Here is a 115,343-nt window from a genome sequence, read left to right on the forward strand (position 1 = left end):
AGTGGCTTCAGTTTTGTCTTGGATAAGGGTAAAGATTCCAATGCCTGTTGCAATAACTAATAGGGCTATGCCTATGCTAATGCGTGTTTTGTAACTAACTAGATTGTATTTTGCTAGAAGTTGGATAAGGATCGCTAAAAGAATAATAAAAAGAGTTGCAATAAGAATAAAACGCACCATTTTAGATTCCGCCTCTTAGCGCATAAGTTAGATTGCCTGCATTAAAGCCTACTATAATACCTTCTTTTAAATGTGCAATTTCTTGGCTATCTTTAAGTAAATAGAGCGCATTGCCCATGCGCTTAACCTCATCAGCAAAAATGGGATTATATCGTGCAAAAAGGGTGGCAAAATCCATAGCAATTGCTACTTCCCCTGCTGCATATACAGGCAAAATCACTAGAGAATCCACACCTTCAAAACAACCAATAAAGCCTTCTAAATTGTCTTTAATGCGTGAATATTTATGTGGCTGCCAAATGGCAACTAGCTGTTTTGCGCCTTTTAACTCTTGGTATTTTTTGAGTGCTTTTAGTGTGGCGGTGATTTCTGTGGGATGGTGAGCATAATCGTCAATAATCACGCACTCGCCTTGCGTTAAAATGTCAAATCGCTTTTTGATTCCACAATAATCTTGGATATTTTTCCTAATTTCATTTAAAGGTAGAATCTGTGAAGCGGCTAAAATTGCAAGAGCTGCGTCAATGGCGATATGTTCGCCTAAGCCATAAACGCTAAATGTGCCATAGTCTTTGTTGGCGTTTGTTAGGGTAAATTGTGTCTTTGGCATACCATTTTCTACAATGTAGCGGATATTTTGCAAATCTTTGCTAGGATAAAATCGCACACATAAATTGCCCAAATCTTGCAATGCACCTAAAAAGGAATCTTCAGCATTGATAACACAAATCTTTGCAAGACGCAAAAAGCTTTCATACGCTCCATAAAACTGCGATAAATCGTGATTGTAAGTTTCCATATGCTCTGGCTCGGCGTTTGTAACAATCGCACAAGTAGGATTGCATTCTAGAAAGCTTTTATCGGATTCATCAGCTTCAAAAACCACGCGATTACCACTTAAAGCGCGTGTGTTAGAGCAAAACTCTTTGCTCTCTGCTCCAATTAATGCACTAGCGTCTTTTAAAATTGCGCTTAAAATCGCCGTTGTCGTGCTTTTACCGTGTGCGCCTGCAACCGCAAAGACTTCTTTGTTTCCTAAAATCATCTTTAGCGATTCTTTGCGTGAAAGCACAGGGATATTTTGCGCGTGGGCTTCTTGCACTTCAATATTGTCTTCTTTGATAATTGCAGAGTGAATGACTAGATCCTGCCCGCAAATTGCGTCTTTTGTGTGGGGAATGCTAACTTGGATTCCAATTTCTTTTAACTCTTTTGTAACGCTTCCTTCTGCGATATCAGAACCGCTAATCTCCACGCCTTGCGCACGCAAAAACTTCGCTAGCGCAGAGATTCCTATACCACCAATTCCTATAAAATGGATTCTTTTAATGCTTATATCCACTTAGCAATCCTTAAAAGCGCATCTTTAATCACAGATTCTTCATACACTAATGCTAAACGCACAAAGTTTCTTCCGGGGTTTTGCCCTTGCGCATCAACGCGCGATAAAAAACTTCCAGGTAAAACTAAAATGTTTTCTTTAAGCAAAAGATTACGCGTAAATCCTAAGTCATTTTCAACAGGAAGCCACACATAAAAGGTATCTTTTGGAATGGGCAAGTTTGGAATCTTTTTACACAGAATTTCTTGTGCTAACTTTAGATTTTTTGCATATTCTTGGCGGGAATGCTTTGTGTGCGCTTCATCACTCCACGCAATACTTGCTGCTTTTTGTAAAGGCAAGGGAGAGGCACAACCTATATAAGTGCGATATTGTGCATAATCTTTTAAAACTCTAGAATCCCCTGCAATAAATCCACTTCTAAGCCCAGGCGCGCTAGAACGCTTAGAGATAGAATTAAGAGCTAAAATATTCTTAAAATCTGTATTACCCACTAAAATGCTAGCTTGTAAGATAGAAGCGGGCTTTTTATCAGTGTAAATTTCACTATAACATTCATCATTTAAAAGTAAAAAGTCGTATTCTAAGGAGTAATTTACCCATTGCTTAAGAGAATCTATGGGCATTGTTGCACCGGTGGGGTTATTTGGTGAGTTTAAAATCACTAAATCGCATTCTTGCATTTGCTCTTTACTTAAGCTTGGGGTAAAGTTGTTTTGGGGTGTTAGATTCATATAGATTGTTTTTGCTCTTGCTACAATGCTCGCACCTTCATAGATTTGATAAAAAGGATTTGGATGAGCAATAGTTGGAGAGCATTTGTCAAAAAGATAGAATTGAGGAAAATTAAATAACACTTCACGCGTGCCAAAGGTTGGAATTAACATTGTAGAATCTAAATCCAAATCAAAGCGGTGCTTGATAAAATTTAGCATTGCTTGTTTTAGATAATCTTCACCGGCGGTTTTTGGGTATTTATTAAGTAAATCCACGCTTTCTTTTAAAGCATTACAAATATTTTTAGGTGTTTGAAATTGTGGTTCGCCAATGGTTAAAGAAATCCGCCCTTGTTTTTGTGGAATATCTTTAATTAAAGCTTGAAGTTTCTCAAAAGGATATGGTTGAAACTCCATTATTTTTTCCTTTTTGTGGATTTTTTGTTGGAATCTTTTTTAGATCCCTTAGGGGAATTTTTGGAATCCTTGTTTTTTAAATTACCTTTGCTGTGGAATTTGTTTTTTGGGCGATTTTTATCTCTTTTGTCCCTTATATTGCTGGTTCTGCTAGATTTTTTGTGCTTGCGTTCATCATCTAATTGAAACTGCAATGCATTTAAATCCTTTTTGTTTAGCCCAATTTTATTTGGTCCTAGCACTTTAGAATCTTGCAAAACCATTGATAAAAGCTTGCAAACAAGCTGTGTTATGTCTGCATTACCACGGATTTGCTCATACACACGCAAGGCATCATCACTAATTGCATGCTTTAGGATTTTATCTAAAATGTTGGAATCCTTTTTATCCATTGTATCTTGTATGCTTGGAATCTCATAAAGCTCAATGCTAGCTTTTGTATTTTCTTTAATACGACGAAGCTCTTTAAACTCTAAAGGCGTTGCAAGCGTAATCGCTACACCCTTTTTACCTGCTCTTCCAGTTCTTCCAATCCTATGCACATAAGATTCTGGATTTAGTGGAATATGGAAGTTAAAAACATGGCTCACTCCACTAATATCAAGCCCCCTTGCTGCAATATCTGTGGCAACTAAAATATCAATTGTGGAATCTTTAAAAGCTTTAATGGATTTTACGCGTTCTCTCTGCTCCATATCGCCATGTAATGCTCCAGCTTTAAAACCGCGTGAAAGTAGGCGTTCTGAAAGAATATCGGCTTCTTTTTTCATTCTTGTAAAAATAATTGCCTTTTGTGGCATTTCGCTATCAATTAGGCGCACAATCGCGTCTTCACGCTCTTGTTCATTGATAATATAATAGCGTTGAGATATGTCTTGGTTTGTTGTATCATCTTGAGTGATTTTAATTAACTTTGGATTGCTTAGAATCTTTTGCGCTAGATGTTTAATAGGTGTTGGCATTGTCGCTGAAAAGAGCAAGGTTTGACGGTCACTTGAAAGATAGGTAAAAATCTCTTCAATATCATCTAAAAAGCCCATATCTAGCATTTCATCAGATTCATCAAGCACAACAACACTAGGATAGAAGTTTTTTAGCCGTTCATTGCGCAAATGATCTAGCAAACGCCCCGGAGTTGCAATAATAACTTGTGGCTTTTTCTCTAAAAGTTCAATTTGTCGCCTTATGGGCTGTCCGCCAAAGAGAGAAACTGTTTTTACCCTATTGTATTTGCCAAGCTTAAAAATCTCATCACTAACTTGCATTGCAAGTTCCCTTGTAGGCGTAACGATTAGCACTTCAATGCTACCATCATTTTTTAGATTATTAATAAGTGGCAAGCCAAAAGCAGCCGTTTTTCCAGTGCCTGTTTGTGCTTGAGCAATGATATCAAGCCCATCTAAAATTAATGGAATCGCTTCTTTTTGGATAGGGCTTGGCTCGCTAAAACCCGCTTCTTTAATGCCCCTTAAAACACTTTTTTTAAAGCCAAAGCTTTCAAAACCCTCTCCTAAATCCCAACTATTTGTCTTTGTTTGCTTTTTCATAATTCCCTTTTGTTTTAAAATAAGCTGTAATTATAGCACTAAAAATGCCTAAATCACTCTGTAAATCCAAAGCGATTCTCTTTGACAGAGCTGGGCAAAAGAGCAAATTTTGCATTTGCATTTATTTTGAGCGCTTTTGTCTCCCTTATAAGTTCATTTGGGCTTTTCCATATATTTTCTGGATCTATGTAAATGCACTCAAAACAAATTTCATTAATTAATGCAAAATAAATAGTGTTCTTATAAGCTGTTTTTACAATATTAAATTTATTTTGCCCTAATATTTTCATTTTAATCTCCATTGCACGCTTTTCGTTTGTGCTAATAATCAAAAAATGCTTTCTGTTTGCTTTGCAAAGTTTATCAATATAATGATATGTTAAAGCATCTTTTTCATTTAGGCGATCTTTGTTTAAATGTTCCATATATTGTTCTACAAAATAAATAATATTTGGAACACGATCATTCTCTTGTATTTTAAAAAAATTTTTAGAAAATGCAATAGAATTTATAGATTTTTTATAAATCTTATTGTCTAAAATTGTAATACAAATATCCAATCCACTTTTGACTTTTTTATGTATCCTTATATAAACTTTTTGATACAATTCAGAAAAAGACTTTAAATAGTGCGCTTCAAACCTTTCTTTTATATCCAATAAATATATAAAAAGTTCACCATAATATCTCTCATTTTTTAATGCTTCTTCTAATTCTTTCCTAGCTTTTTCTAACTTTAGCGTATTTTTATCTAAATCTAAATTCGCTTGGATTCTGCGCTCAAACAATAAAATATCACTTCTTAAGGAATTAATACGCTTTTGCGCTAAACTCTGACTATCTTTTGCGTTATTTACAGCAACAACTAAAGCTTGATAGTGGCATTGTTTAGACAAAAAGAAATCTTGAAAAATTTGCTTTAAATTTGCATTGCTATAGCGCGAAAAGTCCATAAATGCAGAATCCAAACGCGTCATAACACTTAATTCTTCGATAAAATCATCTTTGGCTATGGTTTTATCATTAAAAAGCAAATTATCCAACGCCTTCACGCCAAAACGCTTTAAATGCGCATAATCAAACAAAATCTCTTCATTAGATATAGGTAAATCATTCAAAAAAGAAATTGCCAAAAACTCTTGATGAAAATAACTTTTAAGTGTTTCAATAAGCTTAATGGTAAGTGGGATTTCTGTAATTTTCGTGTAATCTGTATTTTTATAAATCTTTTGCACAATCGCATCGCGCGCATTACTTTGAAGCGTAAGCAGCTCTTCATCGGTATCATGATGCCAAAAATCTGATTCGCTAATCATCGTATTGCCACCAAATTCTTGAAACTTTGAGACTTTGCAATCTGTAATTTGATGTATCTCATTACAACGAAACTCTACATACATTCCAACCATTGGCATTACCTTTTTATCATGCCAAGTCTCTTTATTAAAATCAAAAAGCATTTTAGAAGCGTTAATCACAACACCCTTGCCATTACTATTTAAATAACGCACTATTCTACCATGCATTGATTCTGCCTTTGATACATTGCACGATAAACTTCTTGCATACGCATTTCTAGCTGTTCAAACCACTCTGCATTTTCTGGGATAAAGGATTCCAAATACTGCACACTAAAAGGTGTATTATCAAACTCTAATTTTTCAAAGTTAAAACTCTTTCGTGTGCCACAAAAAACTACTGGTTGCACCTTTAGCTTAAAATGTTCCACTAAAACCTTTGCCCCACTTTTAAAAGGAAGTAATTGTTCCCCCCCTTTAGATCGTGTGCCTTCTGGAAAAATACAGAGCATTCTACCGCTATCAAGCCTATCTTTCGCTTCTTTTAATAAATACACAAGCTCTTTTTTACTCTCTCTGTTAATTAAAATCATCTTAGGAGCTTTGAGCGCATGCCCATATAAAAATGCCTCGCCAAGCTCTTTTTTAGCAATCCAACATAAATTATTTGGATGGACTGCTTCAAAATACATCACATCCATAAAGCTTTGGTGATTCATTATTAAAATCTGTGCACTTGGATCTAGATTGCCTTGTATATAAGGCTTTACCCTAAAGAGTTTAAAAAATACTAGGGCTATGCTTCTACGGATTATGCGATGAAAGGCATTAAAGATATACATTAATGCAATACCAAAAGGCATTACAAGCAAAATATAAAGCAATGCACTATAAGCTCTAATCTTGGATATCATCTTTTTTTACCCACCCTATGCGTTCATCTTCTAACATCACTTTATAGTAGCTATTGCGTTCTCCTAAAATTTCTGCTCGTATTGGTTTTTGTGTTGTTAGAACAATTGTAGAATTAAATGTTGGTTGGATTCTTAATGCGACATTTGCCTTAATTGTTACATCACTTTTTAATGTTAGGAAATACAGCACCAGCACTAGTGCAAAAACGCCCAGCAAAATAAAAATTGTTTTACGCTTATACAAATAAAGCCCAAAAAATAAAATTGCAAAAAATACAACCAAAGAGATTTGAAAAAATTGATAATTATTCTTTGGCTTAATATCACTTTGCGTACTAACACGATCTTCGCTTGCAATATTTGGAACTTGCAGAGTTTGGTATTTAGAAGTTTGCGTATTAAAATAATCAAAACTAATTGTATTTTGTGTTTTGGGCACAATCACATAGTAAAATGCTACTCCCTGCTTATAATCTCCACTTTTACTTTCAATACCCTGTTGCTTATAGTTTTCAAGCTTGAAGTCAAAAAGATTTGCCATTGTGCTTTGGAGTTGAAGAACCACTAAATTTTGCGTGGAATCATAACTTGTGATTTTTGTATCTAAAATCTGCAAATCTTGAGCTAAGACTTGGGAATACTCGCCCTTGCGCTCCAGCTTAATTGCTCTTGCACTACCTCCTACAAGAACTTCACTAACTAATCCATGATTTGTAAGAACATTTACTTTAATGCTAGGAATTACAAATTGCGATTGCTTGATTTTTAGATAAAAAGTGTTTTTAAGGCTAGAATCCTCTGGATTTAGCTCCCAAGCTTGATTTGGATTTAAAATTTCTATGCTATTTTTTAAATCATCAAAAATAAATTCTGTTGTAATTGTGGAATACTGCGTAAAAACCAGCATTTTAAGCTCTAATGCAATAATTTGATTTACATATGAAATATCCACTAAAGGTGTAAGCATTTCCAAATACACATTTTTTACTAAAGAATTATTAGAAGCTTTACTATTTAAAGATGGATTATTTATCGCCTCTTGAGACATAGAGTTTTGCATCGTAAAATCTTGCGATTGCAAAGACTCATTTTGCAATGCTTCAGATTCTATATTTTCTTCAATATCACTTTCTGTTATAGCATTAGGAAGTGGGGCTTGCAAAACATCATTATTAGAATCTAAAGTTTGTGATTGTTGAAATAACTCTTTTGATTCTGTATTTGGAATCTCTAAAGGCTCCGAACTTTGCTGATTTTGTGTTTCTGTATTTTTTGTATTTTCCAAACTTGCTTCTGGAAAAATGCGTGTTTCATCTGCAAATGATCCTATGCAAAGCCCAAACACACAAAAAAAGGCAAATACGATTCTCATAAAATTTTCAAAAATCCCTGAAGCATTTTTAGCCCTGCATCCTCACCCAAAACTTTTTCTATAGCACGCTCTGGATGTGGCATAAGCCCAAAAACATTTTTAGTAACATTGCAAATTCCTGCAATGTTACGCACAGAACCATTTGGATTTTCTACATATTCTAGTAAAATCTGATCGTTTGCTTCAAGGGATTTTAACCCCGCTTCATCAATATAATAATTTCCATCTGCATGCGCAATAGGAATTTTTATTGTATCTCCTTTTTGAAATTTTTCTAAAAAAATATTAAAATTATTCACAACCTTTAAATCACAATTTTTAGAGATAAAATGTAAATTTGTATTGCGCTTCATCGCGCCAGGAAGCAAGCCACTTTCAAGCAAAATCTGAAATCCATTACAAATTCCAAGCACATAACCACCCGCATTTGCAAACTTCACAACCGCTTGCATAATTGGAGAAAATCTAGCAATTGCTCCACTACGCAAATAATCCCCATAACTAAAACCTCCAGGAATCACAACTAAGCGTGTATCTTTTGGAAGCTCTGTATCTTTATGCCACACAATTTGCGTTTTTACCCCAAGCAATGAAAAGGCATATTCCATATCATATTCACAATTTGTGCCTAAAAACTGAAGAATTGCAACCATTGCTACATCTTTATTGTGTAGTTTTCAATAACAGTATTTGCAAGAAGCATTTCGCACATAGATTCTACTTCTTTTTTTACTGCTTCTTTATTGCTATTATCAATATCAAGCTTGATAATCTTTCCCGTCTTAACTCCATTAACACCCTTAAAATCTAGTGATTCTAACGCGTGATGGATAGCCTTTCCTTGAGGATCTAAAACCCCATCTTTTAACTCAACAATCACTTCTACTTGCATAATTCACCTTTAGTTTAAGATTCTCTTTAAAATCTCTTCATACGCCATTTTTACATTGCCTAAATCCTGCCTAAAGCGATCTTTATCCAATTTTTCCTTTGTATCTTTATCCCAAAATCTACAAGAATCTGGCGTAATTTCATCAGCAAGCAAGATATTTCCATCTTTATCCACGCCAAATTCCAGTTTAAAATCTACTAAAATTAGATTCTTTTTATCAAAAAATTCACGCAAAACACTATTTACCTCACGCCCAATTTTACGCAATACATCTAAAGATTCCACAGATTTTACGCAATTTAAAATCAATGCATGTTCATCATTAATTAAAGGATCTCCTAGCGCATCATCTTTATAATAAAATTCCACAAGAGTAAAAGGTAGTGCTTCCCCTTCTTTAATCCCTAAACGCTTACTTAAAGAACCTGTTGCGATATTACGCACAACCACTTCAATAGGAATAATTTTAACAAACTTGCAAAGCATTAAGTTATCCGCTAAAGTTTCTACATAATGCGTTTTGATTCCATTTTTTTCCAAAAGTTTAAAAATCTCTGATGAAATCTTGCAATTTAAAATCCCTTTGCCTTGTTCGCTTCCTCTTTTTTCAGCATTAAATGCTGTTAAATCATCTTTAAACTCTGAAATCACTAGATTTTCATCATCAGTCTTGTAAAGTTTTTTGCCTTTGCCTTCATAAAGCATTTCTTTTTGTTGCATTTTGACTCCTTTTATAAAACTTTAAATACTTTTAAAACATCAATCGCGCTTTTTAACTGAATGTCTTGTAAGATTTGCTTTTGCGTGATTGTATTTTTTGAATCACTCTGCTTTTTCTCTTTTTTGTCTACTTTTGCCAATTCACCTTCTAAGTGCTTTTGCAAATCCGCTTCTTTAATACTAAATCCACTATTTTCATCTGGCACAACACCCGGAGCAACTTCAATATCTGGGGTAACTCCAACAGCTTGAATTGTTCGCCCACTTGGCAAATAATAACGCGCAATGGTTAAACGCAAGGCTTCCTTTTTCTCAGTGGGTAAAATCACTTGCACGCTTCCCTTTCCAAAAGTCCCTTCACCCACCAAAACACCGCGTTTATTATCTTGGATTGCACCCGCTACAATCTCACTAGCACTAGCACTTCCATTATTAATTAAGACCACAAGCGGAATCGTAGCATAAGGCGTGTTTTTTGTAGCACGATAAACGATATTTTCATCTTTAATCCTACCCTTTTGGGATACGATAATACCATCTTTAATAAACAAATCACTTAAGCCCACTGCTTGATTTAAAAGTCCGCCAGGATTATTGCGTAAATCTAATACAATTCCATCAATTTTTTTGTATTTTTTTAATTCTTCATTAACACGCTGTGTAATATTTTTATCAAAAGAAGTTACGCGCAAATACACATAATTTGTATCCATAATCCCCTTAGAATACACAGACTCCACTTTAATATTGTCTCTTATAATATCAAATACTAAAGGCTTTGGCTCATTTTTACGCACAATTGTCAAAGTTACTTTTGTCTTTGGAGCGCCACGCATTTTATTAACCGCATCATCAATTCCCATACTAAGCGTGCTTTCATCATTAATCTTTAGGATAATATCTCCACTTTTTAATCCTGCTTTATCGCCTGGAGTTCCTTCAATAGGGGCAACAATTGTTAGTGCATTGTCTTTTAAAGAAATTGTAATTCCAATGCCGCCAAACTGCCCATCGGTTTGAATCTTTAAATCTTCATACTTCTTTTCATCTAAATACGCTGAATGCGCATCTAGGTTTGAAAGCATTCCATCAATTGCTTTATCAACAATTTCATTAAGTGTTAGCTCATCAACATAATATTTTTCCACCGTGCCAATGACTTTACGCAACTTATTATAAGCATCAAGGCGCGATTCTTCTTGCGCCAATGCAAAACTTTGCAAGCCAACTAAAGCCACACTAAAAAACCAAAATAGTTTATTTAAGCCCTGTCTGTTCATCATTACAACCTAAAGTTAAAATTTTGCGATTTTAACGCAATCTCACTAAAAGAAAAATTATTTTTTATGGTATAAGTGGATATAAAGTTGCAAAACTTCTAAACTAGCTGGCGTTACACCACTAATCTCACTTGCTTCAAACAAACTTTTAGGGTTAAACTTTTTAAGCTTTTCAATCACTTCCAAACTAAGTCCTGGAATTTTATCAAACACAAAGTCTTGCGGAATCTCAATGCTTAACATTTTATCCATATTTTCAATCATATTTTGCTGTTTTTGAATGTAATTAAAATATTTTGCTTCTACTAAAATCTCTTCTAACGCGCGCTCTGAGTAGCTTGCAAAGGGGCAATTCTCCACTTCTTGTATTTTTAAAAGCTTAGGCACATCAAAACTACGCCTCCCAACAATCGTTCCCCAATTTGTCTTATCGCTAATTTTTTCTTCACAAATGGAATTTAAAAACTTTAGTACCAAAGCATTAGGTGTTACTTCTGTATTTTTAAGCCACTCTAGCCCTTCTTTAATGGCTACCTTATCCTTTTGTAGCTCTTTATATTCTTCTTCTTCCATAAGTCCCAAAGAATACGCAAGATCCCCTAGCCTAAAAATCGCATTCCCTTCGCGTAATAGCAAGCGATATTCCGCACGTGAGCTAAACATTCTATAAGGTTCTTTTGTGCCCTTTGTTACCAAATCATCTACCATTACGCCAATATAAGCTTCATTGCGCTTAAGTGTGATTTGCTCTTTCCCCTTTACACTAAGCGCTGCGTTAATCCCAGCAAAAATACCTTGTGCACCAGCTTCTTCATAGCCTGTTGTGCCATTAATTTGCCCCGCACAATAAAGATTCCGTATTTTCTTAGTTTCTAGCGTGTGTTTTAACTCTGTGGGGTTGATATAATCATACTCAATAGCATAACCATAGCGCACAATCTCCGCATTCTCTAAGCCTTCAATACTATGGATCATTGCTTCTTGCACATCAAAGGGCAAAGAGCTTGTTAATCCATTAATATAATACTCATTTGCTTCTAGAGTTTGCGGTTCTAAAAACAACTGATGTCGCTCTTTATCACTAAAGCGATTAACCTTATCTTCAATGCTAGGACAATATCTTGGACCTATCCCTTCAATTTGTCCTGTAAACATTGGCGCGCGATGAAAATTTTCTCTAATAATTGCGTGTGTTTTTGCATTTGTGTAGGTTACATAGCAAGGAAGTTGCATCGGATTAAAGGGATTTTCTCCAAGTTCTTTTTGAGTTTTTTTGCTAAAAAATGGGGCTGGCATATCTCCATAATGCTTCTCTAAAATCTCAAAATTAATGCTACTTGCCTTAATACGCGCACAAGTGCCTGTTTTTAATATTCCAACATCAAGTCCTAATTCTCTTAAATTTTCCCCTAGCTCCATTGCCGGTGGTTCCCCTGCACGCCCATTGTTAGAAGTGTTTTCTCCAATGTGTATTTTTCCGCGCAAAAATGTTCCTGTTGTTAGCACCACCTTTTTAGCCTGGTAAACCTTGCCAATGGTTGTTTTCACGCCAATTACGGAATCTTTTTCTAACACTAAGGATTCTACAATTTGCTGGGAGACTTCTAAGTTTTTTGTATGATAACAAAGATTGCGCGCAATAATTTTGTATCTATCCATATCAATTTGAGCGCGTGTTCCTCTTACAGCGGGACCTTTTGAAGCGTTTAGAGTTCTAAATTGGATTCCGCTTTTATCTGTAATATATCCCATCACGCCACCAAGTGCGTCAATTTCTTTTACCAAATGCCCCTTACCAAGCCCACCAACAGCAGGATTGCAACTTGCCGCACCAATTTGTTCTACAAGCATTGTTAAAAGCAAGGTTTTACAACCCATTCTTGCTGATACAATAGAGGCTTCAATCCCTGCGTGTCCACCACCAATAACAATTACATCATATTCCATTTTTGCCCTTAAAACACTAATTTTGCGCGCATTATACCGCTAAAAATCTAACTCTTGCGTTAGGTTTCTAAATTTAATATCCTCTAATTGTTTTTTAATATGCTTATTTTCTTCACGCAAAGAATCAATTTGCGCTTGTAGCTGGATAATATTACGGCTTGCATAATAGATATTATTGCGCACATAAATTTTGGGAATAAAAAGCACTAAAGCAAGCGCCATAAGGCACAAGGTAATAAGCACTAGTTTAAAAGGAATCTCTTTTGTGTTTAAATCTAAATCATCTAGCACCGCTTCACGCTCACTGATCTCTAAATGTGATTCCACATTTACACCACTCTTTGGCGCATGTAAATCCCTGTCTTTTAAATCCTTATTTGCTAAAAGCAAATCATCTAAGAGTAAAATATCTGTTTGCTCTGTTTGTAAATCTTGTCTGGAATCTAAAAAGTTAGAATCCAAAATGGGTTTTTCAAACTCATTTTGCTCTTGTTTGCTTTGCTCATCATCACCTTGCTGATTATGGTATCGCTTCTCTAAAAAGTCCAAATTCTGCTCTGAGATGTAACCATCTTTTTTAAATAAGCGTTTAAAAAAGCTAGGTTTTGCAACCTTATCCATTTTTTCCAAGCGTAAATCTTCATAAGATTCCATTTATGATTCCCCAAACTCAAAGCTTCTTAGCTTCGCGCTACGCGAACGCGGATTCTCTCTTAGCTCACTCTCATCAGCACACAAGGGCTTTTTATAAAGACTCTTTCCTTTACTATGCCCACCGCCACAAATACAACGCATTATATTGCAATCGCAAATACAATCTCTCTCCCATTCCCTAAAAGTTTGCTTTGTGATTCTATCTTCAAGCGAATGAAAGGTGATAACACTCACTCTAGCACCCTTTTTTAAAGGATTTTCTCCTAAAGTTTGCAAAAGTCGCTCTAGCTCACCTAACTCATCATTAACCGCGATTCTTAATGCTTGAAAAGCCTGTGTGGCTGGATGAATTTTGGGATGTTTAAAATGCTTTGCAATGAGTTCGCTTAAATGCTTTGCACTAGTAAATTTTGCATTTTTTCTCTCTTCTACAATTAAACGCGCAAGTTTTTTATACTCCCTAATCTCACCAAAATCCCTAAAAATCCGCTCTAGCTCGTTTAAACTTGCCCCATTTACAATTTCTTTTGCGCTTAAATGTTGCTCCCTATCCATTCTCATATCAAGCATATAAGAATCAAAGCAAAATCCCCTCTCTTTATTATCAAATTGCATTGATGAAACCCCAATATCCGCTAGGATTCCAACTATGTTTTCTTGCAAAGCTTTATTGCTTAATAGCTCACGCACAACCGCGCTATAACGCCCCTTTTTATAAGAAAAACGCTCACCAAAAACACTTAACCGCTTTGCAGTAAAGGCTAAGGCATCGCTATCTTGGTCAATCCCTATAATCTCTAAGTTTGGATAAGCTTCTAAGAGTGCATGCGTGTGTCCTCCAAAACCTAGAGTGCAATCAATTAGAATTCCACTTTTAAGTGTCTTAAAGGAATCCAAAACCTGTTCTAACAAAACAGGAATATGCGGAATATCCATTGCTCCCTACTCTTTTGCGCGAGTAATGTTTGCGCCAAGTTTTGTGAGCTTTGCTTCTAAATTTTCATAACCACGATCTAAATGATAAATACGATGGATTCTAGTTTCCCCCTTTGCCACAAGAGCGGCAAGCACTAAAGCACTAGAAGCGCGCAAGTCTGTTGCCATAACATCAGCACCAATTAGCGTGCTTATTCCATTAATAGTCGCTGTATTTCCACGCAAACTAATATTTGCTCCCATTCTTTGTAGCTCATTTACATGCATAAAGCGATTTTCAAACAAACGCTCTTCAATAATGCTACCCCCTTCACATTGTGTTGCAAGCGCCATAAATTGTGCTTGCATATCTGTTGGAAAACCCGGATATTCTGCGGTGGAGAGCGCAAAAGCATTGCGTTTTTTAGCGGGATAAATTGTAATGGAATCTTTATTGTAGGTAAGTTTAAAGCCAATTTCTTCTAGCTTTGCAATCACTGCGCCAAGATGGCTTGCATTGGCACCATGTAGCGTAATTTGTGAATTTGTAATTGCTCCAGCGCACAAATAAGTCCCTGCTTCAACGCGATCTGGAATCACAGAAATCACACTTGGCAACTCCAATCCTTCTCTATCTGTTCCAAAAATCTCAATTCTATCGCTTCCAATTCCTTTAATTTCTACACCGCTTTCACGCAACACTTCACAAAGTTGCACCACTTCTGGTTCTTTTGCAGCATTATTAATGATTGTCTTACCCTTTGCCATTGCCGCTGCCATCAGGATATTTTCAGTACCTGTTACGGTGATTTTATCAAAATTAATCGTTGCCCCCTTTAGCCCATCTTTTGCACTTGCAACAATATATCCCTCTTCAATATGAATCTCTGCCCCCATTTTCTCCAATGCTTTAATGTGTAAATCCACAGGACGCGCACCAATAGCACACCCTCCGGGCAAACTCACTGCACAATGCCCAAATCTCCCAAGAAGAGGTCCTAAAACCAAAATTGAAGCGCGCATTTTACGCACAATATCATATGTGGCTTTTGTGCTATTTTGTCCTGCCACATTAACATTAACAATATGCTTATCCAAGCGTTCCACGCTACAACCTAGCATTTTTAAAAGCTCAAAAAAAGTCTCAATATCCACAACACTAGGAAGATTCTGTAAACTTACAGGATTTTTTGAAAGTAGCGTTAGAGCAATAAGCGGTAATGCAGAATTTTTTGCACCTACAATATTAATTGCTCCATTTAAACGCAAGCCACCTTGCAATGTTAAATAATCCACTTCTTCTCCTTTTTATGCTATTTCTTTCCCTTGCGCTCTTCACGGCCTTTAAGAGCTGAACCAATAACTGTTTCAATCTCTTTTTTGTAGTTAGGATTTTCTTTAACAAAAATCTCTCTATAACGCACAACACTATCAATATCCATATTCAAACATTTAGAAAATGCGGCAATGAAATTAATACATTGCTGATATTCCTTACTATCTTTGCTTGTATTACCAAAATGTATAAAATGCTCACAAAAAGAATTCAGTGCTTCTTCTAATAAACTAGAATCTGATTTTTCATCTTCAAAAATTGTAATTAAATAATCAATATTTTTAAACTTTTGCTCACGCCCTCTAAGCTCTTCTAAATATTCCTGTATGCGTTCATAGATAATAAATACCATTGCCAACAAGAAAAATGGGAGCATCAAAAGATTAATAATTAAAAAAACAAAAAGATGAAAAGAAAGATTATACATTAGTGCATTTCACCTTTTAAAAACTTTTCATAAAAAACATTTGTGGCTTTTACAAATCCATCTACACTTCCGCAATCATAGCGTGTGCCTTTAAATTTATAAGCTAGCACCATTCCCTTTTTACACTGCTCTAAAAGCGCGTCTGTGATTTGAATCTCGCCATTTTTGCCAGGAGCTGTGTGGCGCAAAATCTCAAAAATATCCGGAGTTAAAATATAGCGTCCAATAATTGCTAGATTGCTTGGGGCTTTATCTTTTGAAGGTTTTTCAATCATATTATCCACTACAAAAACATTCTCATCAATCACTCTTCCTGCAATCACACCATATTTACTTACTTCTTCCATATCCACTTCCTCTACTGCAACAATGGAACAGCGGTATTTTTCATAGATTTTACACATTTGACTTAACACGCCAAGTTCTGTATTTTCACATAAATCATCGCTTAAAACCACTGCAAAAGGCTCATTGCCAACGAGTGTTTCCCCACATAAAATCGCATGTCCTAAGCCATTCATCTCCATTTGGCGCGTATAAGAAAAGCTACAAGTTTCTAAAATATGGCGAATATCCTTTAAATAGCTTTCTTTATTTGTGCCTTTAATTTGACTCTCTAGCTCATAACTGATATCAAAATGGTCTTCTAATGCTCTTTTTCCACGCCCTGTAACAATTGCTATATTAAAAATTCCTGCTTCCATTGCCTCTTCTACACCATATTGAATGAGTGGTTTATTAACAATGGGCAACATCTCTTTTGGCATTGCCTTTGTTGCAGGCAAAAAGCGTGTCCCATATCCTGCTGCTGGAAATAAACATTTTTTAATCATTATCACTCCTTAGAATAATTCCCACAAACCGCTCTGATACAATGCGTAAAAATGCGCTGCTGTGCGTGGATTGAGCGAACCCTTTTGTGTGGCATATTGCATTGCTTTTTGAGAGATTTTATCCCAATTTTTAGGCAATTCCCCAAAATAACTTTTTAGCACTTCTAAATATTCCTTATTTCCTTGTGCGTAAAAGCCAATACACAAGGGAAATCTATCACTTAATGCAATCTTATCTTCATTGCCTTCATAACCAAAAATCTCATTTTCATTATGGAATTCTGGGAGCAAATGCCGCCTATTACTTGTTGCGTAAATTCTAATATTTGCAGGCAATACTTCTAATCCCCCCTCAAGCACACTTTTTAAGCCTTTATAATTCTCATTTTCTTCAAAACTTAAATCATCGCAAAATATAATAAATTTATAATCTTTATCCCTTAAATTATCAAATACTTCCGGTAAAATTTCTAAATCTTCTTTTTCAATCTGTAAAACCCTTAAACCTTTAGAGGCATATTTTACAAGCAATGCCTTTATAAGAGAGCTTTTTCCACTTCCCCTAGCTCCCCATAACAGGACATTAACGCCCAAATTTCTCTCCAAAAAAGATTCCGTATTGGCACATAATAATCGCACTTCCTTTTGTATTCCCACAAAGCAATCCAATTCCTTAGCCTCTACTTCTAAAATCCCGTGGATATACCCACTTTTGCGATACACTCCAGCAATACAACTCCCCATATCCCATTGCAGATTTAAATTCCAACTTTTAGGCATTTTTAGCCTTTTTTGTAGTGTTAGATTTATTTTTTAATTCTATATTGTTTGGCAAAAATTTATGCGTTAATTTTCCTTTTACACAAGTAAAATGCGCTACTCCACCCTTACTTAACTCCCCAAAAAGCATTGCATCACTTAAGATATTTTTAATCTCTTTTTGAATCACTAATCCAAGTGGACGCGCCCCAAGTTCTACATCAAATCCAATTTTTGCTAAATATTCTTTAGAACTTTTATCTAATATAATTTCTACTTTTTTTTCTAAAATTTGATTATTTAAATCTACAATATTTTTATCAACTATCTTCAAAATCTCTTTGTGTGAGAGTGGATTAAAAGCAATGATTGCATCAAGACGATTCCTAAATTCTGGGGAGAAATGATCTTTAATCGCACTAGAAAAACGCAAATTTGTATCTTGTTTAAAACCAAGTACAGGGGCTTCCTTAGAACCTACATTAGAAGTTAGAATCAAAATAACAGATGAAAAATCTATGCTCTCTCCATTATTATCTGTAAGCCTTCCATAATCCATTACCTGCAAAAATACATTTAGCACATCAGGATGGGCCTTCTCTACCTCATCTAAGAGTAGCAAAGTATGAGGATTTTTCTTGATCATTTCCGTTAGGATTCCACCTTTTTCATAGCCAACATATCCCGCTGCTGCACCAATTAATTGCGAGCTTGAAATGCGCTCCATATACTCACTCATGTCAAGGCGTTCAAAATTAATGTTTAATGCTTTTGCAAGCTCTTTTGCGAGCTCTGTTTTTCCAACTCCACTAGGACCGCTAAAAAGAAACGAACCAATAGGTTTATTTGGCGCGCCAAGCCCAGCTTTATTGCGTTTTAACGCACTCACTACCTCAACAATAGCATTATCTTGCCCAAAAATTCTGCTTTTTAAATGCTTCTCTAAGCCTTTAAGCACAGCTTTATCATCTTTTGTTGCTTCAATTTCTGGAATCTTAGCCATTGTAGCAACCATTTTTTTAATACTCTGCAAACTTACCTTACCGCTTTTACCATCTAGTTTATAACTAGCCCCCACTTCATCCATTATATCAATGGCTTTATCAGGCAAAAATCTATCGTGTAAATGGCGAATTGACAAATCTACAATTAACTCAATCGCTTCAGAATTAAAACTTACATTATGATACTTTTCATAATGTTTTTTTACACCTTCTAAGATTAAAATACTCTCTTCCCTGCTAGGTTCTTTAACTTCAATCTTTGCAAAACGGCGTGAAAGTGCCTTGTCTTTATCCAAAAAAGAACGATACTCTGCGTAAGTGCTAGCACCGATACAGCGCAACTTTCCATTTCCAAGCATAGGCTTTAGCAAATTACTCGCATCCATACTCCCACTATTTGTTGCCCCCGCGCCAATTAACATATGAATTTCATCAATAAATAAAATCACATTTCCAAGTTCTAGTACTTCATCAGTTAATGTCTTAATGCGCTTTTCAAAGTCTCCTCTGTATTTTGTTCCTGCAACAAGCGCACCCATATTTAGCATATACATTTCTGTATTTTCTAAAGGGCTTTGTGTGGCAATCATTTGCAAAGCCAACCCTTCTGCTACAGCTGTTTTACCAACACCAGGCTCACCAACTAAAAGAGGATTGTTTTTCTTTTTTCTAAGCAACACTTCAAAACAGCGACGAATCTCTACTTCCCTGCCTATTAAAGGCTCTATTTTGCCTTCCCTTGCCATTTGCGTAAGATTTGTGCAATAAGCTTCTAATGCGGATTCTCTCTTTTCGCCTTCATCTTTCACTTCTTCTTTTATGCTTTTATTAAAACTAAAATTCTCTTGATTTTCTGTAATGTATTCTAAAACATTTAAGCGCGTGATGCCTTGTGCATTTAAGATTTGCGCACAAAACGCCTTTTCTTCTTCTAAGATTGCTGCTAGCAAATCACTCACTTGTGCCTGCTGGCGTTGAGAGCCTTTCACATGCCCTATCATTATTTCAATCACACGCGTAACAGCAAGGGTTTCTTGTGGCATTGCACCTTGTTCTTGACGCTCTGGGTAGGATTGTAAAAATTGCTTTAAATACCTTTGTATTTGCTTTTTCATAATCTCTACATTACCCCCGCAATCTTGCAGAGTTTTAGTGATTTTCTCATTTTCTAAAAGGGCGTAGAAAATATGCTCTAGAGTTAAATATTCATGCCCTTTGTCTTTAGCTTCTTTTTGTGCATTTTGCAAAACAACATTTAATTCTTTACTAATTTCAAACATTTTAATTCTCTTATATTTTTTCTAAAATTGCACGCAAGGGATATTGCTTTTCTTTTGCCATTTTACGCACTTGGGCAACTTTAATTTCTGCAATATCATAAGGATAGATTCCACAAACCCCTTTTCCATTGTGATGGATTTGCAGCATTAAATTTAGGGATTCTTCAAAATCTTTGTGAAAAATTGCTTGCAAAACTTCTATCACAAATTCCTGCGTAGTATAGTCATCATTTAGCAAAATCACGCGATAGCGGATAGGCTCTTGGATTTTCTCCAGCGTTTCTGTAATTTGATCAAATTGTGCGTCTTTTGGCAAGGTTTTCCTTAAAATTTAAAATCTTAAAATTATAACATTTTTAAATCAAAGGTAAATTAAAGGAAAGTCTAACATTGGCGTAAAATCGCTTCTTTTATCGCATTGATATAACTTTTAGATTCTGCTTTATTTTTATAGGCAATATCAAATGCGGTACCGTGATCTACCGAGGTGCGAATAACAGGCAAATTAAGCGTAATGTTGATACTCTCTTTAAAATATAAAGTCTTTAGTGGGATTAATCCTTGATCGTGATACATTGCCACATAATAACGCAAATGCTTACCAACAAAAGCAGTATCAGGCACAAGTGGTCCAATAAAAACTTCCTTGCCCAAACTTGCATTTGCAAGCCTTATTGCCTCCCTAATTACATTATCTTCATCACCCAAAACTCCAAAATCTCCGGCGTGTGGATTTAACCCAAGCACTCCACAGGGCATTTTTAAAACATAAGGAGCAAAATCCAATAAAAACTCTTTTAAAGATTCTATGTTTATAAGTGAAGGCACATTTTTTAGTGGGATATGATCACTAAAAAGCGCAACATAAAGCTTTGGAGAGCCTAACATCATAATGGCTTTTTGATTTTGAATTCCATTTATTTTAGATTCCATATTTTCAAACTTAAAAACATCTCGCAAGGCTTCGGTATGCCCAGCATAAGAAACTCCGGCTAACTGCCACGCTTTTTTATGGATAGGCAAAGTTACCATCGCCTTTGTTTTACCAACAAGTGTCAAATTTAAAGCTTGCAAGAAACTTGCATAAGAATACGCTCCACTTTCTTTTTGGATTGCTCCAGGAGTAATTTTTGGGATAATATTTGAAGGCATAACTTTAGGTGAAACACATTTTAAATTCTTCGGAAGTTTGAATTTTAAAATCTTAGCCGCCTCTTTTAACAACTCTTTATCCACACAATACACAGGATTGCAAAATTTACAAATCTTTTTATGGTTTTTTAATAAAATCTCTAAACCAACCCCATTTGGATCACCAATGCTTACTGCAATTTTCATTTTAATAGCAAGCACCTTTTGTGTCTAAGTCAAATTGCACTTGAGAATTTGGAGATGGGATTACAATTTTAAAATCCATCGCTTCTTGCTTTTTTAATGGTGTTTTGTAAATTTCTGTCTTTGAATATTTAGGATTAATTTTATATTTAATGCGTTCAAACTTTTTTAAATCCTTTGGGATAAAATTAACCTCCACAACACAACCTCTAAAATCCAAATGCCCTAGATTTTTAAAACTCCCTTCCACAAAATACACAGCATCATATTGCAAACTCGCATTATGTGTGAGAGTAAATTCTATCTTTTTTAAATACGATTCCATTATCCACTGATAAATAAAAGGCGAAGCAAGAATTAGCCCACCACTTAATGAAAAAAATAGCATAAAAGGCAAAGCACGCCCACGCAACGCAACACTTAAAAGAAAAATTAAAAGAATGATTAAAAAAATACTCATTAAAATTAAATAATCTGGCAAAGCAAAGAAGCGCGAAATCTCTGTAAATTTTAGCAAATATTCCTTTAAGCTATTCATTTTAATCTACTCTTGCATTCTTTTCATCAATTCCGCTTAAGCCAAACCGCCTTAAAATCTCTTGTTTTACTAAATCTGGGGAAATATCCTTATAAGCTAAACCAACTAAAGAGTGATAAAGTAAATCCGCTGCTTCATAAATAATCTCTTCGCGTGTGTTATCTTTAATGGCAAATCCTAACTCTGCAGCTTCTTCTACAATTTTTTTAGCAATTGTGTTTTCGCCTTTACAATAAAGTTTTGCTGTGTAAGAAGTCTTAGGATCTGCACCTTTACGCTCTAGTAGTGTATGATACAACACATCTACAACCCCATAAACAGCACTGGCATTAAAATTAATTTTAGATTCCATATTAGAATCTAATTTGCCTTCTTTTGTATTAATTATGTTAAAAAAACAACTCTTTTCCCCAGTGTGGCAAGCCACGCCTTGTTGCTCCACGCTTATAAGAATAGAATCCTTATCACAATCTAGGGCAAGGGATATGATTTTTTGCGCATGTCCGCTTTGCTCTCCCTTTTTCCAAATGCGCCTTTTAGAACGAGAATAATAATGCACAAAACCACTCTTTAAGCTCAACTCTAAAGCTTCTTTATCCATAAAGCCTAACATTAAAACTTCTTGTGTTTTATGATCTTGCGCAATTGCTGGAATCAATCCTCCGCATTTATCCCATAAAATCTGCTCTAAAATCTCTTGCACTTTAATCCCTAATTACTCACTGAACTTGCGCGTTGATTATCCTTAGAATCTAGCCAAATATTAGGCGTTGCTCCACCAGGCGTTAAGAAAATCTTAGCATCGCGATTGTTTTGTAAAGCTTCATTAAATTTTCCTTGCACTTCAATTTGTCGCAGTTGCAATAGAGGATTATTTAAACTTTGACTAATCAAACGATTAGCCTTTGCTTGCGCATCTGCCTCAATAATCGTAGCATCAGCAACCCCTTTAGCAAGAGCTGCTTTTTTCTCTGCTTCTTGCTTGGCGCGTTCTACTTCATACCTTGCACGCTCTGCTTCTTGACGCGCAACCTGCACGCGCTCAATTTGTTCTTTGATTGCAATAGGCAAAACAATCTCTGTAAGCTGAATAGATACAAGCTCTACAGGGCGATTTTCAAGGCTATTGATATTCTCTCTAAACTTTTGATCAATAAGTGTTGCAATCTCATTACGCTTTGTTGGTAACTCTTCAGCTGGGAAACTTCCTACAACATTACGCACAATCTCTCTAATTACTGGAGTAATGATTCTCTCTTCCCAATTTTGCCCCCAAGTTGCAATGGTTTGTGGCACACTTAATGGATCTAAGCGGTATTGCACAGCAAGCTCCACAGAAACAGATAATCCCCTAGAATCTAGCACACTAATTGCTTGATTTTTTAGACTTCCTTCATCTCTACTGCGCAATCCTGCACCATCAGAGCCTGTAAATTCTGCGATTCTAACTTTTGTATTAATGGCAATAATTTTTTGAATTCCTGGGATAAAAAAGTGAATTCCAGGTTGCAATGGTGTTGGATCAAACTCACCTGTTGTAATTTTAACACCTACTTCACCGCTATTAATAATCGTAAAGGGTTTAAGCAAGAAAAACAAAATCACTAAAATTACAACAACATAAACTCCGGCCATTTTCTTACCATTTGGCATTGTAAAATTTGGCATTCTAGGAGATTGAAACCCACGATTTGAATTGTGGTTTGGTTGACCTTTATCTTTGTTTTCATCCGGAGTGTAGCCCTTGTTTTTGCGCTTTAAATGTTCATTTAAATCAATTGGCATTTGTAAAACCTTTTTTAATTAATATAAGTTAGCCAGTGTGCGTATTTAGGATTGCGTCCTTGCACCACTTCAAAATAAGCATTTTGTAATTTATGTGTAATTTCTCCACGCTTACCACTTCCAATAATACGCGCATCAAGCTCTCTAATAGGAGTAACTTCTGCAGCAGTGCCTGTAAAAAATGCCTCGTCTGCAATATACACTTCATCGCGTGTAATATTGCGGCGTTCCACCTTATAACCAAGATCTTTTGCCATTGTAATCACAGAATCTTGTGTAATAGATTCTAATGAACTATCACTTGGCGGAGTTATAATCATACCATTGCGCACGATAAAAAAACATTCTCCACTTCCTTCGGCAATCATTCCATTGTCATCTAAAAGCAAAGCCTCTTCATATCCGCACTCAATGGCTTCATACTTTGCCATTTGAGAGTTAAGATAATTTCCAGAAGCCTTCGCCTTACCAAAAAGCGATTTTGCTGAATTTCTAACAAAAGAAGCAGTTTTAACACGAATCCCTTTTTCCAAACCTTCATCACCCAAATATGCACCCCACTCCCACGCAGCAATCGCCACCTTAACAGGAGCATTCTTATGATACACGCCCATTGCTCCATACCCAAGATAAATCAAAGGGCGTAAATATGTGTTACCACTAAACGCATTATCTCTTAAAACTTCAATTTGAGCTTTCTCAAGCTCTTCTTGCGCGTAAGGCACATCAATAGCAACAATTTTTGCAGAATTTAATAAACGCTTTGTATGATCTTTTAAACGAAAAATTGCCATTCCCTTATCTGTCTTATAAGCCCTAGTTCCCTCAAAAACACCATTTCCATAATGTAAAGTATGTGTCAAAATATGCACATTTGCTTCTTTCCAAGGAACTAATTTTCCATCCATCCAAATTGATTTTGCTTCATTCATAATAAATCTCCTTATGCGCCTTTTGTAAATCATTATTAAAAGCGCAAAAAACGCAAAAATATAGCAAAAACTTTCTTAAAAGGCTTTAAACACAACTTAAAAGTCAGAATTCAAAATTTAGATTCCATATTTCAAAAAATCTTTATAGTCTTTTTAATCTTTACATTTTCAAAAATTAAGAAAAATGACTCTAATTTGATGCATATAAATTACACATACACATTAGCTCAAGTGAGTATTTAAGAAGCTTCAGAAGTTATATTCGACTACTTGTGATTTTCTAAATGGTCGGAGTAGCGGGATTTGAACCCACGACCTCACCCACCCCAAGGGTGTGCGCTAGCCAGACTGCGCTATACTCCGATAAGAAAAAAATAAATTAAAAAGGTATTCTATATAAAAAAAGATAAAAAGAAAATACTAAAATTATTAATATTTTATTTTTTAATAAAATGTTTTAAAAAAACTATAAAGAAATAATAATATAATTTTGATCCGCTATATCGTGTTTCTTACGCACAATAGCTGAACTTAATCAAGGATTTCAAATGGACAAGGCAACAGAGAAGAAGATTTTGAGCTATTTAGAGAAAAAGACACTCAATAAAAGCGAACTTCACCAGTATACCGAGCAAATTGGCTATATGCTAAAATTAGGAACTTCTTTGAGAAATATTTATGGATTTTTACAAGAAGAATATAACATTAAAACAAGTTATAGCAATTTTCATAACTTTGCAAAAAAGAATTTTAATTTCAGTAAACACAAAAAGAAGTTGGAATCTTAATTTAAAATTCTCGCAAATCTTTTCTAGGGTTATTAAAAATTTTAAAGATAATCCTAGATAATTTAAAATGCATCTAAATCTAAAATTTCCAATCTTGCGCTTTTTGTAAAATTTCCCTTGCACCCTGATTCAAAAAAGACTCAGCTAGAGTTTTTCCAATATATTCACAATCCTTAATACTTGAAACTTCACTCTCTAAATTTTCTTTTATAATCTCACTCCCATCTGGCAATCCAAGAATTGCACGCACTTCTAAACTTCCTTCATTATAACGCGCATTAATCCCAATTGGCACCTGACAACCACCATTTAACACACGCACAAAAGCCCTTTCGCAATGTGTCTCAAAGACTGCATTTTTATCATTCAAAAAGCTTAAAAGCTCCACATAATTGCTATCTTTCTTGCATTCAATCCCAAGTGCTGCCTGTCCCATTGCTGGAACCATAAAATCAAGTGGTGTGATATATGGAATCCCTTTTAACTCTAAGCGATTCACTCCAGCTTGCGCTAAAATAATAGCGTCAAATTCCTCATTTTCAAGCCTTTGCAAGCGCGTTTGGACATTTCCACGCAAACTTTGACAATCCAAATCCCCCCTTAAAGCATTAATTTGCATAACGCGCCTTAGTGAAGTCGTGCCAACTTTAGCTCCCTTTGGCAAATCTCCCAAATTTTTATATTTAAAACTTAGAAAGCTATCGCGCACATCTTCACGCTTTGTAATTGCTGCAAGCCCAAGTCCTTGGGTAAATTCCACCGGCACATCTTTAAGACTATGCACCGCTAAATCGATATCTCCTTCTAGTAACAACACTTCAAGTTCTTTTGTAAAAAGTCCTTTACCTCCAATTTTTGCTAAAGGGACATCTAAAATCTTATCTCCCTTTGTTTTAACGATTTTTAACTCCACTTCAAGCTTTGGATACCGCTCTTCCAAAAGATTTTTAATATGATTTGCCTGCCAAAGCGCAAGCACACTTCCGCGTGTTCCAATGGTCAGTTTTTGCATTACTTTTTGTCCTTTTCAATCACTTCTACATCTATAATTTCACTTTGATTATCCCTAAATTCTTGATTACTTGAAGTATTAGATGGCGTTATTTTCATAAAAGGCTTAATAATCATAAACCCAACCGCACTAAATTGCATCAAGATTCCAATAATATCTGTTAAAGCCCCAGGCAAAATTAATAAAATCGCACCCAAAATCCTAAAAATATTCGATCCAACAAAGGCTTCATAACTTAATTGCCTATTCCTTACACGCATTAACGCATCGCCTAAAAATAAGCGAAAATTTACTAAAATAAAAAATCCTAAAAACGCTGTAACAATGATTTCTAAAACAAAGCCCAAAACACCAATTACATCAATCACCTCATAGCTTACAAGCACTTCTAAGAAAAGATATAAAAAACCTAAAATCAATGGCATTTGCTAATCCATTCTTTGAGTTCTGCAATAAGTGCCATAAAATCCGAAACCTTTAGCACTTCTCTGCTTAAATCCTTTCGCCTTACAAGTTCAATCTCACCTTTTTCAAGTCCTTTCCCAATAATAATTCCAAAAGGAAAGCCAATTAATTCAAAATCTGCAATCTTTGCACCATAGCGTTCTGCTCTATCATCAAGCAAGCATTCAATTCCTTCTTTGTTTAAAGCTGTATAAATTTTTTCACCCATTTCTAATTGCGCGGAATCTTTAATATTTGAAACCATAATATCTACATCAAAAGGTGCTGTTGCTTGCGTCCAAATCATTCCCTTTTTATCATGGTGTTGTTCAATTATAGCCGAGAGAAGTCTTGAAACTCCAATTCCATAACAACCCATAATAAAGGGCTGCGCTTTACCACTTTCATCTAAAAATGTCGCGTCCATCGCACTAGAATATTTTGTTCCTAGCTGAAAAATATGCCCTGCTTCAATCCCTTTTGTAAAATACAGCTTCCCACCTTTGCTTTCTCCACACAAAGGACATAAATCTCCTGCTTGCACTTCCACTAAATCCTTATATTCCAACCCTTCAAAAGTGCTTAAATCCACTCCTACAAAATGATAATCTAACTCATTTGCTCCACAAATTAGATTCTTTTCGTCTTGTAACTCCTTATCAAAATAAATATAAGGGCTATTTGTGAGATTCCGCAAGGCAAAAGGACCAATAAATCCCGGAGTTAACCCTGCTTCTTTAATCTCTTCTTCACTAGCTTCTACGAGTTCATTTGCCAAAACTGCATTTAAAGCCTTTGTTTCATTTAAAGTATCGCTTCCGCGCAAGAAAAAATACACTAACGCGCTTTTTCCTTCATCAAAAATAGCTTTTTTCACTACCACCTTTAATGTCCAAAATGGTGCAATTTTAAAAAACTCCGCCAAGGCTTCTATGCTTGCAACATTAGGTGTATGAAACTTGGCAAACTCCGCTTGTGGCGCTTGAAAGCTTGGAGCGGCTTTAATGCGCGTTGCCGCTTCTAAATTGGCTCCATAATAACAAGTATCGCACACGCAAATTGTATCTTCTCCGCTGTTTGCAAGCACCATAAATTCCTTGCTACCACTTCCACCAATTGCGCCACTATCTGCAAACACCGCACGAAAATCAAGCCCTAAACGCGTAAAGATCTTGCTATAAGTTTGTTCCATTAAATCAAACTCGCGCTTTAAATCTTCAAAATTAGAGTGAAAACTATACCCATCCTTCATTATAAATTCACGCGCACGCATAAGCCCAAAGCGCGGACGCATTTCATCGCGAAATTTTAAATTGATTTGATAAAGATGCAAGGGTAACTGCTTATAACTCTTAACATTTGCCTTGACAAGCTCTGTGATAACTTCTTCGTGCGTTGGACCTAGCACAAAGGCATTATCCTTTCTATCATTAAAGCGCAAAAGTTCCTTGCCATAGCGTTCAAAACGCCCACTTTTTTGCCAAAGGTTAGCAGGTGTTACAAATCCTAGAGTCACTTCATTTGCTCCAGCATTATCCATTTCTTCTTTGACAATACTTTTAATCTTATCCAAAACACGCTTTCCAAGTGGCAAGAAATTATAAATTCCACTTCCAATTTGCTGGATAAAGCCACCACGGATTAAATACTCGTGGCTTTTTAAAACCACATCTTTCGGGGCTTCTTTAAAAGTTGGGATAAAGATTTTTGAAAATCGCATAGTTTTCCTTAAGATTGAGATAGGGCTTTATCTTGTGCGTATTCACATTTGTAGGATTCCAACATTTTATCTTCGGATTCCAAATCAAGCAAAAAACGCAAACTTTCCACCACACTATCGCCCTTTGGCGTGTTAGAAACAGATTTTAAATTCATTGTTAAGCCATGCAAAAATGTGTTAAACGCATTGTGTAAAGTTTTTTCAATGTTTTTTTCATAATCTTTTGGCAAATAACCTTTCGCGATTCCTTTTTGCAGCTCTTTTAAGGCAGAATCCTTTGCTAAGGCACGGATAGTTTTAATTAGTGGTTCCACATTTAGTGTTTGTAACCAGCTAAAAAACTCTTGCGTAGAACGCCCAACAATTCCATAAGCAATGCGCGCCTGCTCTTCTCTTAAGGCTAAGTTTTTGCGCACGATATCCTCTAAATCATCAACTGCAAAAATTTTTATATTATCTTGTAACTCGATAATATCATTAGCAATATCACGCGGCATAGCCAAATCAAACCAATAACGATTCCAGTCTCTCTTTGCTACCATATCCTTTGTAATAATGGTATGCGGAGCACCTGTAGCACTAAAGAGAAGCGGAATTGCATTAATGTATTTCCCTATATCTTTAAAGCTCTCCACTCTAATTTTTACATTTGGATTACCATCAAGAATGCTTTTACAGACATTTTCTGCATTTTGAAAATCACGATTGATTAAAATCACTGCACAATTTGCGCTTACTAAATGCTTCGCACAAATCGCACTCATCTCCCCAGCACCAATCACTAATGCTTCTTTACCAGAGAGATTACCTAAAACCTCTTTTGCTTTTGCCACAGCCGTGCTTGCCACAGACACAGAATTTTGTGAAATACTTGTGGAATTTCTAACACTTGCCGCGCAACGGAATGCAAAATGAATTGCACGAGAGAGATATAAACCACAACAGCCCATTTCATAGGAAAATTTAAATGCACTTTTTAGTTGTCCCGCAATTTGTGTTTCTCCAACAACTAAGCTATCAAGCGAGCTTGCTACACTAAAAAGATGATGGATAGCACTTACATTTTCGTAACTATCTGCACGCTCTTTTAGGCTTTCTAATGCAATTCCAGATAAAACACTTAATTTATCCAATAAAAACCCTTCAGCTTTAGTGGCATTTTGGACATTTAAAATAAATTCTATACGATTACAGGTAGATAAAATCACTGCTTCTGCAATAAATTTATTATCCACCAAATCTTTTAAAAACTCCGCAGTTTTTTGGCTTTTTATATCCAAACTTAACTTCTCACGCGTAGTAATATCCGTATTTTTGTGAGAATAACTTAAAATGTAATAATCCATACCTTAATAATCCATTTGGCTAAAAATTGCGATCTACCATTGCGTGCATAATTTCTGTAAGTTTATCACAAGATTGATTAGCTATTGCTTCAACTCCCATTTTTCCTAAATGTTTTGCAAATTCTATGCTTTTTTCAATCGCACCACTTTTCTTTAAATGCTCTAAAATCCATACTTGCTCGCTCTCTTCTAACTCCTTACCAAAAGCATTACACAAACGCTCTTGTCCTATCTTATCTAAGGTGTGATATAAATGCAAATAAGGTAGCGTTGTTTTACCTTCTTTAAAATCGCTCAAAGCAGGTTTTCCTAAAGTTTTAGAATCCGCTATAATATCTAGCACATCATCAATAATTTGAAACGCCACCCCAAGATTTCTCCCATAAATTTGAAATCCCCTTGCATCTTTTTCATCTTTTCCTGCTAAAAATGCTGCTGCATAAGCTGTGGCTTCAATAAGGGCTGCAGTTTTATGTTCAATCATCGCTAAATACTTTGCTTCATCAGCATTAAACGCACCAGAGAGTGCAACATCTTCTATTTCTCCAATGGCTAGCGTTGTTACTGCATTTGCTACAATGCGCGGAATTTGTGGATAATCCTTAGCAAAGCAAGTGAGTTCACTAAAGGCTTTAGAATAAAGCACATCGCCTAGCATAATCGCATTTTTATCGCCAAAAAGCGCATTAACAGAGGGTTTATTGCGCCTTGTAGTTGCTTTATCAATCACATCATCATGCAACAAGCTTGCATTTTGTATCATCTCAATAATCGCACACAATCGCACACTCTCTTCACTCTCTCCAGCAATGCTTAAAGCAAGTTTGGAGCGCAACATTTTGCCACTTTGGAGATTCTTACTAAGATTTAAAACTAAAGGCGATTGTAGCTCTTTTAAAAACTCTTGCACCTTTGCTTCAATACGCGTTAAAGCCACCATTTGAAACTTTCCTTTCATCTATGATATTAAAATCTCTGCTTCCTTCATAAATATAAAATTTCAGCGTTGCAATCTTTTTTGTGCGATGATAATCCTTAAAGCACAACATAAAAAACGGCTCTCTTGTATAATAACGCTGGTCTGCTTTCCATAAAGGAATCTCATAACAAGTGCGTTGATAATCCTGATAAAGAACAAATTGATGGGGAAAGGAATCGTAATTTAAATGCACAACCAAGCCCTCATTCTTTAGCAAAGTCCAACGAAAAAATAATGTCTTTTGTGTATCATCTGCTTGAAGCGTTAGAACATAAAATTCATCTTTCTTAAGCTCAACAAACCGCTCTGCCTTCCACTCAGGTGGCGCAAAAAGAGGTGTGATTCCACAAATCACACCAAAGAGTGAAACAAAAATTAGCGTAAAAACACTGCGCATTATTCGTTTTGGCTAAGAATCTCTTGCATTGAAATAATGGCTAAATCCTGTGTTTTATGATGGATTTCATCCGCACTTTCCTCGCTATTTTGAATATATGCAAGCTCTTCTTCCCACATTTCTCCTAAGCGTTTTTCCAGTAACACTTCCATTGCCGCTTGTTTTTCTAGCATTTTTGTAAGCTCCCTTGTTGCAAGCCCACGCGAAGCATGAAAAATTATATCTATCCATTTATCTTGCGGCAAACCTTCTAAAATATGATCCATTTTTATTCCTTAGTTATGATTTAATCGTGCTAAAACTGCATTTTGATGTGCTTCTAGCCCCTCAGTGTGCGCTAATATTCCACATTCTTTACCTAATTGCATAATACCTTGTTTTGAAAATGCAATGATAGAACTTTTTTTCATAAAATGCTCTGTTGAGAGTGGAGAGAAAAACTTCGCACTTCCCCCTGTTGGCAAAGTATGATTAGGACCGGCAATATAATCCCCTATAGGTTCAGGTGTATTTTCACCAATGAAAATTGCCCCTGCGTGCTTAATCTTTGGTAAAATTTCTAAAGGATTTTCTACAAGCACTTCTAAATGCTCAGGGGCAATTTCATTCATTAATTCTACTGCCTCATCTAAGTCTTTAGCGATGATAATTGCACCGCGTTCATTAATGGATTTTTCTGCGATTTCCTTGCGTGGCAAGTCTTTTAAAAGCTCATCAACACGCTTTGTAACCGCGTTTGCAAATTCCGCATTTGTAGTAATTAAAATTGAACTTGCCATTTCATCATGTTCAGCTTGTGAGAGCAAATCCCACGCAACATAATCCACACTTCCTTTTCCATTATGCAAGATTCCAATCTCACTAGGTCCTGCAATCATATCAATATTAACTTCCCCAAAGACAAGCTTTTTAGCCGTTGCCACATAGATATTCCCAGGTCCTGTAATCACATCTACTTTTTGGATTCCATCTTTTCCACTAACACCATAAGCAAGTGTGCCTATCGCACTTGCTCCGCCAATTTTATACGCTTCTTTTATCCCACACAAATGCATTGCTGCTAGCAAAAGTGTGTTTGGCTGATTCTTTGGCGTTGGCGTGCAAACAACGATTTCTTTAACACCTGCTACAAGTGCTGGAATAGCATTCATTAAAAGAGAGCTAGGATAAGCTGCTTTGCCGCCTGGAATATAAAGCCCCGCACGATCTACTGGAGTAACCTTTTGCCCCAAGAGATTGCCATTTTCTTCAAAGTCTAACCAAGTCTTTGGCATTTGCTTTGTATGGAAGGCGTAAATGCGCTGGTATGCAAGCTCTAATGCATGCTTTAAGTTGGAATCCAAATTATTATACGCACATTCCATTTCTTTTTGTGCAATTTTAAGCTCCAAAAAGCTTTTTGGATTCCAACTATCAAAGCGTAAAACTTGCGCAATCACCGCTTCTTTCCCTTGCGTTTTAATCTCTTGTAGTAACTCTTTAACACGCCCTTCTACACTACTAATATCCATTGCGCCACGCGCTAAAAGTGCTTCAAAACTTTTCTCAAAATAACTTGCATTACTTTTTAACACAGCAATCATTTTTAATCCTTGTTTGAATAGGGCTTGTATTGTATCGCTTTAATGTTTAATTTAATTTTATAATAAGAAAATAGCTAAATTTTGCTATACTTCAAACTTTAGTTTTTTAAAAAGAGAAATAATGAAAATCTACGATAGCCATAAAAAAGAAAAAGTGCCATTTGAACCTATAATTCCTAATGAAGTGCGCCTTTATGTGTGCGGACCTACCGTATATGATGACTCCCATTTAGGGCACGCAAGAAGTGCGATTGTCTTTGATTTGCTCCGCCGCGTATTAATAGAAAATGGTTATAAGGTTATTTTTGCAAAAAACTTTACTGATATTGATGATAAAATCATTAATAAAGCCACACAAAACAATTGCTCCATTGAAGAAATCACGCAAACTTACACCAAGCGTTATTTAGATGAAATGCAAGCACTAGGCGTAATGCGCGCTGATATTGAACCAAAGGCGACTGAAAACCTAGAAGCGATGTTTGCTATGATTCAAAACTTGCTAGATAAGAAAATCGCCTACCAAACACCAAATGGCGATGTGTATCTCTCTGTTAGCAAGGATAGAGAATATGGCAATTTAAGCGGGAGAATTGCAGAGTTAGAATCCCAAAGTCGCGTGCAAAATAGTGAGCAAAAGCATGATAGCAAGGACTTTGCGCTATGGAAAAGCTATAAAGGAATCGGTGATGTGGGCTATGATTCCCCTTTTGGAAAGGGGCGTCCGGGCTGGCATATAGAATGTAGTGCGATGATTAAGGAGCATTTAGCGCTTAAAGGGGATTATGCTATTGATATTCACGGCGGTGGAACGGATTTGCTCTTCCCCCATCACGAAAATGAAGCCTGTCAAACGCGCTGCGCAGACAATCAAGTGCTTGCAAAATACTGGATACACAATGGCTTTGTAACCATTAATGGCGAAAAAATGGCAAAGTCTTTGGGAAATAGTTTCTTTATTAAAGATGCGTTAGCAAATTATGATGGGGAGATTTTGCGATTCTATCTTTTAAGCACACATTATAGGGCTGGATTGAACTTTTCTGAAGAAGATTTGCTAGCTTCTAAAAAACGACTAGATCGTCTTTATCGCCTAAAAAAACGCCTTGCAATACTTCCTAAAAAAACGATTCCAACTTCCTTAGATAATGCATTTAAAACAGCATTTTTAGACGCATTAAATGATGATTTAAATATTTCAAAAGCCCTAAGTGTGCTAGATGACTTTATTGCAAATGCAAATGAACAATTGGATTCTAAGCAAAATGATAAGATTCCACAAATCTATGCAAATTTAGAACTTGTAGCAAAAGTGCTAGGAATCGGGATTAAAGATTGTTTTGAATATTTTAAACTTGGAGTGAGTGAAGACTTAAAAACAGAGATTGAAAACTTACTTAAAAAACGAGCAGAGTTTAAAAAGATAAAAGATTTTCAAAATGCTGATAAAATCCGTGAAGAGTTACGCAATAAAGGGATTGAAATAATGGATACCCCAAATGGATGCATATGGGAAAAAATATAGAATCTAATTTTGATTATTGAGTAAAAATTAAAGGAATGATATGCAGCATTTGGATTTAATAGGGCTTTTTATGATTGCTTTTTTGGGGGGATTTGGGCATTGTATAGGAATGTGTGGCGGAATTGTTTTAGCCTATAGTGGCAAGCTAACAGATAATACCATCACGCATAAAGGGCAACTTATCGCCTATCATATGCTTTATAGTTTTGGGCGGATTACCACTTATGTGATTTTAGGGGCGATTGTTGGGGCTTTAGGAAGTATGTTTGGCGTGAATGGAACATTGCGTGGTGCGCTTTTTGTGTTTGCTGGGATTGCGATGGTTTTAGCAGGACTCTCACTTTTTGGAAAAATTAGTTTTTTAACACGCCTAGAATATTCTATCCAAAACTCTAAATGGTATCAAAGTAAATTTCAACAGGCTCTAAGTTTAAAAAGCCCTTTAAGCCTTTATTTGCTTGGGTCTTTAAACGGCTTATTGCCCTGTGGATTTGTGTATGCCTTTCTATTTAGTGCTGCTGGATTTGCTAGCATTCCAAAAGCAATGTTAATTATGCTAGTTTTTGGGCTTGGCACGCTACCTTCACTCTTTTTATTTGGATTGCTTGCAAACACTGCATTTTATAAGCCAAAGTTTAGGAAAGTCTTAATGAATCTTGCAGCACTTGCGATTATTGTGTTTGGAGCATTAATGATACAAAAGGGAATTAAATTCTTACAAAATCCACAAATGGGCAATAAAACACATATGAAAATTGACGCAACAGATGTTAATGGCAACCACTCTATGAGCCATAAGAATGTGGAATCTAAAATGGATTCCAGCTCTGCAATACAAGAATCCAAAACTAATCCTAAGCCATAAAACACGCTAATCCTAAAATTTTTGCAATCTTTTTTAAAATTTACTGATAATGGGCTATTCTTTAAGCCAAAATTGCTTATTATTTCGCCTAGTTTAGCTTGGGAGTTGTTATGAATCTTAGTAGGCTTATCCGCCCACTTTTTCCAACGGTGATTGTTGGCATTGAAATTGATCATAAAATCTGTAATGTCGTGGTGCATTTTTATAAAAATGGACAACTCATCTCTAACCAAAACAAAGAGTTTCGCACAAATCCTGGAGAGCTCCCCATACAGGCAGTGCGCTTTATTCAAAAAATCCGTGCAAAAAATCCTTTTACTTACACTTCTGTCTTTCCTTGCTCCATCATACAGGGAATTTTAAGCACAGATAAAGAAAGTGAATTTAAAAACTTTGGTGTAAATTGTTCTGAAATCTCTTATAAACGCTTTGATAATAACTGGTCTGTCTTTATTGCAAACGAAGGAATCGCAGAAACAAAAAAACGCTTTTTAAGGCTTGGGGCTGACTTTGTCATTTCGCCTTTTTTGGTACTTTACCACCTCGCTAAGGATACCTTTCAAGATTCCTGCAAACTCTATATACTCTTTCAACATTCTAATATCACAATGCTAGTTACTAAAAAAAATTGCGGCGCACTTTTTGGAGGATATTATGTTCTTGAAAGTGAGATTGACTCGGAACTTACAGTTGTCAGGAATTCCCTAAGTGAAGACGATGATGATATTCAAAAAACCAACATCGAAAAAGACTTACAAGATGAGTTAAGCGGTATTGAAGAAGTGGATTTAAATAATGATGCAAATGATGATGAACTCATTGAAGTATTAAAAGGAGAAAGCGAAGAGAGTGATATAAACCTACACACAGAAATTGAAAACAATGAAGACTTAGATAATTTTTCTCGCGTTAATACTGTTGCAAAATTCATACAATCTGCACTTAATGAATTTTATAGCAATCCTTTATATAATAGTGAATTTATCAGCGAAATTGTAATTTTTAATCCTCTCAACATCAGACAAGAAACGCTTCAACAAATCCAGCAAATCACTATGCTTGAAGTAAGTGTTTTTGTCTGTGATATTGCACAAGAACTAGCAAACTTAGGTTATGATTCTTATAGAGAGTTTGAGAAGAAGGGAGAGGTATGAATTACAGCTTTACCCAACCAGGCAAAAAAACTTTTTTCAAAAAAGTCTCACGCATTTGGTGGGGCTATATCTTATTGACACTTTTTATTTTTATAGGCTTTTTAGTAATTCTAAAAGCGCAAGGGCATTATATGCAAAAAAATGCACAAGCTGCATCACAAACACAAAAAATTCTCTTAGAAGAGATTAAGAGCCTGCAAAAACAATTAATCTCAGAACAAGAAAAGGTGCAATTCGCAGAATATATAACACACCAAAACACACTTTTAAAAGAAAGTGTAGAAAATCTCTTTGGCTTAATTCCAGAACAAATTACGCTCAATAAAATCCAAATGGAACAATATCAGCTCACCCTTTATGGGACAACGCCTTCCAAGCAAATTTATACTTTCTTACTAGAAGTTCCCTTGCGATCAATTTTTCATCAAAGTCGCGCGGATTTTTATATGCTACCTAATGGTTGGTATAATTTTGTATCTGTTAGCAAACTTGAGGAAACTGAGTAATGAAAGCATTTTTCGCGCAAATTGATTGGATTCGTAATACCTTTTTCTTTGTCTTTTACTTTTTTTTGGTAGCAATTATTTTCTTAAGTGTGATTCAACCAGCCCTTGATAGTTTTCGCCAAACCAATGCGCAATACCGCAAAGAAATCTATGTGCAAAAGCAAATCCAAGCACAGCGCGATACGGAACTCAAAAATCTACAAGACTACCAAGAGCAAAATGCACAAACTTTAGGATATTTTAAACACAAAATTACGCAAAATGAGATTGAAGAGAAACTTAAGATTGTCTTTGAAAACTCTGGAGTTGTTGCTGATGGAAGCCCTATACAAGAGGGAAAATATTTTAAACAACGCTACATTATTAGTGGAAAACTAGAAAATATTAGCAAACTCAAAGATGCACTAATTCTAACTCAAACACTCCCTGGTGTCGCACGCTTTAACTTTCCCATCCACATTGAACGCGAGAAAGACAACATTATTTTTTCCTTCCGCTTAGATGCATATTTTAACTAAGAAATAGCGTAATCTCATCACCTAAAAAATAATCCTTCGCAAACACGCGCTCATCTTTTTGAAATAAGATTCCATCTTGTAAAAGAATCTCTAAATTTTTTTGATTAGAAATTTTTTTTCTCTCCACACCTACGCAAGAGCGGAATCCTAAAAACAGATGCTCCAACTCTTTATCTTTTTGCGTCAAAATCTCTTTGCTTTCACTAAAATCCTCTAAAAAATGCTCAATACTCTTTGGCATACTTGTGCGAATTCCTTGAATACACCCTACCGCTCCAGCCCCAATACCTATATAATCTCCACCACTCCAATAATGCAAATTATGCAATGAAGCCTTCCCATAATTACTCACTTCATAATGCAAAAACTTTTGTAAATGCGCTGCTATAAAATGCCCAATACTTAAAAATCCGCCAAAATCCCCATCCAAGCTCCTTTGGGATTCCTTATATATTTGCTCCTTTTCCCTATAAAAACGACTTCCAGGATCTAAACTTAAATGATATGCTGAAATATGCGATAAAGGAAGCCCTAAAGCAGTTTTTAGCTCTTGTTCTAAAAGCGCTTCATCACATAAAGGTGTGCCATAGATTAAATCAATACTTAAATTATCAAACCCCGCTTTTACCGCATAATCAAGTGCTAAAAATGTGTTTTTATTCTTATGTTCTCTCTCCAAAAAAGCAAGTTTTTGTGCATTAAAACTTTGCACTCCAATACTTAAACGATTTACGCCATAATCACGCATTGCGCGCAACCACTCTAGACTTAAATGATTTGGATTTGCCTCAATACTAATCTCTGCTCCTTTTTTTAAAAATGGCAAAAATTCTTCAAAAATATTCTCATACAAATACGATTCCACAACACTTGGCGTTCCTCCACCAATATACACAGAAGTAATTTGCACTCTCTCCTGCAAACTTTCTAGCTTATAATGCAAATACACAGCTAACTTTTGCATATAAATTGATTTAAGATGATTTTTATTAGTCTTAGAATTAAAGGCACAATATCCACATTTACTATCACAAAAAGGGATATGAAGATATAGACTTAATTCCTTATTTTGCATTGTTTGTTTGTTTGACTTCTTCTAAGCGTTGTTTTAAACTCTCAAACCATTGCTTGTATTGTTCTAGTTGATCTTTTTCCCTGTCATTTGGCTGATTTAAAATCAAAAGTGTGCGATAGTTTCTTAAAAACTCATCCGCAATCCATTGTAATCTTAAAAATTCATCTGGAGTCAAACTCCCATCTTTTAAAATCCCAAACGCAATTTTTTGATTTTCTTTAGAATCTTCTAGGAATTTCTGGATATTTAAACGCTGTCTTGACTGACTTTCAACGCCATAAGCTAAACGATTATAGGGATCTTTTTGCAGAGATTGCATGGCAAGCGTGTGTGCTTCTTTAAAATTTCCATTTTCTAGCTCTTTATTCGCTTCTCTTCCTAGCTGATAAGATGGAGAGAAAAAAACGATTCCAATTAACACACATAAAAGAAAAATTCCAATACCTAAAAAACGCATTTATCCTCTTCCATTCTCTCTTTAACCAACGCTTTAGCGGCTTCTAACTCTAATGCTTCTAAAAAAAAAGGATCTTTTATTATAAATACCACTTTACTAAAAGGCTTTGGAATCTTAAATTTATCCCAGCTTTTAAATTCCCAGGCATTGCTATAAAAAACCCTAGAAACTACCACGGGAACACTTGCTTTCTGCGCTAAAAGCACTACACCATCAGCTACACTATGATAAGGACCGCGCGGACCATCAGGAGTAATTACAACACATTCTTTGTTTTCTATTTTTTTAATAGCGTGATACAATACTCTAATTCCACCTTTTGAACTTGAGCCCCTTAATGCACCAATACCAAAATAACGCACAACACTACTAATAATCTCTCCATCAAAATGCTTACTAATTAATACCCAAAATTTCTTTTTATCTGCATATCTTTGAAATAAAAAGGGCTGAAACAGCAACTCTCCATGCCAAAAAGCAAGCACAAAAGGTTCATTTTTTTTAATTTTCTCCAATACTTTTTGAGAGATTCTAAACTCAAAACGCACAAAAAGAGCCAAAAAATGGATAATTCCAACGAGCAAAGGAGGCAAAATCTTCACTAAAACCTTGCGCTTAAATTCCCGAAATTTTTCTTTCACATTAACCTACGCTAGCTCACCTATTAATTGCGCACCTTTAACTTCTGTAATTCTCACATTACACAAAGATCCCACAAGATCTCTACCAGCCTTAATACGCACAAGCTTATTTGTATCACTTCGCCCTTCTAGCCATAAGTTTTGCGCATCATAACTCTCCACTAAAACCTTATGAATTCTACCAACTTGTTTTGCATTATCTTGCGTTAAAATCTCTTTATGTCTATCTTTTAAGCGCATTAAACGCTCTTTTGCAATCTCTTCATCTATCAAATGCACTTGCTCCATTTCCAACCAATGGTGGGCTTCAGTGTGCGGACGACTAGAGTAAATAAAGCTATATAGGGTATCAAAACGCACTTTTTCTAGCACATCTAAGGTCTCTAAAAAATCATCTTCACTCTCTGTTGGAAAACCCACGATAATATCCGTGCCAATGCTAAGCTCTGGAATTAAATGGCGCATTTTTTCTACACGATTTAAAAACCACTCTTTGCTATACCCCCTTTTCATTTTGCGCAAAATCTCACTAGATCCACTTTGCAAAGGCATATGAATGGCTTTACAGATTTTTGGATTCTGTGCAAACTCTAAAATAAACTCATCATCCATATGCAAAGGGTGTGGAGAGGTAAAACGGATTCTTTCTAGTCCATTAATTTGGGAGATTTCATTAAGAAGTTGTGTAAAATTTATAGCACGATGTGCGCCTGAAAAACGCCTTCCATAGTTATTTACATTTTGCCCAAGCAACAAAATCTCTTTGGTGCCACTCTCTGCCAAACGCCTTGCTTCTTGTAAGATCAAATCTGATGGAATTGAAATTTCGTTTCCACGCGTATGTGGCACGATACAATAGGTGCATTTTTTATCACAACCAATAGAGATATTAATCATTCCTTTTAGAGCAGAATGCTGATTTTGACTAAAAACATAAGTGCTATCATCATAATCAATATCTACCCAAGCCACACGATTTTGATGAATAATTTGTGAAATTTTTGATACATTACGCGCTCCTAACACAAAATCTACTGCCTTAGAGCGTTTTAAAATCTTGTCACCTAGATGACTTGCCGTGCAACCACATATACCAATTTTTGCATCTCCTTTTTTGATTTTTGCATATTGCCCAATCTCTGAAAAAAGTTTTTTTTCTGGCTTTTCACGCACAGAGCAAGTGTTAATTAAAATTAAATCCGCCTCTTGTGGGTTTTCTGTAAGTTGATAAGATTCCTTTTCTTCAAGCTCTGCAATGATATGCGCACTATCGCGCTCATTCATAGCACAACCAAGTGTTTCAATATAAAGTTTTTTTGCCATACTTACAGAATATGGATTTCATACATATAGTCACCCTCATCTAATCCATAGCGTACTTCTCTAAAATATGCACGCCTGCCTTTTTTTTCAAAATACTCCAATAGAGCTTGCATATCTTTATGAGAATTTTCTTTATCACAATAAAAAATGTCGGATTTCTTTTCTTCTAGCATCTCTTCTAGTTTTTTTGTTGTAATTTTTACTGGTTTTTCATTAATATGTGCGCGTGCTAATTTAATATCCATATTTTTACCCTTAACTTTTTTAGAAAAATGGGTTATTATAAATCTTCTTTGCTTAAAAAATAATTTTAATCTTGCACAAATATACTCATATACTCATATACTCATATACTCATATACTCATATACTCATATACTCATATACTCATATACTCATATACGCATATACGCATATACGCAAAATTTCATTTTGCCATATTTTAAAAAGTTATAGTTAAGTAAGCCCTTATAAAGAAAATTTCAATTAGAATACGAAATTTTATAAGGATACAATTTTGGAGAAGATACTAGACATTATCGAAGGGATCGCTTATGAAAAGGGGCTTCCCATTGAAAGTGTGACGGATGCCGTCAAAGATGCTGTAATAAAAGTCGCTAAGGAAAGTTTGGATTCCACAATCCATTATGATGTTGAAATTGACAAAAAAAATAAAACATTACATCTCTATCAGGTTATCAGCGTCTGTGAAGATTCTGATGCACTAGATGGCAAAAATATGATTCCGCTCAGCGAAGCTAAAAAACATGATAGCGAAATTAAAATAGGTGACGAATTGCGCTATGAGCTTAGTTTAGAAGATATGAGCAGAAATGCAGTTAATGCTTTATTTAGGGAACTAGAGTTTAAAATTCAACGTTTGATTGAAACGCAACTTTTTGATAAATATAAATCCCAAATTGGAAAAATTGTTAGCGGAAATGTCGTAAGAGCCGACAGTTTAGGCAACACTTATATTGAAATTGACGAAATCCGTGCAATTTTACCTAAAAAAAATCGTATCAAAGGTGAAGAGTTTGGAGTAGGACAAATTGTAGGAGCAGTTTTAAAGCATGTTGGGATTGACCGCCAAAATGGCATTATGATTGAGCTTAGTCGCACCACTCCAAAAATGCTTGAAGAGTTATTAAAACTGGAAGTGCCAGAAATTAAAGATGGTGATGTTGAAATTGTAAATTCCTCCAGAATCCCAGGAGAAAGAGCTAAAGTTGCTTTAAAAACAGATTCTGCAAAAATTGATCCAGTCGGTGCAACCGTTGGTGTAAAGGGCGTTAGAATCAATGCTGTCTCCAAAGAATTAAAAAATGAAAGTATCGATTGCATTGAATACTCTGTCCAGCCTGAAATCTACATAGCACGCGCACTCTCACCAGCTCTTGTTATTAGTGTTGCCGTAGAAGATAAAAAAGCAATTGTCAGCATTACAAGTGAGCAAAAGCCAAAAGCCATCGGAAAAAATGGAATCAATATTCGCCTAGCCTCAATGCTAACAGGATATGAGATTGAACTCAAAGAAATTGATAGCGGAACACAGCAAGTATCAAGTAATAGCACACAAGAAACACAAAAAAGTAGCAATATAGATATTCTTTCATCGCTCTTTAAAGAGTAATAAATGCAGAATTTACTACTTTATAAAGATTTTTTGAGTAAAATCGCACACTTTTTAGTGTATTTTACAGAGTTTTAATTAGCATTTTTGGAGTTTTATAATGATTGGCTTTATGCAAAAACATAAAAAATACTTAATAGTTACTATTTGGATTAGCGCTATTGCATTTTTAGGTGCTGGATTTGTTGGATGGGGAGCTTATAGCTTTTCAAACACAAGTAATGCTGCTGCAGTTGTAGGCGATCGCCAAATCACTATTGATAGACTACAACGCGAATACGCAAGGCTATACAATGTTTATAATCAACTCTTTAATGGAAACTTGGATAATGAACAAGCCAAAAAGCTGGGCATTGAAGAGCAAGCATTAAATACACTAATTTCACGCGCTTTAATGCTAAATTATGCACACGATGTAGGTTTAAGGATTAGTCAAGAGGAGATTATCCAAACTCTTACTGCAATGGATATTTTTCAAAATAATGGGAAGTTTGATGAAACTATCTACAAACGCTTACTAGCAGATAATCAAATGCGCCCCAAAGACTTTGAAGAAGAGCTAGGTGAAGGAATTTTGCTCCAAAAACTTGATGCACTCTTAGAAATTCCACTCACTCCCTTAGAAATTCAAACAATAAGTGAGGCTGTTTTTAGCGAAGATCACCTTAAAATCCAAGTATTAAATGACTCCGAAATTACCTTTAATCCCACAGAAGAAGAGATCAAAAAATACTGGGAAGAAAACAAAGACATCTACCAAACACAACGTGGTTATGAAGTGCTAAAAGTTTCCGTAAAATCTGATTCCATTCCTGTAGATAATGAGACATTAAAAAAGCATTATGAAGACTTTAAAAATCAATTTTTAGACGAAAATGGACAATTACTCCCATTCGATAAAGCAAAGGATAAGGTAATCGCGCATTATAAATCCTCTCAAGCCGAGAAAGAGTCTTTAAAAGAATATATTTCGTTGCGAAAAGGAGAAAATAAAAAAGCGGAATCGCTAGTAATCTATGAAGGAGATTCCAACTACGACACAGAATTTTTAAACCTTCTAAGTCAAGCCAAAGAGCAAGAAACACTAAAACCAATTAAAGTCAAGGGGGAATTTATCACAATTAAAATCCAAAAAATTATCCCAAGCGAGCCCAAAAGCTATGAAGCTGCCAAACAAGATGCCATAGAAGATTTCATAACACTTAGAAAAACCCAGCTCTTAGAAGAAAAAGCAGCATTATTGCTTGCAGACTTTAAAGGCGTTGATGTTGGTTATGTTTCACGCGAAAACAAAATAGCATTAAAAGGATTAAACTCTCAAGAGAGTCAAGATTTTATTACGCAACTTTTTAATAAAACTGAAGCAAAAGGCTACATTTTATTAAAAAATAAAGTAATTTTATATGAAATCCTTGACCAAAGATTAAAAAATTCTGATATAATCACACAAAATTTAGATTTCATAAAACAAAATGGGATACAAATAAAGTCAAGATTAACTGAAATAGCCTTCATGGAACATTTATTAAATCTTTATAAAGTTGTTAGAAAAATCTAAGGCAGAGAATGAAAGAGAACTATTTAAAAGGTAAGGATTTGGAACAAACCATCTTAGGAATTGACATTGGTTCAACAAAGATTTGCGCAATTATTGCAAATTATAAAGATGGGATTCCACATATCATCGGGACGGGATTTCACAAATCATCTGGGTTAAAAAAAGGCTCTATTACAAACATTGAACAAGCAAGTCGCTCAATTAAAGATGCGTTAAATGATGCAAGACGCGTGGCAGGAACAAACATTAATAAAGCTACAATTTCTATTTCTGGAGCTTACACAAAAAGTACTGATAGCTCTGGAATTGTCAATATCCCAAACAATGAGATAGGAATTAAAGAGATTAATCGCGTAATACAAACTGCTCTTTATAACGCTTCAATCCCTAGCGAATACGAAGTTATTCATATTTTGCCTTATAATTTTAAACTTGATGACCAAGATTTCATTGATGATCCTATGGGGATGAGTGGCAGTCGTTTAGAGGTTTCTGTAAGAATTGTCACTGCACAAAAATCAAGTTTAGGCAATCTTAAAAAAGCCATCAAAAGCGCAGATCTTGAAATAGAAAATATTGTTTTGGCTTCTTATGCTTCCTCTATTTCTGTGTTAAGCGAAGATGAAAAAAACCTAGGAGTAGCCTGCATTGATATGGGCGGAAGCACTTGTGAGCTTATGATCCATGTCGGAAATTCTTTGCGCTACAATGATTTCTTAGGTGTTGGTTCAAACCACATTACAAATGATTTGGCTATGGCTTTACATACGCCTCAAGGAATTGCTGAACAAGTTAAGGTTAAATATGGTGGCTTTCCAAAAACCATTGATGATACAGAAAATCTTATCGAAATCCCAAGCATTGGTGGTGAGGATAGTGGCAAACATCAAGTTGCCCTGGCAACTGTCCATAATGTTGTATATGCACGCGTAGAAGAAACCCTAATGATTTTAGCAAAATCTCTAGAGAGAAGCGGGCTAAAAGATCAACTAGGTAGCGGTGTGGTGCTAACAGGGGGAATGGTACAATTAGATGGCATTAGAGATTTAGCGGCGGCACTTTTTAATATGCCTGTACGCCTGGCAAAACCTATAGAAGTTGATGGATTATTTACAGATTTAAAAGGTCCAGATTGCTCAACAGGGATTGGATTAATTCTTTATGCTTCTGGCAAATACACAAATTACGAGATTGATTCTGAAAAGAGGATCCGCTATTACAATGAAAAATTAGAAGATGAAACCTTGCATTTTCACAAAAATATTCCTTTAATGAATCCATTGCAAGATAAAATGCAAAATACTATAGGTCCTGTTAATAGCGTACCCAAAAGCGCAGCAGATATCAAGCAAGATTTAAGCAACATAACAGAAATTAAAATTCCAAAGCAAAATGGCAATTTTTTCAGCCAAATGTGGAATAAGCTAACCCAAATGTTTTAGAGATTAAATTTTAGAAGGAGTAAAGGTAATGTTAAATATTCAAGAGGCAAACTTAAGCGTTGGGGCGAAAATCAAAGTTATCGGTGTTGGAGGTGGTGGAAGCAATATGATTGAGCACCTTATTAAAACAGGCACACACGAAGGAATATCTCTTGCTGTTGCCAACACTGATGCACAGGCAATTAGCACTTCAAGCGCTCCTGTTAGAATCCAACTTGGTGCTAGACTTACAAAAGGACTTGGCGCAGGAATGCGCCCACAAGTAGGAAAAGACGCGGCTCTTGAAAGTTATGAAGAGTTAAAGCAGTTTCTAGAAGACACAGATGTTGTATTTATTTCTGCTGGACTTGGAGGTGGAACTGGAACAGGAGCTGCACCAGTAATTGCAAAAGCTGCAAAAGAGGTTGGCGCACTCACTGTATCTATCGTAACAAAACCATTCCGCTGGGAAGGCGGAAAGCGTGCAAAGCTCGCTGAAGAAGGCTATAGAGAACTCAAAGCCGAAAGTGATTCCATTGTTGTGATCCCCAATGAAAAACTTCTTGCTATTATTGACAAAAATTTGGGATTAAAAGATAGCTTTAGAATCGTTGATGATGTGCTTGTTTGCGCTGTTAATGGAATGAGTGGTGTGATTTTATCCCATGGAGCAAACGATATTAATGTAGATTTTGCAGATGTACGCACAGCAATGAGCCATAAAGGAATGGCATTAATGGGCATTGGAGAATCTACAGGAACAGATGCTGCAAAAGAAGCAGTCAAAATGGCAATTGAATCTCCTCTCTTTGATAATATGTCTATCCACGGAGCAAAAGGCGTGCTTGTGCATTTTTATATTAGCCCCGATTATCCATTAGGAAGCATTTCTGATGCAATGGATATCGTCAATGAAAATGTAGATATGGATGCGGATGTAATTTTTGGAACAACAACAGATGCAAATATAGAGCGCGATAAAGTTAGAATTACAATCATTGCTACAGGATTTGAGCGTATCTCAACAGAATCTGACTCTATACAAACGCAAACTAATAGTGATTCTACATTAAAACTTGTTAATCCAAAAGATATGAGTCAAAGAATTAATCAACAAGAAAGTCTAAGTGTTGCTAGAAAAAAAGTAAGTGGTGGAGAATTTACAAGTGATGAAATCTTGGACATCCCTGCATACATAAGAAAGCAAATGGACTAGCATAAGCGCAAATGCGCCTATGCGTGAAGAGAATTCATGTAAAAATTCACAGAATTAATCCCCTCTTTTTTTGCCCGCTCTAAAGACTTTGAAACAAATTCCCAATTAATATAATTAAAGAATTTCTCTAGATATGCTGGACGCGCATTTCTATGATCAATATAATAAGCGTGTTCCCATACATCTACAACAAGTAATGGAATCATACTTTCTGTTACAGGAGTTTGCGCATTGCTTGTTTGCTTGATTTCTAATTTACCATTGTTATACACAAGCCAACACCAACCTGAACCAAATAAAGTTACTGCAGAGTTTAAAAATGTTTCCTTAAACTTCTCCAAACTTCCAAATGTCGCATTGATTGCTTCATCTAACTCTGCACTTCTAGCACTTGCATTAGGACTTACACAATCCCAATAAAAATCGTGGTTATACACCTGTGCTGCATTGTTAAACACTCCACCTTGTGCCTTTGTTACAATCTCAAATAAACTCTTATTTTCAAATTCTGTTCCTTTAATAAGATTATTAAGATTATTCACATAAGTTTGATGATGCTTTCCATAATGAAACTCACAGGTTTCTTTGCTGATAAAACCCACTATTTCTGTAAATGGCAATGTGCGTAATTTAAACATTGTAATCCTTTAAATTCTTATCCAAAACTAAAAGTTTTGCATAAGAATTCTAACGCACAAACGCAAAATTTTCACTTTAAGATAAAGAATTAATTGATAAATTCCACCTTAATATCACAAATTTTCGCGCGATACATACTTGTGCTAACAAGCATATCAACACCGCTTTTTGCATATTCTTCTACATTCTCTAAACACACTCCCCCAGTAGCACTAAAGCACAAATGCTCAAACTCCGCTCTTAGTATCTCTACAAGCTCTCTTAAATCTTGCGGAGTGAAACGCTCACATTGCAACACATCTGCCCCAAGCTCCGCAAATTTGAGCGCTTGCTCTTTAGATTCCACCTCAACAATCACACGATGTTCCTTAAAACGCACCTTTAAATCCTTAAAAGATTCCTTAAGATTTTCACAAGCCAGATAATGTTCTTTAAAGACTAAAATACTATCACTTAGCCCCAAGCGATGTGGAATCCCACCGCCACAAATAAGCGCCTTTAACAAAAACTTTTTTGCAAAGGGCATATTCTTACGCGTCCCAAGCAATGCAATATCTGGCTTAACACCGCGTGCAATCTCCAACATTTTATATGTATAAGTTGCCACTGCGCCTGCATATTCTAAAAGATTTTGCAAAGTCTTTGCAATCCTAAAAAGTTTAGTGCGTTCCCCACAAACTTCAAGCATCAATTCTTTTGGAGCAACAAGTGCAGAATCACTTTTAAAAACAACTGCTTCAAGCCCAAAAATTCTGGCAATGCGCGCACATTCTTCTACACAACTTGCTACAATCTCATCTTGCTTAGGATAAAAACACATTTTTGCAACTCCGCTAATCCCAAGCCCAAAAGTCGTGTTATCCAAATAGGGCACATCTTGCTCTACAAGTGCTATAAGTTCGTTATCGCTAAAATAAATCATTAACTTCCTTTAAAGATTTGGTTTTTGCAACACTCTCAAAATAAGAAAAATAGCTAACGCCACTCCGCCTAAAATCATCGCATAAAACCCTGCAATTTCATATTCTGCGCTTAGAGCCGCATTATAAATTGCAAGTGAAATAGTTTCTGTTTTGCCAATGATATTTCCACCAATTAAAAGCGTGATTCCAACTTCACCAATCGACCTTGCAAAACCTAGAAAAAGCGCAGTAATTAATGTTTTTATAATACAAGGAAGACTTATAAAAATAAAAGTATCAAGCCAACTTCTCCCAAGTGTGAAACTCACTAACTCCAAAGTCTTTGTTCGCTCACTAAAGGCAGATTCAATCGGCTTTACCACAAGTGGAAGCCCCGCAATAAAACTTGCTAAAACCACCGCCTCAAAACTAAAAAGCAAATCCAAAAAACCAAGCATTCCATATTTCCCAAAAAGCACTAGTAAAAAATACCCAAGCGCAATGGGAGGAAATACAAGGGGCAAGGTCACACAAATATCACAAATGGTAGCCACAAGCCCATTTGCTCGGCTTAAATAATAGCCCAACAACACTCCAAAAACCAAATGTAACCCCAAGCACACAAACCCAACTTTTAGGCTTAAAAATAAAGGCTCTAAGGAGATTTGCATTACTTCTCTAGACCATATTCCTTAAAAACTTCTTTTGCTTCTTTGGAATCCAAGAACGCCATAAAATCCGCTAATTCTGCGCTTTTAGAATCTTGCAATGGTGCAACAACAATCAAAATCGGCGAATAAGTCTCTTGTGGAATCTCAATCATCTCTCCAAACTGCTCTTTATTTGCCAAATAATCTGTTAAATTAATAAAGCCAACTTCCACACTACCTTGTCTTAAATAAGTGCTAACTTGTGGCACAGTTGCTACAAACATTAATTTATCCTTCAAAGATTCCGCATAATTTGCGCTCTTTAAAAACTCCATTGCTGCGATTCCATAAATTGCCTTTTTAGCATCTGGCAGTGCAATCTTATTCATTTTTTCTAAATCTTTTGTGCTTCTTAACTCCACACTTTTACTTGCAACAAGCACCAATTTGCCTTTCCCAATTAGCTGTGCTGGCTTCACAGACAATTTAGACTTTTGGATAAACTTTTCATCGCCAAAAATCGCATCAATCTTCCCACTCTGCTTTGCTTGTTCAATGACTTGCTGTAAATTTCCATAACTTCTTAACACTTTCTTGCCACTTTGCTTTTCATACAAAGCGCTAACCGTTTCTAAAGGCTTTTTATACCCAGCACCTGCTGCAATAAACACTTCTGCAAAACTCTGCACGCCCACAAACATAAACGCTAACAATAGCCCGACAATACGCATTGCAACTCCTTAATTAAACAAATCATTATATATTAATAAATATAAATATATTTTAAAAGCTCAATTAAAATTAAGATTCCAACATTTTATAGATTTTCTCTAAAATTCCATCTTTAGCACTAAAGTCCTTTGGATTTGCCACAAACAGATGCGCATTTTCCCCATAAAACTTAGCCTTAGGGGCTTCATACAAACCAAATCGCCAATCAAATCTAGGCTGTAAAATAATTAAAGTTTGGATTCCACAAAGCAAAGCTAAATGCGCTGGAGAGCTATCAATCCCAACCACACAATCTAAATCTTCCATTGCCTTATAAGTATCAAGCCAGTCTTTAAAGCCCTTTCCTACATTTTCCACATTTTTTGGAAGTTCAAAATCTCCCACTTGCAGGGATATAAGCTCCACATTTTCTAATTCTAATAAAAAATTTAAGAAAAATTCTAAACTAAAATTTCGCGAATTATTTTCCTTAAGCGCAAAATCCGTATGCCAAAAAAATCCAACTCTTTTTATTTTATTTCTTGGTATTTTTCTCTTTAAAGTTAGCGGAGTTTTAAGTTCAAGAATTTTCTCTAAAGTATCAAGACCCAAAAAATAAGGCAAAGAAGTCAAAGGAAGTGCGTAATCAAAACTCTGTGGAATCCTATCTAAAAGTTCTATTTTCTTAAAAACATCCTCCCTAGACAACTTTTCTTTGCAACAAAGGATACAAGGCACTTTGTGGCGAAAAATACACTTTTTTTGCCACTGCACAAAGTGCTTGCAGAGTGCGCATAAACATTAAAGTATCGCCAAATCCTTGCTCACAATACACGCAAATTTCCTTATCCTTAAACGCATTAGAATCTTGCAAAACGCTTCTTTAGCAAGACTATAATGCAAAGGAGAAAAGGTATTATTACTTGCAAAACACAAACGATACTCATAGGACTCTAGGGCTTCACTAAAGCGATTTTGACGCATTAAAAGATAGGCTAGCCAAAAATGCGCTATGTATAAATTATGCGCATTAACATTAGGAATTGTAAAAATCCTTCTATACGCTTGCTCTGCTTGCGCATAATATCCTGTGTATTCTAAAGCACGCGCAAAGGCTAGCCAATACACATCATTATTAGTATTTTGCGCTTGTAAATTTATCAAAATCTCAAGTGCTTGCTGTGCTTCTTGCTTAGGTTTTTCAAAAAGATTTAACAAAATTTGCGCGATTCTCACTTCTAAATTTGTATTTAAAAAGATTTTTAATTGTGTGATTTCTGGATTTTCTATAATTTGTGGTTTAGAATTAAATCTTGCCGTAAGTGAGTCTGGTTCACAAGTTTGTGGAATCTCTACAAAGGGAGCGTTTTTAACTAGCTCATCTAAGACTTCCCTTGCAACTTTATAGCACGCACTATAAACTTCTAATGCCTTTTTTGGAGCATTATAAAAATACATATCACCACATTCTAGCCACCTTTGCCATTCTTTAGGCGCGTGCTGCAAAAGCACACAATACATACTCTCCGCATTTTCTAGCAAATTTTGCGCCTTATAGACTTCGATGAACAATTCCAAACATTCTTTTTGTAAGGAATGCTGCATTTTAACCAACTCTTCTAAAAGCTTTGTAGCCTCTGCGTAATCTTGTGCTAAAAACAAGGCTTTTGCAAGATTAAGTGCGTGGAATATAGAATCTTTATGTAAATGATAACTTTGCGTGCAGAATTCTAAAGCCTGTGGAATCTCTAATTTTAAAGCACTTAAAGCAGCAAGTTCTACAAACTTATTTTGCAATTCCATATTTTTAGATTCTAACTTTTTTAAATCTAACAAAGCCTGCACGCACACATTAAAACTTGTTTGATAATCCCCCTACAAAATAACACATTTGTGCCTTATCTAGCATACACTAACCCTTATTTTAAAGACGCAATTTTTTGTGCATAATCCCCACTAAAAACATAGCTTCCAGCTACTACAATATCTACCCCTGCTTCTCTTAAAAGCTCGATATTTGCACTACTTACGCCTCCATCAACTTCAATTAAACATTTTGGATTCCATATTTCAATTCTATCTTTTAAGCGTTTGATTTTCTCTAACACATTTGGGATAAACTTCTGCCCGCCAAAGCCCGGATTTACACTCATTACAAGCACCATATCCACAACTTCTAGTAAGTATTCTATGCTTTCAATTCCCGTGTGTGGATTTAACACAACAGCGGGTTTAATGCCTAAATCTCTAATCTTTTGCACTAAGCGGTTTGCGTGCTTTTCTTCTTCAATATGAAAAGATAAAAACTCTGGTTTAAAAGGCGCAAACAAATCCACAAAAAAGGAATTGTTTTGCACCATTAAATGAATATCAAGAGGCTTTGTAGAAGCCTTTACCACAGATTCCACAACAACAGGACCTAAGGTAAGATTTGGCACAAAATGTCCGTCCATCACATCAATATGCACAAAATCACAATCTGCCGCACAAATTGCCTGCACTTCCGCTTCTAATTTTCCAAAATTTGCTGAAAGAATACTTGGCGCAACAAGCATTTAAGATTCCTTAAATAAAAATTTTTAAAAAATTCTAGCAAAATAACACTAATATTGCCCTAAATAGCATTGTTTAGTGTATAATAAAAAAATTTTTCAAAAGGGAGCAAAGCGTGCAAGCAAACGCCAATCTAGCAAAAGATTTGGATTCCATTCTTACAAAGATTAAGCAAGCAAGTTTGGAAATTTATTCTATTTTACAAAAAAGTCTAGGGGAATACACACAAAGCACAAATGCCACAGGCGATACGCAACTAAAAGCTGATGTGCAAGCGGATTTAATCGTGCAAAATACACTTAAAACACTTCCTTGCGTGAAACAAATTTGTAGCGAAGAGCAGACAAGTGCGATTACACTCTACGATAATGGCACATATTCTATTGCTTATGATCCTCTTGATGGTTCATCTTTAATGGGAGCAAACTTAAGTGTGGGAAGTATTTTTGGAATCTATCAAGGTGATTTTCTTCCGCAAAACTTAGTCGCAAGCGCGTATGTTGTGTATGGAATGGTAGTTGGAATCGGATTTACTTCACTTTTAAAAGAAGGTGTGGATTACTTCACTTATGATGGAGAAAAATTTGGCTTACAAAAATGCTTAAAACTTTCAGAAAAGGGCAAGTTAAACGCCACGGGTGGCACACAAAAAAACTGGAGCAAAACACATAAAGAAAAAATGGAATCCCTTTTTGATGCAGGCTATCGCTTGCGTTATAGTGGAGGAATGGTTCCAGATCTACACCACATTTTAGTCAAAGGCGGTGGATTGTTTTCCTATCCTGCTACAAGCGATGCACCAAAGGGCAAACTGAGAATGCTTTTTGAAGTCTTTCCCTTTGCTTTTATCTTTGAAAGAGCTGGTGGAAAGGCGGTTTTTATTGATGAGTTAGAATCTAAAATCACACCCCTTTTAGAATTAAAGCCTACACATTTACACGACACTACACCTTGCTATTTTGGAAGCATTTGGGAGATAGAATTTGTTAGCCGATAGAATCGACATACAAAGCGCGCTAAAAGCCTTAAAAGAATGTCAGCAGCGCGAGGGCGTAACAAGCTGTATGTTTTGCAAACACACACAAGCTTGTGATCAAAAAGAAGTATTTGCCAAAACCACACAAGAAAATCTAAGCCAAACACAAGAAGCACTCAAAATCTGCCAAGAATCTAAGGGTTTAAAAACTTGTGGAAACTGCCAAGAAGTCCTAGAATGTGCTATTAGAAATGATTATGTGAGTGCTGTTTATTTGAGTATGAATAAAGGAAATGGAGGAAGTTTTGAATTCTAAATTTTATATTACATCGCCAATTTATTATGTTAATGATATTCCACACATCGGACACGCTTATACAACAATTATTGTAGATACTCTTGCAAGATTCCACCGCTTAAAAGGCAATAGCGTATTTTGCCTAACAGGAACAGATGAACACGGACAAAAAATAGAACAAAGTGCGAAAAAAATGGGGCAAGATCCAAAAAACTATGTGGATAGCATCTCAAAACGCTTCAAAGATCTTTGGGATTCTTTTGATATTGCTTATGATTATTTTATTAGAACCACAGATTCTACACATTTACAAAGTGCGCAATATGTATTTTTAAAAATGTATGAAAAGGGTGATATTTATAAAGGCGAGTATGAAGGCAATTATTGCATTTCTTGTGAATCCTTTTTTGCAAAATCACAATTAATGAGTGAAAAAAACTGCCCAGATTGCGGCAAAGAAACAACACTGCTTCAAGAAGAAAGTTATTTTTTCAAACTCAGCGCATACGCAGAAAGACTTTTAAAATTTTATGATGAAAATCCAGATTTTATCCTTCCAAAATCAAGGCGCAATGAAGTGATAAGCTTCGTAAAAAGTGGCTTAGAAGACCTATCTATTACACGCACAAGTTTTGATTGGGGAATCAAACTTCCAAAAGAACTTTTAGAAAATAATCCAAACAATCAAAAGCATGTAATGTATGTGTGGCTTGACGCACTTGTAAATTATCTAAGTGCTTTGGGATTTCACAATGATTTGCCAAACAAAATGGACTTTTGGCCAGCAAATTTTCACATTGTAGGCAAGGATATTTTGAGATTTCACGCAATTTATTGGCCCGCATTCTTAATGAGCCTTGATTTGCCACTTCCAAAACACATTGCCGCACACGGTTGGTGGACCAAAGATGGCGCAAAAATGAGTAAAAGCATCGGCAATGTTGTTAATCCTAAAGAAGTAGTAGATGCATATGGGCTTGATACATTTAGATATTTCATCTTGCGTGAAGTACCTTTTGGACAAGATGGCGATTTCTCACAAAGCGCGCTAATAGAACGGATTAATGCGGATTTAGGTAATGATTTAGGAAACTTGCTAAACCGCTTGTTGGGAATGGGAGCAAAATATTTTAATAACAAGCTAAAGGCAGATTTATCGGAGCTAAAATCTACATATTGTGATGAACTTGTGCAAATCCAAACAATCTTAGAAAGTTTGGAATCGCATATCAATGAAGTACAGATTAATCGCTACCTAGAAGAGCTTTGGAAACTCTTTAGTCTAGGTAATGGAATCATCGCCAAAAAAGAGCCATGGCAACTCATAAAGGATAATAAACACACGGAAGTGGCACAATTATTGCTACTACTTGCAAATATCTTGCTAAAAGCAGCACTTTTTTTATCACCTTGTATGCCAAAAAGTGCCGACAAGATTCTAAAAGTCTTTGGTTTGAACGCAAACACAGAGTGTTTTAAGCGTTTTATCACGCAAGGGGAGATTTTGGATTCCGTAATTTTAGAACCAACTCCAGCGCTCTTTCCACGCATTGAAGAGAAATTATTGCAAGATTCTAACATGGATTTGAAATTGGAATCCAAAATGCAAAATAAAGAATCTAAAAGCACAAAGCTTGAGCCTTTAGAGATTTCTAGCCCTATTAGTAAAGATGATTTTATGAAAATCGACATACGCATAGGAACAATTATAAATGCAGAAGTTTTACCTAAGAGTGAGAAGCTTCTAAAGCTTCAAGTAGATTTAGGTGAAGCACGCCCACGCCAGATTTTAGCTGGGATTAAAGCACATTATTTGCCGCAAGATTTGCTAGGGAAGCAAGTTTGCGTGTTAGCAAATTTAAAACCTGCAAAACTTATGGGGGAACTAAGTGAAGGAATGATTTTAGCAGCAAAAGATAATAATGGATTAGCCTTTATTACACCACAAAACAAAAGAGAGAATGGAAGTCAAATTAGCTAAAGGATAAGTATGAAGGGAATACAAATTGGCGTTAATGAAATTGTAGAAATTGCGTTTGGAACACTACTAAATAAACCCAGTATTTCTTTTTTTCATCAAATTTGCGATGAAAGTAGTAGTGTGCGTAAAGGGGATTTATTTATTGCAACAAACAAAGAAAGTGCGCAAGCGCAAAAAGACATAGAAGAAGCTATTGAAAAGGGTGCTTTTGGAATCCTTTTTAGCGGAAATATTGCAATGAGCGATAAAGAAGTGGCTTGGATTAGTGTTGAAGATTTAGAGCAATCTTTAATGCGAATTTTGCGCCATTATCTCCTTATTAACAATAAAATTTTATTTTTACTTCACAAAGAAGAATATGAAATTGCCACACAAATTATTGCACACAAAAAAACGCTAGGGTATTTTTGTGGAAGCTTAAGTGGATTAATCCATAAAGTTATTGAAAGCGATGCAGTATTTTTTCTCTATTGCAATACAAACTTAGATTTAAGTATTTTTCCCAAAAATCAACAAGAAATAAAAATGCTCTCTCAAGAAAAAATCGATGATAAAAAACTCCCTTTTGACTTAAATTCTTATTCTCTTTTTGGAATCAAATTGTTTTATAAAAGCGTGGATTATGAAATCCCTCTTCCTAAACTCTTTATTCAACCTCTAGCGCGTGTTTTAGAGTTTTGCGAAAATTATTCTATTAATGTTCAATTAGAAAATTTTTCTACCTTAAGCATTTTTAAACCCATTTATTTAGATGAACGAGGCGTGATTGCGAAGCCTGGAACCACAAATAAAGTCTTGCTAGCCTGCCAAGATTCCAAAATTTACGAACAATATTTGGCTTATTTTAAAATGTATGCAAAATGGGCGTATTTAACTCTTTTTGTGCCAGAGATTTACCGCGAACTTTACGCTCCTTTTGCAAAGGTTACTTCCTATTCTAACCAAACAGAGCTTTTTTCAATGCTTATTGATGAAAAATACAATTTTGCGCTGATTTTGGGGATAGATACACACGCGCTAGAAACACAATTTACAAATCAAGTTACAGAAACAAATTTATTTGACTATACAAAGGATTAATAATGAAAATTGCCGTGCCTGTTTTTGACGAAACTCTAAGAGTGTTTAATAATACTGGACACACTCCATTTTTTGCCATTTTTGAACAAAGTGGAAGCGGAATGTTTAAAAAAATTGATTTCCTTGAGTTACGCAAAAATCCGCGTGGCAATGAGAGTGCTAATGCTGGTTGCTCACACAAAGATAGTGAGATGAGCGAAGAAGAGCAAATCGCACATAAAAATGAACACAATGTGTTAGGTGAGATTATCCAAGACTGCGCTGTTGTGCTTGTAAAAAAAGCCTGCCAAAATACAGCAAAAGTCTTTAATGAGTGTGGAATTAAAGTTTGCAAAATGGATATGGACTGCCAAAGCGCAAAAGACGCATTTAAGTTTATTAAGCTTTAAGCAGAAATTACCTTTCTGCTAAAATTTGCATTTTGGATTCCTTTAATTCCACATAAAGCTCTTTTTCTCCACTAAACCTATAACTTGGGGCTTTATATTCTTCATAAAAAGAAATTCTAAAAAGATTTTTATTTTCATTGTTTGGATAAGGCGAGATATTAACTTGAGAAAATACAATCTCTTTTTTTTCATTTTTTGCAAATATTCTACGCTTATTTTGAGCAAAATCATCATATTTATTTCCATCAAATCTTATAAAATCTTTACTATAAAATTCTAAGTATTTTTCAATATTACTCTCTTTCCACGCATCTTTCCATACATACAAATCCGCTAATAAAATGCTTAAATCTTCTTTCTTGACTTCCTTGAAGCTATTTTCAAAGGTAATTAAAAGTGCTTGACGATAATTAATAAGTGCATCCACACTGCTTAATTTATCATTTTCAATCGCAATACAGCCACGCGTATTAAGCTCTTTGCGATTCCCATCTAAAGGCATTCCGTGAATCCAAATTCCATAGCCTGTACGCTTTTGCAAGCGATCATAAAGATTTGGATAATTTGTAGCAAATGCAAGTGGTCCATAATATTGATCAAGATTTACCAAGCGTGCATTTAGTGAATATACACCAATAGGAGTTGCTAAATCCCCTTCTTTTTCTTTATGCCCTCCTTTGGAACCAACTAAACTCTCCACATTTAATTTTTCATTCCATTTTCCCTCATTTAGCGCATAAAGCCTTAGCGTTGGTGCATTTTTAGTGGCAATAAAAAGATATTTTAAATCTTCATAATACCCAAAACGCGTATCTTGTTCTCTTAATACTCCACTCCAAAAATCGCGTGTTTGCATAATGGAATCTATTTTTTTTTCAATCGCACTCACACCACCTTTTTTATAAAGCTCCACCCATTCAAAATCACCCGCACTTGCAAAACTCAAAACCAAACACAAATAAAAAATTTTAAAAAACTTCATACATTTCCTTTTCAATCTTCAAAATTATATCCCATTCTCTTAAGGCTTTCACGCTCTTTACTCCAACCAGGCACAACTTTCACAAAAAGATCTAAAAACACCTTTTGGCACACAAAACTCTCAATACTAGCCCTTGCTTCCTTCCCAATGCGCTTTAAAGTTGCACCTCCTTTGCCTATTACCATTCCCTTTTGGCTCTCCTTATGCACAATAATTGTTGCTTTAATATAATGAACATTTGGCTTCTCTTTATAAAGTGTAATTTGCACATCGCTTTCATAGGGCAATTCATCGCTTAAATTTTCAAACACAGCTTCGCGGATTAACTCTTTTACAATTTCTTTTGTTGTATTTGGACTTAAAATTTCAGGATTATAATAATATGGACTTTGCGGCATAAGCTTTGCAAGCACTTCAACCACGCGTTTTAAACTTCCTAAATCTTTGATAGAAATAGGAATTAATGCCTCATAACAATCTTTAAACTTCTCATATTGACGCATTGTTTCAAAAAGTACTTCCTTAGATACAGAATCTATTTTAGTCAAAAGCAAAAGATGTTTCTTGTCTTTTGCCATTTCTAAAAATTCTTTATAATAGCTAATCTTGTCACTCGCGGGCGCTAAAAACAACAAAACATCGCAATCTTGCAAGGCTTGCAAGGCTTCTTTTAACATATATTGATTAAGCAATTTCTCTTGCTTATGAATCCCAGGAGTATCCACAAAAACAATTTGCGTTTCGCCCTCCATTAAAACAAGATGCATTCTTTTGCGCGTTGCGTTTGCTTTATGCGAAACAAGGGTTAGCTTCTCCCCTAAAAGAGTGTTTAAAAAGGTGCTTTTTCCAGCATTTGGACGCCCCAAAACTGCAACAAAACCAGCCTTTGTATTCTCCTCCAAAATGCTTTCCTATAAAATATAACGCGCAATATCAGAATCTGCTACCAAGGATTCCAACTTTTCTTTTACAAGCACTTCTGTGATTTCCACATCTTGACCTTTATAATTCTCCGCTTCAAAGCTAATCTCTTCAATCACTTGCTCTACAACCGTATGCAATCGTCTAGCTCCAATATCTTCTGTCTTTTCATTTGCTACTTGTGAATAATGCGCTAAGGCACGGATTGCTTCATCACTAAAGGATAAACGCACTTCTTCAACGCCTAGCAATGCTTCATATTGACGCAAAATAGAATTTTTAGTTTGGGTTAGAATCTTATACAACGCCTCTTCATCTAGACTATCAAGCTCTACGCGCAAGGGGAATCTCCCCTGTAATTCCGCAATTAAATCACTAGGCTTACTCAGACTAAACGCGCCTGCTGCAATAAATAAAATATGATCTGTTTTAATACTTCCATATTTTGTATTTACCACACTGCCCTCCACAATGGGCAACAAATCTCTTTGCACGCCTTCTTTACTGGGATCTTGGCGTTGGCTACCATTGCCACTAACTGCCACCTTGTCAATCTCATCAATAAAGATAATTCCACTACTCTCAGCGCGCTTTAATCCCTCGTGTTTAATCGCATCTAAGTCTAGTAGTGCCTCACTTGCTTCAACCTTTAAAAGCTCTTTAGCCTCCTTAATCGTTACTTCTTTTTTTGGGCTATCTTTTGGAGAGGCAATAAAGACTTTTGCGATGGTTTCTTGCACCTTTGCAAACTCCGCTGGCATATTTCCATCTTCAATTTCAAAGGTTTTCTTTGGCACTTCTACTTCAATTTTTAAATGATCCATTTCGCCATTTAGCACCTTTTGGCGCATTTTGCTTACTGTTTTTTCATATTCTTCAATTTTCTGCTCACTTGCACCCTTTGGCAAAGGTGGAATCAGTTTTTCTACAATTTTATCTAGCACATATTTTTCAATATCTTGTGTACTTTTGCTTCTATGTTCTTCTTTTATCAAATTAATAGAAGCCACCACTAAATCACGCACCATAGATTCTACATCACGCCCCACAAAACCCACTTCTGTGTATTTGCTAGCTTCTACTTTAACAAAAGGTAGCCCCATAATCTTTGCCATTCTTCTTGCAATTTCAGTTTTTCCAACGCCTGTTGAACCAATCATTAAAATGTTTTTTGGCATTACCTCATCTTGAATTTCTTTTGGCAACTGCAATCTACGATAACGATTGCGCAAAGCAATTGCTACAATCTTTTTAGCGTCCTTTTGACCGATAATATACTCATCCAAATAACTCACAATTTCTTTTGGTGTCATTGCAAATAATTTTTCCACATTCTTATCCTAAAGTTCTAAAATTTTGATATTTTGGTTTGTGTAAATGCAAAGCTCCCCAGCAATCTTTAAAGACTCTAGCACTAAATCTTTTGGCTCTAAATTACTGCCAAATCTATCCATTGCCCTTGCCGCTGAGAGCGCATAATTTCCACCACTTCCAATAGCGGCAATCTTGCCATCTTCTGGTTCTACCACATCACCTGTGCCACTTAGGATAAAAATACGCTCTTTATCAAGTACTATCATCATCGCTTCTAATCGCCTTAAATACTTATCCTTACGCCACTCTTTAGAAAACTCCATCACAGACTTTAGCAAATCCCCTTTTTTGTTCTCTAAAATCCCTTCAAACATATCAAAAAGACTAAACGCATCTGCCGTGCTTCCTGCAAATCCACTTAGGATTTTTCCGTGGTAGAGTGTGCGGATTTTTGTCGCATTACCTTTAAGCACGCAATTCCCAAAGGTAACTTGCCCATCACCTCCAATAACTGCACCCTTTTCACTCTTATAAGCTAAAATTGTTGTTGCATGAAACATTATTGCGCCTCTACATCAACTTTTAAAGTTGCGTGGATTCCGTGTCCTAGCTTGATTTCCACTTCATAAACGCCTGTGGATTTAATCGGACTTTTTAGCTCAATAGTTTTTTTATCAATTTCTATGCGATGCTCTTTTGCTAGGGATTCTGCAATATCTTCTTTAGTGATTGCGCCATATAAAGAGCCATTTGCACCGACTTTTTGCACGATTTTTAGAGTAACTTCTTCAATCTTTTTTGCCGCCATTTCCATTAAGGCTTTTTCTTCAGCAGCCATTTCTGCTGCCTTTTTCTGCTCTGCTTTATAGCGGTTAATCACAGCATTTGTAGCAAAATCTGCTAATCCTTTTGCGATTAAAAAATTCTTTCCATAGCCATCTTTAACTTCGCAAATTTCACCTTTTTTGCCTAAACCTTTGACATCTTGTAATAACAAAACTTTCATCATCTCTCCAAATATCTACAAAGATTTAATAGTAAATGCGGATTTTATCCATTTTTTATTCAATTTAAAATTAAACAAAGCCAAACAATTTTAAATTAATTTTTGTTAATACATATTGTATTTATAAATTTTTATGCTATAATCCCGCTCTAATTTTTAAAAAAGGATTATAATGAGTATCAGCATTTTAGGTTTTCCACGCATTGGAGAACATAGAGAATTAAAGTTTGCATTAGAAAGCTACTGGGCAAATGAGTCTAGCCTTGAAGAGTTAGAATCCCTAGCGCAAAGCCTACGCAAAAAACACTGGGAAGCGCAAAAAGACTTGGATTTTGTTTGCGTTAATGACTTTAGCTATTATGATAATGTGTTGGATTTAGACTACGCACTAGGAGTGAAGCCTAAGAGATTTAAAGACCTTGAAGGCTTAGAACTTTATTTTGCAATGGCTAGAGGACATAAAAATGGTGTCGCTTGCGCAATGACAAAATGGTTTAACACCAACTACCATTTCGTTGTCCCAGAACTTGATATAGATAATAAATACATATTGAATATTGATTTTATCACCAAGCAATACAAAGAAGCCTTGCAATTAGGCTACACTCCAAAGATTTCTCTGATAGGATTTTTCACTTTTTTTCATCTTAGCCATATTGTAAATGGAGAGAAACAAGAAGTTTTTGAACAAGTCAAAACCGCTTATTTAGCACTCATAGACGCTTTAGTTAGTGCATTAGGAAAAGAGATTGTCATAGAGTTTAGTGAGCCAATTTTCGCTTTAGGTTTGGATTTTTTAATTTGTGAGACAACAACACTTAAAAACTTCTACAACACTCTTGTAAAAAAGGGTGTTAAAGCCATTGTTAGCACATTTTTTGAGCATAGCTGTGAAGCTACAGAGATTCTTAGTCAAACAGAAATTTATGGGATCGGACTTGATTTTCTTTATGGGAGCAAAAATTTAAATAGCCTAGACACACTAGCAAAAAGCGGTAAAGCCGTATTTGCAGGAATCATTGATGGAAGAAATATTTGGATTTCAAATTTAGAAGAAAAACTAGCCTTAATTGAAAAAATCACAAAAAAGATTCCACAAAATAAACTCACTCTTACTACTTCTTGCTCTTTACTTCACATTCCTTACTCTAAAAATACGGAATCTAAAATGGATAGCGAGATTCTTTCTTGGCTATCTTTTAGTGTAGAGAAAATTGCAGAATTAAAGCTTTTAAATCAAGTCTTAAAAGACGGAATCCAAAACCACAAAACACAATGGGAGCATTACATCACACTCAATCAAACGCGCAAAAACTCTTTAAAAATCCACAACAAAGAAGTCCAAGCGCGTGCAAATTCCACACAAGAAGCCAAGCGCAATGTGAGCTTTAAAGAACGGATTAAACTCCAACAAGAGATTTTTAATCTCCCTTTACTCCCTACAACCACAATTGGTTCTTTTCCACAAACCAAAGAAATAAGAAACGCAAGAAAAGATTATAAAAGTGGCAAAATCACACAAGAAATCTACACGCAAATCATCAAAGATTACATTAAAGACTGCGTGCAATTCCAAGAAGAAATAGGGCTTGATGTGCTAGTCCATGGAGAGCCTGAACGCAACGATATGGTAGAATATTTTGGAGAGCAGTTAAGCGGATTTGTCTTTAGTCAAAATGGTTGGGTGCAAAGCTATGGTAGCCGTTGTGTTAAACCACCAATTATTTATGGCGATGTTGCAAGATTACAGCCTATGACGATACAATGGAGCGTTTATGCACAAAGCTTAACGCAAAAGATTATGAAAGGAATGCTAACAGGACCTGTTACAATTCTAAATTGGAGCTTTGTGCGCGATGATCTCCCAAGAAGTAGCGTGTGTAAGCAAATCGCACTAGGAATTGCTGATGAGATTAACGACTTGCAAAACGCTAAAATCCGCATTATCCAAGTTGATGAAGCTGCCTTTAAAGAAGGCTACCCACTGCGCAAAGAAAACATTAGAGAATACGAAGAATGGGCGTTATATTGCTTTAGGCTTGCTACTTGCATAGCCTTACCACAGACACAAATCCACACGCATATGTGTTATAGCGCATTTAACGATATTATCAAAACCATTGAAGCAATGGATGCTGATGTTATTACCATAGAAACAGCGCGCAATAGCAACAAACTCTTACGCATATTCCAAGAAGTTGGCTATGATAAGCAAATAGGACCAGGTGTTTATGATATTCACAGCCCTAGAATCCCAAGTGTCGCTGAGATCAAAGAACAAATCCAAGCGATTTTAGAAGTTTTACCCAAAGAACAAGTGTGGATTAACCCAGATTGCGGACTAAAAACGCGCAAATACGAAGAAGTCAAGCCTAGTTTAAAAAATATGGTAGAAGCCACAAAAGAGATTCTACAAAACTTATAAAACTTAACTTGTGTTAGCATCAGCTAGCACAAGTGCATATAAAACCTTTGCGCCGTGTTTTTCTAAAAACTCTTTTGCACTAAGCAAGGTTAAACCGCTTGTTACAATATCATCTACAAGCACGATTTCTCTATCTTTAACTTCACGCTTTAGAATAAATTCTCTAGGATTTTTCTCTCTAAATTTCAAGCTTTTTCCAGCATAGCGGATATTATTGCTTAAATAAAGCGTGCGATACATAGGCTTTAAGCCCACTCCTTTTAAAGAGTGCAAGAAAATCGCATTATGCGCATAACCTTGCTTGCTAATCCTATCATCAATACCTACACCATAGGCATTATAAGCTATTTCTTTTGTTTGCAAATCCTCTAAAACAAGCCTAGATAATTCCTTATAAATCTTACTTCCTAAAACAGAATATTTTGAATGAAGCAAAAAAGAGATGGAATCATAATCAAAAAATCCATAAACTTTAAAGCCCTTTAAATCTCTACAAGTGCGTCTTAAAACTACAAAATCTAAGCAATTCTTGCATAAAACTTTAAAAGAAAATCTCCTGCAAGATAAACAGCGCATTAACTTTGGATAAACTCTACAATTTGCTTTGTTATGGAATCTTGTGGCAAACTTGCATTAATCACAAGCGATTCTATCTTTAAAAACTCCATTGCCTCCTTTAATCTCTCTTGAAGATCTAAAAGATAGTCAATCCCTCTTTGCTCTATCTTATCTCTACCCTTTTGATTTAAGCGATATTCTAGCGTTTGTTTATCAAGTTCTAGCAAAATTGCTTTATTTGGTAGGATATTTTCTAGCACAAAAGCATTAAAAGATTCCAACATTTCCATATCAAAATCCCTTGCATACGCAATCCCAGAGATTAAACTTCTATCACTAAGAATCAGCTTATCTAAATTTGGCGCAATCACACTTGCAAAATGCTCCGCCCTATCGGCTAAAAAAAGCAGCATTTCAGCCTTTGGACTTACAATCTCTGTATTTAGCAAAATCTCTCTTATGTGCTTTCCAAGCGGTGTAGCACCGGGCTCAAAAGTAAAAACTGCATCCTTAAACACTTCTTTTAACCTTGCAACTTGCGTGCTTTTACCTGCTGTGTCAATCCCTTCTAATGCGATATACAAGATAACTCTCCCCATTTTAAACCCATAATATATTCTTTCACACTCTTTGGCACAAGATGCGCAATCTCTCCCTTATGCGCAAAAATGGAGCGCACAACAGTGGAGCTAATAAAGGCATTTTGTAAAGATGGCATTAAATAAATTGTTTCTAATTCTTTATTTAACGAAGCATTTGCATATCCCATTTGCAATTCATATTCAAAATCACTCACCGCTCTAAGCCCACGCACCAAAATCTTAGCCCCTTGCTCTCTAGCAAACTCAGCAATAAGGTTTTCAAAGGAATGCACACAGATTTTTGAAGCGATATTTTGCGATTCCATAATTGCTAAATTTACCATTTTTACGCGTTCATCAAGGCTAAATAAAGGATTTTTTCCGCTGGATTTTGCCACAGCGATAATTAAGCCATCAAAGAGCTTGCAAGCGCGCTCAATCACATCTAGATGCCCATTTGTGATAGGATCAAAGGTTCCGGGATAAATGGCGATTTTTGACATTATGCGTAATTCCAAGCAAGCGTTTTACCAGCAAAAAGTGGCACGATGCCATTAAATTCTTGTGGCACTTCAAAAGGTGCTTTTACAAGCTTTATAATCTTATTAGTCTTTGGCAAATCATAAATACGCCTAGCATTATCACTCACAAAGCTTTGGAGATTTTCTAGTTTGTTATGCTTTTCAAACAACTCCGCAAGCCCAAGCAGTGCTAATGGCGCGCTAAAGATTCCCGCCGCCCCCTTAGCACATTCCTTATTTTCCCTTAAATGTGGCGCAGAATCACTTCCAAAAGAGAATTTAGAATGCGCATTAAGTGCCACTTCAAGCAATGCGTCCCTATCCTTTGGCGTTTTTAAAATTGGCTTGCAAAAATGATGCGGATTTAGCCCACCGCCTAACACATCATCTAAACTTAACGCAATATGGTGTAAAGTTAGCGTCGCAAAGAGATTATCATATTTTTCAACAAGTGCGATAGAGCGATGATCACTTAAATGTTCAAAAATAATCTTTAAGCGCGGAAAAGACTCCGCAAGCTCCCTAAACACAGGGTGAAACTCTACTTCTCTATCCAGTGAAAAACCATTGCTCTCCCCGTGAATACTTAAAAACATTCCAAGCTCTTGGGAAATCTCTAAAATTTCTAAAATCTTATTATCTAAAACCTTACTCACTCCACTCTCACTCCCCGTTGTCGCACCTTTTGGATAGAGTTTTAAAAATACGATTCCAACTTCCCTAGCCTTCTCTAGCACGCTTTTGTTAAGCTCCTCTGTAAGATAAAGCGACATCAATGGGTTAAAGTCGCAATCCCCACAAGCATTTTGAATTCTCTCTTTATAGCTTAAAGCAAGCTCTATACTAGTAATAGGAGGCGTTAAATTTGGCATCACAAGCGCACCACTAAAGTATTTAGCTGTGTATTTTGCAACATTTTGCAACATTTCTCCATCGCGCAAATGCAAATGCATATCATAAGGGGATTGTAATTGTATCATTTAAGATTCCTTTATTTGCTCTAATAATTCCAGTAGGGCGTTTTGGTATTGCTCACACAATTCCTTGCTTTTTGCCTCAAAGCGCGTTACAAGCACAGGCGTTGTGTTGCTAGCGCGGACTAGCCCCCAACCTTCTTCAAACACCACACGCACTCCATCAATGGCGATAATCTCTACGATTTTGGGAAAATTTATAGGCAAGACACTAGGGTTATTCAAAGTTTTCTTTAAGCGTTCAATAATTCTAAACTTCTTTGCTTCTGTGGTTTTTATTTTAATCTCATCTGTAGAATAAAGTTTTGATAAACCCTCTAAAACCTTATCAAACTCCAAGCCCTTAGAATGCAACAACTCAAGCACACGCAACGCCGCATAAGTGGCATCATCAAAGCCAAAGTAGCGATCATTAAAAAATATATGCCCACTCACTTCAAACGCCATATGCGCATTAGTCTCTTTAAGCTTTACCTTAAGATTACTATGCCCTGTTTTATACATTATCGCCTTACCGATTTTATCAATGCTTTCATACATATTTAAAGAGCATTTCACTTCGCCAATTACCACAGGATTTGGAATCGTATTTGCAAAGATAATCGCTAGCTCATCACCCTTATACACCTTATTCCCATTTAGCGTGTATTTCACCACCGCTAGCCTATCCCCATCGCCATCAAAGGCAAATCCGATTCCACCTTTTTGGCAAACTTCTTTATGTAAAAAGCTTAGATTTTTCTCTTCACTTGGATCTGGGTGATGGTTTGGAAAATTCCCATCAGGCTCTAAAAACAGCCCATTATACGCGATCTCTAGTCTATCTAAGATTTTTGTAATCCCAACTCCAGCAATCCCATTCCCACAATCTAAACTAATAGGAATCTCAAATCCCCTTAAATGCGCAAATTCCTTGCAAAGATATTCCACATACAAATCTAGCACATTTAATGCTTTAACCTTGAAATTTGACGGAATCTTTTGTGCAACAAAGTCCCAATCAAGCGCATAAAACTCTTTCTCAAGTGCATAAATTTGTTCCCCAAAAAACGGCTCTTTTAAAAGCGTTATCTTAAACCCATTATATTCTGGCGGATTATGCGAGCCTGTAATCATCACGCTTCCATTTAGTTTTAAACCTTCTTTAAACTCACAATATAAAGAAAAATACGCAACAGGTGTTGGAATCTCCCCTAAACTATAAGGTGTAATTCCACTAGCTAGCACACCTTCACAAAACCAACTAAAAATTTCCCTAGAATGCAAGCGCGCATCAAAGCCAACTCCCAAAGTAGCCCCGCCACGCTTATGCAACTCTTGCCCCACCAAATAACCAATACGCACAACATTTTCTCGCACCAAATCTTGTCCATAAATTCCACGAATATCATATTCTCTAAAAATTGCTAACATTTACTCCCCTTTATTTTAGATTCCAACTTTTTAGTATTTTTTAATGCCTCTTGCAAAACTTCCACACCATCAATAAATAATCTGCATGCTTCTTTTGCATATAAAATCAAATTTTGCGCTAAAAATTCTTCACTCTTTGGGAGCTCAAACACTGTAAAATCAGCAAAATTTCCCGCCTTTAATTCCCCTAGCAAAAAATTGGAATCCAAAAACGCATTGTGTGTTACACTTAACAACAACTCCCTTGCCAAAGGTTCTAAAGGCATATCTGCATAAGCAAAAAGTGCGACTCTTAACTCATCTAAAAGTGATAAGGAATCATTAGAACTCTTACCATCTGTGCCAAGACAAAGCGGAATCCTAGCCTTTTGCACCGCTTGTAAATCCAAGTATTTTCCATTGAGCAAGCGATTTGATTTAGGGCAACTGATAATCTTGCCTTTTTGTGCTTGAATTTGCTCTAAAATCTCCACATTTGCTTCCAAACAATGTGTAAAATATGCACTATCTAAGCCTTCAAATGCGCTTAAAAAATCCTTAGCATTATAAAAAGATTCCATTGTTTTTTTAAAAAATCTTTCATAAAATTCCTTAAAATACCCTCCACTTGATTCTAGCCACTCTCTCTCTGCCTTTGATTCTAAGAAATGCGCACTCACTGGCAACTTCTCTTTTTTTGCCACTTCTAACACTTTTTCTAGCAATTTTGGATGCACAGAATAAGGCGAATGCACCGCGACTGCTGGGATAAAACTCTCACTTTGTTTAGCCTTAGAATCCTTTAAGCGTGCTAAAAAATTTTGGTATAAAAAATCTATTGTCTCTATGCTTGAGCCAATTGCTTCATTAAAATACAGCACGCGCAAAGGCGCATTTGCTAAAATCTCCAAATCAGCCCCATGGCTGGAAATTGCTCCTACAAAGCCCACGCCACTTTTTAGACACTCTAAAATTCCTTGTTGCATAGCACTTTGTAAGTCTTGTGCCATTAAGGATTCTCTATGTATCAAAACACTATCTAACCACTCCCCAAAATCCCCAAACTTCAAAGTTCCTTCATTTTTGCTAAATTCCAAATGCAAATGCAAGTTTGCAAAAGCTGGTGTAATCGCACAAGAGCAAAAATACTCACTCTTAGCATTTTTATATTTAGCACACAACTTGGCATAATCGCCAACTTCTAAAATTTTTTGCGTTTCAAAAAGGATTCCACCTTTTTTGATTACACCAAACTTTTCATCGCATATAACAATAAAATCCGCACCAATAATTTGCAAGCCCTACCCCTTTAAAGGCGTATTTAAATTAATATCAAGTTTATTATAAGGAATCTCGATTCCCTCCGCATCAAAGCGCATTTTTACTTTTTGAAGTAAATCTAATTTTGCATTAATCACTTCACTACTATTTACCCAAAATCTCACCATAAAATCCACACTACTTGCATTTAGCACATCAACGCCAATTAGAGGTTCTGGCTCTTTTAACACAATCTCTTCAGCATTAAAAATTTCCTCTAAAATACTCTTTGCCTTATCCAAATCACTCGTATAAGAGACACTAAAAATTAAATCTAAGCGCCGTGTGGGATTTGCATTCACATTAATAATAGGCGCTGAAACAATCATAGAGTTTGGCAAAATCACAAGTTGATTGTCTAAAGTTGTGATTTTTGTTTGAAACAAATTCACTTCTTGCACTCTCCCTGTAATGGAATTTAATGTAACAACATCTCCTTTTCTAAATTGCTTTAACACTACAATCAAGATTCCACTTGCTAGATTTGACAAAGAATCTTTAAGCGATAAACCAATTGCTAAGCCAGCTGTTCCAAGCACTGCGATAATAGAAGTTGTCTTAACACCTAAATTTGTAAGGGCTGTAATAATTGCTAATACAAATATCCCCACAAACGCAACATTTTTTAAAAATCCCGCTAGCGTTTCATCCTTTGTTGCCTTAGCAATCAACTTTGCAATATATTTTGAAAAAACTCTAGCCACATAATAACCAATAATTAAAATAAAAAACGCACTCACAATATTAGGTAAAAACCCAAAAAACCAAACAACAAACCTATCCCAAACTAATAAAAATTTCTCTTCCATTTTATTCCTTAAAATACAACTTCTTTACCGCCCACAAACACACGTTTGACCTGTCCGTGAATAATAGAATCGTAATAAGGCGATTCTATATTACTCACCACACTTGTTTCTTTTGGATTAAACAACACCAAATCCGCATCATAACCTTGCGCAATGAGTCCCTTATTTGCAAGTCCTAGCACATTTGCAGGATTAAAACTTAAAATCTTGCTAAACTCACTTAAGGTTAAGTGTTCCATTTTTACCAAAAGTGTATAACAAAGCCCCATAAAACTTTCAATCATATCCACGCCAAATGCTGCTTCTTCAAAAGCCAAATCCTTTTGTGCTAAGGATTTTTCAGATTGCAAAGAAGTAAGAAGAGTAATTTCTCCCTTTTTTACACTTTTAACCAACGCTTTACGCGTAGATTCTGACTTCAAGGGGGGCTTGATTTTAGCAGCAGTGTTGTAATTATTGCAAAGTGTTTCTGTGAGTATCAAATGGTGGATTGAAGTTTGTAAATACAACTCCGACTTTTGCTTGGTTGCAACCTTTAATTGTTGGATTATCTCTACACTTCTTTGTGTCGCAAGCCCCAAGAATACCGCTTTAACACCCATAAATCGTGCTACTTCAGCCATTTGTGCCACTTCTTTTGTCTCACTTAAAGTTGGAATAGCTGGTAATCCCAACACCGATGATAACTCCCCATCATTCATCACGCCATTTGCACTAAGGGATTCATCTTCGCACACAAAAAACATTGGCACATCAAACATCAAGGCAAACTCACACGCACGCCTTAGCAAATTCCCATCTGTATTTGATTTTACAAAAATTCCTTTTGCACCCTTTTTATAAAGCATTGCAAGCTCATTTAGTGCATTTTCGGATTCCGTATTTATTGCTTCAGAAATCCCTATAATCTCTGCTTTTAACTCATCTTTAATAACATTTAACAATTCCAAGCCTAACTCACTACTTAAAGTTGGCTTACAATCTGGCATTAAAAGAGCCTGTGTGATTCCACCTTTTGCAGCTTTTTGCGAGAGTTTTAATAGATTTTCTTTGCTTAAGATTCCATTACTAACGCGTGTATTTAAATCAATTGCACCGGGCAATAAAACAAGATTTTCCGCTTCTATAATCTCTTCATTTTCTTGCGGCAAAATGCTTCTATCAACTTGTGCTATTTTATTTCCTTTAATACGCACATCACCCTTTTGCTCTCCATTTGCGTCACAAATCATCGCTCCTCTAATAATCATAACACACCCTTAAACTTAATAAATTTGGCAATTATTACAAATTCCAAGCTAAATTTTAATTAAACACACATTATCTTAACTTTACAAAAAAGTCTATCAAACTCCCATAATAAAGCTATTTTGTTAATCCTCCAAATAATATTCTATTGTAGAAACTACACGCACATTTTTAATATATGGCGTATTTTTATCTCTATTTGTAATACTAAACTGCCCTTGTGTAGCCCTTTTTATCTTACCTAGCTGACTTTCAGAATCCTTAGCAAACTTCATTGCTGCTTCCCTAGCATTCAGCGTTGCTTCCTCAATCATCTGTGGTTTAATCGCATTTAATCCTGTGTAAATATATTCCACTTCATAATCATCAATCTTAATCACAACACCATCCATTCCAAGCTGTGAAATCTCTTCCAACGCCTTTCTACCAAGTGCCACTTCTTTGGTATAAAGCAACACGCCTCCAACACCTGCATAACGATAAGTTACATTTTGATTTCCACCATATAAATCCCCAAGCTTATCATTAACAATAGGCGGCGTAAAGGTAATATCTTTTTTATCTAAGCCAATTTGTTCCAAGAATGTAGAAACCCTTTGTGCATCACTTTCTAAATCCTTATATAAGGCGTTTAAATCATTATTTGCACGCGTAAATTTAATTGGAAGTATCATTACATTAGCTTGCACTTCCTTCTCACTTAAACCCTTAACAACAACGCTCCGTTCACCTGCTTTAAAGCTTTTCATTACTCTATCTGCACTAAAGCCCAACACAATACTACTAACGACTAATGCCAATCCTAAAAGTATCGCACCAATTTTATCCATTCTCTACCTTTCTTAAATTTTTAGATTCCAACTTTTGGAAATTTTACACATATTCTACCTAGAAATCCCTAACTTAAACTTGAGATTTTCAATGATTTTAAAGATAAAAGTGGTATCCCCGACGCGATTTGAACGCATGGCCTCACGATTAGGAATCGTGTGCTCTATCCAGCTGAGCTACGAGGACAAGAAGTTAAGAAATAGTGATAATGCTCCGCAAGGGGAGCAAAAAGAAAGAATTACTTTTTGCCTTTTTTAGCAGCGGCAACTGCGTCTTTAAGACCTTTTCCAGCTTTGAATTTTGGAACAAATTTATCTTGAGTTTTGTATTTTTTAGTAGTGCCAGGAACTGTTCCTTCTTTACCTTTTTGAAGAACTGTTTCAAATTTACCAAAGCCTACAAGCTCGATACTTTCTTTTTTTGCAAGTGCTTTTTCAACAGCAGCTGTAAATGCACCAATTGCTTTTTCTGCATCTTTTTTTGTTTCAAATTCTCCGACTTCTTTTACTAAGTCAACAAATTCTGATTTGTTCATTGCGAACCTCCACATAGATTTAGTTTAAAACGCACTATTTTAGCATACTATTTATGTTTTTCAAGGCTTTTAGGTAAAAAATTCTTAAATTATTGCTTTTTCTACAAATATTTCAATAAAAAGCATTATATGGACTTGTAAGGAATTTTCAATTAGTATTTATACTAATTATTTAGAAATTCTCAAGGAGATAAAAATGGCACTAAAAGTTGCAGTAAATGGAACAGGGCGTATTGGCTTGTGTGTGAGTAAAATTTTAGGAGAACGCAGCGATTTGGAGCTTACGGCAATTAACACAACAATGCCCATTGATACACTTGTGCATTTGCTAAAATACGATTCTGTGCAAAAAAATAGTGCGGTTGAAAAACTTAACGAAAATACAATTAGAATTGGAAATCAAAATAATATCCAAATTACCAGCACGCGCGACATCAAAGAAACGCATTTTGGAAAATATGGCGCAGAACTTGTGATAGAATGCACAGGAGCTTTTAATGATTTAAATAAGGCAAATGCGCATCTTTATGGTGGGGTTAAGCGCGTTGTTATCTCCGCTCCAGCAACAGATGTTCCGACCTTTGTTTATGGCGTTAATCACAAGCAATATCAAGGTGAATCCGTAATTTCAAATGCAAGTTGCACCACAAACGCTTTAGCACCTATCGCAAAAGTCTTACACGAAAATTTCACAATCCAAAGCGGCTTAATGACAACAATCCACAGCTATACAAACGATCAAAATCTGCTAGACTCTAAACATAAAGACTTGCGTCGTGCAAGAGCAGCTGCACTTAATATGATTCCAACTTCAACAGGAGCAGCAAAAGCAATTGGACTTGTAATGCCAGAGCTCAAAGGCAAGCTAAATGGCTTTGCAATCCGTGTACCAACACCAGATGTGAGTGTGGTAGATTTAACTTGTGTTACTCAAAAAGCTGTCACGAAAGATTCCATTAATGCTGCCTTTGAAGAAGCAAGCAAGACGACATTTAAAAATTTAATTTTAGTGGATAATGAAAAGCGTGTTTCAGGAGATTTTATCGGCAGCACTTATAGTAGCATTTTTGTTCCAGATTGCACTGTAGTTGTCAATGATAATCAGCTTAAAGTTGTTGCGTGGTATGACAATGAATGGGGCTATTCCACACGCTTAGTAGATATGGCATACTTTGTAGGACAAAGCATTTAATGTTAAATCTATCAGACACTTATAGAGATTTTTCACAAGATTATTCTAATCTTTTTATAAAAGATAATTTAGATTTATTTTTTCAAAAAGTCTTAGTAGAGCGTAATAGCCAATTAAGTGGCTATTACGATTTACCCTTTAAAGACAACCAAGAAATCTTTGACTATTTAGAATACAATACAAAGTTTTTAGAGTCCATTACAAACATTATTATTGTAGGAATTGGTGGAAGCTCGTTAGGCACAAAGGCGATTGATACCCTACTTTCCCACCAAAACAATCGCAAAAAAATCAAATTGCGCTTCTTGGAACACACAGATCCCATTATGATACAAAAAGACTTGCGTCGCGTAAAATATGAAGATACACTTTTTATCGTAATTTCAAAATCCGGTCTTACCGTTGAAACCACTTCGCTTTTCAAATACATTCTAACGCGCTTTTCTTTGCTTAAAAGTGATAGAAAAAATCATTTACTTGCCATAACTGATTCTAACTCCCCCTTGCAAAAATGGTGCCAAAAAGAAAGAATCCAAAATATTACCATTTCCCCAAATATAGGTGGAAGATTCTCTGTTCTAAGTGCCGTAGGATTGTTACCTCTAGCAATTTTAGGCTACGATATTAAAAAGATTTTGCAAGGCGCAAAGCAAATTAATGATGATTTTTTTATAAATCGTAAAGATAATATTCTAAAAAAAGCACTTTTTCTTGCAAAAAATGAAACAACATATCCTATCAATGTACTGTTTTCTTATAGTAGCGTTTTTCGGCATTTTAATGCCTGGTATGTGCAACTTTGGGGAGAATCATTGGGAAAATTAGATACCCATCAACAAAAACGTGGATTAACGCCTATTGCATTAATAGGAAGCATTGACCAGCATTCTTTCTTACAACTTATTATGCAAGGACCAGCAAATAAAACCATAACTTTTTTAAGCGTAGAGAATCTCTCTCAAAAGCCCTTATATATTCCAGATATTAGCCTTGAAGGCTTAGAAGAAACAGATTTTGTCAATCAAACTTCTTTTAATCAACTCTTAAAACTACAATGTATCTCTACAAAAGAAAGTGTTATCTCCCAAAATGTTCCTGTAGATTCCATTGTTTTAGACTCCTTAAATGAACAAAGCGTTGGTGCGCTTGTGTTTTATTATGAATTACTCACTTCTTGCGTAGGAATTTTGTTACAAATTGATACATATAATCAACCCGGTGTTGAGTTTGGGAAAAAGATATTAAGAGAAAAATTTACACACTCTTAAACTTTTTTTCATTTTTTTTACCATTTTCTACACCACTTGCTACAAAAAATCTTACAATTAACACAAATCTAAAACACAAAGGCTAACTTATGGGATTTATTCAAAGCATTAAAGATAAAGCAAAAGCCAATCCAAAAACCATCGTTCTCCCAGAAACAGGAGATTTACGCACGCTAGAAGCCGCACACACCGCGCTAAAGGAAGGAATCGCAAAGATTATTTTAATCGGTGATGAAAAAGAAATTAAAGCGCGCGGAAATGGGCTTGATTTAAACAAGGCAACTTTTATTGATCCTAGAAGTTGTGATTCACTAGATTCTTATGTAGAATTGTTTGTAAAACTTCGCGGACATAAGGGTTTAAGTGAGTCTTCTGCACGCGCATTGTTACTAGAAAACCCCTTGTATTTTGGCGTAGCACTTGTAAAAACAGGCGTTGCTAATGGAATGGTGGCAGGTGCTGTTAATTCCACTGCTGATGTCTTACGCGCTTCTTTACAAATTCTAGGAACAAAAAAGGATTCCAAACTTGTTTCAGCTTTTTTCTTAATGGTTGTTCCAAATTGTAACTATGGAGAAAATGGAATCTTTATTTTTGCCGATAGTGGTTTGGTGCAAAACCCAAATCCCCAAGAGCTAGCTTCTATTGCGATTGACTCAGCAAAAAGCTTTGAATCTCTCGTGGGTAAAGAAGCAGTTGTTGCAATGCTCTCACACTCTACAAAAGGAAATGCGAAGCACCCTGATGTGGATAAGGTAATTGAAGCCACACAAATTGCAAAAGCACAAGCCCCAAATATCGCTATTGATGGAGAGTTTCAACTAGATGCGGCGATTGTTCCTAGTGTTGGTAAGTCTAAAGCCCCAGATAGCACGATTGCAGGAAGAGCGAATGTTCTTGTATTCCCAGATTTAGATGCAGGAAATATCGGCTACAAACTTGTTCAAAGGCTTGCAAATGCAGAAGCCTATGGACCAATTACCCAAGGAATTGCAGGAGCGGTTAATGACTTATCGCGCGGTTGCAGCAGTGAAGATATTGTAGGCGTGATTGCTATCACAGCCTTACAAGCACACCAAAACTAAAGGAGAAAAATATGGATGTTTTAGTAATTAATTGTGGGAGTTCATCTCTTAAATATCAACTTATCAATACACAAACAGAAGAAGTGCTAGCTTCTGGGATTTGCGATAGAATTGGAATTAAAGGTGGACAGTTTAGTTACAAACCAAAAGATGGCAGTAAAACAACGCAAAATGTGGAGATGCCAGATCATGAAGTTGCAATAAAGCTTGTGCTAAATGCTCTTGTTGATCCAAAAGATGGAATCCTAAAATCTCTTGATGAAATCAAAGCAACAGGGCACAGAATTGTGCACGGCGGAGAGCATTTTACAGAATCTGCACTTGTTAATGATGAAGTTATCCGTCACATTGAAGAGTGTGCTGACTTAGCCCCACTTCACAATCCAGCACATTTACTTGGAATTCGTGCTTGCCAGCATTTAATGCCAAATAAACCTATGGTTGCAGTCTTTGATACAGCCTTTCACCAAACGATGCCACCTCGTGCATATATTTATGGTTTGCCTTATGAATATTATGAAAAATACAAAATCCGCCGCTATGGATTCCACGGCACAAGCCATAGCTATGTTTCTAAAAGAACAGCAGAATTTTTAGGGATTCCTTTAGAAAATTCCAAAATCATCACTTGCCATTTAGGTAATGGCTCAAGCATTTGCGCAATTGAAAATGGAAAAAGCATTGATACAAGTATGGGTTTGACTCCACTTGAAGGGCTTGTGATGGGAACAAGAAGTGGAGATTTAGATCCAGCAATCATTGATTATATCGCACAAAAAGAAAATCTAAACACAAAAGAAGTCATCAATATCCTAAACAAAAAATCAGGTGTGCTCGGAATCTCAGGGATTTCTAGCGATTTTAGAGATTTACTAGCCGCTGATGAAGAAGGGAATTTAAAAGCCCGCTTTGCAAGAGAAGTTTTTGCCTACCACGTGGCAAAATACATAGGCTCTTACACAGCAGCATTGACAGGTGTTGATGCTATTACATTTTGCGCAGGCGTAGGTGAAAATGCAAAGTTTATTCGCGGAAAGATTGTTTCACATCTACAATTCTTAGGAATTACACTTGATGAGAAAGCAAACCTTGAGACAATTGGCAAAGAGGGAATTATCTCTACAAAAGATTCCAAGGTTAAAGTTTGCGTTATTCCTACTAATGAAGAACTTATGATTGCACGCGACACGCGTGCCTTAGTTGCAGGAAAACATTTATAAGCCATACTCTATTCACTAAGCTTTTAAGTCATAGCCTAGACTAAAAGCTTAGCTCTAAAATTTTTCATTAATCTACAAAATATGCTTTAATGATATAACCGCGTTTGTCTTGAAGTTGCAAGCTTGGACCTTCAAAAATAGTGGCATTTGGAATTTTTGCATTAATTGCATAAATTGCATTCCAAGCTCTAAAACTCGCTAAACCTTCTTGCTTCAGCTCTGGAGAAAGCCCACGATAAGGATTGATATCCACAACTCCTTGCACTTCAAAGGCAACTACACGGTTATCATTTTGCAGCTCTTTATCCACTTTTGTGGCAAGAGAAAGCAGACAATTCTTGGGAATATCCCAACTACCAATCTCCATAGCAAAACATTCAGCGATAATTTGCTGTTTTGGTTTGATGGTATAGCGGAGTTTTTGCATAGTGTTTTGCCTAGAATTTTGGATCTCCTGAACAGAAACATTTAAACCATTAAGGGAATATGCAAGTTTTTCTAATTCGCGCTCTTTTTGGTAAAGTGCTTCTTGTAAGCGCCTAATCTCATCGTCTTTTGCATAAACTGTGCGATTGGCATTTGAAGTAAAATTGGAATCCAAAATAGGATCTTGTGCCATTCCTAAAGAAGTTTGCGCTTTAAAGAGCAGCGCCTGTCCGCTAGGCTGACTTAAAAAATAATACCCCCCACCCAACACTAGCGCAATTAATACAATAATAAGTGCCAAAAGCGGCAAGAAGCGACTATGATTTACAGGATCTTCTTTTGTAGCTTTATGTATATTCTCTGTGGAATCCAACTTAGAATCTGTAATTTTAGATTCCATATTTTGTGGTGTTGTTTCAGACATTTTCACTCCTTATGCAACGCGTTTAAAATTAGATTTTATATTTTCATATGCTTCATTGATTAAACGAAATTTTTCCGCATAACCTTCAATGATTTTTTTATCTTGCCCATAAACATTATCGGGATGATAGGTTTTTACAAGTTCAATATAGCGATTTTTCACGCATTCAAAATCATCATTATAGCCACAACCTAAGATTTTATAGCTTTTTTTAAGAAGTTTTTCTTCTTTTGTTAAATATTCTTCAAAACATTCAAATGTATTGCGTGCTTTAAAGGTTTCATAATCAAAATCCAAAACAATATTATGGATAACTTTTTGAGAAAGCATACTAATTAATTTTTCCCAAAAATAAGGACTAGAAGATTCCAAAAATACTTCCTGTTTAGTATAACTTAACAAAAACTCCTTAAAAATTGAACTTAAATAGCGTCTAGCGAGACGATTTGGGCGATTTAACCTTAAGCAAACCTGTGCATTATTAAAAGAGCTGTGAATAATCTGCAAAGAAACAATAACATGTTCTAACACCGCACGATTTTCTATCATTTTTATACGGATAGGAAGATAACTGCTATCAATAATGCTCTGAAAATTCGGATTTCCTTTTTTGGCATCATCTTGCATTGCTACATGGTATGCCCAATTTAGAAAATAGTCCTTCTTATAGCGCTCTCCATCATCTAAGATAAGCACAGAGTTTGAAAGACGATACGCTTTGGAAAAATGTTTGTAGGCAAAATCCACAGCACGCCTTAAAAACTGCGATTCTCTTTCAATGCTAATTTGAATGTATGGCTCTAAGAGCTCTACCTTCATTGCCTTCCTTTTGTTTTTGATTTCCTACTTGTTAGCACTTTGCCATTTATTAAAACTTAACAAAGCAATTTTGATTCCATTTTTAAAGCGCAAGAATTTGCAAGCGGATCTCCTTTAAATTTTGTGTAATTTTATCTATTTCTTTCTTAAGAGCAAAAGAAGTTTTTGCAATCAATTGAGTTTTGGAATCTATAGTTTGTTCTGTGTGCTCTAAAAATTGTGAATATGCTTTATTTAAAGAATTCATTGGACCAAAAAGTCGTGCTTGAAATTGTTCAAAACAAAAGGCATCGTTGAGTATTTCGCGCACATTTTCAAGTGTTGGAACAAACAGAGAAAATTCCTCTTGATTTTCTTGATGTTTGGTAATGGCATTTTTAATTTTTAAATCAAGGCGTGCAAGCGTTAAATCAATAGCGTTATCATAATTTAGGGATAAAAAATTACTAAGCACATTAAGTTCGCTTTGCAAGAAAGAAGTGGTAATAAGGGCATTTTTATTAAAATCTGCCAAAACATTTTCATAACAATGCTGAGTAAAATAATGCAAATCTTGCAAAGCTTGACTTTGAGGAGCTACAAGATAGAACTCTAGCAATCTTGGTGTAGAATCCTGCCAAAAAAAGACTTTTTGTGAAAGTGCATTGATATTTTGAAAAATGGATTCCACAAATAAATCTAAAAAATTTTTAATTTTTACACTCATTGCTTTATAATCTTTTACAAATTGAGTATCTTGATTCTGTAGAGCAATTTTAATTTTTTCTAAAGGTAAAAATGTAACTTCTTTTTCTTGTATTTTGGGTTTTGTCCCCAAAAAAGTTTTTGCGTTTGTATGAAAAGTAATACTCTGCTTTTCTAGGGAATTAAAAATTTTTTGAGCAAGATTGTCAAGCAAAACATCTAGGCTTAAATAGAGTGCATTAAAAATTTTTTGCTCTTTTTCTTTAGAAACAAAGCATTTTTGAAAAAACTCTGTGCGGCTTTTTTGTAGAATGTTTTGAATATTTTTGTAGCTTTGGTTGATTTTATGATATTGCAAATGCAAGCGAATATGCATTTCCTTTAAACGCTTTAATGCGCTATGTGATTTTGCAATACTAGCCTTTGGTTTAATAGTTTGATTGAAAAACTCAAAAACTAAAGGCATATTAGACTCTCGCATTAAAACTTCAAAATTATTTTGAAGTAGAGTTTTAGAATTAATTTTCTCACTGGTATCTATGTAAAGTTCTTTAAGTTTCTGCAAAGATTCTTTGGAGTTTAGATTAGAATCATTACGCTTTAAGGCAATATCTTGAATACTATGCGCCAAGCTTAAAAGCGTTGTTTCTAAGAATTTTTCTGCGGTATTTGATCTTGCCTTTAGGGCAAGCCTTGCAGAGATTGGAATCACATTGGCAAAAATCCCTTCAAATGCTGCTTTTGCGTATTCTACACTAGTTTGGATTTCTTTTTCATTTTTTAGACGATCTTTTTGATTAAGAACACATAGGCTCTTTTGGGAAAAATGGCTACTAAATTCTTTCAAGAGTATTTTTTCGCTATTTTTTCCTGCATTATCAATAAGTGTTAACCAAATAATTCCATCGACTTGATCTAACATTTTTAGTGTAATGTGTGTATCATCTGAATTTTGAGAGTTAAATCCTGGTGTATCTAGAAAGTTAATTTCCTTTAAAAGTAAAATGGGAGCATAAAGACAAAAATAGTCAATATTTTTAGAATTTTCACGCGTAAGTTTATGGAGAAATTCCACATTTTGCAATACTTTGCTACCATCTTTGTAAAGAATTTCTAAAATATAATCCTCTCCATAGCAAATTTTACATACTTTTGAAGTAATAGGCGTAATGCCTGTTGGTAAAATATCCTGTCCTAAAAGCGCATTTAAAAAAGTGCTTTTCCCGCTTGAAAATTGTCCAATAATGGCAATTTGCATAGGTTCAGTGATCTTTTGTTCAAGCTGTTCAAAAAAGCCTAGAGTATAATCGTTTGGATTGAGCGTATTTTGACAATTTACAATAAGTTTTTGCGTAGATGTTTTTTGGGCAAATTTTTCTTGCAATGCAATACAATCTTTGATATAGGATTTAAGCATTTTTTTTCCTTGTGGCATAGTATTGTAGCATTTCACATTCTTTAATTTGTGCTTTTAAAAACTCAGAAATCTCTAGAAGGATTTTCTCTCTTTGTTTTTTTTGATTTGTATTTAAATCAAGATTGCTTAAGGCACTTTGCAAAATATTTTCTTTAGATTGCAAATCCAACTCTAATTGTTCTTTTGAAGAATCTAAAAGATTTGCAAAATATGTGATGTATTTATTTTTAATTTCATTACTTTCAGCCATCAATGATTCAATGAAATCTAAAAATCCTTCTTGAAAATCTTCTTGGAGTGCAAGCCTTAAAGCATCTTGCTTGTTTTTATTGAATGTTTCAGCACTCTTTAATACTCTAGTTAGAATCTTAAGTTTAGTTTTTTGCAAAAGTGTTGGATTTAAATAGAGATTAAAGTTTTTATTTTGTGAAGTTATACTTTCATTATCTAATGTAATATTCTCCAAATATGTTTGGATTTGCAAGAAAAGTTGAGAGATTTTTTTTATTAAACTTTGCGCGCTAAAGCGTAAAATCTCACTCAATGTGTCCTTTAATCCAAAATCCAACAAGTATTCTAGGCGTTGCTTGCTTGGGATTTTACCTTTTTCATATTCATAAATAATATCAGAAAATACGCGTTCTCCTAAAACTTCTTGTGCTTTTTGAAGTTTTTGATGGAGCTGGTTTTGCAGTGTGATAGAAAAATCTTTAAGCTGTATCGTCGCAGAATCTAAAGCATTTTTAGCAGAATTTAGAGCATTTTGACTCTTTTCTTTTTCTTGCTTAGCCTTTGCAATTTGTCCTTTAACCTCATCTTCTTTAGCAAACAACAAACTTTGCTCTAAGGCGATAGAATTTGAAATATTTTGATATATGCGTTTAAAGCCTTGCGCGCATAGATAGATAATATCTTTTGCTTTTGTGCTATTTTTACCAAGTAATGTTTGATTGAGATAATCTATTAGGGCTTGAAAGTTGGAATCTTTTAAGGTATAGCCTAACTCTCTGGCTTTACTAGGATCGCTTTGGCAAACAAGTGCTGGATAACTAGCTAATGTGATAAAATCAAGGCGATCAAAAAGAATTTCTATCTCTTCATCTTGTGCATCTTTGGTCTCTTTCAAAGAAGCTTTAATACTCTTTTTTAAACTCTCTTTTGTATAAGCCAATACAGCTTCTAATTCATTTTTTTTCAGTAAATCTGCGTGTGTTAGCACAATCAAGATTCTTGATAAATTGGCATTTTGTAAAGTTTCTACAATAAAATCCCTATCAATTTGCGTAGCACTTTGTGAAGCATTCATTGCGTGAATTAGCAAGTCGCATTTTGCTAAGTATTTTCTAGTAATTTCTTCGCGTTGGATTATGGGATCATCAAGTCCTGGAGTATCCACAATTTCTACATTATTTTTTAAAAATTCTAGTGGAGTATAAAGTGTAGTTTCTTTGATGAGACTGCAAAGTTTACTTGGATAATTTGCGGAGGTATATTTAGGAAGCTCATCAATACTAATTTCAAGTCTTTGCGTAGAATTCTGCACAAAAGTCTCTAAACACTTATGAAATTCAGCATCACTAAGGAGCGTATTAAGTGTAGTTTCATCCATTGTAGATTTTAAATCCTGCCATTCTTGCGTATTCCAAAAGCTTACACTCACACTTGTAGTTTTGGCGTATTTAAGAAGCGTTAGGCTTGCTGTTTCTGGAATCGTGGAAGTTCCTAGAATTTCCTTGCCCAAGAGTGCATTTAAAAGCGTGCTTTTCCCAGAGCTTAAAACACCTGTAATTCCAAGCGAAAAATGTTGATTTTGCACTTTTTGCAAAAGAGCTTCTAATTGAGTGAGATTTGGAAGTAAATGTGCAAAGTTTTGCGTAATACATTTTTTTATGACTATTTGTTGAGCTGTTAGTAATTTAAAACTTTCACCTAAAAAGTCCTCTAATAGTGCTTTTGGAGCTTTAAAGATGGAATCTTTTTTTGCTTGTTTTGGGTTTTGTATAATTTCAGTATTAATTAGTGCATTAAAATGGGAGTAAATAGGATCCAGAAGGATACTTTTAGTTAAATTTTTATGCTTTAAAATTTCAAGGTTTGAGAGTGTTTTTTTTAAAAGTTCTTGCGTAGTTTTTGGATCTTTAAAAAAAGCGTTTTGCAAATTTAAAAGAAGTGTGTATTGCACCTGCATAATACCTTTAAAGCTTAAAGTTTTGCAATATTTTTCACAGAGCTGTTGAAGTATTTCACTCTGCCAAAATGTATTAAAACCTTGTGCATCAAGACTAAAAAAAATCGCTAAGATTTCATCTGCTTTACCCTGCTCTAAAATGTGTAAATTTCCCAGTGGCATTATTTCCTTAAAATATTCTTGGAAATTTTTTTGAAAAGACTCTTGTAATTGATTTTGCAAAAGATTTTGCTCCATTAAACTCCTTTAAAAAATTTTACGGCACATATAAAATAACCACGCACTACCAAATAAAACTCCGCTTAATACAAAACATAAAACTTCCCACCCAAAAGCATTATAAAAATAACTAGGCAAAGTCGTTCCACAAGTCCCCCCTGTGTAATAAAATGTCAAATACAGCCCATTTGTAATACCTTTTTTATCCTTTTGCAAGCTATTCACAAAGCCCGAAAGAACGGAATGCACAATAAACATACCAATACAAATAACAAATACAGAAAAAAACATCCACCAAAAACCTGGAATCAGCATTAAAAGCGGTGCTATTCCAAAAATTACAAAACCAAAAATAATTGCATTTAATGCACCCTTAGAGATTTTTACAATAAAGCTTGCAAGAAGTGCAGTAATAATTCCAATAACATAACCTGTATATAAAAATCCAATTTCAGCACTAGAAATATTTGGATAAACAGCTTTGATTTCAAAAGGCATTAAATTTAGTGCACCCTGAAAGCAAAATAATACCAAAAATGCACCCATATATAAAAGAGCATAGCGTTTATCCATCAGAAAATCTAAAAATATTTTTGGTGTAATTTTTGAGCTATTAATCTTATCGCTTTGGGGAATACGAGAAGACATTAATGCGACACTTAAAGTTGTAACTCCCAAAAGCAGAAAAGTAACCTGCCAAGAAAATAAAGAAGTGGTTACTCCACTTCCAATGCGCGAAATAGCTCCACCAAAAACAGTAGATGCGACATAAATGCTAACATATTTTTGAATATTTTTAGAGTCTAAGCGTGTAAGTATTGTAAGAGCTGCCGTTAAAGCCGCTGGAATCATTAAGGATTCTAAAATACGCAATAACAAAAAAGTGCTATAACTTTGACTTAAGCAAAGTAGGCATTGAAAGATTCCAATGCAAGTTAGTGCAAATGTCAAAATAAAGCGCGTATCAAACTTTTCTAGCAAATATCCATATGCAATTGGTGAAAAAGCAAGCGCCAAAAGCGTAACAGTAGTAAAAAGTGTCACTTGAGAAATTGAGATTTCAAAAATCTCTACAAAAAGTGGATGAATAGGTTGAGTAATATAAATACTAGAAATTGTAACAATTGCGCTTAACATAACAACAAGCAGAGTGTAGTTTTTCAAGCAGACAGTCCTTGAGTTTGCGATATACTATTCTAAGACAAAAAAATTAAAAATATTTTAAATTATCAAGTAAAAATTATTTTTACTTTTAATTAATTTATTTTTTTTTAAAATTCTGTTCTTAAGCTAAAACTTTGGAGTTATTATGTGTAGAATTTTTATTTTCTTAATACCATTTTTATTTATTATGGGTTGTGCTTCTAAGAGTGATGAATTGGGGATTGGAAAATCTCCAATTCCTCCTGCTGATTCTAGAAAACAAGTTACATTGGTTCAAGGACCTAACTTATCAAAAAAACTGATGCGCCCAAATACAGATAAAAATGACAACCACACTCCTACAGAACATACAGAGCTACTTTTGTTAGCTGGAAATGGAGGAGGCTTTAGAGAGAATGTTTCGGATTTATTATCTATTATGAGTCCTGAGGGTGGTGTTTTGACTCTTTGGGCATTAAATGTTGGAAACTGGGTATGGGGGTATTCGCTTATTGATAGCCAAGATTTTGGTGGGGCTAGGATTTGGCGGATTTTTACTAAAGCTGATGGCAGCGCAGCGATACAAAATGCCAAAGAAGGCACTTGCTTAAGTGCATACAGGAATGGTGTAATTCATAATTATTGCAATATGGAAGATCCTGCTCAGTTATGGAAATTTAATCTTTTTGATAATCAAGCTGTGCAAATCCAAAATGTAGCAACCAAACAATGTTTGCAAACGCCAAGCAATCAAGCTACAAGATTTTTTAGCATTTTTCTAACAGATTGTGTGCAAGGAGGCAGACTAAATAGTGATCAACAATGGTTTATTACTGCGCCCCCTCTTCAAGCTGGCGTTGTTTTTAGCACAGATGGAAGATAAGGAATGAAACAATGAAAATTATTGCATTAATATTTTTAAGCTTTAGTCTGCTTTTTGGCAGAATTGAAGATTATATCGTTGGCACTTGGAATCTACAAGGTTCTTCTGCTAGCACAGAAAATAAGTGGAATGTCAGTGTTAGACAACTAATCACTGGAGACAATCCTGTAAATATCCTAATGGTGCAAGAAGCAGGCAGAGTGCCTGCCACTGCTAGACCCACAGGCAGGGTAATCCAGCCAGGTGGCACACCCATTGAAGAATACACTTGGGACTTAGGCACGCGTTCAAGACCAAATTCCGTGTTTATCTACTATGCAAATATTGATGTGGGAGCTAGGAGAGTAAATCTAGCAATTGTGAGTGCCAGACAAGCCGATGAAGTGTTTGTAATCCGTCAAGATAGAATTGCTGCTGATGTTTCACGCCCTGCAATTGGAATTAGAATCGGTAATGATGTGTTTTTTAATATCCACGCTTTAGCAAGTGGAGGTGGAGATGCGACAGCTTTAGTAACGGCAGTGCATGATACATTTATCACACGCCCAGAATTAAGCTGGATCATAGCCGGAGATTTTAACCGCGATCCTGCAAGCTTGCAATCTGGGCTTGATACAAGGATTACAAACCATATACGCATTGTTACACAAAATTCTGCCACACATTTCAGTAGAGGTGCCGCCAATAGGATTTTGGATTATGCGGTGGTGGGGAGAAGCTCTAGCGATAGAAGAGCATTGACTTTGCCTGCTATTACTGCACTTTTAATGGCAGCAAGCGTGCGTTCGCATTTATCATCAGATCATTTTCCTGTCCGTTTTGGCAATTTCAAATAGTTAAAGGAATAGTATGAAAAAAATATTAATAGTTTTAATGCTTGCACTTAATATCTATGCAGATGATCCAGAGTTGCCTGATTTTGTAGAATTTACAACGCCAGTTTCTATAAGAAGCGCATTTTCTGGAGATATTGTGGGATTTGGAAAAGATAGAAATTGGGTTATACGCGATATTCCATTGACTGAAGATATGCTTAAAAATGATCCTTTTAAGAATTTTAATCTAGGCGCAGTGCAATTTGTGCAACTTGGCACACAAGATGTCTGTCTAGCCTTAGGTGAAGATGGATTATTTACGCGCAAGCCTTGTAATGCAGACTTAGATTCTAAAAAATATGAAACGCTTTATACCATTATCCCCACAACTACGCCTGCTGTGCAAATCCGCTCTTTTGTGCTGGATAAAAATGAGTGTATGACTGTGTTTAACAATCCACAGCTTCCAAGAGGTAGAGGAATTGGAATCCGCCCTTGTGATGTGGATAGTCTCTTTTCTGTAGATTTGGATAATTTGTTTTTGCTTAATCCTCCTATTCGTGATGCAATGCTAATTAATCCTTGATAATTTTGTGTGCGACTTAACCAAAGCAAAGCGCACACAAAATTCACTGCCCTTGCCTAAATCGCTTTTTAAGCTTATGGTGGCATTATGAAGTTTTAAAGCAGATTTGACAATGGAGAGTCCAAGACCGCTACCGCCGATTTTTTTGCTACGGCTTTTATCCACACAAAAAAAGCGTTCAAACACTCTTTCTTGTAACTCTTTTGGAATTCCAATACCGCTATCTTTTATAGCAAGTTCCACAAATTCACCACTTGTTTTTAGCTTGATTTTTACAAAACCTCCCTTGTGATTGTATTTAATCGCATTATCACAAAGATTAAACACTAAGTTTTCTAAAAGCTCATCAATGCCTAAAATATAGGCATCTTGCAAATCTAATTTAAGGGTAATGGAATGCTTATTTGCAAGTAATTCTAGCCTTGCATAAACCCTCTGGACTATCTCTTTAAGATTTAGCATAGTAAGGGGAAGCGCCTGTGTTTCATCTAAAAATGAGATTTTTAAAATTTCATTAATCATTTCTAAAAGGCGTTTGGATTCTAAATGAATTTTATCCACAAAGTTTGGCAAGTCTTCTTGTACGACAAGCCCATTTTTAATCATTTCAGAGCTTACCATAATGGAAGTTAGAGGAGTTTTTAGCTCGTGAGTTACATTTGCGCTAAATTCCTTGCGTAAATTTTGCGCTTTTTTTAGCTCTGTAATATCACAAAGCGCAATGATCAAGCCCTTAAATTTGGATTTTTGTGAAAAAATGGGGGAAAACACCACTTCGCATTCTAAGTTGTTTGGATAATGGAAAGTAAAATTCTCCCTAATATCGCTCTTTAGCTTTTCTTTTTTGAAATCCCTAAGATATTGTAAAAGCAATCTTAAAAACTCCGCATTATCAAGTTCTAAAATATTATTAATGCGCTTAAGGTTAGAAAAATACTTCTTAGCACTTGTATTTTTGCTTAGAATCTTGCCTGTGCGATTGATGAAAATCAGCCCATCATTCATATTTTGCGTAAGAGATTGTAACTCTTGCTTCTTTTTCTTTAAATGCTTAAATTGAGTTTTTACGGCTTTGTTTTGGGATTTGATTTTTTCAATCAACGCTCCAAGTTCAGGATAAGGAAAGTTTTCTAGATTTTTAAAGTTGATTGTTTGAAGGGGTTTTAAAAGAATCATTGATAAAAATCGCGCTAGCAAAGCACTACACAACACAATAACGCAAAATTCTATGATAAGATAAGAAAATACCCAAAAAGGTGTTTGGCTTTGAAAAAAGGATTTCAACTTTAAGAGTAAAGGCACATTAAGAGTAAGCACTAGGCTAAAAATCGCGCTAAAGAGAATTAAAAAAAACTTTTTTTGCATTAGGAATCTTTAGAAATTTTGTAGCCAATGCCACGAATTGTTTGAATGTATTTGCTAGCACTTCCAAGCTTTTTGCGCAAGGTTTTAATATGAATATCAATGGTGCGACTCTCTCCACTATAACTATACCCCCAAAGGATTTCTAAGAGCTCATCGCGACTAAAGGCACGATTTTGGTTTTTTAAAAGGAATCCTAAAAGTTCAAATTCCTTTAAAGTGAGCATGATAGGCTCACCACAAACTTTTACACTCCGCGTAGTATAAGAAAACTCTAAGATTCCATAACAAATTGTATCAGATTCCTTATTGCGCCTTAAAATCGCTCGCACTCTTGCTAAAAACTCCATCACACTAAAGGGTTTTGTAATATAATCATCAGCCCCTAAATCTAGACCTTTAACTTTGTCAAACTCATTGTTTAGCGCAGTTAGCATTAACACAGGAATACCTTGTGTGGCAGGGTTTGTTTTAATGTTTTTTAAAATATCAAATCCGCTAGCATTTGGGAGCATTACATCAAGCACTAAGGCTTGTGGAGTCGTTGTTTTTAAGGCTTCTTTAAAGGTTTCTACTTCTAAAAAGCCTTGCGATTGTATGTGTTGGCTCTTTAGCGCATAAAGCACAAGCTCTAAAATATTCGTATCATCTTCTAAAACAAAAACCATAAAAATCCTTCATAAAATAAAAAGGATATTTTAACCAAATCTCCCATTAACATAATCTTGTGTTTTTTTATCTTTTGGATTGTTAAAAATCTTGTTTGTGTCATCAAATTCAATCACTTCTCCAAGTAGGAAAAACGCAGTTTGGTCAGAGATTCTAGCGGCTTGTTGCATATTATGCGTAACAATAACAATGGTGTATTCTTTTTTAAGGCGTAAAATTAACTCTTCTATTTTAAGGGTAGAAATAGGATCAAGTGCGCTTGTGGGCTCGTCCATTAAAATCACTTCAGGATTTACCGCAAGTGTTCTTGCAATGCAAAGTCTTTGTTGCTGTCCGCCACTTAATCCAAGTGCGGATTTATCAAGCCTATCTTTTAAATCATCCCACAACGCCGCGTCTTTTAAAGAGGATTCCACAATTTCATCAAGTTTTGATTTTTTCTTAATTCCGTGTGTTTTTGGTCCAAAGGTGATATTATCATAAATGCTCATAGGAAAGGGATTTGGCTTTTGAAACACCATTCCCACTTTCTTGCGCAAGACATTGACATCATAATCTTTATAAATGTTTTTGCCATCAAATAGAATTTTTCCCTTAATTTTGCAATCTTCTATTAAATCATTCATACGATTTAGACTTTTAATAAAAGTAGATTTTCCACAACCGCTAGGTCCTATAAATGCAGTAACCTTGCCCTTTTTAATATCCATATTAATATCTTTTAAGGCTAGAAACTCTCCATAATTCAAAGACATTTTTTTAATTTCAAAACAATTTTTCATTTAGCTTCCTATAATTTTATAAATTTCTTTGCAATATAATTTGAACCAAGATTGATTAAAAAGACAATCACAATAAGAATCATTGCTGTGCTGTATGCTTCGTTAATATGCTGTCCTTCACTAGAGATTGCATACATATGCACACTAAGCGTTCTCCCAGAATCCATTAATCCTGCAACCTTTGCCACACTCCCTGAAGTATAAAGCAAGGCAGCAGATTCTCCTACGATTCTACCAATACTTAAAATCACACCGGCTAAAATTCCCGGAATTGCAGCAGGTAAGATGATAATAAAAATTGTGCGAAGTCTCCCTGCTCCTAGCGCAAAGCTTGCTTCCCTAAAGCTCATTGGCACAGACTTTAGGGCTTCTTCAGCACTTCTTAAGATTAAAGGTAAAATCATAACCGCTAGAGTTAATCCCCCGGCAATAAAGCTTGTTTTAAAGCCAAAGTAAATAACAAAGGCTAGATACCCAAACAAACCATACACAATACTTGGAATCCCCACTAATGTTTCAGAAGCGATTCTAACCATATTTAAAATTTTACTTTTCTTACTTCCATATTCACTAAGATAAATCGCCCCAAAAACCCCAAGTGGCATTGCCAAAATAAGCGCAAAAAGCACCATATTTAAGGTATTAATAATTGCAGGTGTCATAGAGATGTTTTGACTATTGTATTCCCAAGCAAACATTTCTAAGTTTAAATGTGCGATTCCTTTAATAAAGATAAATCCAATAAGCACAAAGAAAATTAAGAGCACACAAACCATAGAAACACGCATTAAATAGGATAAAGTTAGCGTTAGATTATCTGTTTTTACGCGTTTCATTTTGCCTCCTTTTTGAGCGCATTAAAGCAAGTGTTGATTAAAAGGATAAAGACAAATAGCACCACCGCATTAGCAATTAGCACTTCTCTGTGTAAATCTTGTGCATATCCCATTTCAAGCACAATATTTGTTGTAAGAGTTCTTACGCCTTCTAAAACACTTGTTGGAATGAGTGCTTGATTTCCAGCAACCATAATCACCGCCATTGCTTCACCAATTGCACGCCCAATACCTAAGATAATAGAAGCTAAGATTCCGCTTTTTGCTGCTGGAATGAGTGCAAAAAACACGCTTCGCTCTTTGCTAGCACCAAGCGCTAATGCACCTTCATAATAACTATCAGGCAAGGCGTCAATGGAAGCCTTTGAAACTAAAATAATAGTTGGTAAAATCATAATGCTTAAAATGAGTGATGCTGCTAGCACACTTTTGCCGGGGATTCCATTAAAAGTTGTTGCGAGCAATGGGACGATTACAACAAGCCCAAAAAATCCATAAACAACAGATGGGATCGCGCCTAAAAGTTCAATGGCAGGCAAAATATACTTTTGCTCCCTTTTGCTTGCAAAGCGTGAGAGATAAATTGCACTTAAAACCCCAAGTGGCACGCCTATAAAGATTGCAAGAGCGGTTACATAAATACTTCCTACAATCATAGGAAAGATTCCAAATATCTCTTCTATTGGATACCAATCCATTCCAAAAAGAAAATCAAAAAGCCCTATTTGGCTAATTGTTGGAATCGCATTTGCAAACAAAAAGAAACAAATCATTAAAACAGCAAAAATTGAGAGAAGGGCAGAAAGGGCAAAAATGCCCTTGAAAATTTTTTCTTGCATAGTTAGCTTTCTTAGTTTAAGATTTTATTATTTAGCGTCCTGCCACTTTGTGATTTCACCTAAAAAGATTTTCTTTACAGAATCTTTAGTAAGGTTTTCTACTTTATTGTCTTTATTTACAATAACAGCTAATCCATCAATGGCTAAAACAAGTGGAGTTATGCCTTTTTTTATCTCACTATCTTTAACTTCACGGCTTACCATTCCAATATCTGCAATCCCTTCAACGACACTATTTACACCTGTTGTAGAATCACTTTGTTGAATTTCAAGGATGGCATTTGGATTAACTAACTTATAAGATTCCGCAAGTTTTTCCATTAATGGAGTTACAGAGCTTGAACCTGCAATAACAAGTTTTCCGCTTGGCTGTGTGCTTTTAAAGCTTTCTTTTGCAACTGCGATATAACCAGCTTTTTCAACGATTCCTTTTGCTTGTGTTGAAATGCTATATTTTAAGAAATCTTCAATAAGTGGATTTGTTGCTTTTGTAACTACATTAAAAGGGCGAGAGATTTTGTAACTTTTGTTATTGATATTTTCAACACTTGGTGCAACACCATCAATTTTTAATGCCTTAATCGTATCGTTTAAAGAACCAAGAGAGATATAACCAATGGAATTTTTAGAGCCAGCAACAGTTGTAATCATAACCCCTGTTGAATTAGTAACTTCAGCCTTTTGTGTAGTCGCATCAACTTTTTTATCCTTAACTTTCTTTTGGATTTCAAAAATCTCTACAAATGCTCCACGCGTTCCAGAACCTTGCTCCCTAGAAATAGGATAGATATTTTCTGCTATCGCGCTTGTGCTAAGTAGCAATCCTGCCAATAAACCTAATGCATATTTTTTCATACGATTCTCCTAAAATTTAAAGATATGAAATTATAAAGAAGTAATGTAAAGACAAAAAGTGCAAATTGTAAAATTTTTGTAAAGTTTCAATACGATCTAAAATATACTTGGATTTCATAATTTTGGAATAAAATTTGCTTTAGATTAAAACAAGAAAATTTTTAAGGATAATAATGCGTATAGGAACTAGCTCAAGATACACAATGATGCAATACAATCAGAACAAAACAATGAATAGTTTAAGCAATGTTTTGGCACAAATGAATGGCTTGAAAATCCAGTATGGCTATCAAAACTCTTCAATTTTCAACAAAACACTTTCACTTGATTTTAATATCAATACTCTAACCCAAAGCAAAGAGCTTGCTAATAACGCCTTAACTTTTACAAAGCACACAGACACTGCACTAAGTGAACTTGCAAAGAGTATGGATAATTTTAAAACCAAACTTGTGCAAGGTGCAAATGATATCCATAATGAAACTTCAAGACTTGCAATTGCAAAGGACTTAAGAGCTATTAGAGATCACTTTTTATCTATTGCAAATACTTCTATTGGCGGGGAATATATTTTTGGTGGGACTGCTACAACAAAGTCTCCTTTTAATGCAGATGGGAGTTATAATGGAAATAGTGATGTTTTAAGTGCTTTACTTGGCTCTAACAATTCCCTTCCTTACAATATTACAGGCTCGGAATTATTTTTTGGATCAGATAGAGATACAAATCGTGTAATTTCTACTAATGTGCCAAAATTTAATCAAAGCAAATTACACCCAGAAATTATGGATCCATCGCATCCAACAGGACAAGGGCAAGAAGTTTATATCAAAGCCGACGATCCACTAAGAGATTTAGTAGGAGATAACGACGACAAAACAGACAATAACGACCCAGAAGTATTTTATATCACTGGAAGAAAACCAGATGGAACAGCATTTAAATCTAAATTTGAAATGGAAGTTTCCTATACAGACAAGGGACAAGCTCCAAAAGTGCAAGATTTACTAGATAAAATCGGGCGCGAGTTTGGAAACACAGAAACAAGCAAAGTTGTAGATGTTACACTTAATGAATGGGGACAAATTGAGATTAAAGACTTAACCGGTGGGCGTTCTAACATAGAATTTTCTATGGTATCAAGCTCTTATAAATCTCCAAATAATCAAAATGCAAACCCAAATGCAAACCCTCCAACAGATGGAATCGGGGTTTTGGATATTGATGAGCTTTTAAATAGTGGAGCAAAGGTTAATAGCTATGTGCAAAGCCCATTTTTAGGAAGTTTTTCAAGCAATGCAATTACTTCAGTAGAAGATTACAATGATCATAGAATCCACACAATTCCAACAACTTTTAGAACACACACTAATGAAATTGCCAAAACAACAACACTTCTAAGTGATATTTTTCCAGAAGGCGTGGATTCCATACAGCTTAGCGGAACAGCGGCAAATACAGCCCCTGATACTCCAGGTGCTCAAATTCAAGGAACTACTTTTAATATCACGCCAACTTCAACAATCCAAGATTTAATGGACGCCATTAAAGGGGCGTATGGCGATGTAGATGTGCAATTCTCCGATGGTAAGATTAGCGTTATAGATAAAAATGTGTCTAAGAAAACTCCACCAGATCAAGATCCAAACACCCTTCCTTTCACTGGAGAAAGCTCCCTATCTATCACATTAACAGCACAAGCAGGGGGACAGGCAACAAATGGATTCCGCAATGATTATAGTGTGGAATATGATAGAGTGGATTTTTCACGCAATGGAGCAACTCTAAGTTCTAATATCTCACAAGTCATCCGTGGAAGTAATGAGTATGCCAAACTTGAAACAAAGCTTTCTGAAGTGGCTGGAACAAGCCTAGATGGACATACCTATAATTTTGAAGTTAAAGATGTCAATGGAACACCTATTAAAGGACGCATTGAGTTTAGAGACGCTGGAAGTATTATGGTAATTGATAGTCCAGCACAAATGAATGGTGTGAATATTGCAGGGATTGAAGTGCCAATCTTACAAGCTAATGGAAATCCACCGCAAGTCTCTGGCGACCCGACGGGAGCAAATGATGTTACCTACCAGCAATTAGCCGATACTTTAGGAATGGTTTTAAATCTAAGCAATTCTAATCCGGGGGATTTGCAAAATGTATTTGACCAAAATGCAGACTTCAATGATCCAGCAAATAAATCAGCCTATGAAGCAATGCTAGGCAATGCAAAGCATAATGTAAATATAACACTTGATGTTAATGGTGCATTACAAATTAAGGATTTGCACAGAACGCCTACAAGAATGGAATTTTCACTCTATGATAGCACAAGTGATAATTACACACTTAATGCACAAGGAAGAATTGATGGAAGCAGACCAGCCCTAACTTTTCAAGCAAATAGTGCTGTGGTTGCTGATGATCCACATATTAACTTTTTTCAGCAAATTGACCAAATGATAGAAGCCCTAGAGGTGGGCTCTTATAGACCTGGCGGAACAAACACCTATGGGGATGCTATGCGAAATCCGGGCGTGCAAAATGCCATTTTAGCCTTTGATCACCTAGCAGATCATGTTAATAAGGTGCATACCAAAAATGGTTCACAAGGAAACGCATTTGAATACTCCATTGAGCGCACGGAAGTATTAATTGTTCAAGCAAAAACATTGCGTTCTGATACCATTGATACAGATTTTGCAGAAGCATACTTGCAGTTTTCTACGCTTTCTATGGGGTATCAAGCAATGCTTTCTAGTGTTAGTAAAATCACGCAACTCTCACTTGTTAATTATCTTTAATTAAACTTCTAAACTCGCCCTTTGGCGAGCTTTCTTATTCTGACAAAAGTATTTTTAAGATAGAATCGCAACTTCATTTTACAAAAAAAGGCAGAGAATGCTTACAAATCCAGTTGTTGTGTCAATTTTAGTAATGGGCGCTTTGTGTTTAGCGCGCTTAAATGTTTTGCTGGCGATTTTAATCTCTGCGCTTGTAGCAGGGGTTTTAGGCGGGCTTGGAATTGAAAAAAGTATTAGCCTGCTTATCTCTGGAATGGCTGGAAATTTAGAAACCGCTTTGAGTTATATTTTGCTAGGTGCGCTTGCAAGTGCAATTGCGCAAACAAATCTCACAATGATTTTAATCCACTATATCGCAAAGTTTGTGCAAAATCGTCGCTTAATGTTTTGTTTATCTCTCGCCTTTTTTGCGTGTTTTTCACAAAATCTTATTCCTGTACATATCGCTTTTATTCCTATTTTGATTCCACCTTTGCTGCCTTTGATGAATCGCTTAAAGATTGATAGGCGTGCTGTGGCTTGCGCATTGACTTTTGGGTTAAAAGCCCCTTATGTAAGTTTTGGGGCTGGGTTTGGGCTTATTTTTCACACTATTTTGCGCGATCAACTCAATCAAAATGGTGTGCGAGTGAATTTAGATGATATTGCAAGTGTAATGTGGATAGGTGGAGCTTGTATGCTTCTAGGCTTGCTTTTTGGAATCTTTGTATTTTACAGAAAGCCTAGAGAATATCAAAACACTTATCTTTCACAAGAAACAATGGAATCTTTAGAAAAGCCAAAAATATGCCAAAAGGATATTGCAGTGCTTCTTGGTGCTGTGGTGGCATTTGTGGTGCAACTTTGGTTAAAGTCTTTGCCGCTTGGAGGCTTGTGCGGGCTTATTGTAATGATTATTTTGGGAGGAATTAAATGGAATGAAATTGATAGCGTTATGGAAGATGGCTTTAAGATGATGGCATTTATTGCCTTTGTAATGCTTGTGGCAGCTGGATTTGGTGCAGTGCTTAAAGAAACAGGCGCGATTACTACGCTTGTGGATTATGTAGCGACATTTTCAAATGGAAAAATGCTAAGTGCGTTTATGATGTTGCTTGTTGGACTTTTTATTACACTTGGAATAGGAACTTCCTTTGGCACGATTCCTATTATTGCAGCAATTTATTGTCCGTTAGCATTAACTCTAGGATTTTCGCCAGCAGCAATTATATTGCTTGTTGGAATTGCCGGTGCATTAGGCGATGCGGGAAGTCCAGCAAGTGATAGCACGCTTGGACCAACGGCTGGGTTAAATATGGATAAGCAGCATAATCACATTTGGGATACTTGTGTGCCTACATTTTTAATGTATAATATTCCGCTAATCATCGGTGGCACAATAGGTGCAATTTTATTATAAGGAGCTTTTTATGCGTGATTTTATAAAAATTGCTAAAGAAGTGTTCGATCTAGAGGCGAATGCAATTTTAGACTTAAAAACAAAAATGGATTCCAACTTTAATGCAGTGATTGCTTGTATTTTGGGAATAAAAGGGAGGCTAATTATAAGTGGTATGGGCAAGTCTGGGCATATTGGAGCAAAAATTGCCGCAACTCTAGCAAGCACAGGCACGCCTAGCTTTTTTATGCATCCTGCTGAAGCATTGCATGGGGATTTAGGAATGCTAAGAGAAGAAGATGCTCTACTTGCAATCTCTAACTCTGGCGAGAGTGAAGAAATTTTACGCTTAATCCCTTCTATTAGAATACGCAAGATTCCACTAATTGCACTAAGTGGTAAAAGTGATTCCACTTTGGCTAGAGAAAGTGATTATTTTTTAAATGTGGGTGTCAAAAAAGAAGCTTGTCCTTTGCAACTTGCACCTACAAGCTCTACAACTGCAACTTTAGCAATGGGTGATGCAATCGCAGTTGCACTAATGCGTGCAAGAAATTTTAAACCAGAAGACTTTGCGCTTTTTCACCCGGGTGGAAGTTTAGGGCGCAAGCTTTTAACGCGCGTTAAAGATATTATGGTGAGCAAAAATTTACCTATTGTTGCACCAGATTCTAGCTTTAAAACCTTAATTGCTGAAATGACTTCTAAAAAACTGGGGGTATGTTTGGTGTGCGAAGATACAAAACTATTAGGAATCATTACAGATGGGGATTTGCGCCGAGCTTTAAATGCAGATAAATTTAACGCTAATGCGCGTGAAATCATGACAGAACACCCAAAAACTATTAATCTAAATGCAATGGCAACAGAAGCAGAATCTTTAATGCTAGAACACAAAATTAAAGAATTAGTTGTAATGGATCACACAGATTGTGTAGGTGTGGTTCAACTTTATACAATAGCAAGAGTGTGATTTAGATTCCATAAAGGAATCTAAAATTATTTAAGCTTGCCATTAATTGTGATATCTACGATATTCCAACTCACACCTAAATGTCCAGCAGCTACATCACTAAGTGCTTTGAGTGCTTTTGGAGCATTAGAAAAAGCTAAAAGATCCAATCTTCCTTGTGCTTGAAACTCTTTGTTGCCTAAAATCTCATAGTTTAGTGGCACAATTACGCTTTGGCGATTAATGATAACTTTCGCACTAATTGTGCCTTTGTATTCACCTTCAATTACATTAATAATTTCCACTTTAATATCATTTTTATTGTTTAATGTTCCAAAAAATGCATTGATTACATTATCTGTAATAACTTGATTTTCTTCTCCACCCATATCAATATTTTTTGGAGAAAGAATTACGCTTGCACCAACAAGTTGTTTAGAAAGCGTAGAATCGTCTTTTTTAAAATTAAACTTTGCTGTTGTAAAGACACCTTTTGTTCCTGCCATTGTGGGAGTTTTATACCCTTCAAAACCAATTTTGATACTCTCTTTATCTAATCCTGCACCAAAAAGCGTGCCAGATAATGCCAAAATACCAAATACAGCGAAAATTATACTTCTCATTGTTAATCCTTGAAAAATTTAAATGCAAATCATTATAATAAAATATTTTAAAAATAAAGATACAGATTCTTTAAATAATTTATTTTTGAGTAATAATAGTTTAAAATTACACACTTTTGCAATTTTTTAAGGAAGTAAATGCCACCTTTTATGAAAAGCCATTCTAAAATAACCCAAGATAACACAAAGCACAACATACAAACTCTAGGCGTTTTCTTGCGCCCATCTACTCCAGAACTTAAAGATTACTTCTTGGAGTTTCAAGCAAAGGCTACACAATTAGAGTTTCGTGTTATTTTGGATTCTATTAGTGCTGGAATGATTGGAATGCGCGGTTTAAATTTCGATGAGCTTTGCAAAGAAGCAGATGTGTTAATCTCCATAGGTGGCGATGGCACGCTAATTTCTACTGCTAGGCGCTCTGTGACTTATAAAAAGCCAATTTTAGGCATTAATATGGGGCATTTAGGATTCCTTACAGACTTGCAAAAACACGAAGCGGAAGCCTTTTTGCCAAGCTTAAAAAGTGGCAATTATACTATCACTGAACACATGATGCTAGAAGGTAGAATCCAAGATAACACAAACTTTTTTGCACTTAATGATATTGTCCTAACGCGCCTAAATGATGCAGGAATGATTCATCTAAAAGCCTATATTGATGGCGAGTATTTTAATGCCTATTATGGCGATGGCTTAATTATCGCCACTCCCACAGGCTCCACAGCCTATAATATTAGTGCTGGGGGTGCTGTGGTATATCCCTTTTCTAAAAATATTCTTTTAACGCCCATTTGCGCGCATTCTTTAACCCAACGCCCACTCATCTTACCAGATTCCTTTGAAATTGCTATTGAACTAGGTGAAGCTGGGCGTTGCAATATCGTTATTGACGGACAAGAGAGTAAGCCATTAAAATTTGGTGAAAAAATCACAATTTGCGCCAAAAACGAGGGTGTGCGCCTAATCCACAGCCCACACTGGAATTACTTTAAAATCTTAAGAGAGAAATTTCACTGGGGGGATTTTGAATAATGCAAAAACTCTGTCTTAAACAAATCATCATTAAAGATTCCCCAACCTTTAAGTGCGCAAGCTTCTCTCCAAGCCCCCACTTTAATGTCTTTAGTGGTGCAAGTGGAGCGGGGAAATCTGTGCTTATGGAATCCATTTTAGCCCTTTTTGGACTTAGGGAAACAAACGCCACACTACTTGAAGCCACGCTTGAATTACGGGGGATTCCACAAGAGTTTGAAGGCTTAATTGATGAAGGGGAAGTTGTCCTAACTCTTAGCAAAAAGGATAAAATCCGCTATTTTCTAAATGCTCAAAATATCCCAAAAAAGAAAATCCAAGAGCTTTTTGCCCCCTTTTTAAAACATCTTAGCACCAAATCCTATGACGCAACAAGTGAGCAAAATCTCTTTTTTGTGTTAGATAGTTTTATAGAATCTCAAACCCCAAATCACAAAGAAATTTTACAAAATTATAAGAAATCCTTTTTGTGCTTTAATGAAGCTAAAAATGCGCTAAAAACCCTACAAGATGAAGCACTAAAAGTTGCTGAACTTAAAGAATTTGTGCGTTTTGAAATCCAAAAGCTAGAATCCTTAAATCCTAAAAAAGGAGAATACGAAGAACTTTTAGAACTCAAAAAAGATATCTCTAAAAAAGAAAAAATCAATGAAAGCCTACAAGATGTGCGTGATTTTTTAAGCCAAAGCCACAAGGTTACGCAGTTTTTAAATCTAACAAATAGCGATGAAAGCGATTCCATTTTAAGCGCATTAAACACGCTTGAATCCCTATGCGAACAAGAAAGCGAACGCCTAGAAGCACTAGAGATGAGCAACCCAGAAGAGATTTTAAACCGCATTGAAGCCCTAAGTGCGCTCAAACACCGCTATGGCGGCGTTGATGAAGCCTTAGAATATTTAGAAAACAAAAAGCAAGAATTAAAAAAATACGAAAATTTAGATTCCATCTTAAAAGACGCACAGAACTCTTATAATAACGCAAAAGATATGCTACAAACTAGTGCGAAATCCCTATCACAGGCAAGAGAGAAATATGTAAGTGAATTTGAAAAAACGCTAAATTCCGCCCTAACTTCACTAAAAATGCCAAGCTCTAAAATTACACTAAGCCCATTAAGTGTGGAATCTTATAGCATTCTAGGCGCACAAAGCCTTGAAATCTCGCTCAATACCGCCTTAAAAAACCTAAGTTCTGGAGAGTTTAACCGCTTCCGCCTTGCCTTGCTTCTTACACAAAAAGGACAAGAAAAAATCCTAGAAAATAGCATCTCAAAAGATAGCGCATTAATCATCTTAGACGAACTAGATGCCAACTTAAGCGGACAAGAATCCCAAAGTGTCGCAGTCGCGCTAAAAGAACTCTCAAGCACACATCAAATCTTTGCAATCTCTCACCAGCCCCATATGCCAAGCCTTGCTAATACGCATTTTCTTATCCAAAAACAGCCTGATAGCTCCACCATAACAGCACTTGATAAACAAGGCAGAATCCAAGAAATCGCAAGAATGATAAGTGGAGATTCCATCACCAAAGAAGCCCTAGAATTTGCTACCAAACAACTAAGTGCCTTACAATGAACTTAAGCACGCTCCAAAAATTTGCCAACTTCTTAACCCAAACTCCGCCATTAAAACTCCGTATAATCCGTAGAATCGGGGATAATCTCTTTAAACTTGACCTAAATGGAGAGCTTTTTTTTATAGATTTAACGCGTGGAAAATCTACAATTTTTATTACAGATGAATCGCTAATTCCACCAAAAATTTACCAAGCTCCCTTTGACAAAAGCTTAGAGAAATATTGCTTTAACTCCCAAATTTTAGGTGCGAAACTTGATGGCAATAACAGAATCTTACAACTTCTTTTGCAAACAAAAAACAGCTACAAAACCCTGCATTTCACACTTCAATTTGAATTTACAGGACGCAACACAAACCTTATTCTTTTAGATTCCAACAATCTCGTCCTAGACGCCTTACGCCACATCACAAAGGAACAATCCTTTAGAGAAGTTAGAATCCAAAAACCGCTTTTGCCACTTCCACAGCCCATAACTTCTCCAAAAATACGCGATGAAGGCGAGCTCTTTAGCGTTTTAAAAAAAAATTTTAAAGCCTTGCAACAAAAAGAGCTAGATCATAAAATCCAAAAATCTAAAACCACTCTCCAGCACAAAATCTCACAAACCAAGCATTTTTTAAACCACCTAGAAAACAAAGAATTGCTAGAATCTAACGCAAAAAAAGAAGCATATTTAGGACAGCTTATCGTAGAAAATCTGTATTTACATCCAAATTTTAGGGGTGATTCTATCACGCTAAATTCCACGCTTATAACACTCCCAACCCAAGCGCATTCCCTAAGCCACGCAGCGCAAATTTTCTTTGAAAATTCCAAAAAACTTGCCAAAAAGGCAAAAAACATTCATCTTCAAGCCCAAAACCTAAATGAAAAATTAAATTTTTATGAAAGTTTGCTTGAAATGATACAAAATGTAACAAATTCTAATGACTTACAAATTTTAAATTCTAATTTTCAAAAAGATTCCATAAAAAAAGAATTCAAAAAAGAAACTAAGCAATTTGAAAGCTTTTTTATAGAAGGGATTAAAGTATCTATTGGTAAAAATGAACGCGAAAACATCGTGCTCTTAAAAGAAGCGCGCGCTGATGATATTTGGATGCACATTCGCAATCTCCCAAGCTCTCATTGCATTATTCATTGTGGAAAATCAAAAATTTCCGATATAATCCTATACAAAGCCGCTAAAATTTTAATCGGATTCACAAAAAGTTTTAGCGGAAATTATGATATAGATTACACAAGGCGCAAATTTGTGAAAATCACACAAGGTGCAAATGTTGTCTATGCAAAAGAGCAAACACTCCGGCTAAAAAGGATTAAAAATGGCTGTAACTCCTGTTGGCAACATGACTTATATCAATCAAAACGCACAAGTTGGCTCTGTGCAACAGGCAAACACACAGGTAAAGCTTGATTTTCAAGCAATGGTTAATCTCCAAAATCTCCAAGAACAACAAGACGAAATCCAAGAAGTGCGACCTACTGAAGAAACACTTGAAGTCAAAGATGAGAGAGAAGGTAATGGCAAGCAAGAGAAAGATGATGAAAACGACAAAAATGATAAAAAAAGCGATTCCAATAATGCGCAAACTTCTAACCAAACAGACACTATCCAAACAAATGCTGATGGCACAATCGCGCATTTAAACATCTCCGTTTAAAGTTTGGTTGAAAAGTTGGAATCCTTTTTGCTATTACTTTTTCAAACAAGCAAAAGGATGGCTTATGCACACTCTTTTAAAGGTATTTTTATCCTTTCTTTTTCTTTCAACCCTTAGTTTTGCGTGGCAACCAAGCAACCCAAATCCTTACTACTCCCAAAGCGATGAACATCCCCTTTACACCGAGCGTAAAAAGCGTTTGCTAGGCATTTATGGCACTTACAATAGGGCAAAGTCTGATGCTACACTTAACATTAGTGGTTTTGAAGCACAAAAGCATAATTTAAGTGAAAAGCAATTTGGAGTTGGAATCCAAATTGGCTATTTGCTAGATTCCAACAACAGAGTTTTGGCAAACTTTGAATATCATCTCAAACAAAATGGATTCTCTTATCAACTTCTAACTTTAGGCTATGCTTTTACCCCGCAACTTCCAAATAGCACAAATTGGAGATTGCTCTTAGGTGTAAATGCTGGGCTTGCGCTAGGAAAATTTGATAGCGGTAGTTTTGTGATTAATGATAGCGCATTAGAAAAGCTCTCTTACACAGGCTTAACTTATGGTGTTAAAGGCGGACTTATCCGCACATTTAATAGCGGAGAGTTAGAGTTTGGAGTGCAAGCAAGACGCCTAGACTTTGGAGAAGAAAGTGGAAGTTTAACGCTCAATAATAACCCAAGCTCGGCAAATTTAGACCTTAGCAAAACTTCTAACTTAGGTGTTTATCTAGGCTACAATCTCTTATTTTAAAGGATAAAAATGTGGATTTTATTTTCACCTAGTGAGAAAAAATGCTTCACACATAAAGATGAAATCGCTTCTAAAAATGCTTGCTTTTATAAAGATTTTATTTGTGAAAATTTACAAGAAATTTTAGAATCTTACACACAATATTTACAACACGCAAGCGATGCACAACTTCAAAAACTTTTTGGCAAAAAAACACTTCATCTTAATGAAATCTCTTTAGCACAAAATCTTTTTACAACACCACTTTTAGATTCCATTAAACGCTATGATGGAGTAGCTTTTAATGCCTTAAATTATGAAAATTTAGACAAAATTGCTAAGGATTATTTAGCAAAAAATCTTTTGATTTTTTCTAATCTTTTTGGTGTGCTTAAAACCACAGATAAAATTCCCTATTATGATTTGAAACAAGGCGAAGGTTTTTGCCACCAAACCACTACATTTTCTACAAAAAATCTCTATGCAAATAACCACATAAAAATTTGGAAATTTTTAGATTCCAAAAAGCCTTTAGAATTTTTAGATTTACGCGCAGGCTTTTATCAAAAATGCTTTTCTTTAAATACGATTCCAACTTTTTTGAAAGAAAAATCTCTCCACATTCTAACGCCAAACTTTATAAAAAATGGCAAAACACTAAGCCACTATGCAAAATTTTATCGCGGAATCCTTTTGCAAACTTGTGCTAAAAAGGAAATTTCAAACTTACAAAAACTTCTTAACACAGAAATTAAAGGACTTACTCTAACAGACAAAAACACCTCGCACAAGGATAATATTACCCATACAATTCTAACTTACACGATTACCTAAATTTTTAGTATAATTGCGCCTTTATCAAAGCTATCATAAAGGAATCTTAATGAAATTTTGTGGAAAAAATGTTTTAATAACAGGTGCTAGCAAAGGTATTGGCGCAGAAATTGCTAAAGTCTTAGCAAAAGAAGGTTTAAAAGTGTGGATTAACTACCGCTCTAAACCTGAACTTGCAGATACCCTAAAAGCAGAGATTGAAGCAAGTGGCGGAAGTGCAGCTGTTGTGTGCTTTGACGCAACAGATGAAGAAGCCTTTATTGCAGGGTTAAACGCAATTACAAGCAGTGATGGCGAACTTGCATTTTTAGTCAATAACGCAGGTATTACTAATGATAAACTCTCAATGCGTATGAAAACAGAAGATTTTACTTCCGTGCTTGAAGCAAATCTTACTTCAAGTTTTATTGGCTGTCGTGAAGCCTTAAAAATTATGCGCAAACAAGGCTATGGAGCGGTTGTAAATATTTCTTCAATCATCGGTGAAATCGGCAACCTTGGGCAATGCAATTATGCAGCAAGCAAGGGCGGAATGATTGCGATGACCAAATCTTTTGCCAAAGAAGGAGGAAGTAAAGGAATCCGATTTAATTGTGTAACTCCGGGCTTTATTGAAAGTGATATGACAAAAGCCTTAAAAGATGAAATTAAAACAGAATACGCCAAAAATATCCCTCTAGGACGCTTTGGAAGCGGTGAAGAAGTAGCAGGTGCAGTTGCGTTTTTACTCTCAAATAGCGCAAACTACATAACAGGCGAAGTCTTAAAAGTAAATGGCGGACTCTATATGTAGCACATAAAGTTTTTTAAGAAAAACTTAGCTACAATACAGCCTTATTGAATTTTTTTAAGGAGAAGTTGCAATGGCAATATTTGATGATGTAAAGGCAGTTGTTGTAGAACAACTTAATGTAAATGAAGGTGAAGTGAAGCCGGAATCTAAGTTTGTAGATGATTTGGGCGCGGATTCTTTAGATGTTGTTGAACTTGTAATGGCATTAGAAGAAAAATTTGAAATTGAAATCCCAGATGAAGAAGCTGAAAAAATCCAAACAGTTGGCGATGTTGTTGCCTACATTGAAAAGGCAAAAGCTTAATTTACACTCTTTGTATGCCTTAGGGCATACACATTTTATCATTTAAGGGAGAAATATGAGACGCGTAGTGGTAACTGGATTAGGAATGATTAATGCTCTTGGATTAAACAGAGAAGATTCTTTTAAAGCTATTATAGATGGAAGATGTGGAGTTAAAACAATCTCCTCTTTTGATATTACAGATTTTCCTGTGAAAATTGCCGCTGAGATTACAGATTTTGATCCAAATAGCGTAATGGACGCTAAAGAAGTCAAAAAGGCAGACCGCTTTATCCAGTTAGGAATCAAAGCCGCCAAAGAAGCAATGGAAGATAGCGGTTTATTAAATAGTGATGGTAAGCTACAAGATTCCATTAACCCCGAACGCTTTGGGATTAGCTCCGCTTCAGGCATTGGTGGCTTAGGCAATATTGAAAAAAACTCCGTGGTAAATTTTGAGCGCGGACCAAAGCGTATCTCTCCTTTCTTTATTCCTTCAGCACTTGTTAATATGCTTGGCGGATTTATTTCCATTGATTACTCTATCAAAGGACCAAATCTAGCAAGCGTTACAGCTTGTGCTGCTGGAACACACGGCGTTAGCGAAGCTGGAAAAACCATAATGCTAAATTGTGCAGATAGAATGCTAGTTGTTGCTGCAGAATCCGCGATTTGTGGCGTAGGAATCGGTGGTTTTGCCGCAATGAAAGCATTATCTGATAGAAACGATGAACCACAGCTTGCAAGTCGCCCTTTTGATAATGAACGCAATGGCTTTGTAATGGGAGAGGGTGCAGCAGCCTTAGTGCTTGAAGAATACGAAGCGGCTAAAGCAAGGGGGGCAACAATTTATGCAGAATTGGTAGGCTTTGGTGAAAGTGGCGATGCAAATCACATCACAACGCCAGCTCCAGAAGGAGAAGGTGCATACCGCGCAATGAAAGCAGCACTTTCTATGGCAAATACACAGATTGATTATATTAATGCACACGGCACTAGCACAAAATACAACGATTTATACGAAACACTTGCTCTTAAAAAAGTCTTTAATGGTAGTGTTCCGCCTGTTAGCTCCACAAAAGGGCAAATTGGGCATTGTTTAGGTGCAGCAGGTGGGATTGAAGCAGTGATTTCTATTTTAGCAATGCAAAAAGGAATCCTACCTCCAACAATCAATCAAATCCAAAAAGACCCAGAATGCGATTTAGACTACATTCCAAACACTGCAAGAGAAGCAAAAATCAATGCAATAATGAGCAATTCCTTTGGTTTTGGGGGAACTAATGGCGTTGTAATCTTTAAAAGAGTGTAAATCGTGGCAACCTATTTAGACTTTGAAGTAAAAATCAAGACAATCCAAGAAAACATCGCAACAGCAAAATTAAAAAATGATGCACACGCGATTGAGATCTTGCAAAAAGATTTAGACAAAGAAGTTAAAAAGGTTTATTCTAATCTTTCTGATTATCAAAAATTACAGCTTGCAAGGCATCCTGATCGCCCTTATTCTATGGACTATATTTCCTTGCTTTTAGATGAGCCTTTAGAAATCCACGGAGATAGACATTTTAGTGATGATCACGCTATTGTTTGCTATCTTGGTAAAATTGCAGGTGAAAAGGTAATGGTTATTGGCGAAGAAAAAGGCAGAGGGACAAAAAACAAACTTTATCGCAATTTTGGAATGCCAAACCCAGAAGGCTATCGCAAGGCATTGCGTGTGGCAAAAATGGCAGAAAAGTTTGGGATTCCGCTTTTAATGTTTATTGATACGCCCGGTGCATATCCCGGAGTTGGTGCAGAAGAGCGCGGACAGAGTGAAGCTATTGCTAAAAACTTGCAAGAATTTAGCGCACTTAAGATTCCAACAATCTCTATTGTTATCGGAGAAGGTGGAAGCGGTGGCGCGCTTGCTATCGGTGTGGCTGATAAACTTGCAATGATGGAGTATTCTGTTTTTAGCGTAATTTCACCAGAGGGTTGTGCAGCGATTTTATGGAATGATCCAACAAAAATTGAAAACGCCACGCAAGCCTTAAAAATCACGCCAGAAGGATTAAAAGAATCCCACTTAATTGATGCAATTATTAAAGAGCCCGGAATTGGAGCGCATAGAGATAAAGAAGGCGCAGCAGAAGCGATTAAAACCTACTTTCTAGAATCCCTAGATTCTATCCGTGAAGATCCAGATTATCTCAACAAACGCTTTAGCAAGCTGATGAATTACGGAAGCTTCCAAGCATAAATCCTACAATTCAAAATCAATGCAAAGTGTCGCAATCATTGGTGGAGGCGCAAGCGGAATCTTTTGTGCCGTGCTGCTCTCACTCCATAATATCCCCATTGTGCTTTTTGAAAAAAACAAAACACTGGGCAAGAAACTTCTAGCAACAGGCAATGGTCGCTGCAATATCCACAATATACATACAAATTCTACGCATTTTCAAAGCACAAGCTTTTTACCAAAAGACTTGCAACACATCTTGCAAAACTACCCATTTAACGCTTTTGTAAAGACTTGCCAAACTCTAGGACTACATTTTCACACACAAGAAAATGGTAAAGTCTATCCCCTATCAAACTCCGCAAAATCTGTTTTAGAAGTCTTCACTCAAGCCCTAAATACCAATCCCAACCTACAAATCCACTTAAACACCGAGATTACCACTATTACAAAAAGCGATTCTAACTTTTTACTCCATAGCCACAACCACACCGAAAGTTTTAGCACATTAATTCTAGCTTGTGGTAGCCAAGCTGCCCCAAAACTAGGCGGTAGCAACAAGTGCGAAATTCTAGCAAAGCAACTTAACTTAAAATATCACCAAGCCTATCCCGCCCTTGTGCCATTAAATTTGGATTCCACCTTTCTTAGCTCCCTAAGTGGCGTTAAAATCCAAGCCAAACTTACACTAAAAGAAAACGAACAAATCCTAGCCCAAACACTAGATGATGTGCTTTTTACAAACTATGGAATTTCAGGCTTTGGCGTGCTTGATCTCTCAAGCTTTTTTCAAACACGCCAAAATCTCACCTTAATGCTTGATTTTTTGCCAAATCTCACGCCAAAAACACTAGAAAACTCCCTACAAAACACGCTGAAAAATAACCCTAAAATCCCATTAGAAACCTTGCTTAATGGCTTCTTACACCCAAAAATTGCCAAAGCCTTTGCCACACATTTTAACTTTAACCCAAGCAACACAAAGCAACTTAAACAATTCCTATTTACCCTTAAAAATTTCCCTTGTAAAAATCCAAAGTTAAAGGACTTTGAAAGTGCAGAAGTCTGTGGTGGGGGCGTAAGTGGAAAGGAAATCAACCCAAACACAATGGAATCTAAAAAGCACAAAAACCTTTACATCATCGGTGAAATGCTAGATATTGTAGGTAATCGCGGGGGCTACAACCTTGCATTTGCGTGGGCAAGCGCGAAAACTTGCACAAATGCTGTGTTAAGCAAATATCGCTTTTAATAGCATATCACGCATTGCTTGGAGATTCTGAATCTGTTTCGTGTTATTTTCAATCTTATTTTGAATACCATTTAATTGTTCGTTCAGTATTCTTATAATATCTGTATGCGGAAGGTGTATATTAACTGCTTTTAATGCTGCGATAGTTAAAGCTTGTTGAGTGCTACCAATAGCAATGGAATCTAACTTTTCTTTTCCTTGTGGAGATTTAAACCAATAAAACAAAAATAAGCTTGTAATGTTTTTAAAATTTTTAAACCAAGTTAGATTACCATCTTTAAAATAAAACTTTTTATCCTTTGGCACAAGATAGGGAATCCCCAAAGTCCCAACTGAAGTGAGCAGAATATCATTTGCTTGTGGCACTCCAAATTTATTTGCTATATCGTTGTATTTATTTTCATCAATAAATAATTCATTTTGTGGATTATTGCCCTTACTAAATTCTATAATTTCTTTACTTCTATAAAAGGGGATTCCATATTCTACATATTCGCTATAAAAAATTCTTTTGCTTGAAGTGATTTCACACAAGGAATTCAAGCTTACTTCTTCCCATTCACTGCGGTTTGGATTGTCTATAAAATAATGGCGAAAAAGGGTAAGGGCTAGAGATTCTAAAGTTTTGTTTTGTCTATGGAGTAAATCTATCTTATCATCAAAGCTACTTAGAATCTCTGCTATTTTTTGTTGTATTGTAAGTGGTGGGAGTGGGATTGTGAGGTTTTCTATATCCTTACTTGAAATGTTTGCTTGATTAGCACTCCCCGAAGAATGACTAGCTAAAATATTATGAATCTTGTTTGTCTTAAGCAAATAATATAAAAAATCTTGTTCTGCATCTTTTGTAACTATTTTCGCAACTCGTTGATTAAGCAATGCAAATTGTTTGTATTTGTATTTAGAAATTTGTCCTACAACTTGACTTTGAGCCTGTGGGTGATTCCCTGTCAAACTAACCAAAATATCCCCATATTTTATTAAAAATTTTTCTAGCTGCTTACTATAAGGATAAAACACAACATCATTTAAATTAACATCACCATTAGCAACATTTTTAATTTTTATGATAGGGAGAGAATCTCTTTGTTGGATATTTAAAAATTCCTTTGATTTAAATGCGTAGCCATTAACTATCTCCGCAACTTCCCCAAGCCTTACTTCCTGCCATTGCTCTTTATGGAGAGATTGTAGAAAAGGTTGTAAAGGGAGAGATTCCATTAAAATAAACTCCCAGAATCTCTAAAAGAAAAAAGTTCATAAGTTTTTTGCGTAGCGATTCTCCCCCTTGCTGTGCGTTCTAAAAATCCATTCACTAGCAAATAAGGCTCAATCACATCTTCAATCGTTCCTTCATCTTCGCTCATTGCCGCTGCAAGAGTGCTAAGTCCAATAGGTCGCCCCCTGCTCTCACAAATAATCTTTAAAAAGCGCAAATCCAGTTCATCAAAGCCGTGTTCATTTACTCCTAGTTCATTGAGTGCATATTGTGTGCGTTCCTTTGTAATCATCGCTTCTTCTGCAACTTCTGCAAAATCTCTAACGCGCTTTAGCAAACGCAATGCAATTCTTGGCGTTCCACGCGAGCGTTTAGCAATCTCTAATGCGCCTTCTTTTTTACATTCCTTTTGTAATTTAATAGAAGCTAAGGTTACAATTTTTGCAAGCTCATCGTTTTCATAAAACTGCATTCTAAACTGCATTCCAAAGCGATCACGCAAAGGATTGCTAATCATTCCTGCCCTTGTTGTTGCACCAATTAGCGTAAAGCGGGGTAAATCAATCTTTACACTTTGTGCCGCAGGACCACTTCCAATGATAATATCTAGCCTAAAATCCTCCATCGCAGGGTATAGAATCTCTTCAATCGCCGGGCTTAAGCGATGGATTTCATCAATGAATAAAATCTCACCTTCATTTAAATTTGTCAAAATCGCTGCTAAATCTCCTGCCTTTTCAATCATCGGCGCAGCAGTTACCTTAATAGAAGTTTGCATTTCTGTGCTAATAATATGTGCTAAAGTCGTCTTGCCAAGCCCTGGCGGTCCAAAAAGTAGCAAATGATCTAACACATCTCCACGCTTTTTTGCCGCTTCAATGAAAACTTGCAAATTCTTTTTTAGCTTCTCTTGCCCAATATAATCGTCCCAGCATGATGGACGAAGCTTAATCTCTTCTTCTCCATCAAGTGACATTTTCTCAATCTCTACAATGCGCTCCATAACTCCCCCTTAATAACTCTCACTAGCACTTGGAAATTCCCCATTTTTCACATCTTTTATGTATGCTTGCATTGCCTCTCTTACCATCTTTGCACCTTGTAGATAATGGCGCACAAACTTTGGCTTAAACTCTTCAAAAAATCCAAACGCATCACTCCACACAAGCACCTGCCCATCAACGCTTGCACCACTTCCAATTCCAATTACAGGGATTTGAACACTCTGTGAAATTTGTTTTGCTACCTCTGCACAAACTCCCTCTAGCACAAAACAAAATACCCCAGCACTCTCCAACGCCTTTGCATCTTGCAAAAGCGATTCCAATTCTCTCTCTTGCTTGCCCTTTACCTTATAACCGCCCTCTAAACGCACCAATTGCGGCTTTAAACCAATATGTCCTACAACTGCGATTCCATTTTGCACTAAAAGCTTAATTGTGTCTTTAATCTCCGCTCCACCTTCAATTTTAACTGCCTGCGCCTTAGTCTCTTTAAAAATACGCATTGCAGATTCCAAAGCAATTTGTGGCGAAATTGTGCTACCAAATGGCATATCACACACTACAAGGCTTGTTTTTGCGCCATTACAAACCGCTCTTGTGTGATAAATCATTTGCTCTAGCGTTGCACTTAGCGTATCACTCTCTCCAAAAAAGCTCATATTTAGACTATCGCCCACTAAAAGCATATCCACTTCCCCATCAAAAATCTTTGAAAAAAGCGCGTCATAGGCAGTTAGCATTGTAATTTTTTCTTTGTTTTTTTTGCGTAAAATTTCTGTTGTTGTGATAGATTTTTTCTGTGCTTGCATACTCATTATCGTTTCCATAAAAATTTTTGGCTAATTTTACTACATTTTCATTTTTTGCGGTATAATTTCGCTCTTACTTTTGGGGCTGATTAGAATTTCGACGGGATTTGGATAGCTCTAACTGCATGCCGACCTGTGCTAAGTCGCAAAACTGGTGCATTAAATATAAACGCAAACAACGCGAATTACGCTCCAGCTTACGCTAAAGCTGCGTAGGTTTATCTATTTTTTGGAGCTGTTCTTAGTTAAGATTCTAGCTATTTCCTAAGAGCATCATTGCAGCTAGATGCGCTTTGTGTTACCAAGCATAGAGCTAAGATTTTGGTTGCCTTTGTTTAGAATTTTTGGGAGTTTTTTAAGCAAAGAAAGATTTTAAACCCAAGCAAGCATGTAAATCGGTTATTGTGGATTTGAGTTTTGGACTGGGGTTTGATTCCCCACAGCTCCACCAACAAAGATTTTAACAACTTCAAATAACTTTTAGAAAACTTCCCAATAAACACTTCATTTAAGCTTTTCTCTCTTGTGTTAGCTCTTGTGCGATAAGCTCGGCTTGTTTGATGGCATTATCTACGCCTAGTTGTATGCTATTTGGCGGATAGCCGTATTTCTTTAGCACCTTTTTCACCGCAAGTCTAAGCTCTGCTCTCACACTCTCACGCAAAGTCCAATCAAGCGTAGCATTCTCTTTTATCGTAAAAAATACCGCTTTGCTTAGCTCACGCAGTTTTTCTACGCCCATAATCTCTTCTACTTCCTTAAACTCACTCAATGCTTCATAAAAGGCGTATTCATAATCACTTAAGCCTGAATCTTGCTTTTTCTCATCACTTGCGATGAGTTCTTGGCTTAGCTCTATTAGCTCTTCAATGACTTTTGCGGCGTCTATGAGTTTATTTTGATATTGCATTAGAATCTGATGAAGTTTTTCATACAAACCTTTGCTTTTTAGCTCTTTTGGGAGTCGTGCTTGCAGTTCATCATTTAAGAGTTTGCGTAAAGTTTCTAGTGCGATATGTGGATATTTATAATGTCTCATACCCTCTAAAAACTCATTTGAAAGGATAGAGATATTTTCTGTTTTGATTTGACTTTTATCTAAAATATCTATCATACCCTCACTTACTAGCTCTTTGTCAATGACTTGCTTAATAAGGCTTTGTTTGAGTGCGTTGTCAGCTTGGGCTTTAGAGTATTCACTCTTTTTAATGCGATTTTTTAATAACTCAAAAAAGGCAATTTCTTTTGAAAGATTCTGTATCTCATCATTTGGTAGCACCATAATATAGGCTTTCACTAGCTTTACCACCTCATCTAAAAATCGCTTTTTTAACTCTTCATCACTTAGAATCTTATCTGTGATTTGTGAGAGTAAGTCAAGCTTACCCCTTGTGTCTGCTTGAAAATACCCCATATACTCAAAGCCGTGCAACATTTGCTTTAACACTTCATGCTTTTCATAGACGACTTCTACTAGCTTTTGCTTATCTACAAGGAAGTTTTGGGATTTACCCTGTGTGTAAAACTGCAGGGCTTTTTGGAGTTCTGCCATAATGCCTATATAATCTACAATTAAGCCAGAGGGCTTATCTTTATACACGCGATTTACCCTTGCGATTGCTTGCATAAGGGTGTGTCCTTTCATCGGTTTGTCAATGTAGAGTGTATGCAAGGGCGGTGCGTCAAAGCCTGTTAGCCACATATCGCAAACGATGATAAACTCTAGGCAGTCATTTATATCATTTGCCCTATTTGCGATATGTCTTTGCTCTTCTTTGCTTGTGTGAAACTTTGATAGCTTTGCACCATCACTTGCACTTGAAGTGATGATGACCTTTGCCCTGCCTGTTGTGTAGTCATCACTATGTAAGCTTGGCTCAAGCTCTACTAGCTCATTATACAAATCCACGGCAATTTCTCTGCTAGAACACGCTATCATTGCTTTACCTTTAAGCTTTTCTTTTCTCGCGTTGAAATGCTCTAAAATATCTTTGGCAATGTTTTTTAGTCGCTCTTTTGCCCCGATAATATCTTGTAGTTTTAAGAGACTACCTTGCGTATTGTCTGTATCAAAAGATTCTATAAGCTTTTTGCCCTCTTCGCTTAGATGAAGCTTTGCTAAACGACTTTCATAAAATAAAGGCAGGGTTGCACCATCATCTACGGCTTTTTGAAAATCATAAATGTCTATATAGTCTCCAAACACATTTCGCGTATTTGCATTATCCTTTTCTATGGGTGTGCCACTAAAGCCTATATAAGTAGCATTTGGCAGGGCATCGCGGACATTTTGTGCGTAACCATAGGCAAGGGATTCACTACGCAGTCTTGCACTAAAGCCATATTGTGTGCGGTGGGCTTCATCGGCAATGACGATAATATCTCCCCTTTGGCTTAAAAGCTCAAAGCGTTCGTTTTCATCTCTAAACTTTTGCATTGTGCTAAAGATTATCCCGCCTTTTCTTTGCGTGAATTTCTCTTTTAAATCCTTTGTGCTTTCACATCGCAAAGGCGTTGTTTGTAAAAGTGTGCTTGACTTTGCAAAGGTATTAAAGAGTTGATTATCTAAATCCGTCCTATCTGTGAGTAGTAAAAGCGTAGGGTTGTTTAGCTCTTTTAGGGCTTTAGCACAGAAAAACACCATTGATAGACTTTTGCCACTGCCTTGAGTGTGCCATACTACACCGCCCTTTTTGTTTGTTTCACTACTTTGCATAGCCTTTCTGGCACTCTCTATTGCCTTATTTACAGCGTAGTATTGATGATATGCGGCGATCTTTTTATTGAGTTTAGATTCTTTATAGCCTTGCGTATCTTGTATGTAGCTTTGCTCATAAGTGATAAAATAGCGTAAGAAATCAAGCAACACACAAGGCTTTAATACTTCGCAAATATCCACAACACGCGTATTTTCACTTAGCATATCCCCTTGTCTCTGCCATTTTAGAAAGCGTGTAAAGTCCGCATTCAAACTGCCAAGTTTAGAATCTACCCCATCGCTTATGATACACAACGCATTTGGGATAAACAGCTCTTTTGCCTTTTCTTTATAGGTTTCTATCTGTAAATATGCTTTGTGTAAATCTGCGTTTATATCAAGGGGGTGTTTTAGCTCACATAGCACCAAAGGCAGCCCATTGACAAATACAACAACATCACATCGCACAGAATCTTTTGTGCTAAATACAAACTGATTGAGTGCTAAAAAGGCGTTATTTTCTACATTCTCAAAGTCTAATAGCTCTAGGTTAATCCCCCTTTGCTCACTATTTACCATTGCTTCTAGTGTAATGCCATAAGTCAAGTATGCGTGCATTTTCGCATTAGCACTCATTAAGTCTTCTTCATCACTCAAGGCTAAAATCTTTTTATACGCCTCAAGGGCTAAATGCTCTTTTTGCTCCAAGCTTAGAAAGTCATAATTGCTTTTAGATTCAAAGTTTATACGCATAATAGAATCTAAAAATATCTCTTTTAAAATCCATTCATCTTTTTTTCTTGCGACTTCTTTTGCATTTTTGCATTCATAGCCAAAACTCCCCAAAGTCTCTAATAATAGCTCTTCTATGCTCTCTTCGTTAAATTTTGACATTGTTTGGTCCTTTTATTATCTAAAATCAATCATTGTTCATCAATCTGTATCATATCCTTAATTTCATAATCAAATAGATTGATTTCATTACTTTGTGTGTAAAGAGATAGATTGTCTATATCTTCTTTTTTTATGATTGGATATTTTGTAAAAATGTCTATTAAATTTTGGCATTTCAACCAATCGTTGTTCCACAATAATTTGCCGATATCAATCCCTTTGGAAATATTATAGACATTCTTGCAAATAAGATCATCAAATTCTTTGTAAATATCATTTATTTCTTGTTTTATAATAGCTCGTTGTAGCCAAATTTGCATATATGAATTATTGTGAATATTATTGAGTCTTTGTATTGTTTTATTTATAAAATTGTCATCATTTATTTGACCAAATAAAATCCCTAAAATAACCATTATGAATTGATATGTTTTTGGATTTATCGTAACCATATCCACTAAAATAGCAATCAAGGCTTCCTTGTTTTCTTTATTTAAATTCATTTTGAAAAAGTATATATCGGTTTGTTTGTCGCCATTGTTTTCTTCAGCAATTTTATGGTTTAAATCTTGTAGCAACCTTTCTAAATATTTAAGAATTACTCCACTATTCTCATACTTTAGGGTAAATTGATGTAGAACTAAAAGCTGTTTTTGCAGCGTTCCTTGCCCT

115 protein-coding genes, 2 tRNA genes and 1 other RNA gene (2 of these 118 running past the window's edge) are annotated in these 115,343 nt (G+C 35.8%); 38 read left to right on the forward strand and 80 right to left on the reverse strand.

Annotated elements, in window-relative coordinates; all coding sequences use genetic code 11:
- The 26 genes from IP358_RS06240 to IP358_RS06365 all read right to left on the reverse strand — a co-directional run.
- Window positions 1–180, reverse strand: partial view of a hypothetical protein gene (locus IP358_RS06240; RefSeq protein ID WP_006802728.1) — the 5' end (the start) only. Its footprint begins 198 nt before the window's first position; the window shows 180 of its 378 coding nt (coding positions 1–180); its start codon is at window positions 178–180; the stop codon falls past the left edge of the window.
- 1 nt (window position 181) lies between these two features.
- Window positions 182–1,522, reverse strand: a complete 1,341-nt coding sequence (murC, locus tag IP358_RS06245) for a UDP-N-acetylmuramate--L-alanine ligase (protein WP_006802729.1) — start codon at window positions 1,520–1,522, stop codon at window positions 182–184.
- On the reverse strand, window positions 1,513–2,655 hold the full coding sequence (locus tag IP358_RS06250) for a succinyldiaminopimelate transaminase (RefSeq protein WP_006802730.1): 1,143 nt from the start codon (window positions 2,653–2,655) through the stop codon (window positions 1,513–1,515). Before IP358_RS06250 ends, murC begins: the two co-directional genes overlap by 10 nt.
- Window positions 2,655–4,202, reverse strand: a complete 1,548-nt coding sequence (locus tag IP358_RS06255; protein WP_006802731.1) for a DEAD/DEAH box helicase — start codon at window positions 4,200–4,202, stop codon at window positions 2,655–2,657. The genes IP358_RS06250 and IP358_RS06255 overlap by 1 nt, the downstream gene beginning before the upstream one ends.
- Window positions 4,203–4,255: 53 nt before the next feature.
- The gene (locus IP358_RS06260; RefSeq protein ID WP_006802732.1) at window positions 4,256–5,728 is read right to left on the reverse strand and encodes a hypothetical protein; all 1,473 of its coding nucleotides are present in this window, start codon (window positions 5,726–5,728) and stop codon (window positions 4,256–4,258) included.
- On the reverse strand, window positions 5,713–6,414 hold the full coding sequence (locus IP358_RS06265) for a lysophospholipid acyltransferase family protein (protein ID WP_006802733.1): 702 nt from the start codon (window positions 6,412–6,414) through the stop codon (window positions 5,713–5,715). Before IP358_RS06265 ends, IP358_RS06260 begins: the two co-directional genes overlap by 16 nt.
- Entirely contained in the window at window positions 6,398–7,786 is a 1,389-nt protein-coding gene (locus IP358_RS06270) for an SH3 domain-containing protein (protein WP_232086739.1), read from the reverse strand. Before IP358_RS06270 ends, IP358_RS06265 begins: the two co-directional genes overlap by 17 nt.
- Window positions 7,783–8,439, reverse strand: a complete 657-nt coding sequence (gene purQ / locus IP358_RS06275; protein ID WP_006802735.1) for a phosphoribosylformylglycinamidine synthase subunit PurQ — start codon at window positions 8,437–8,439, stop codon at window positions 7,783–7,785. The genes IP358_RS06270 and purQ overlap by 4 nt, the downstream gene beginning before the upstream one ends.
- 2 nt (window positions 8,440–8,441) lie before the next feature.
- Window positions 8,442–8,678 carry a phosphoribosylformylglycinamidine synthase subunit PurS gene (gene purS / locus IP358_RS06280; protein ID WP_006802736.1) on the reverse strand — a complete coding sequence of 79 codons (237 nt, stop codon included), beginning with the start codon at window positions 8,676–8,678 and terminating at the stop codon, window positions 8,442–8,444.
- Between the two features lie 9 nt (window positions 8,679–8,687).
- Window positions 8,688–9,398: a phosphoribosylaminoimidazolesuccinocarboxamide synthase gene (purC, locus tag IP358_RS06285; RefSeq protein ID WP_006802737.1), complete on the reverse strand. Its 711-nt coding sequence runs from the start codon at window positions 9,396–9,398 to the stop codon at window positions 8,688–8,690.
- 11 nt (window positions 9,399–9,409) lie between these two features.
- Window positions 9,410–10,678 carry a S41 family peptidase gene (locus IP358_RS06290; protein WP_040498556.1) on the reverse strand — a complete coding sequence of 423 codons (1,269 nt, stop codon included), beginning with the start codon at window positions 10,676–10,678 and terminating at the stop codon, window positions 9,410–9,412.
- 57 nt (window positions 10,679–10,735) lie between these two features.
- Window positions 10,736–12,625 carry a tRNA uridine-5-carboxymethylaminomethyl(34) synthesis enzyme MnmG gene (mnmG, locus tag IP358_RS06295; RefSeq protein ID WP_006802739.1) on the reverse strand — a complete coding sequence of 630 codons (1,890 nt, stop codon included), beginning with the start codon at window positions 12,623–12,625 and terminating at the stop codon, window positions 10,736–10,738.
- 39 nt (window positions 12,626–12,664) lie between these two features.
- Window positions 12,665–13,279 (reverse strand): hypothetical protein, encoded by a 615-nt coding sequence (locus IP358_RS06300; protein WP_040498558.1) that lies wholly within the window; start codon window positions 13,277–13,279, stop codon window positions 12,665–12,667.
- A complete protein-coding gene (gene rsmH / locus IP358_RS06305) occupies window positions 13,280–14,215 on the reverse strand; it encodes a 16S rRNA (cytosine(1402)-N(4))-methyltransferase RsmH (protein WP_006802741.1) in 936 nt (311 codons plus the stop codon).
- Between the two features lie 6 nt (window positions 14,216–14,221).
- On the reverse strand, window positions 14,222–15,490 hold the full coding sequence (murA, locus tag IP358_RS06310) for a UDP-N-acetylglucosamine 1-carboxyvinyltransferase (protein ID WP_006802742.1): 1,269 nt from the start codon (window positions 15,488–15,490) through the stop codon (window positions 14,222–14,224).
- Window positions 15,491–15,507: 17 nt separating this feature from the next.
- Window positions 15,508–15,957, reverse strand: a complete 450-nt coding sequence (locus IP358_RS06315; protein ID WP_006802743.1) for a hypothetical protein — start codon at window positions 15,955–15,957, stop codon at window positions 15,508–15,510.
- Window positions 15,957–16,790 carry a UTP--glucose-1-phosphate uridylyltransferase GalU gene (galU, locus tag IP358_RS06320; RefSeq protein WP_040498560.1) on the reverse strand — a complete coding sequence of 278 codons (834 nt, stop codon included), beginning with the start codon at window positions 16,788–16,790 and terminating at the stop codon, window positions 15,957–15,959. Before galU ends, IP358_RS06315 begins: the two co-directional genes overlap by 1 nt.
- A gap of 9 nt (window positions 16,791–16,799) precedes the next feature.
- Window positions 16,800–17,570 carry a DUF815 domain-containing protein gene (locus IP358_RS06325; RefSeq protein ID WP_006802745.1) on the reverse strand — a complete coding sequence of 257 codons (771 nt, stop codon included), beginning with the start codon at window positions 17,568–17,570 and terminating at the stop codon, window positions 16,800–16,802.
- Window positions 17,563–19,833, reverse strand: a complete 2,271-nt coding sequence (locus tag IP358_RS06330; RefSeq protein ID WP_006802746.1) for an AAA family ATPase — start codon at window positions 19,831–19,833, stop codon at window positions 17,563–17,565. Before IP358_RS06330 ends, IP358_RS06325 begins: the two co-directional genes overlap by 8 nt.
- 10 nt (window positions 19,834–19,843) lie before the next feature.
- Complete coding sequence (locus IP358_RS06335) at window positions 19,844–20,149, reverse strand: ATP-dependent Clp protease adaptor ClpS (protein ID WP_006802747.1); 306 nt, start codon at window positions 20,147–20,149, stop codon at window positions 19,844–19,846.
- A gap of 68 nt (window positions 20,150–20,217) precedes the next feature.
- Window positions 20,218–21,171, reverse strand: a complete 954-nt coding sequence (pdxA, locus tag IP358_RS06340) for a 4-hydroxythreonine-4-phosphate dehydrogenase (protein WP_006802748.1) — start codon at window positions 21,169–21,171, stop codon at window positions 20,218–20,220.
- Window position 21,172: 1 nt separating this feature from the next.
- On the reverse strand, window positions 21,173–21,706 hold the full coding sequence (locus tag IP358_RS06345; protein WP_006802749.1) for a DUF2393 family protein: 534 nt from the start codon (window positions 21,704–21,706) through the stop codon (window positions 21,173–21,175).
- 1 nt (window position 21,707) lies between these two features.
- Window positions 21,708–22,409, reverse strand: a complete 702-nt coding sequence (gene hisIE, locus IP358_RS06350) for a bifunctional phosphoribosyl-AMP cyclohydrolase/phosphoribosyl-ATP diphosphatase HisIE (RefSeq protein WP_006802750.1) — start codon at window positions 22,407–22,409, stop codon at window positions 21,708–21,710.
- Between the two features lie 8 nt (window positions 22,410–22,417).
- Entirely contained in the window at window positions 22,418–23,491 is a 1,074-nt protein-coding gene (locus IP358_RS06355) for an SPFH domain-containing protein (protein WP_006802751.1), read from the reverse strand.
- A gap of 14 nt (window positions 23,492–23,505) precedes the next feature.
- A complete protein-coding gene (locus tag IP358_RS06360) occupies window positions 23,506–24,423 on the reverse strand; it encodes a branched-chain amino acid transaminase (RefSeq protein WP_006802752.1) in 918 nt (305 codons plus the stop codon).
- A 285-nt stretch (window positions 24,424–24,708) separates the two neighbouring features.
- Window positions 24,709–24,786 (reverse strand) — tRNA-Pro (locus IP358_RS06365).
- Window positions 24,787–24,971: 185 nt separating this feature from the next.
- On the opposite strand from IP358_RS06365, the gene IP358_RS06370 reads away from it, so the two are divergent.
- Complete coding sequence (locus IP358_RS06370; protein ID WP_006802753.1) at window positions 24,972–25,211, forward strand: hypothetical protein; 240 nt, start codon at window positions 24,972–24,974, stop codon at window positions 25,209–25,211.
- A gap of 79 nt (window positions 25,212–25,290) precedes the next feature.
- Here IP358_RS06370 and hemC read toward each other — a convergent pair whose 3' ends face one another.
- From hemC to hisD, 8 genes are read right to left on the reverse strand one after another with little or no spacing between them, the layout of a single operon-like run.
- A complete protein-coding gene (hemC, locus tag IP358_RS06375; protein ID WP_006802754.1) occupies window positions 25,291–26,223 on the reverse strand; it encodes a hydroxymethylbilane synthase in 933 nt (310 codons plus the stop codon).
- Window positions 26,223–26,648, reverse strand: a complete 426-nt coding sequence (locus tag IP358_RS06380) for an FxsA family protein (RefSeq protein WP_006802755.1) — start codon at window positions 26,646–26,648, stop codon at window positions 26,223–26,225. The genes hemC and IP358_RS06380 overlap by 1 nt, the downstream gene beginning before the upstream one ends.
- Entirely contained in the window at window positions 26,639–28,387 is a 1,749-nt protein-coding gene (locus tag IP358_RS06385) for a proline--tRNA ligase (RefSeq protein ID WP_006802756.1), read from the reverse strand. The genes IP358_RS06380 and IP358_RS06385 overlap by 10 nt, the downstream gene beginning before the upstream one ends.
- An 8-nt stretch (window positions 28,388–28,395) precedes the next feature.
- Complete coding sequence (gene hemA, locus IP358_RS06390) at window positions 28,396–29,733, reverse strand: glutamyl-tRNA reductase (RefSeq protein WP_006802757.1); 1,338 nt, start codon at window positions 29,731–29,733, stop codon at window positions 28,396–28,398.
- A gap of 19 nt (window positions 29,734–29,752) precedes the next feature.
- A complete protein-coding gene (locus IP358_RS06395; RefSeq protein ID WP_006802758.1) occupies window positions 29,753–30,673 on the reverse strand; it encodes a polyprenyl synthetase family protein in 921 nt (306 codons plus the stop codon).
- Window positions 30,651–31,109 (reverse strand): hypothetical protein, encoded by a 459-nt coding sequence (locus tag IP358_RS06400; RefSeq protein ID WP_006802759.1) that lies wholly within the window; start codon window positions 31,107–31,109, stop codon window positions 30,651–30,653. The genes IP358_RS06395 and IP358_RS06400 overlap by 23 nt, the downstream gene beginning before the upstream one ends.
- A complete protein-coding gene (locus tag IP358_RS06405; RefSeq protein ID WP_006802760.1) occupies window positions 31,109–31,375 on the reverse strand; it encodes a DUF2018 family protein in 267 nt (88 codons plus the stop codon). The genes IP358_RS06400 and IP358_RS06405 overlap by 1 nt, the downstream gene beginning before the upstream one ends.
- 9 nt (window positions 31,376–31,384) lie before the next feature.
- Window positions 31,385–32,692 (reverse strand): histidinol dehydrogenase, encoded by a 1,308-nt coding sequence (hisD, locus tag IP358_RS06410; RefSeq protein WP_006802761.1) that lies wholly within the window; start codon window positions 32,690–32,692, stop codon window positions 31,385–31,387.
- A gap of 121 nt (window positions 32,693–32,813) precedes the next feature.
- Between hisD and cysS the strand changes: the two genes are divergently transcribed.
- The 5 genes from cysS (at window position 32,814) to IP358_RS06435 (ending at window position 37,260) form a co-directional block, all read left to right on the forward strand.
- The gene (gene cysS / locus IP358_RS06415; RefSeq protein WP_006802762.1) at window positions 32,814–34,217 is read left to right on the forward strand and encodes a cysteine--tRNA ligase; all 1,404 of its coding nucleotides are present in this window, start codon (window positions 32,814–32,816) and stop codon (window positions 34,215–34,217) included.
- Between the two features lie 40 nt (window positions 34,218–34,257).
- Entirely contained in the window at window positions 34,258–35,082 is an 825-nt protein-coding gene (locus tag IP358_RS06420; protein WP_006802763.1) for a sulfite exporter TauE/SafE family protein, read from the forward strand.
- 110 nt (window positions 35,083–35,192) lie between these two features.
- Entirely contained in the window at window positions 35,193–36,236 is a 1,044-nt protein-coding gene (locus IP358_RS06425) for a hypothetical protein (protein ID WP_040498562.1), read from the forward strand.
- The gene (locus tag IP358_RS06430; protein WP_006802765.1) at window positions 36,233–36,742 is read left to right on the forward strand and encodes a hypothetical protein; all 510 of its coding nucleotides are present in this window, start codon (window positions 36,233–36,235) and stop codon (window positions 36,740–36,742) included. The genes IP358_RS06425 and IP358_RS06430 overlap by 4 nt, the downstream gene beginning before the upstream one ends.
- On the forward strand, window positions 36,742–37,260 hold the full coding sequence (locus tag IP358_RS06435; protein ID WP_006802766.1) for a hypothetical protein: 519 nt from the start codon (window positions 36,742–36,744) through the stop codon (window positions 37,258–37,260). The genes IP358_RS06430 and IP358_RS06435 overlap by 1 nt, the downstream gene beginning before the upstream one ends.
- Here the strand turns inward: IP358_RS06435 and hemW are convergent.
- Genes hemW through IP358_RS06460 form a run of 5 tightly spaced genes read right to left on the reverse strand, consistent with a single transcriptional unit; the run spans window position 37,253 to window position 41,001 of the window.
- A complete protein-coding gene (hemW, locus tag IP358_RS06440; RefSeq protein WP_006802767.1) occupies window positions 37,253–38,335 on the reverse strand; it encodes a radical SAM family heme chaperone HemW in 1,083 nt (360 codons plus the stop codon). The genes IP358_RS06435 and hemW overlap by 8 nt on opposite strands.
- Window positions 38,325–38,792 (reverse strand): hypothetical protein, encoded by a 468-nt coding sequence (locus IP358_RS06445; RefSeq protein WP_006802768.1) that lies wholly within the window; start codon window positions 38,790–38,792, stop codon window positions 38,325–38,327. The genes hemW and IP358_RS06445 overlap by 11 nt, the downstream gene beginning before the upstream one ends.
- Window positions 38,780–39,394, reverse strand: coding sequence for a lysophospholipid acyltransferase family protein (locus tag IP358_RS06450; RefSeq protein ID WP_040498688.1), 615 nt, complete (start codon window positions 39,392–39,394; stop codon window positions 38,780–38,782). The genes IP358_RS06445 and IP358_RS06450 overlap by 13 nt, the downstream gene beginning before the upstream one ends.
- Window positions 39,395–39,439: 45 nt before the next feature.
- Window positions 39,440–40,756 carry a tRNA (N6-isopentenyl adenosine(37)-C2)-methylthiotransferase MiaB gene (gene miaB, locus IP358_RS06455; RefSeq protein ID WP_006802770.1) on the reverse strand — a complete coding sequence of 439 codons (1,317 nt, stop codon included), beginning with the start codon at window positions 40,754–40,756 and terminating at the stop codon, window positions 39,440–39,442.
- A 2-nt stretch (window positions 40,757–40,758) separates the two neighbouring features.
- A complete protein-coding gene (locus IP358_RS06460) occupies window positions 40,759–41,001 on the reverse strand; it encodes an HP0268 family nuclease (RefSeq protein WP_006802771.1) in 243 nt (80 codons plus the stop codon).
- A 271-nt stretch (window positions 41,002–41,272) separates the two neighbouring features.
- On the opposite strand from IP358_RS06460, the gene nusA reads away from it, so the two are divergent.
- From nusA to ftsZ, 4 genes are all read left to right on the forward strand, one after another.
- On the forward strand, window positions 41,273–42,388 hold the full coding sequence (nusA, locus tag IP358_RS06465) for a transcription termination factor NusA (protein WP_006802772.1): 1,116 nt from the start codon (window positions 41,273–41,275) through the stop codon (window positions 42,386–42,388).
- A 100-nt stretch (window positions 42,389–42,488) separates the two neighbouring features.
- A complete protein-coding gene (locus tag IP358_RS06470) occupies window positions 42,489–43,946 on the forward strand; it encodes a peptidylprolyl isomerase (protein WP_006802773.1) in 1,458 nt (485 codons plus the stop codon).
- A 38-nt stretch (window positions 43,947–43,984) separates the two neighbouring features.
- Window positions 43,985–45,388 carry a cell division protein FtsA gene (gene ftsA / locus IP358_RS06475; protein WP_006802774.1) on the forward strand — a complete coding sequence of 468 codons (1,404 nt, stop codon included), beginning with the start codon at window positions 43,985–43,987 and terminating at the stop codon, window positions 45,386–45,388.
- A gap of 28 nt (window positions 45,389–45,416) precedes the next feature.
- Window positions 45,417–46,583, forward strand: coding sequence for a cell division protein FtsZ (gene ftsZ, locus IP358_RS06480; RefSeq protein WP_006802775.1), 1,167 nt, complete (start codon window positions 45,417–45,419; stop codon window positions 46,581–46,583).
- A 17-nt stretch (window positions 46,584–46,600) separates the two neighbouring features.
- On the opposite strand, the gene IP358_RS06485 is transcribed toward ftsZ, so the two are convergent.
- The 8 genes from IP358_RS06485 to rpe all read right to left on the reverse strand — a co-directional run bounded on the left by IP358_RS06485 (window position 46,601) and on the right by rpe (window position 52,040).
- Window positions 46,601–47,221 (reverse strand): superoxide dismutase, encoded by a 621-nt coding sequence (locus tag IP358_RS06485; RefSeq protein WP_006802776.1) that lies wholly within the window; start codon window positions 47,219–47,221, stop codon window positions 46,601–46,603.
- Between the two features lie 89 nt (window positions 47,222–47,310).
- The gene (modD, locus tag IP358_RS06490; protein WP_006802777.1) at window positions 47,311–48,144 is read right to left on the reverse strand and encodes a ModD protein; all 834 of its coding nucleotides are present in this window, start codon (window positions 48,142–48,144) and stop codon (window positions 47,311–47,313) included.
- Between the two features lie 9 nt (window positions 48,145–48,153).
- A complete protein-coding gene (locus tag IP358_RS06495) occupies window positions 48,154–48,795 on the reverse strand; it encodes a molybdate ABC transporter permease subunit (RefSeq protein ID WP_006802778.1) in 642 nt (213 codons plus the stop codon).
- Window positions 48,795–49,505 (reverse strand): molybdate ABC transporter substrate-binding protein, encoded by a 711-nt coding sequence (modA, locus tag IP358_RS06500; protein WP_006802779.1) that lies wholly within the window; start codon window positions 49,503–49,505, stop codon window positions 48,795–48,797. The genes IP358_RS06495 and modA overlap by 1 nt, the downstream gene beginning before the upstream one ends.
- 70 nt (window positions 49,506–49,575) lie before the next feature.
- On the reverse strand, window positions 49,576–50,193 hold the full coding sequence (locus tag IP358_RS06505) for a hypothetical protein (protein WP_040498565.1): 618 nt from the start codon (window positions 50,191–50,193) through the stop codon (window positions 49,576–49,578).
- On the reverse strand, window positions 50,186–50,320 hold the full coding sequence (locus IP358_RS06510) for a hypothetical protein (RefSeq protein ID WP_257534871.1): 135 nt from the start codon (window positions 50,318–50,320) through the stop codon (window positions 50,186–50,188). The genes IP358_RS06505 and IP358_RS06510 overlap by 8 nt, the downstream gene beginning before the upstream one ends.
- Window positions 50,287–51,330: a tetratricopeptide repeat protein gene (locus IP358_RS06515; protein ID WP_143440566.1), complete on the reverse strand. Its 1,044-nt coding sequence runs from the start codon at window positions 51,328–51,330 to the stop codon at window positions 50,287–50,289. The genes IP358_RS06510 and IP358_RS06515 overlap by 34 nt, the downstream gene beginning before the upstream one ends.
- Window positions 51,331–51,404: 74 nt before the next feature.
- Window positions 51,405–52,040 (reverse strand): ribulose-phosphate 3-epimerase, encoded by a 636-nt coding sequence (gene rpe, locus IP358_RS06520; protein WP_006802781.1) that lies wholly within the window; start codon window positions 52,038–52,040, stop codon window positions 51,405–51,407.
- 143 nt (window positions 52,041–52,183) lie between these two features.
- Between rpe and IP358_RS06525 the strand changes: the two genes are divergently transcribed.
- The 5 genes from IP358_RS06525 to IP358_RS06545 are packed head-to-tail and all read left to right on the forward strand — an operon-like array spanning window position 52,184 to window position 56,762.
- Window positions 52,184–53,035, forward strand: a complete 852-nt coding sequence (locus tag IP358_RS06525) for a class 1 fructose-bisphosphatase (RefSeq protein ID WP_006802782.1) — start codon at window positions 52,184–52,186, stop codon at window positions 53,033–53,035.
- Window positions 53,022–53,330: a hypothetical protein gene (locus tag IP358_RS06530; RefSeq protein ID WP_006802783.1), complete on the forward strand. Its 309-nt coding sequence runs from the start codon at window positions 53,022–53,024 to the stop codon at window positions 53,328–53,330. The genes IP358_RS06525 and IP358_RS06530 overlap by 14 nt, the downstream gene beginning before the upstream one ends.
- Window positions 53,308–55,293 carry a methionine--tRNA ligase gene (gene metG, locus IP358_RS06535; protein ID WP_040498569.1) on the forward strand — a complete coding sequence of 662 codons (1,986 nt, stop codon included), beginning with the start codon at window positions 53,308–53,310 and terminating at the stop codon, window positions 55,291–55,293. The genes IP358_RS06530 and metG overlap by 23 nt, the downstream gene beginning before the upstream one ends.
- Before the next feature lie 9 nt (window positions 55,294–55,302).
- Window positions 55,303–56,373, forward strand: coding sequence for a hypothetical protein (locus IP358_RS06540; protein WP_006802785.1), 1,071 nt, complete (start codon window positions 55,303–55,305; stop codon window positions 56,371–56,373).
- Window positions 56,374–56,375: 2 nt separating this feature from the next.
- Window positions 56,376–56,762: a NifB/NifX family molybdenum-iron cluster-binding protein gene (locus IP358_RS06545; protein WP_006802786.1), complete on the forward strand. Its 387-nt coding sequence runs from the start codon at window positions 56,376–56,378 to the stop codon at window positions 56,760–56,762.
- A gap of 7 nt (window positions 56,763–56,769) precedes the next feature.
- Here the strand turns inward: IP358_RS06545 and IP358_RS06550 are convergent, their stop codons facing one another.
- From IP358_RS06550 to rplI, 5 genes are read right to left on the reverse strand one after another with little or no spacing between them, the layout of a single operon-like run.
- Window positions 56,770–57,744 carry a L,D-transpeptidase family protein gene (locus tag IP358_RS06550; RefSeq protein ID WP_006802787.1) on the reverse strand — a complete coding sequence of 325 codons (975 nt, stop codon included), beginning with the start codon at window positions 57,742–57,744 and terminating at the stop codon, window positions 56,770–56,772.
- 11 nt (window positions 57,745–57,755) lie between these two features.
- Window positions 57,756–58,646: a GTPase Era gene (gene era / locus IP358_RS06555; protein ID WP_006802788.1), complete on the reverse strand. Its 891-nt coding sequence runs from the start codon at window positions 58,644–58,646 to the stop codon at window positions 57,756–57,758.
- A 9-nt stretch (window positions 58,647–58,655) separates the two neighbouring features.
- Window positions 58,656–59,978 carry an HslU--HslV peptidase ATPase subunit gene (gene hslU / locus IP358_RS06560; protein ID WP_006802789.1) on the reverse strand — a complete coding sequence of 441 codons (1,323 nt, stop codon included), beginning with the start codon at window positions 59,976–59,978 and terminating at the stop codon, window positions 58,656–58,658.
- Between the two features lie 27 nt (window positions 59,979–60,005).
- On the reverse strand, window positions 60,006–60,539 hold the full coding sequence (gene hslV / locus IP358_RS06565) for an ATP-dependent protease subunit HslV (protein WP_006802790.1): 534 nt from the start codon (window positions 60,537–60,539) through the stop codon (window positions 60,006–60,008).
- The gene (rplI, locus tag IP358_RS06570) at window positions 60,539–60,985 is read right to left on the reverse strand and encodes a 50S ribosomal protein L9 (RefSeq protein WP_040498571.1); all 447 of its coding nucleotides are present in this window, start codon (window positions 60,983–60,985) and stop codon (window positions 60,539–60,541) included. Before rplI ends, hslV begins: the two co-directional genes overlap by 1 nt.
- 172 nt (window positions 60,986–61,157) lie before the next feature.
- On the opposite strand from rplI, the gene metE reads away from it, so the two are divergent.
- Window positions 61,158–63,410 (forward strand): 5-methyltetrahydropteroyltriglutamate--homocysteine S-methyltransferase, encoded by a 2,253-nt coding sequence (gene metE / locus IP358_RS06575; RefSeq protein ID WP_006802792.1) that lies wholly within the window; start codon window positions 61,158–61,160, stop codon window positions 63,408–63,410.
- A 3-nt stretch (window positions 63,411–63,413) separates the two neighbouring features.
- Here metE and IP358_RS06580 read toward each other — a convergent pair whose 3' ends face one another.
- The 11 genes from IP358_RS06580 to IP358_RS06630 form a co-directional block, all read right to left on the reverse strand.
- Complete coding sequence (locus IP358_RS06580) at window positions 63,414–63,986, reverse strand: ComF family protein (protein ID WP_006802793.1); 573 nt, start codon at window positions 63,984–63,986, stop codon at window positions 63,414–63,416.
- Entirely contained in the window at window positions 63,986–64,552 is a 567-nt protein-coding gene (gene tmk / locus IP358_RS06585; RefSeq protein ID WP_040498694.1) for a dTMP kinase, read from the reverse strand. The genes IP358_RS06580 and tmk overlap by 1 nt, the downstream gene beginning before the upstream one ends.
- Window positions 64,537–65,052, reverse strand: a complete 516-nt coding sequence (coaD, locus tag IP358_RS06590; protein WP_006802795.1) for a pantetheine-phosphate adenylyltransferase — start codon at window positions 65,050–65,052, stop codon at window positions 64,537–64,539. The genes tmk and coaD overlap by 16 nt, the downstream gene beginning before the upstream one ends.
- A complete protein-coding gene (gene pyrC, locus IP358_RS06595; RefSeq protein ID WP_006802796.1) occupies window positions 65,052–66,050 on the reverse strand; it encodes a dihydroorotase in 999 nt (332 codons plus the stop codon). Before pyrC ends, coaD begins: the two co-directional genes overlap by 1 nt.
- Window positions 66,051–67,457: a phosphomannomutase/phosphoglucomutase gene (locus IP358_RS06600; protein WP_006802797.1), complete on the reverse strand. Its 1,407-nt coding sequence runs from the start codon at window positions 67,455–67,457 to the stop codon at window positions 66,051–66,053.
- Window positions 67,451–68,734 carry an aminofutalosine deaminase family hydrolase gene (gene mqnF / locus IP358_RS06605; RefSeq protein ID WP_006802798.1) on the reverse strand — a complete coding sequence of 428 codons (1,284 nt, stop codon included), beginning with the start codon at window positions 68,732–68,734 and terminating at the stop codon, window positions 67,451–67,453. The genes IP358_RS06600 and mqnF overlap by 7 nt, the downstream gene beginning before the upstream one ends.
- Window positions 68,735–68,737: 3 nt before the next feature.
- On the reverse strand, window positions 68,738–69,565 hold the full coding sequence (locus IP358_RS06610) for a mechanosensitive ion channel family protein (protein ID WP_006802799.1): 828 nt from the start codon (window positions 69,563–69,565) through the stop codon (window positions 68,738–68,740).
- An 8-nt stretch (window positions 69,566–69,573) separates the two neighbouring features.
- A complete protein-coding gene (locus tag IP358_RS06615) occupies window positions 69,574–70,815 on the reverse strand; it encodes an amidohydrolase family protein (protein ID WP_006802800.1) in 1,242 nt (413 codons plus the stop codon).
- A gap of 123 nt (window positions 70,816–70,938) precedes the next feature.
- The gene (locus tag IP358_RS06620) at window positions 70,939–71,643 is read right to left on the reverse strand and encodes an SIMPL domain-containing protein (protein ID WP_006802801.1); all 705 of its coding nucleotides are present in this window, start codon (window positions 71,641–71,643) and stop codon (window positions 70,939–70,941) included.
- Between the two features lie 110 nt (window positions 71,644–71,753).
- A tRNA-Arg gene (locus IP358_RS06625) sits at window positions 71,754–71,830 on the reverse strand.
- A gap of 52 nt (window positions 71,831–71,882) precedes the next feature.
- A complete protein-coding gene (locus tag IP358_RS06630; RefSeq protein WP_006802802.1) occupies window positions 71,883–72,179 on the reverse strand; it encodes an HU family DNA-binding protein in 297 nt (98 codons plus the stop codon).
- A 196-nt stretch (window positions 72,180–72,375) separates the two neighbouring features.
- Between IP358_RS06630 and gap the strand changes: the two genes are divergently transcribed.
- From gap to IP358_RS06650, 4 genes are all read left to right on the forward strand, one after another.
- On the forward strand, window positions 72,376–73,371 hold the full coding sequence (gene gap / locus IP358_RS06635) for a type I glyceraldehyde-3-phosphate dehydrogenase (protein ID WP_006802803.1): 996 nt from the start codon (window positions 72,376–72,378) through the stop codon (window positions 73,369–73,371).
- A complete protein-coding gene (locus IP358_RS06640; RefSeq protein WP_006802804.1) occupies window positions 73,371–74,639 on the forward strand; it encodes a glucose-6-phosphate isomerase in 1,269 nt (422 codons plus the stop codon). Before gap ends, IP358_RS06640 begins: the two co-directional genes overlap by 1 nt.
- A gap of 89 nt (window positions 74,640–74,728) precedes the next feature.
- Window positions 74,729–75,724, forward strand: coding sequence for a phosphate acetyltransferase (gene pta / locus IP358_RS06645; RefSeq protein ID WP_006802805.1), 996 nt, complete (start codon window positions 74,729–74,731; stop codon window positions 75,722–75,724).
- 11 nt (window positions 75,725–75,735) lie between these two features.
- On the forward strand, window positions 75,736–76,944 hold the full coding sequence (locus IP358_RS06650; protein WP_006802806.1) for an acetate/propionate family kinase: 1,209 nt from the start codon (window positions 75,736–75,738) through the stop codon (window positions 76,942–76,944).
- Between the two features lie 67 nt (window positions 76,945–77,011).
- Here IP358_RS06650 and IP358_RS06655 read toward each other — a convergent pair whose 3' ends face one another.
- The 5 genes from IP358_RS06655 to IP358_RS06675 form a co-directional block, all read right to left on the reverse strand.
- Window positions 77,012–77,794, reverse strand: a complete 783-nt coding sequence (locus IP358_RS06655; RefSeq protein ID WP_248613397.1) for a hypothetical protein — start codon at window positions 77,792–77,794, stop codon at window positions 77,012–77,014.
- A gap of 9 nt (window positions 77,795–77,803) precedes the next feature.
- The gene (locus IP358_RS06660; RefSeq protein WP_006802808.1) at window positions 77,804–78,613 is read right to left on the reverse strand and encodes a J domain-containing protein; all 810 of its coding nucleotides are present in this window, start codon (window positions 78,611–78,613) and stop codon (window positions 77,804–77,806) included.
- A gap of 82 nt (window positions 78,614–78,695) precedes the next feature.
- Window positions 78,696–80,714 (reverse strand): dynamin family protein, encoded by a 2,019-nt coding sequence (locus tag IP358_RS06665; RefSeq protein WP_006802809.1) that lies wholly within the window; start codon window positions 80,712–80,714, stop codon window positions 78,696–78,698.
- Window positions 80,707–83,139: a dynamin family protein gene (locus IP358_RS06670; RefSeq protein ID WP_050754816.1), complete on the reverse strand. Its 2,433-nt coding sequence runs from the start codon at window positions 83,137–83,139 to the stop codon at window positions 80,707–80,709. The genes IP358_RS06665 and IP358_RS06670 overlap by 8 nt, the downstream gene beginning before the upstream one ends.
- Window positions 83,140–83,148: 9 nt before the next feature.
- Window positions 83,149–84,285 (reverse strand): MFS transporter, encoded by a 1,137-nt coding sequence (locus tag IP358_RS06675; RefSeq protein ID WP_006802811.1) that lies wholly within the window; start codon window positions 84,283–84,285, stop codon window positions 83,149–83,151.
- A 145-nt stretch (window positions 84,286–84,430) separates the two neighbouring features.
- On the opposite strand from IP358_RS06675, the gene IP358_RS06680 reads away from it, so the two are divergent.
- Genes IP358_RS06680 through IP358_RS06690 form a run of 3 tightly spaced genes read left to right on the forward strand, consistent with a single transcriptional unit; the run spans window position 84,431 to window position 86,548 of the window.
- Complete coding sequence (locus IP358_RS06680; RefSeq protein ID WP_006802812.1) at window positions 84,431–85,147, forward strand: RICIN domain-containing protein; 717 nt, start codon at window positions 84,431–84,433, stop codon at window positions 85,145–85,147.
- Window positions 85,148–85,158: 11 nt separating this feature from the next.
- Window positions 85,159–85,983, forward strand: coding sequence for a cytolethal distending toxin subunit B family protein (locus IP358_RS06685; protein WP_006802813.1), 825 nt, complete (start codon window positions 85,159–85,161; stop codon window positions 85,981–85,983).
- Window positions 85,984–85,996: 13 nt separating this feature from the next.
- Window positions 85,997–86,548: an RICIN domain-containing protein gene (locus IP358_RS06690; RefSeq protein WP_006802814.1), complete on the forward strand. Its 552-nt coding sequence runs from the start codon at window positions 85,997–85,999 to the stop codon at window positions 86,546–86,548.
- Here the strand turns inward: IP358_RS06690 and IP358_RS06695 are convergent.
- The 6 genes from IP358_RS06695 to IP358_RS06720 are packed head-to-tail and all read right to left on the reverse strand — an operon-like array spanning window position 86,534 to window position 91,891.
- Window positions 86,534–87,913, reverse strand: coding sequence for a PAS domain-containing sensor histidine kinase (locus IP358_RS06695; RefSeq protein WP_006802815.1), 1,380 nt, complete (start codon window positions 87,911–87,913; stop codon window positions 86,534–86,536). The genes IP358_RS06690 and IP358_RS06695 overlap by 15 nt on opposite strands.
- Complete coding sequence (locus IP358_RS06700; protein WP_006802816.1) at window positions 87,913–88,578, reverse strand: response regulator transcription factor; 666 nt, start codon at window positions 88,576–88,578, stop codon at window positions 87,913–87,915. Before IP358_RS06700 ends, IP358_RS06695 begins: the two co-directional genes overlap by 1 nt.
- A 30-nt stretch (window positions 88,579–88,608) precedes the next feature.
- Window positions 88,609–89,361, reverse strand: a complete 753-nt coding sequence (pstB, locus tag IP358_RS06705; protein WP_006802817.1) for a phosphate ABC transporter ATP-binding protein PstB — start codon at window positions 89,359–89,361, stop codon at window positions 88,609–88,611.
- A gap of 8 nt (window positions 89,362–89,369) precedes the next feature.
- Entirely contained in the window at window positions 89,370–90,197 is an 828-nt protein-coding gene (gene pstA / locus IP358_RS06710; protein WP_006802818.1) for a phosphate ABC transporter permease PstA, read from the reverse strand.
- Window positions 90,194–91,036, reverse strand: coding sequence for a phosphate ABC transporter permease subunit PstC (gene pstC, locus IP358_RS06715; protein WP_006802819.1), 843 nt, complete (start codon window positions 91,034–91,036; stop codon window positions 90,194–90,196). Before pstC ends, pstA begins: the two co-directional genes overlap by 4 nt.
- Window positions 91,037–91,063: 27 nt before the next feature.
- Window positions 91,064–91,891, reverse strand: coding sequence for a substrate-binding domain-containing protein (locus IP358_RS06720; protein WP_006802820.1), 828 nt, complete (start codon window positions 91,889–91,891; stop codon window positions 91,064–91,066).
- 173 nt (window positions 91,892–92,064) lie between these two features.
- On the opposite strand from IP358_RS06720, the gene flgL reads away from it, so the two are divergent.
- The 3 genes from flgL to IP358_RS06735 all read left to right on the forward strand — a co-directional run bounded on the left by flgL (window position 92,065) and on the right by IP358_RS06735 (window position 97,046).
- A complete protein-coding gene (gene flgL, locus IP358_RS06725; RefSeq protein ID WP_006802821.1) occupies window positions 92,065–94,695 on the forward strand; it encodes a flagellar hook-associated protein FlgL in 2,631 nt (876 codons plus the stop codon).
- Between the two features lie 97 nt (window positions 94,696–94,792).
- Window positions 94,793–96,094: a Na+/H+ antiporter family protein gene (locus IP358_RS06730; protein WP_006802822.1), complete on the forward strand. Its 1,302-nt coding sequence runs from the start codon at window positions 94,793–94,795 to the stop codon at window positions 96,092–96,094.
- A 10-nt stretch (window positions 96,095–96,104) separates the two neighbouring features.
- A complete protein-coding gene (locus IP358_RS06735; protein ID WP_006802823.1) occupies window positions 96,105–97,046 on the forward strand; it encodes a KpsF/GutQ family sugar-phosphate isomerase in 942 nt (313 codons plus the stop codon).
- 26 nt (window positions 97,047–97,072) lie between these two features.
- Here IP358_RS06735 and IP358_RS06740 read toward each other — a convergent pair whose 3' ends face one another.
- The gene (locus tag IP358_RS06740) at window positions 97,073–97,648 is read right to left on the reverse strand and encodes a hypothetical protein (protein ID WP_006802824.1); all 576 of its coding nucleotides are present in this window, start codon (window positions 97,646–97,648) and stop codon (window positions 97,073–97,075) included.
- 138 nt (window positions 97,649–97,786) lie between these two features.
- Here IP358_RS06740 and IP358_RS06745 point away from each other — a divergent pair, with 138 nt between their 5' ends.
- The 11 genes from IP358_RS06745 to IP358_RS06795 all read left to right on the forward strand — a co-directional run bounded on the left by IP358_RS06745 (window position 97,787) and on the right by IP358_RS06795 (window position 108,047).
- Complete coding sequence (locus IP358_RS06745; RefSeq protein ID WP_006802825.1) at window positions 97,787–98,683, forward strand: NAD(+)/NADH kinase; 897 nt, start codon at window positions 97,787–97,789, stop codon at window positions 98,681–98,683.
- A complete protein-coding gene (locus IP358_RS06750; RefSeq protein ID WP_006802826.1) occupies window positions 98,683–100,263 on the forward strand; it encodes a DNA repair protein RecN in 1,581 nt (526 codons plus the stop codon). The genes IP358_RS06745 and IP358_RS06750 overlap by 1 nt, the downstream gene beginning before the upstream one ends.
- The gene (locus tag IP358_RS06755; RefSeq protein WP_006802827.1) at window positions 100,260–101,684 is read left to right on the forward strand and encodes an NFACT family protein; all 1,425 of its coding nucleotides are present in this window, start codon (window positions 100,260–100,262) and stop codon (window positions 101,682–101,684) included. Before IP358_RS06750 ends, IP358_RS06755 begins: the two co-directional genes overlap by 4 nt.
- Window positions 101,593–101,931 carry a hypothetical protein gene (locus IP358_RS06760; RefSeq protein WP_040498575.1) on the forward strand — a complete coding sequence of 113 codons (339 nt, stop codon included), beginning with the start codon at window positions 101,593–101,595 and terminating at the stop codon, window positions 101,929–101,931. Before IP358_RS06755 ends, IP358_RS06760 begins: the two co-directional genes overlap by 92 nt.
- Window positions 101,932–101,995: 64 nt before the next feature.
- Entirely contained in the window at window positions 101,996–102,682 is a 687-nt protein-coding gene (locus tag IP358_RS06765; RefSeq protein ID WP_006802829.1) for a hypothetical protein, read from the forward strand.
- 9 nt (window positions 102,683–102,691) lie between these two features.
- A complete protein-coding gene (gene yaaA, locus IP358_RS06770; RefSeq protein WP_006802830.1) occupies window positions 102,692–103,495 on the forward strand; it encodes a peroxide stress protein YaaA in 804 nt (267 codons plus the stop codon).
- A gap of 49 nt (window positions 103,496–103,544) precedes the next feature.
- Complete coding sequence (gene fabG / locus IP358_RS06775) at window positions 103,545–104,288, forward strand: 3-oxoacyl-ACP reductase FabG (protein ID WP_006802831.1); 744 nt, start codon at window positions 103,545–103,547, stop codon at window positions 104,286–104,288.
- 70 nt (window positions 104,289–104,358) lie between these two features.
- On the forward strand, window positions 104,359–104,592 hold the full coding sequence (gene acpP / locus IP358_RS06780) for an acyl carrier protein (protein ID WP_006802832.1): 234 nt from the start codon (window positions 104,359–104,361) through the stop codon (window positions 104,590–104,592).
- A 55-nt stretch (window positions 104,593–104,647) separates the two neighbouring features.
- Window positions 104,648–105,883: a beta-ketoacyl-ACP synthase II gene (locus IP358_RS06785; protein WP_006802833.1), complete on the forward strand. Its 1,236-nt coding sequence runs from the start codon at window positions 104,648–104,650 to the stop codon at window positions 105,881–105,883.
- Between the two features lie 3 nt (window positions 105,884–105,886).
- The gene (gene accA, locus IP358_RS06790) at window positions 105,887–106,816 is read left to right on the forward strand and encodes an acetyl-CoA carboxylase carboxyl transferase subunit alpha (RefSeq protein ID WP_006802834.1); all 930 of its coding nucleotides are present in this window, start codon (window positions 105,887–105,889) and stop codon (window positions 106,814–106,816) included.
- Window positions 106,817–106,835: 19 nt separating this feature from the next.
- Window positions 106,836–108,047: an aminoacetone oxidase family FAD-binding enzyme gene (locus IP358_RS06795; protein ID WP_006802835.1), complete on the forward strand. Its 1,212-nt coding sequence runs from the start codon at window positions 106,836–106,838 to the stop codon at window positions 108,045–108,047.
- Here IP358_RS06795 and IP358_RS06800 read toward each other — a convergent pair.
- From IP358_RS06800 to panB, 3 genes are read right to left on the reverse strand one after another with little or no spacing between them, the layout of a single operon-like run.
- Entirely contained in the window at window positions 108,027–109,268 is a 1,242-nt protein-coding gene (locus IP358_RS06800) for a restriction endonuclease subunit S (RefSeq protein ID WP_101357081.1), read from the reverse strand. The genes IP358_RS06795 and IP358_RS06800 overlap by 21 nt on opposite strands.
- Window positions 109,268–110,269 (reverse strand): Holliday junction branch migration DNA helicase RuvB, encoded by a 1,002-nt coding sequence (gene ruvB / locus IP358_RS06805; RefSeq protein ID WP_006802837.1) that lies wholly within the window; start codon window positions 110,267–110,269, stop codon window positions 109,268–109,270. Before ruvB ends, IP358_RS06800 begins: the two co-directional genes overlap by 1 nt.
- Before the next feature lie 9 nt (window positions 110,270–110,278).
- Entirely contained in the window at window positions 110,279–111,085 is an 807-nt protein-coding gene (gene panB / locus IP358_RS06810) for a 3-methyl-2-oxobutanoate hydroxymethyltransferase (protein WP_006802838.1), read from the reverse strand.
- A 75-nt stretch (window positions 111,086–111,160) separates the two neighbouring features.
- On the opposite strand from panB, the gene ssrA reads away from it, so the two are divergent.
- Window positions 111,161–111,530, forward strand: a transfer-messenger RNA (tmRNA) gene (gene ssrA / locus IP358_RS06815).
- 57 nt (window positions 111,531–111,587) lie between these two features.
- Here ssrA and IP358_RS06820 read toward each other — a convergent pair.
- The gene (locus tag IP358_RS06820; RefSeq protein ID WP_006802839.1) at window positions 111,588–114,671 is read right to left on the reverse strand and encodes a type I restriction endonuclease subunit R; all 3,084 of its coding nucleotides are present in this window, start codon (window positions 114,669–114,671) and stop codon (window positions 111,588–111,590) included.
- Between the two features lie 29 nt (window positions 114,672–114,700).
- A protein-coding gene (locus tag IP358_RS06825; RefSeq protein ID WP_006802840.1) for an RNA-directed DNA polymerase crosses the window boundary here: on the reverse strand, window positions 114,701–115,343 show its 3' end. It continues 950 nt past the right edge of the window; the window shows 643 of its 1,593 coding nt (coding positions 951–1,593); its start codon lies off the right edge, out of view — the gene reads right to left on this strand; it ends in the stop codon at window positions 114,701–114,703.

This window comes from Helicobacter winghamensis ATCC BAA-430 (assembly GCF_028751035.1).
Classification (GTDB): Bacteria; Campylobacterota; Campylobacteria; order Campylobacterales; family Helicobacteraceae; genus Helicobacter_D; species Helicobacter_D winghamensis.

Excerpts from the sequence above, each read along its gene's own strand:
- IP358_RS06250 (WP_006802730.1), bottom strand. The coding sequence starts at position 2,655 with ATGGAGTTTCAACCATATCCTTTTGAGAAACTTCAAGCTTTAATTAAA.
- IP358_RS06255 (WP_006802731.1), bottom strand. The coding sequence starts at position 4,202 with ATGAAAAAGCAAACAAAGACAAATAGTTGGGATTTAGGAGAGGGTTTT.
- IP358_RS06260 (WP_006802732.1), bottom strand. The coding sequence starts at position 5,728 with ATGCATGGTAGAATAGTGCGTTATTTAAATAGTAATGGCAAGGGTGTT.
- IP358_RS06265 (WP_006802733.1), bottom strand. The coding sequence starts at position 6,414 with ATGATATCCAAGATTAGAGCTTATAGTGCATTGCTTTATATTTTGCTT.
- IP358_RS06270 (WP_232086739.1), bottom strand. The coding sequence starts at position 7,786 with ATGAGAATCGTATTTGCCTTTTTTTGTGTGTTTGGGCTTTGCATAGGA.
- purQ (WP_006802735.1), bottom strand. The coding sequence starts at position 8,439 with ATGGTTGCAATTCTTCAGTTTTTAGGCACAAATTGTGAATATGATATG.
- purS (WP_006802736.1), bottom strand. The coding sequence starts at position 8,678 with ATGCAAGTAGAAGTGATTGTTGAGTTAAAAGATGGGGTTTTAGATCCT.
- purC (WP_006802737.1), bottom strand. The coding sequence starts at position 9,398 with ATGCAACAAAAAGAAATGCTTTATGAAGGCAAAGGCAAAAAACTTTAC.
- IP358_RS06290 (WP_040498556.1), bottom strand. The coding sequence starts at position 10,678 with ATGAACAGACAGGGCTTAAATAAACTATTTTGGTTTTTTAGTGTGGCT.
- mnmG (WP_006802739.1), bottom strand. The coding sequence starts at position 12,625 with ATGGAATATGATGTAATTGTTATTGGTGGTGGACACGCAGGGATTGAA.
- IP358_RS06300 (WP_040498558.1), bottom strand. The coding sequence starts at position 13,279 with ATGGAATCTTATGAAGATTTACGCTTGGAAAAAATGGATAAGGTTGCA.
- rsmH (WP_006802741.1), bottom strand. The coding sequence starts at position 14,215 with ATGGATATTCCGCATATTCCTGTTTTGTTAGAACAGGTTTTGGATTCC.
- IP358_RS06315 (WP_006802743.1), bottom strand. The coding sequence starts at position 15,957 with ATGTATAATCTTTCTTTTCATCTTTTTGTTTTTTTAATTATTAATCTT.
- galU (WP_040498560.1), bottom strand. The coding sequence starts at position 16,790 with ATGATTAAAAAATGTTTATTTCCAGCAGCAGGATATGGGACACGCTTT.
- IP358_RS06325 (WP_006802745.1), bottom strand. The coding sequence starts at position 17,570 with ATGCCTAAAAGTTGGAATTTAAATCTGCAATGGGATATGGGGAGTTGT.
- IP358_RS06330 (WP_006802746.1), bottom strand. The coding sequence starts at position 19,833 with ATGTTTGAAATTAGTAAAGAATTAAATGTTGTTTTGCAAAATGCACAA.
- pdxA (WP_006802748.1), bottom strand. The coding sequence starts at position 21,171 with ATGAAAATTGCAGTAAGCATTGGTGATCCAAATGGGGTTGGTTTAGAG.
- IP358_RS06345 (WP_006802749.1), bottom strand. The coding sequence starts at position 21,706 with ATGAATAGCTTAAAGGAATATTTGCTAAAATTTACAGAGATTTCGCGC.
- IP358_RS06355 (WP_006802751.1), bottom strand. The coding sequence starts at position 23,491 with ATGCCAATTGATTTAAATGAACATTTAAAGCGCAAAAACAAGGGCTAC.
- IP358_RS06360 (WP_006802752.1), bottom strand. The coding sequence starts at position 24,423 with ATGAATGAAGCAAAATCAATTTGGATGGATGGAAAATTAGTTCCTTGG.
- IP358_RS06370 (WP_006802753.1), top strand. The coding sequence starts at position 24,972 with ATGGACAAGGCAACAGAGAAGAAGATTTTGAGCTATTTAGAGAAAAAG.
- hemC (WP_006802754.1), bottom strand. The coding sequence starts at position 26,223 with ATGCAAAAACTGACCATTGGAACACGCGGAAGTGTGCTTGCGCTTTGG.
- IP358_RS06380 (WP_006802755.1), bottom strand. The coding sequence starts at position 26,648 with ATGCCATTGATTTTAGGTTTTTTATATCTTTTCTTAGAAGTGCTTGTA.
- IP358_RS06385 (WP_006802756.1), bottom strand. The coding sequence starts at position 28,387 with ATGCGATTTTCAAAAATCTTTATCCCAACTTTTAAAGAAGCCCCGAAA.
- hemA (WP_006802757.1), bottom strand. The coding sequence starts at position 29,733 with ATGGATTATTACATTTTAAGTTATTCTCACAAAAATACGGATATTACT.
- IP358_RS06395 (WP_006802758.1), bottom strand. The coding sequence starts at position 30,673 with ATGGTGGCTTTAACGCGTATTGAAGCAAAGGTGCAAGAGTTTTTAAAA.
- IP358_RS06400 (WP_006802759.1), bottom strand. The coding sequence starts at position 31,109 with ATGCGCAGTGTTTTTACGCTAATTTTTGTTTCACTCTTTGGTGTGATT.
- IP358_RS06405 (WP_006802760.1), bottom strand. The coding sequence starts at position 31,375 with ATGGATCATATTTTAGAAGGTTTGCCGCAAGATAAATGGATAGATATA.
- hisD (WP_006802761.1), bottom strand. The coding sequence starts at position 32,692 with ATGATTGCTGTGTTAAAAAGTAATGCAAGTTATTTTGAGAAAAGTTTT.
- cysS (WP_006802762.1), top strand. The coding sequence starts at position 32,814 with ATGAAAATCTACGATAGCCATAAAAAAGAAAAAGTGCCATTTGAACCT.
- IP358_RS06420 (WP_006802763.1), top strand. The coding sequence starts at position 34,258 with ATGCAGCATTTGGATTTAATAGGGCTTTTTATGATTGCTTTTTTGGGG.
- IP358_RS06425 (WP_040498562.1), top strand. The coding sequence starts at position 35,193 with ATGAATCTTAGTAGGCTTATCCGCCCACTTTTTCCAACGGTGATTGTT.
- IP358_RS06430 (WP_006802765.1), top strand. The coding sequence starts at position 36,233 with ATGAATTACAGCTTTACCCAACCAGGCAAAAAAACTTTTTTCAAAAAA.
- IP358_RS06435 (WP_006802766.1), top strand. The coding sequence starts at position 36,742 with ATGAAAGCATTTTTCGCGCAAATTGATTGGATTCGTAATACCTTTTTC.
- hemW (WP_006802767.1), bottom strand. The coding sequence starts at position 38,335 with ATGCAAAATAAGGAATTAAGTCTATATCTTCATATCCCTTTTTGTGAT.
- IP358_RS06445 (WP_006802768.1), bottom strand. The coding sequence starts at position 38,792 with ATGCGTTTTTTAGGTATTGGAATTTTTCTTTTATGTGTGTTAATTGGA.
- miaB (WP_006802770.1), bottom strand. The coding sequence starts at position 40,756 with ATGGCAAAAAAACTTTATATTGAAACACTTGGTTGTGCTATGAATGAG.
- IP358_RS06460 (WP_006802771.1), bottom strand. The coding sequence starts at position 41,001 with ATGGATATTAAATTAGCACGCGCACATATTAATGAAAAACCAGTAAAA.
- IP358_RS06470 (WP_006802773.1), top strand. The coding sequence starts at position 42,489 with ATGATTGGCTTTATGCAAAAACATAAAAAATACTTAATAGTTACTATT.
- ftsZ (WP_006802775.1), top strand. The coding sequence starts at position 45,417 with ATGTTAAATATTCAAGAGGCAAACTTAAGCGTTGGGGCGAAAATCAAA.
- IP358_RS06485 (WP_006802776.1), bottom strand. The coding sequence starts at position 47,221 with ATGTTTAAATTACGCACATTGCCATTTACAGAAATAGTGGGTTTTATC.
- modD (WP_006802777.1), bottom strand. The coding sequence starts at position 48,144 with ATGATTTATTTTAGCGATAACGAACTTATAGCACTTGTAGAGCAAGAT.
- IP358_RS06495 (WP_006802778.1), bottom strand. The coding sequence starts at position 48,795 with ATGCAAATCTCCTTAGAGCCTTTATTTTTAAGCCTAAAAGTTGGGTTT.
- modA (WP_006802779.1), bottom strand. The coding sequence starts at position 49,505 with ATGCGTATTGTCGGGCTATTGTTAGCGTTTATGTTTGTGGGCGTGCAG.
- rpe (WP_006802781.1), bottom strand. The coding sequence starts at position 52,040 with ATGCTTGTTGCGCCAAGTATTCTTTCAGCAAATTTTGGAAAATTAGAA.
- metG (WP_040498569.1), top strand. The coding sequence starts at position 53,308 with ATGGAGGAAGTTTTGAATTCTAAATTTTATATTACATCGCCAATTTAT.
- IP358_RS06540 (WP_006802785.1), top strand. The coding sequence starts at position 55,303 with ATGAAGGGAATACAAATTGGCGTTAATGAAATTGTAGAAATTGCGTTT.
- IP358_RS06545 (WP_006802786.1), top strand. The coding sequence starts at position 56,376 with ATGAAAATTGCCGTGCCTGTTTTTGACGAAACTCTAAGAGTGTTTAAT.
- IP358_RS06550 (WP_006802787.1), bottom strand. The coding sequence starts at position 57,744 with ATGAAGTTTTTTAAAATTTTTTATTTGTGTTTGGTTTTGAGTTTTGCA.
- hslU (WP_006802789.1), bottom strand. The coding sequence starts at position 59,978 with ATGACACCAAAAGAAATTGTGAGTTATTTGGATGAGTATATTATCGGT.
- hslV (WP_006802790.1), bottom strand. The coding sequence starts at position 60,539 with ATGTTTCATGCAACAACAATTTTAGCTTATAAGAGTGAAAAGGGTGCA.
- rplI (WP_040498571.1), bottom strand. The coding sequence starts at position 60,985 with ATGAAAGTTTTGTTATTACAAGATGTCAAAGGTTTAGGCAAAAAAGGT.
- metE (WP_006802792.1), top strand. The coding sequence starts at position 61,158 with ATGAGTATCAGCATTTTAGGTTTTCCACGCATTGGAGAACATAGAGAA.
- IP358_RS06580 (WP_006802793.1), bottom strand. The coding sequence starts at position 63,986 with ATGCGCTGTTTATCTTGCAGGAGATTTTCTTTTAAAGTTTTATGCAAG.
- coaD (WP_006802795.1), bottom strand. The coding sequence starts at position 65,052 with ATGTCAAAAATCGCCATTTATCCCGGAACCTTTGATCCTATCACAAAT.
- pyrC (WP_006802796.1), bottom strand. The coding sequence starts at position 66,050 with ATGATACAATTACAATCCCCTTATGATATGCATTTGCATTTGCGCGAT.
- IP358_RS06600 (WP_006802797.1), bottom strand. The coding sequence starts at position 67,457 with ATGTTAGCAATTTTTAGAGAATATGATATTCGTGGAATTTATGGACAA.
- IP358_RS06610 (WP_006802799.1), bottom strand. The coding sequence starts at position 69,565 with ATGGAAGAGAAATTTTTATTAGTTTGGGATAGGTTTGTTGTTTGGTTT.
- IP358_RS06615 (WP_006802800.1), bottom strand. The coding sequence starts at position 70,815 with ATGATTATTAGAGGAGCGATGATTTGTGACGCAAATGGAGAGCAAAAG.
- IP358_RS06620 (WP_006802801.1), bottom strand. The coding sequence starts at position 71,643 with ATGGATAAAATTGGTGCGATACTTTTAGGATTGGCATTAGTCGTTAGT.
- IP358_RS06630 (WP_006802802.1), bottom strand. The coding sequence starts at position 72,179 with ATGAACAAATCAGAATTTGTTGACTTAGTAAAAGAAGTCGGAGAATTT.
- gap (WP_006802803.1), top strand. The coding sequence starts at position 72,376 with ATGGCACTAAAAGTTGCAGTAAATGGAACAGGGCGTATTGGCTTGTGT.
- IP358_RS06640 (WP_006802804.1), top strand. The coding sequence starts at position 73,371 with ATGTTAAATCTATCAGACACTTATAGAGATTTTTCACAAGATTATTCT.
- pta (WP_006802805.1), top strand. The coding sequence starts at position 74,729 with ATGGGATTTATTCAAAGCATTAAAGATAAAGCAAAAGCCAATCCAAAA.
- IP358_RS06650 (WP_006802806.1), top strand. The coding sequence starts at position 75,736 with ATGGATGTTTTAGTAATTAATTGTGGGAGTTCATCTCTTAAATATCAA.
- IP358_RS06655 (WP_248613397.1), bottom strand. The coding sequence starts at position 77,794 with ATGTCTGAAACAACACCACAAAATATGGAATCTAAAATTACAGATTCT.
- IP358_RS06660 (WP_006802808.1), bottom strand. The coding sequence starts at position 78,613 with ATGAAGGTAGAGCTCTTAGAGCCATACATTCAAATTAGCATTGAAAGA.
- IP358_RS06665 (WP_006802809.1), bottom strand. The coding sequence starts at position 80,714 with ATGCTTAAATCCTATATCAAAGATTGTATTGCATTGCAAGAAAAATTT.
- IP358_RS06670 (WP_050754816.1), bottom strand. The coding sequence starts at position 83,139 with ATGGAGCAAAATCTTTTGCAAAATCAATTACAAGAGTCTTTTCAAAAA.
- IP358_RS06680 (WP_006802812.1), top strand. The coding sequence starts at position 84,431 with ATGTGTAGAATTTTTATTTTCTTAATACCATTTTTATTTATTATGGGT.
- IP358_RS06685 (WP_006802813.1), top strand. The coding sequence starts at position 85,159 with ATGAAAATTATTGCATTAATATTTTTAAGCTTTAGTCTGCTTTTTGGC.
- IP358_RS06690 (WP_006802814.1), top strand. The coding sequence starts at position 85,997 with ATGAAAAAAATATTAATAGTTTTAATGCTTGCACTTAATATCTATGCA.
- IP358_RS06695 (WP_006802815.1), bottom strand. The coding sequence starts at position 87,913 with ATGCAAAAAAAGTTTTTTTTAATTCTCTTTAGCGCGATTTTTAGCCTA.
- IP358_RS06700 (WP_006802816.1), bottom strand. The coding sequence starts at position 88,578 with ATGGTTTTTGTTTTAGAAGATGATACGAATATTTTAGAGCTTGTGCTT.
- pstB (WP_006802817.1), bottom strand. The coding sequence starts at position 89,361 with ATGAAAAATTGTTTTGAAATTAAAAAAATGTCTTTGAATTATGGAGAG.
- pstA (WP_006802818.1), bottom strand. The coding sequence starts at position 90,197 with ATGAAACGCGTAAAAACAGATAATCTAACGCTAACTTTATCCTATTTA.
- pstC (WP_006802819.1), bottom strand. The coding sequence starts at position 91,036 with ATGCAAGAAAAAATTTTCAAGGGCATTTTTGCCCTTTCTGCCCTTCTC.
- IP358_RS06720 (WP_006802820.1), bottom strand. The coding sequence starts at position 91,891 with ATGAAAAAATATGCATTAGGTTTATTGGCAGGATTGCTACTTAGCACA.
- flgL (WP_006802821.1), top strand. The coding sequence starts at position 92,065 with ATGCGTATAGGAACTAGCTCAAGATACACAATGATGCAATACAATCAG.
- IP358_RS06730 (WP_006802822.1), top strand. The coding sequence starts at position 94,793 with ATGCTTACAAATCCAGTTGTTGTGTCAATTTTAGTAATGGGCGCTTTG.
- IP358_RS06735 (WP_006802823.1), top strand. The coding sequence starts at position 96,105 with ATGCGTGATTTTATAAAAATTGCTAAAGAAGTGTTCGATCTAGAGGCG.
- IP358_RS06740 (WP_006802824.1), bottom strand. The coding sequence starts at position 97,648 with ATGAGAAGTATAATTTTCGCTGTATTTGGTATTTTGGCATTATCTGGC.
- IP358_RS06745 (WP_006802825.1), top strand. The coding sequence starts at position 97,787 with ATGCCACCTTTTATGAAAAGCCATTCTAAAATAACCCAAGATAACACA.
- IP358_RS06750 (WP_006802826.1), top strand. The coding sequence starts at position 98,683 with ATGCAAAAACTCTGTCTTAAACAAATCATCATTAAAGATTCCCCAACC.
- IP358_RS06755 (WP_006802827.1), top strand. The coding sequence starts at position 100,260 with ATGAACTTAAGCACGCTCCAAAAATTTGCCAACTTCTTAACCCAAACT.
- IP358_RS06760 (WP_040498575.1), top strand. The coding sequence starts at position 101,593 with ATGGCTGTAACTCCTGTTGGCAACATGACTTATATCAATCAAAACGCA.
- IP358_RS06765 (WP_006802829.1), top strand. The coding sequence starts at position 101,996 with ATGCACACTCTTTTAAAGGTATTTTTATCCTTTCTTTTTCTTTCAACC.
- yaaA (WP_006802830.1), top strand. The coding sequence starts at position 102,692 with ATGTGGATTTTATTTTCACCTAGTGAGAAAAAATGCTTCACACATAAA.
- fabG (WP_006802831.1), top strand. The coding sequence starts at position 103,545 with ATGAAATTTTGTGGAAAAAATGTTTTAATAACAGGTGCTAGCAAAGGT.
- acpP (WP_006802832.1), top strand. The coding sequence starts at position 104,359 with ATGGCAATATTTGATGATGTAAAGGCAGTTGTTGTAGAACAACTTAAT.
- IP358_RS06785 (WP_006802833.1), top strand. The coding sequence starts at position 104,648 with ATGAGACGCGTAGTGGTAACTGGATTAGGAATGATTAATGCTCTTGGA.
- IP358_RS06795 (WP_006802835.1), top strand. The coding sequence starts at position 106,836 with ATGCAAAGTGTCGCAATCATTGGTGGAGGCGCAAGCGGAATCTTTTGT.
- IP358_RS06800 (WP_101357081.1), bottom strand. The coding sequence starts at position 109,268 with ATGGAATCTCTCCCTTTACAACCTTTTCTACAATCTCTCCATAAAGAG.
- ruvB (WP_006802837.1), bottom strand. The coding sequence starts at position 110,269 with ATGGAGCGCATTGTAGAGATTGAGAAAATGTCACTTGATGGAGAAGAA.
- panB (WP_006802838.1), bottom strand. The coding sequence starts at position 111,085 with ATGAGTATGCAAGCACAGAAAAAATCTATCACAACAACAGAAATTTTA.
- IP358_RS06820 (WP_006802839.1), bottom strand. The coding sequence starts at position 114,671 with ATGTCAAAATTTAACGAAGAGAGCATAGAAGAGCTATTATTAGAGACT.